Below are 115,343 nucleotides of genomic sequence, written 5' to 3' on the forward strand. Positions count from 1 at the left end.
AACAAGATATATATTACCAATCGAATAAGAGAGTTGCAACCCTTTTTTACAAAAAATTCTGATTTTTTTCAAAATCTCCTAAATTAACTCGTTGATTATTTTCACACAGTGATTATAGTATTTTTGAAGGCAAACAAAAAGCGCTAGAAATCATTTTACTGACTTCTAACGCTTATCTCATTATTTACTTAATTCTGGTGCATCAGTTTGATACAAGTCAACCATGGACTTATTATCATTCTGTTCAATCAAACTAGTACCCTTCTTCTTCTCTGCTGCCTTTAATTTCTTCAAAGCAGTACTCTTCTTATATGAGTAATCCTTCTTATTGACAGTTTCAAATCCAGGTAGCTTGTGGAACCTTAAGAGATCCCCATTAATAACCCTATCTGATAGAGACAATTCCGTTGTTACCTTGTTAGATAGTTTTTCTTTCTCAGTCTTCGAGATCTTTTTATCTACTTTACCAGTCTTGGTATTGTAGTAGGTACTTCCAACTTTAGTGACCGTTGGTGATACAAAATCACCATTTCTAAATGCCACTACTTGCGAATGTTCACTTGATAGTAAATCACTACCAAATTGAATCATGTTCTTATTATCAACACCTAAAAGATTCAAGATAGTTGGTAAGACGTCAATCTCACCACCATAAGTATGATTGATTCCGCCTTTTAGTCCATCCATATGAATCATAAATGGTACACGTTGATACTGAGCATTATTAAAATCATTGAATCCTTTAATACCCGTAAGTTTAGCCATGGCCTTCTTATGATTATCAGAAATACCATAGTGATCACCATAAAAGACGACCATACTCTTCTTATCTAAACCTGTAGCCTTAAGCCAATCCATGAATTCACCAATAGACTCATCTAAGTATCTAGCTGTTTGAACGTAACCATCAACAGTTTTATCACCGGTATCAGTCTTAGATATACTTTGGTTCTTCTTGTCCAATGTATATGGATAATGGTTCGTAACTGTAATCAACTTAGCATAGAAAGGTTGTGGCAATTGTTCAATATATTGTGTTGAATCTTTAAGGAAAATCTTATCCTTCATACCATAACCAACGTTATAACTCTTCTTTTGTTTATAGTAATTAGAACTAAAGAAGTAATCATAGCCCCATGACTTATAAGCATTATCACGATTCCAGAAACTTGGAACATCCCCATGGAATGAAGCAGTAGTATAACCATCTTGATCCAAAATTGCAGGTGCAGCTTGGAAAGTATTGCTTGTACCATCAGTAACCATAGCTGACCCTTCTGGCAAACCAAAGAGTGAATTCTCAAGCATTAATTCGGCATCGGCAGTCTTACCTTGTCCAACTTGGTTAAAGAAGTTATCGAAACTCAATGTATTGTTTTCATGATAAATCTTATTAAGATTAGGTGTTACTTCTTCACCATCCCACTTATAGTCAATCATGAATTGTTGTAAACTCTCCAAGTGAATAATGAAGACGTTCTTACCCTTAGCAACCCCTGAATATTCAACATTAGGTTGAACGTAATTATCCTTCATATATTTTTCAATTGAATCAATATCAGAACTCTTTGCTTGCGACTTAACAGCATTTGTCTTTGTTGTCTTAACCAAATCATAAATATTAAAGACATTAAGGCCTAAATACTTAACGATATAGTTATTATCGAAAGTTCTTGTCAATAATTGTGAACGATCACTTTCAGCTAAAGTTAAATTAGCACCAAACAGCAATACAGCTAATGAACTAATTAAAACTGGAATACGCCAATTAAGACGTTTGACATCCATCTTTATAACATGAAAGGCCAATAATAATATTAAGACAATAACATCAAGAAAAACTAGAAAATCGGTTGGTTTCAAAATTCCCATGATACTTTTACCCAGGTTGTTGGTTACTGAACCAGAACCCTTGATAAGTACCATTGTTAGAAAGTCTGAGAATTCACGATAATACAAAATATTCGAGAATAGCCAAACCGAATCTAAGAAATCAATAATCAGAAGAAAGATGTATGACTTTCTTCCCTTCATATATAAAGCAATTCCAAACAGCAATAGCATGATTGGAATCGGATTGATAATCATTAAAAATGTCTGAATCGATCCTTTTACACCTAAGTTAAACTTAGTTGTATAAGCATAAATCGTTTTCAGAGTGTATAAAAACACAGCTAGAAGTACAAATCCTAGCCTAGTGTTTAGAAACTTGGAAATACCTTTAGTAATACGCTTCATTATTTTCGCTCCATAGATTTATTAGCAACTTGTTGTTCAATTTTTGGTTTCTTTGAAACTGCGATAATCCCTAAGAACATCCCCAAATAATACGTAATAAATCTCCATAAAAACATACCTAAAATCAAGCCTGACGAAGAAGGTATGAATCCAGCAAATAATGTCTTAAAACTGAATTCCGCCCCACCTGATCCACCAGGAATTGGAAAGATTGAGACAATCATAACAATCATAATATGCATAACTAATACATCGATTATATTTACGTGGTCACAATTCAAAGCCAATAAAACAAAATAAACCACAAAGTAGTATAGGAATAATTGCACGATTGTTAGAAGTGATGCTTTAATCACTTTCTTTTTCTCCTGCTTTAAAACTAAACTTTCCTTATAGAAACTATCAATGCTGTTTATAGCTGACTGTAAAATTTTATCACGTTTTTCTTCTTTTAGAAAAAATAAAACCGGTTTCAAAATAATTTGTACCATTTTTTTTGTAAAATCGTAGTAATACATGATCATTAACAAGAACGAAATTGTTACAACGTGAATTACCATTCCAAAAACAATCAAAGTCGCTAATCCAGAAAAGTGCTTAGCAACACTACTAAAACTTACTAACATGGCTACGATGAAATTGACTAGTACCATCGCTTGATAAATAACAAACTTCATCAATAAGACCGAACTAGCACGACCACCGTCGATTTTTGATTGCATCAAACCAAGTAACTGTGCGGGTTGACCACCTGAAGAAAAAGGCGTGATAGCATTAAAAAGCGCCTGAAGTAAGGGAATACGATACATCTCCCACCAACCAAACTTACGATCCTCTTTCTTTTTCAGTAGCGTATGCAATACCATAGCCTCGACACCATATGACAATAGGATTGATAAAAACGCTACTGCAAGCCAAAAATAATTTAAACTCTTAAACGTTGAAACCAAGGAATTAAAGTGAATATTTCTAGCTTCCCACCAGAAAATACCAATTCCTAATCCCAACATCACAAAAATTGCTGCTATATGTTTTCTACTCATTATTTATCCTGTTTAGCAATATTATATTGTTCTGTATAAAAGTCATACCAAATTTTACTCAAATTATCTTCTGAGTATTGGTTGGCAGCCTTTTTAGATTTTTTCTTGAAATCCTCTAAAATTGAACGATCTTGATTAGCATGATTAATAAAGGCATTCATATCTGAAAAGCCATCAGCTTTTTGATAGTAGCCATCAATAATTGCACGATATAGTTCTAAATCTCTCAATAGTACTGGAGCACCACAACTGAAAGCTTCTAAAACTGACATTGGGAACAACTCATCGTATGAAGGTAACAAGAATAAATCACAAATATTATAATAGTTAACCAAATCATTACGATCAACAATTCCTGTGAAGATCATGTTCTTAGGCGCATTATCAATCATATCTTTATAACGGTCATAACCATCGGTGATCTTACCAAATGAAAAGCCACCTGCCCAAATAAACTGAATATCTGGGTTAACTTGTGCTAATTTATAAAAATCATCGATTCCCTTACGTTCTTGAACTTGTCCATCACCAAAAACGACAAATTTATCTTCTGGAACACCAATCTTTTTACGGAAAGCAGCCTTTTCCTCAGCACTCTTTTCGTAAAAATTATCAGTTGAAACAAAATTAGGGATATATTTGATCTTCTTACGATCCAAACCATGTGCTACCAACTTGTCAATAAAAGTTGGATTAACAACCACGATTTGATCCATGCGCTTGTAAAAACTAATTACATAATTATAAAAAATACCACGTGCCGGTTGAGGCAATTTGATACTCCCCTCCAAAGTTTCTGGAAGAAAATGCACATAGCCTATCTTACGGCCTCTTTTTTTAGAAAATGTAGATAAGTAGAACTGTGGATCAATTGTATGGTAATGACTTAAATCACTGCGATGATAGTCATTTATCTTAATATCAAATTCATCACTAAAACGATCTTTTAGCAAATTAACCAATTCAATATAGGCACTACCTACACCTTGGCCTGCAACTTTATCTGCGGATGAAAACATGTTTATTTTAATCATTAGAATACTCCTCTGGATCGATTGATGAATCTGAAAGCTTCTCTCTGACGAAGTAATCCTCGGCATGACGATAGAAATCAAGAATCGAGTTACCAAATCCATCTGATGAAATACCATACAGTACCTTTTGACGAGCTTCACGGTCATCAAATGAATTAGGGTGATCGAGATATGTCTTAATCTTAGGTACTAACTGGTCATCTTGACTGAATGTTACACCAACTGATGGATCAGTCAACAAGGCATCAGTATAAGGTGCACTTCTAACTACTATTTTTAAGCCTGAAGCAATCGCCTCAATATAAGTTAGTCCCTGTGATTCTGTATCACTTGAAGATACAAAGAGATCAGCCATGTGATAGTATGGTGAAATTTCATCATGGGCTACTTCACCGGTAAAAATAACATTATCGGTAATATTTAGGTCCTTACTCATTTGAACTAGTTCTTCCATATCGGGACCATCACCAACAATTACCAACATAATTTTTGGATTATATTTTAATAATTCTGGCATGGATCTAAGCATATGATCAATTTTTTTCTCTAAAGCAATACGGCTAAGCATCAAAATGACCGGTGTATCTTCTGCTATACCCAATTTCTCTCGTATAACTGAAGCATTAACTGGTTTCGTATATTCTGACAAATCAACCCCTGTTGGGACAATTGAAATTGGTGTTTTGATGCCATAACGATCCAAAGTCTCTCTTACTTGCTTACTTGGAGCAACTACCCCTGAAGCATTCTTCAAAAACAACTTTGTCATTTGCTTAACGTGATATGGCTTCAACAAATGACCATTTAAGACATAATGCAAATAATCTTCATACATCGTGTGATATGTATGAACAAATGGAATCTTTAATTGTTTAGCGACAAACTTTCCTATCATTCCTAAAGAAAATTCTGTCTGTGTATGAACGATATCAAGTTTTAACTCTTTAGCCAACTCAACTGCATGGAACATCCCACGAATAGCAATTCTTCTATCAGTAAATGAGATAAAAGGCACACTTGCTAAGCGAAAGATATTAGGTTCAATTGTATTCTTAGGTACATTGGGATCTGTTGTCGTAAAAATATAAACAGAATGACCTTTTCTCTCTAGATCATTCTTCAATGTTTGAATTGATGTTGCTACCCCACTAACTTGTGGAAAGTACGTATCAGTAAAAATTCCGATGTTCATAAGATCACATCTCCTTGCAAACTCTATAAAGTAGATTATAACAAAAAAATGAGGGAAGAACTTCCCTCATCTCTGCCTTACTTTATTAATTTACTAAAACTCTTATTCTGCATCAAGAAATAGAAAATCACCGCACCGATAGCTACAACAACTAACTCACCTAGTCCAACCGTAACAAAGTTCAAAGCAAATGGTAATTTCAAGACAAAATGCAATTCTGCCCCAACAATTAATCCATTCACAACGGCACAAATCACAGGTACTAGCCATAGAAATTTTGTCTTAGCAGGAACTCTTGTAATCAAGTAACAAGCAATTGCTGTTGCTAATGTTCCTAAAACTAAATCATATGCCCCTAATGATGCACTAAAGATATTTGAGATAAAACATCCAATAATCAGAGACCAACTATATTTATGATTAAAAAATGGCAATAACATCAAAATCTCTGAAACTCGAAATTGGATTTGACCGTAGGAAAACGCCGAAATAACAGGTGCAATTGTTACTGCTACATAAAGCGCCGCTACCAAAGCCAATTGTGTGATATCTCTTACTTTTAAATTACTCAAAATAAAACCCTCCACTGTTTTAATTAATTCCGCAGGTTCATCAGTGTAAACTGCTCTTAATAGGTTATCTTATTTTTAACTTGGTATCAAGCTAATAAAAAAGACAAAACCACTTATCGGCTTTGTCTTAATAATTTAGTCTAATGTTCCGCGTTCACGTAATTGTTCATCAATTAAATCAAGAACTTTTTGACGATCTTCAGGATTCTCAACAAAATCATACTTGTCGCCATCGATTTTCATCTTAGGACTGTAATCATAATCGTCATACCAACCATCATAACGGCTAAGTAGTTGATGATAATATTCTGGCAAAGTTGGATCTTGTTCTGGCTGTTCATATGAACGACCACGTTTTTCGATACGGTGAATCATTGTGTCATATGAAATATCCAAATGTACCAATAGATCAGGTGCCTTTTTAGCGGCAGCATATGGTAATTCTTGCATCATATTGTCTAGAAGTTCATCGTAAACCTTTACTTCTTGAGGAGTAGCTCTACCCATGTCAGCATTCATATGGAAGAATAGTGAATCTTCGTAAATTGAACGGTCCAAAACATTATTGTCCTGTACCATTGCTTTCTTAATTGAATCAAAACGTTTATTCAAAAAGTAAATTTGTAGTAAAAATGCATATTTCTTAGGGTCTTTATAAAACAATGGCAAAACCGGATTATTATCAACTTGTTCATAGAAAGCCTCAGTTCCTAAGTGTTCTGATAAAATAGTCGCCAATGAACTCTTTCCGGCTCCAATTGCGCCGCTCAATACGATCATCATTATTCTCCTCCGTAGCTTTTTAATTCTTTATTTGATTTGTTAATTTGCAAAAAAACAACATTCACTATGATACCACTTCAATTCTATATATTGTATATATTTTTGAAATTTCACCATATGTGGTATTTATCACAAGCAACAATCACCTTATTAATAACGTTTTTTAATAATAAAATATTATTTATCCCTAAGCCCTATCGTATTCCCTTTAATCATTCTATAATTGGACTGTACTAATCAAGAAAGGGGAAGAAACATGGGGAATAAATTACGAAATATTTTCAGTGCTCTCATAGCTGGACTAGCTGTCGTGGTTTTGGCTTTTACTTTTAATAGTAACAATGTTGAGGCTGCTACAAATTATGATAGTTCACAAATGATCACAAGTGGTTATATCAAGAATCAAGATAAAATTTATAGTATGAGTAGTACTGTACCACTCGTATATGAGTACGACTCAACTGGCTTCAATCTTCAAAATGGAGATACTTTAACTATTGATGTACCAAGTCCTTTGGCTGTCACAGCAAATGACAAACCATTCAATGTTGTTGGTGATAATGGTGAAGTCATTGGTACTGCAATTTTAAACAGCAGTAATCAAATTGTTGTTACTTTCAACGAGAATGTTGAAGAACTAGAAAGTGTCAAGGGAACACTTTCTATCAATACAGGTGTCACCGTAGATCGTAATAAAGCTCAAGTTGGTTCAAACGATGTTGATTTTCCTATCAAAAATGGAAATACTCAACAAAGCATTCTTCAAACTAAAGCTAGTGACAAAAACATCTCAAAAAAGGGTGTCTTTGGTACTGATGCCGAAGGTAACGAAATCGTTACTTGGACTATCCTTGCCAACCGTAATGAATTAAATTTCGGAACAATGAGCGTCTTTGATACTATTACTGATCCTAATCTTGAATATATATCTGGCTCTGTTGTCGTTCAAGAGGCTACTTGGAAGGATAAGGAAACTGGTACCTACAAACGTGGAGATACTGTTCCTTCAAGCAATTACACTCTAAATGAGTCTGGAAATGGATTTGATCTAACTATTCCAAATTCTGGAAAACAAATGTACGCTATAACCTTCCAAACTAAAGTTACTGATCCAAGCAAAGTAACGGATGGAACAGTTTTTAGAAACGACGCTACAATGACAGGAAAAATTACTGGAAACGGTAATGAATCTCAAGAGATCAAAGAAACAGCTTCTGGGAAAGTTTCTAGTGGAACTAATTCTGGTAATGGTAGTGGTAACAAACTTGGCAGTGCTACATTGACTAAATTCAATGAGCAAGACGAGACTACTCCACTAGCAGGCGCTGTTTATGACCTTTATAAAGTTGGTTCAGATACCCCTGTTCAAACTAATTTAACAACTGATGAAAATGGTCAAATCAAATTAACTAACCTTAGTGCTGGCGACTATTATTTCAAAGAAGTCACAGCTCCTGCTGGTTATCAATTGAATGAAAACGAAATTCCATTTACCATCACTGGACAAACTACAACCCCTGTTCAAGTAACTGGTGTTGACGAACCTGAAAAAGAGGAATTAGGTTCAATTGTTATTAAGAAAATTGATGCCGAAACTGGCTACAAATTAGCCGGTGCCGAATTTAACATTGTTAATGATAAAGGTGAAGTTGTTGGAACAATCACTACCGACCGTTTAGGTCTTGGCCATTTCTACAACCTACCAGTTGGACATTATAAATTAGTTGAAACTAAAGCTCCCGAAGGTTATCTCAAAGGCGAAGATATTGAATTCGATATTAGTGCTGATAATCTAACACCAAAAATGATTTCCGTTGAAAACGAAAAAGAAATTACTGGTGAAAATGGCTATAGTGCAGTTCTTCAAAAATTTGATCGTGATGATTTAACAGTTGGCGTCCCTGGTGCTGAATATACTCTTTATGGTGATGATGGTATTGCTCTAGAAACTGCTGTAACAAATGAGCTAGGTGTTATCAAAATTGACAATCTTAAACCTGGCAAGTATTACTTCCTAGAAACTAAAGCTCCTGAAGATTATGATTTAAATCCTGATAAGATTCCATTTACTATCACTGAGAACTCCAATGAGACCGGTGTTGGTACATTAGAAACATCAGACCCTAAGACCGTCACAACTGAACCTGGTGATAATAACAACGGTAATGAAGGTAATACTCAAGAACCCGGCAATAATAACAATGGCAACGAAGGTAACACTCAAGAACCTGGCGACAATAATGGTAATGAAGGCAATACTTCTAAACCCGATGAAAATGGTAACGGTGATAAAGATGACAACGATAGTGGTTTAATCGTTGATCCTGAACATCCCGCTACAGACAATAACAATAATGAAGGTGGACTTATCACTAACCCATTGAACCCTGGCACTTCAAATAATGGCAATAGTTCTACTTCAGAATCCAATACTGACAAACTCCCTCAAACTGGTACTAAATCTGGTTTACTAGCAAGTCTTTTAGGATTCGTTCTTCTAATTAGTATTGTTTATCTTAACCGTCGTCATGCTTAATTAATTGCATAAAAAATGGACTGAGAATTTTTTCTCAGTCCATTTTTTTGTCTCAATATATTTTTAGAAAGCTCCACCACCGGAACCTCCTCCAAAACCACCAGACGAGCCTCCTGAGAAACCGCCTGATCCACCTGAGATACTTGAGCCCCCTGCTGAAATTGCTCCTGTGAAAGCCGTTTGGAAGCCTGTATTGCTGTTAAGAAACCTACTACTTCCAATATAGTAATATGCAATGGCCGAATTATTGACCACATCAGCTCCAAAATTAACTTTCAAAGCCTTAATTACTTTGTCAGAGACACCGAAGATAACTGCATATGGTAAGAAACGTTCCCAAAGAATGATATCACCAACTTCAGCCATCTTAATATCATCAATATCTTCTAGCATTCGTTTAAAGGCTCTAATCTTGTTAACCTCTTCTTCACCTAAATCTGTATACGGTGTAATTTTCTTCTTTATAATCGCATATGGTATCCAAGCTACAAGGCCAATAACTACTAGAATTGCGCTACTAAGTAGAACTGTACTGCTGAGAATTAAGGAAATCATCAGCATGATACCCAGAATAATATCGACAGCTATTGTGGCAACTTTAAAACTGTCAACCAAATTCATATTTCCTAAGTCTAAATATTTTTCTCGACCTTTAGCTGCATCTTTAGCCCATTTATCAAATTTTTTAGTCATCTTATCATCATTACCGCGAGCAAATTTGCGAATATCTTTCAAGCGGACCGATTTACCATCGCCGATTTTCTCAATTAGATATTTAAAGAATTCATTGGTTGGCGGAACCAAAGCCGTAATTTGATAGTCCTTACCGATCTTATCAATCTTCATACGACGATAACCAACTTCATTCAATAAATCAGCTGTTAAAGAGTTGCTATCAGCTTTTGACTGACGATCCAAAATCACTTCGGTAAAACTAGGAATAAATTCTGGCTCATCAAACAAATGATGCAACGGTGTTGGTATTTGATGCTTTTGTCCCGGATTTTTGCGTAATTTAATAAATTGATAGAGATAAATAATAACAATAACCGCTCCAGCAATCGCCATCATTATCCAATAAAAATTCTTTTCTCGTTGACGTCTAGCATTGGCCGCTTCAGCTTTTGATTTTTCAGCAGCTAGAATTCTTGCTTTAGCCTTTTTGTTCACGATATTTTTATTATCAGCGGTTACAATTGTGGGAAAAATAACGTGACTTTCAACTGATTGATTAGCAGGCAATTCATCTAAGGTCATTACTACTTGCCCTTTTTGCTTATTCACTTCAGTATGTCCCGCTAATGGTCCATGTGTCCAGGCTTGCAACTGCGTAATATTTTTCTCTGGAAAATTCAAGGTTAACTTGATGTTATTCAAATCGTTATCCCAACCATTACCAATAATTTTCCAATTTAACTCAGCTGTATCTAAATAATTAGTGATTACTCCATAAAGTTGATATTTATAAGTATATGTCACCATCTCTGAATCAACCGCATGATAAACTTTCATATCCATTGAATTGTCAGTTCTAGTAACTTTAACAGTATTATTCTGATTTGAATCATTATTAACTAAAGTCTTAGCTCCAGCCCCATTATTATAAGTAACGACTGGATCACTGGCGCCCTTAATCCCCTTTAAATCCTGATTATAATAAACACCATGATAATCGCCCTGAAAATCATAAACAATCTTTTGTGTTAAATCAGCGTTGCCATCTTTTTTGATGTTTACAGTAACGTCATAATTTTTGACTGTGAATTTATCAGCTTTTACATCAGTGGTAGTTTGAAGTGCTAGAAAAATTGCTAAGAAAGCAAATAACAGCCCTACTAGTTTTTTCATTTGATCCCCCGTTGAATCATTAATAGACTAATTTTATCATATTCTAACACTTTAAAAATTTAGGTAAAAAAAAAGCGATCAACCAAAAGGTTAATACGCATTCTTAACAATACGTTGAATCTCTCTTTCTTGATCACGTTTTTTAATTGTTTCACGTTTATCGTATTTTCTTTTACCTTCAGCTACGCCAATCAATACTTTAGCAAAACCATGCTTTAAGTAAACCTTCAAAGGAATTACAGTAATTCCCTTTTCTTGAACTGTTGAGCTTATTTTACGGATTTCCTTCTTATGTAAAAGCAATTTACGATTTCTCAATGGATCGTGATTAAATTGATTTCCTTGATCATAAACGCTGATATTAACGTTTTCTAACCAAAGTTCCCCATTATGGGGTTGAACGAAACCATCTTTAATATTGATTTTACTAGCACGAACTGATTTAATCTCAGTTCCTGTCAAAGAAATACCCGCCTCATATGTATCTAAAATATTGTAGTCATGACGAGCCTTACGATTATTGGCTACTTCATTAGCAGCCTTTGTGTGATGTTTCTTCATCGTTCATCACCGGCTTTCGTATTTACCACGTCTCTTATGGTTATTATTGTTGTGACTATTACTACTATTACCGTTACCACGTTTGTCATTATGACGTCCATGTCCACCACGGCCACGACCATGCTGCATTGAACGCTTCTTCTTAAATTCGGCTTCACGCTTATCGGCTTGTTCTTGTTCCTCAGGTGTTAGAACACGTTCAAAATCAATTTGACGATGCTCAACATCAGCTCTGATCAATTTAACTTTGATTGGTTGTCCAACCTTAAATGTCTTACCAGTACCACGACCATGCATGGACATGCTCTTTTCATCATATTCATAGAAGTCATCCTTCATGTTTGAAATATGAATCAAACCTTCAACAGTATTATCCAACTGAATAAACATTCCAAAGCTAGTTACAGAACTGACAACAGCATCGAATTCACTACCAACTTGATCAGCCATATATTCAGTCTTCTTCAAATCATCAACCGCACGTTCAGCATTGATAGAAATTCTTTCACGGCCAGAAGTATGCTCAGCAACATCTGGTAATTTTTCTTTCCATTTAGCTTGTTCATCATCAGTAAAGCCATTAACAGCATAACTGTGAATCATACGATGAACCATCAAATCAGGATAACGTCTGATTGGTGAAGTAAAATGAGTGTAATACTTAGCAGCCAAACCAAAGTGACCCAATGGATTGTCAGAATATCTAGCTTGTTGCATACTACGCAATAACATAATTGTGACAACTGGTTCTTCAGGTGTACCAACAACCTTTGATAAAACTTCTTGGAACATCTTTGGTGTAATTTCTTTCAAATTACCTTGAACTTGAACTCCCATTGCGGCAACAAATTCAAAGAAATTCTTAACCTTTTCATCATCTGGCTTTTCATGGACACGATACAAGAATGGTACGTGTTTCAAATTATAATTCATGGCTACAGTTTCATTAGCAGCTAACATGAATGATTCAATCATCTTTTCAGATGTTCCACGTTCTCTTAACTTGATATCAATTGGCTTACCATTTTCGTCAACAATAATTTGTGCTTCAGTTTCTTCAAAGTCAATGGCACCACGTTCATGACGCTTATTGAATAAAATTTCATGAAGATCAGCCATGTTTTTCAACATTGGAACTAATGGTGCATATTCTTTAGTAAGAAGTTCGTCACCCTTCAAAATTTCATTAACATTATTATATGTCATACGATACTTAGATCTGATCACACTAGGATAGATATCATATTTAACAATATCACCTTTGTGATTGATTTCCATATCACATGTCAAAGCCAAACGATCTTCATCAGGGTTCAAAGAACAAATACCGTTAGATAATCTGAATGGCAACATTGGAATTACTCGGTCAACCAAGTAAGTACTTGTTCCACGAGCATAGGCTTCTTGATCAATTGGTGAGCCCTCTGTGACATAATGTGTAACATCAGCAATATGAACTTCCAAGTGGAAGTTACCATTTGGCAACATATCAACACCAACGGCATCATCAAAGTCTTTTGAATCATCCCCATCAATAGTGATAACCATATTATCAGTTAAGTCTTTACGACCTTCTTTTTCACTATCCAAAACATGATCAGGAATTTCTTCAGCAGCCTTAAGAACTTCACTTGGAAATTCGGGATTAATATCATTATCAACCACGATTGACATAATATCGACACCAGGATCATTCTTGTTACCAATTACCTCCAGCGCTGTACCTTCCATACTTTGAGGATGCTTATCATCAGGATATTCATCAATAGAAACTTGAACCATATCCCCCATTTGTGGATGGAGACCCTTATCAGAAATGAAAATCATATATGAAGCAATTTTCTTTTCGTGACTTTGAATATAACCGTAGAAACCAGTCTTTTCAACTTGTGAATCACTGTATGGATGGAATTCACCAACAACTTTTGTTAATGATCTCTCTACAATTTTAGTGATTTCACCTTCAGGTCCCTTGTCAATCCAAGGATTTGATGGCTTAGTAATCTTTACGTCAACAACATCACCGTTAACAGCATGTAAAGTATTACTTCTAGCAATAAAAGCATCTGGTTCTACTTCATCATAACGAACAAAACCGAATCCTTTATCATTACCCTTAAATTCACCCTCAACTGTTGTTTCAGGTGCAGCCATCTTGAATTCATCTTTATTAGTTAAACTAATCTTGCTTTCGCCTTCCAAAACAGCCAAAGCTTTAACAACACGTTTAAAGGCTGAAGCTCCGTGCATTCGTAATATATCTTCTATTTGTTCAGACTTGTAGCGGCGATCAGGATTACTTCTGAAAACCTCTAATATATCTGCAATTAATTTATTTTCTTTATCTGGCATTTCTATCCTCAATTATTTTCTAAAAAGTTTAACACGGCACTCTCCAATTCATGGTGAGCACTGTTGATGGTTAGGACATGTCCTGCATCATACCAATGCAGCTGTGCTGTTCCAACCTTTTGAGCCACAATTTTTGCGGCATCCGGATTTACTAATTTATCACTCGTACCTTGACCAATAAAATATGGTCGATTTATTTCAGCCAAATTTTCAGTTACACCAACGGTAGTTTTACTTATCTCCGTCAACATCGAATCTATCTTAGAGTCAACAACTCTAATTTTAGAATCAATCTCAACTTCTGTTAAGCCCTGTTGAACAGAATACACCTTTTTTGCGTAGGTCATAAAGGCATTTCTAATTTCCCGAAAGTTACTTGTATACAGTGGCGATCCGAAGACACCACCTGACACTATTTCTGGAATTTCTTCTAAAGCTTTAGTAGCAAAAATTGCTCCTAAGGATAACCCAAAAACTGAAATTTGTTTTTTTCCTTGGGCTTTTAAGAAATCCACTGCTTCAAGTGTTTGTTCCCACCAATGATCAGGTCCGCCAAAATTTAAAATATCCAATGGCTCAGGAGTTCCGTGACCGGCAAACATTGGGGCATACACAGAATAACCGCTGCGTTCCAAGAATCTACCTAGTAATCGCATATCATTAGCCGTGCCTGAGAAAGAATGCAAAAGAAGAACTGCACTTGAACCCTTATCAAAATAAAACGGTTGGGGCGTTAAAATTTTCATATCACAAATGCTCCTTATAACAAAAAACCTCCTGAGTAACTTTCAGGAGGAATAAATTGCTTAGTGAGATGATAAGTATACTAGTATCAATGAACAAACGAAAAATAATACTAGTAAAACGTAGGTAACCTTAACCATAAAGGCTTCGAAACCACGTTTCTTTTGGTTGCTGAATAGGTCGCCACCACCACCAGACAATGCATTCAAAGCATCTTGTTGCTTTGTAGGTTGCATTAAGACGGCAATTATTATCAAAATGGAAACGATTATCAACACTGTTTCAATAACGTTATACACCTGTAAAACCTCCGTTCATGGTGTTGAAAGCTGAAATCACTTCTAAAACAATAACATAAAATGGGTCAAATTTCTAGTTAATTCCATTAATCATGTTCTTTAACTTCCGTGATATTTTAGCTCTCTGACCAGCATTTACCATGACTACAATCCTATCTCCTGCTTTGATAAGCGTATCGCCATTAGGTATCAATTGACGTTCTCCTCGATAAACCCCAACAACCAAAATATCTTTAGGAAATGGAATGTCACGTATATATTTACCATCGATTGAACTACCTTCATAAATTGGTACTTCCAAACGATCAGTAAACTTACTAACACGATTTAAATAGTCAGAATTTAAATTCAATCTTTCTTTCAACGATTCATAGATTGGTGCACCATTCAATAGATCCACCACGATATACGCCACTAATGACAACACAGCCAAAGGCATCAGATGCTTCAATGAACCAACCATTTCAGTTACCAGAATAATAGCTGTAAATGGTGCTTTACCGATACAAGCAAAGTAACCGGCCATCGCAAAGATAATCAGATTACTTTCAAAAGCAATCGGCAACAAACCTAATTGGTTCATTACTACTGCATAGATGGCACCAATAATAGCTCCCAAGTTTAAAATAGGTAGAAAAATACCACCAGGTAAACCTGATCCATATGAAATCATTGAATAAACAAACCTTAAAACTAATAATCCTAATAGAAATAAGAGACTTGTTCCATATTTATCTAGGTTGATAATAATGCCATTACCACCACCGATGAATTGTGGAACAGCCATTCCAATAGGAACAATTAGGATCAAAGGAATAATACCATGAATAAATCGAGGTAATCTGGTCTTTTCGTAAATTGATGGCATTGCCAACAAAACGATTTGATAGAGTCGTCCCATTAATCCTAAAACAATTCCCAAAATAACTAAATGCCAATAATATTTTATCGGCAAACTATATTGATATGGTACTTGTAAAACAGGTTGTAAGCCAAAGACGTAGAGTGAAATAACATTGGCACTGACTGCACTAGCTAAAGAGGTTACCCAAACTAATGGTGAAAAATTATGATAAACCTCTTCCAAAACAAACATTGCCCCTGCAATCGGCGCACTGAATGCTGCTGATAAACCGGCAGCTGCTCCACTAGCTACCAAGACACGTTGATTTACACCACGATTGTCATGTGTTAATTCCCCAACACCTTGCCCAATAGCCGACCCTAGTTGAATTGAAGGTCCTTCGCGTCCTAGAAAAAGACCAGGACCAATACTCAAAATACCTCCGACAAATTTGCGCCATAAAATTGACCACCATTTTAGATGCATCTCGCCACCTAATTGTGCCTCAACTTGTGGGATACCTGAACCAGAGATATTAGGTTCTTTCTTAAGCAAATAGCCAACAAAGATTGCCACAATAACCATGGCAACCAATAAACCAATTAACAAACTCAAATTGCTTCTAGCTGTTACATAAAGCCCTTGAAAAACTTTTAATGATTGAGCTATTGACCATCTAAACATACTTACAACAATTCCTGAAATTACTCCGACCAGAACACCTTCTAAAGTCAGTTTTAACTTTTCATTATCAGTAATTGCTACCTTCATTTTTATCCCCTACATTAAAAGTTTAGTTTTGGAACATCATAAACTGATGGTGAAGGTTGATAGAAACCAGCTTCAAGCAACTCCATATCAGTCAAGATTTCTTCATCAGTTACCAATCTTGGTTTCTTATTAACTAATGTTTGATAAACAGAATCATAATACAAACCATAATCCCCTAATGGTGTCTTAATTTGTTTTTCAATCCAATCTCCATTAGCATTTCGATACTTGGCCAAACCATAATACATTGGACTATCTTCTCCAAATCCAGATGTTCCTGGCATAATACCAGCCTTAAGATCATTTTCTTGTTGATCAGCACCGTATTTAATAAACGAGCCATTCATGCCATGAACTATGAAACGAGGATACTCTTTGGCAACATCAGTACTTACTTTAACCTTAACCTTCATCTTTGTGCCATAATGCAAATCAACATCGAAATAATTATCCACAGCATCACTAACTTCGGTATTACGGATATCGTAAACAACCTTATCAGGACGACCAAAGATAGCAACCATACGATCCATCAAATGAATTCCTAAACCATAGAATTCACCTTGTTCTTTTGTTCCTTTACCATTAACTGTATTAGGACGGTAATAATCAATATGTGATTCAACTTCGACAATATCGCCCAAGAATCCTTGATCGATAACCTGTTTAGCGGCCAAATAGTCACCATCAAAACGACGATTTTGATATGGCATAACTAAAACATTATTATCTTTACCTAATTGAATCAATTCACGTGCATGATCCAAAGTATCAACGAATGGTTTTTCAACGATAACTGATTTCTTGGCTTCAATTACACTCTTAGCTAATTGATAATGTGTTTGAGCTGGAGTACAAATTGTTACTAAATCAATTTCGGGATCATTTAAAATATCATTTAAATCATTAGTGAAATTAACCCCTTTATCACGATAAGGTTTAGCCAAAGTCTCATTAACTGCCTTACGTGTATAAACTGTCTTTACTTGAAAATCTTTTCGAATATTCAAATATGGCAAATGATAGCGATTGGCCGATTTACCAAATCCAATAAATGCAATTTTTAATGTCATTTAATTCTCCTCCAACTATTTCTACTTATGATTTTTACTTAAATTTGATTTTAGTAATGCTTAGCTTCCCGTCCTCCGCAACAAGAAAATCTGGCTGAAACGCCATAGGCCGACTGGAAGCTAATGAATTTGCATTTCGTACAAATCCATGGATCTTCAAGTTCGGCCTTTACCTAAGCAATAAATTGCTAAGGTAAATTTTATGGCTGAGCCAATTTTCTTGTTGCTCCGGACTAGCATCCATTCTATTGTTTACAATCTTAAAATTTTAGCCAGTAAAAACAGCGTTTATTTAGATATTCAATACCCTAAATCACTTAAATCCTTTTCCACTTAAACTAAAGCTCACAATATTTATCCCACTACATAGGATTGATATCAATTTCCATCAAATATAAGTAAAAACTCCACTTATACATTGTACAAAAAAATGACACAAAAAAAACAGCCCTAAGGCTGTTTTAATTAATTACTTAAAGTAATTATTTGTTTAAGTTGTAGAAACTCTTGATACCCTTGTATTCTGATTGGTCACCAAGTTGATCTTCAATTCTCATCAATTGGTTATACTTAGCAATACGGTCTGTACGGCTCATTGAACCAGTCTTGATTTGACCTGCGTTTGTAGCAACAACAAGGTCAGCAATTGTAGTATCTTCTGTTTCACCTGAACGGTGAGAAACAACGGCTGTGAAGCCAGCTTCTTTAGCCATTTCGATAGCTTCGAATGTTTCTGTAAGTGTACCGATTTGGTTAAGCTTGATAAGGATTGAGTTTGAAACTCCCATTTCAATACCCTTCTTCAAGTAGTCTGTGTTTGTAACGAACAAGTCATCACCAACAAGTTGTACTTTCTTACCAAGTTTAGCAGTAACTTTTTGCCAGTCTTCCCATTCGTTTTCATCGATAGGATCTTCGATTGTAACAACTGGGTACTTGTCAACGATACCATCAAGCAAGTCGATAAATTCGTCTGTTGAAAGAACAGCACCGTTTTCGCCTTCACCCTTTAGTTCGTACTTGTGAGTGTCTTTGTTGTAGAATTCTGATGAAGCACAGTCAAAACCAATAGCAACGTCGTCGCCAGGCTTGTAACCAGCTTTTTCAATAGCTTCAACCAAAATCTTGAATGGTGCTTCGTTGTTTTCTAGATCAGGAGCGAAACCACCTTCATCACCAACAGCTGTGTTCAAGCCACGGCTTTCAAGAACCTTCTTCAATGATTGGAAAGTTTCTGAACCCATACGTACGGCTTCACGCATTGATTTTGCACCAACAGGTACAATCATGAATTCTTGGAAGTCAACGTTGTTGTCAGCATGCTTACCACCATTGATAACGTTCATCATAGGTGTTGGCAATACGTGAGCATTAGGACCACCAAGGTATTCGTACAATGGAAGACCTAATTCGTCAGCAGCAGCACGAGCAGCAGCAAGTGAAACACCAAGAATAGCGTTAGCACCCAAAGTACCCTTGTTTGGTGTACCGTCAAGGTCGATCATAGCTTGGTCAATGGCACGTTGGTCAGTAACGTCCATGCCGATAACCTTTTTAGCAATCTTGTCGTTTACGTTAGCAACGGCTTTAAGAACACCTTTACCACCAAAACGTGATTTGTCGCCATCACGTAGTTCGACAGCTTCGTGTTCACCAGTTGAAGCACCTGATGGAACAAGTGCGCGGCCAAAGCCACCTAGTTCAGTATATAGTTCAACTTCAACAGTTGGGTTACCACGTGAATCAAGAACTTCACGGCCTAAAATATCAGTAATTACAGACATATTTTAAAAATCTCCTTTATGATTTTAATACAACACAATTTTAACCTTTTTGGCACTTAAAATAAATAACTTATATAAAACTAATTATTTATTGAAGTTAGCCAAAGCAATATATGATTCTGGATCCATTGATGCACCACCAACAAGTCCACCATCAATATCTTCTTTAGCCATTAATTCTTTAACGTTAGCAGGTTTTACAGAACCACCGTAAAGGATACGTACTTTATCAGCAGTGTCAGCATCATACAAGCTAGCAATCTTTTCACGGATTACGTGAACCATTTCTTGTGCTTGATCAGCAGTAGCAGTCTTACCAGTACCGATAGCCCAGATTGGTTCGTAAGCGATAACTGATTTAGCTAAGTCAGCAGCAGAAATGCCTTTAACAGCATTTTCGATTTGACCTGTTACCCAGTCTTCAGCTTTTCCAGCTTCACGTTGTTCTAGTGTTTCACCACAGCAAATGATAGGTAGCATGTTGTTCTTCAAGATAGCAAGGGCTTTCTTGTTGATGTCTTCATCAGTTTCGCCGAAGTATTGTCTTCTTTCTGAGTGACCAATGATTACATAGTCAATACCCATTTCGTCAAGTGCTTTAGGTGAAGTTTCACCAGTAAATGCACCAGCATCTTCGAAGTATGAGTTTTCAGCAGCTGTCTTCAATGGTGTGCCTTCTGCACCTGCAACAAGTGTTGTAAGATCGATGGCTGGAGCACCAATGATAGTTTCAACGCCAGATTCTGGCAACTTACCTTTGATACCGTCTAAAAATTCTTGAGTTTCTTTAGGATTCTTGTTCATCTTCCAGTTACCCGCAATAATAGGTGTACGCATAAATTAATTCTCCTCTGAAAAATAATAATTATTTATCTGAAATTGAGTCGATACCAGGTAATACTTTACCTTCAAGGTATTCTAGTGAAGCACCACCACCAGTTGAGATGTGTGTTAGCTTATCAGCAATACCAAGACTCTTAGCAGCAGCAGTTGAGTCACCACCACCAACAATAGTAATAGCATCTGTTAGGCTACCCATAGCACGTCCAACTTCTAGTGTACCTTCAGCAAACTTGCTCATTTCGAATGCACCCATTGGTCCATTCCATACAACAGTCTTTGCACCCTTTAATTTGTCTTGGAACAATTTAACTGTCTTAGGTCCGATATCAAGAGCCATTTCATCATCAGGAATATCAACACCATCTGTTGTTGTAGCATCAGCGTCATTTGAGAATTCCTTAGCAACGATGTGGTCTACAGGAAGAACAATCTTGTCACCAGCTTTTTGAAGGAGGTCCTTAGCTAGTTCAACTTTATCTTCTTCGAATAGAGACTTACCAATCTTGTGGCCTTGAGCAGCTAAGAATGTATAAGCCATACCACCACCGATTAAGATGTGGTCTGATTTTGGAATTAAGTTTTCAATAACACCAATCTTATCTGAAACCTTTGCACCACCAAGGATTGTTACGAATGGGTGTACAGGATTGTCAACGGCGTTACCTAAGAACTTGATTTCCTTTTCCATTAAGAAACCAGCAGCAACTGGCTTACCAGCAGCCTTCATAGCTGTTGAAATACCAACGTTTGAAGCATGGCTTCTGTGGGCTGTACCGAAAGCATCGTTGATAAATACGTCACCAAGTGATGCCCAGTATTCGCCAAGTTTAGGATCGTTCTTGCTTTCACGTTTGCCGAAGTCGTTATCGATATCTTGGAAACGAGTGTTTTCCATCAATAGGATTTGACCGTCTTTAAGATCGTTGATAGCATCTTCAAGTTCTTTACCTTCGTTAGTTGGTACGAACTCTACAGGCATACCGCTTAATTCTTGAAGTTTAGCAGCAACTGGCTTCAATGATAAAGCTTTCTTGTCTTCATCACTCTTAATACGACCCAAGTGAGATAGCAAGATAACCTTTCCACCATGTTCTGAAACATATTTGATTGTTGGGATAGCACCAACGATACGGTTTGTATCGCCGACAACACCATCTTTAATAGGAACGTTGAAATCAACACGCATTAAGACTTTTTTGCCTTTTACGTCAACGTCAGAAACAATAAGTTTAGCCATTGTAAATAAATCCTCCAATATTTTCCTTAAAAAAAAGCGGAAGGAGTTTTCCTCCCTCCGCCAATTTAAATCACACTAAATTAGGTTTTCGTGATTACTAGTTTAGATTAATGAATTAGTCTAATGTAGCAAACTTTTCAAGTGTACGAACCATTTGTGCTGTAAATCCTGATTCATTGTCATACCAAGCAACAGTCTTTACAACTTGTGAGTCGCCCTTACCAACAATTTGTGTTTGTGTTGGGTCAAAGATTGAACCGAATGATGTACCGATAACGTCTGAAGATACGATTTCATCATCGTTGTAACCGAATGAAGGGTTGTTTTCTGTATACTTCTTGATTGCAGCATTAACTTCGTCAACTGTAACTTCTTTACCAAGAGTTGCAACTAATTCTGTAACTGAACCTGTGATAACTGGAACACGTTGTGCATGTCCATCAAGCTTACCCTTCAATGCAGGAACAACAAGACCTAAGGCCTTAGCAGCACCAGTTGAATGAGGGATGATGTTAGCAGCAGCAGCACGTGCAGCACGAACATTACCTTTACGTTCTGGACCATCTTGAAGTTTTTGTGTAGCTGTGTAAGCATGGATTGTTGTCATTGTACCAGCTTTAATACCGAATTCTTCGTTTACGGCATTTGCTAGAGGTGCAAGACAGTTTGTTGTACATGAACCAGCTGAAGCGATCTTAACGTCGTTTGTTAGGATGTCATCATTAACACCGTAAACAACTGTAGGCATAGCACCTGATGGAGCTGAGATCAATACACGTTTTGCACCAGCATCCAAGTGAGCTTGTGCTTTTTCTTCTGATGTGTAGAAACCAGTACATTCAAGAACGATATCAACACCGTCGTTAGCAACCCATTTAAGGTCTGCAGCGTTCATTTCAGCATATACAGGGATCTTCTTACCGTCAACAACGATAGCGTTGTCAGCAGCTTCAATCTTATCGATTTCGAAGTTACCATGAGCTGTATCATACTTCAATAGGTGAGCAAGCATAGCAGGTGAAGTTAAATCGTTAATTGCAACAACTTCCAAATCTGTCTTGCCAGCTGCTTGAAGTGCAGCAATACGGCGGAATGCCAAACGACCGATACGGCCAAATCCATTAATACCAACTTTTGTAGTCATACAAAAATTCCTCCTTCAGGAAATAAAAAAAATATTATTTTAAAGGGTTATCCCTTAAAATCAGTTTTGAGGCACCTTCATCAGTAATTAAGATTGTATGATGAGGTGCGTTTTTCATATATGATTGAATTGTGTTAGCTTTACTTTCGCCACCAGCAATCGCAATCACATATTCTATTCTATCAAGGTCCCGGACATGAAGTCCAATCCTAGGTACCTTATAAACAAGTTTGCCATTTTGATCGAAGAAATCACCAAATGCTTCTGAAACAGCTCTTCCGCTGTCAACCACACTCTGTTCTTTAGAAGAAAGATTTCTTCTCTCAGCCATAACACTTGCAGTGCCAATGCTGTGAATAACAACATTACTTCTATATATTAAATCAAGAACCGACTTAATTGAAGTCTCTTTTTGCAAAGATTCGAAACTTTTTTCAGAAATATCTTCTGGAAGATACAATGCTCGGTACTGACCCTGTGTTCTAGAAGCCATTTCCGCACAAACACTGTTAGCTTGAATTGCAACTGATTCACCAACACCACCACGAGCTGGTAAAAATACCAGTTGACGGTTCTTAGACAAATCAGATGAAAGATTTCTTGCAACCTGAGCTAAGGTGCTACCACCTGTGACAGAAATCATTGACTGTCCTGTCGGTAACAGTGTTCCTAAAAGTTGATTAAGTCTTCTACCAAATGAATCAACCACACGATGCTGCTTATCAGCATTACCTGGTAAAACAATACATCTACTAATTCCAAGTTTACTGCTTAATTGTTTTTCCAATAAAGCAGTTCCTTGATAGTCGGCTAACACATCTGTCAATCTGATTACAACGTCGCTACCTGTCTTTGTCAAAGACATCCCAGATTTCGAAGAAATAATCAAGCCTTGCTTTCTCAACAAGTCAGTTTCTGTTCTTAACCCACGTTCAGTAATGTTAAGATCATCAGCTAACACTCTGCGCCCGATAGGCTCCATTAATGAGATACTCTGAAGTATTTTAAATCGCTTTTCCAGAGTCTTAATGAAGTCTGGGGCAACTAAATCCAGCAATTCTAAATCTTCATTATTAGTCATTTGATATACTCCATGGGGCAAGTACTGTCCCTGTATGTCTGTTTACGACCCATGTACTCAAAAAATAAAAGCCCAGATGATTAAATCTCATCTCCTAAGCACAACTAATAGTATAAACTCTCTTGTGAATATTTCAAGTGATATGCGATAAAAAGTGAAAGTTATATTAATTTTTTTAGAGATTTACTTTTTACCCTATGATGAGCTAGAATTATATTATACTTGCGCTGCTAGTGTAATGGATAGCACACAGGATTCCGGTTCCTGGGATGTGGGTTCGACTCCCACGTGGCGCATAATTGTTTCACAAAGTCTTAACTATAAGTGTTGATAATTCAACATTTAAATTGTTTTGTGCCTATAACAAGAATTATTCTATACAAAAACAAGATAATCTTTCGGGTTTTACTCCTAAGATTATCTTGTTTTTACTTTCTACAACTGCTAAGAACAAAATGACGTAAAACTTGATTAAATTCGTCCGGAACTTCAGCCATAATATCGTGACCACTGTTATTCATAGTAAACGTCTTAATTCTAGGATTGGTTTTTGCCATTACTTCTCCAAAACGGTAATCAAAATATGGACTCTGCTTAGCAACAATCAAAGTTACTGGCACCTGCGTATTAGTCAATGCACTTCGCCAATCCCTTTGCACGTGATCAAACAATAATGGCAGAGTTTGTTCCCGATCAAATGGATGCATGGCCTTTGCTTGATTTAAATCCTCAAAAACTCGGTTATCCAATCCATGCAAAGTTTCATGAACATTATTTTTTTGAACCAATTTAGATTGAAAATTATCAGCTGTTATATCTTCAAAACCATATGCCCAATTTTTATCATTCAACATCTTGGGAGACTGATCAATGGCCATGACTGCTTTCACTTTATTATTTCTCTGTAAATAACTATAGCAGACGCTGGCCCCCATTGAATGACCCACTAAAATTGGATCATCCAACTTCAAGTAATCAATTAAGGTTTCCAAATCATCTGTTAATTGTTTTAGTGTCAAATCTTTATTAGTTCGTTCTGATTGCCCATGATTACGATGATCATATGTGATTATTTGATAACGCATCCCTAAAAAATATTCTACTTGTAAGTTCCAAATTTCTTGATAACCACCAAACCCTTCAACAAAGATAATCGGTTGTCCCTGCCCATGAATCTGATAATTAAGTCGTACTCCATCACTTGTAACTAGTTCCATGTATCTCTCTCCTTAGCTTTCAATACTATCTCAGTCCAAAAATCATTCTTTATTCACTATATTGCACAAAAACACATTTATCCACCTGAAACAAAAATTCCACCAACCTATTTAGATTGATGGAATTTTTTATTTTAACCAGGGATCTTTTACTAAAATTGGATCTTCTAAAGTTTTCATCATAATGGTTGAAGTACTATTTGCGTACTCTTCCAAAGAAAACCCATTATTTGCCTGGATAACTTGTAAGTCAGCATGAACTCCGAATTGATTTAATTCTTTCAACAATTCGCCAGCTGCACATTTGCTAATTTCTTGTTCTGGTAACCAAACTAAATCCAAATCACTTGTCATTTTAGCTGCACGCGTGCCAGTTGCCAATTCAAACCCAACACTGCCACTAATCCCCCAGTGATAATCATGTAAAACTTTATCAACTTTTGGTAATGCTTTAATAGCTGGCAATATTTGGCGCTCTGGAATAATTCTTTCCCAAACCTTCTTTTCAACCAACTCATAAGGTGTCGTAACTTCAAGCACATCTTTAAGGTCAACATACGTTGCAAAACGATGTTCCCGCTTGATCCCTCTAACACCAACAGGAATTAGTCCCGCTTTCAAAGGACTACGTCTCACAACAACAGTTAAGGAATTTGGAAAAATGGAGTCAGCCCAGCTTGGCAATTCATCTGACAAGGCCGAAATAGAGTCGATTTTCAACAAGTCATGCGGATTAATTTCTACCATTGTTCATCAACTAGTTTGCGAACCTTTAAGGTTGCCTTACGTCCACTTTCCTTGGCAATTGGTGTTTCATAACGGAAATGCAATGTTCTATCGCCGTTTAAGCCATCAATAGCACCATCAATAATTTGATTGATCTTTGCAACATTTTCATCAGTTGCTTCCCATGAACCGATACCCTTAACTAGCTTGTACAAAGCACCAAGTTTCTCATAGTTATCAATATCATAAGCCATGGCTGGAACATGTTTTGTGGCTTCTTCTAGTTCAGCAATAGTTCTTTGGGTAATACGAGCGGCACTAGCTTTTGACATAGCTTGAATAGTAATAGAATCATCATCCAAAGCAATCATACGGTTAGATTGTAAACCGTGAGCTAAGAAACCACCGGATACAGCATCACCAGGAATAAAATCAATTACAGGATGACCTGCTTGTCTAGCTTTAGCATAAGCCGCTGCACTAGAACCTAAAGCAACGTGGATACCAATCAATTCTTCCTGATAGCCATAAGCTTGACTAGGTACATCAACAATCAAGATAATTGGACGTTTAACATCTTTATCCTTATCTTCGGCAACAACTTTGTTGATGACACTAGCAACTGCAAAGCCTTCTTGTAATCCAACTTCACCATTTCTAACACGTGGAAAGTCATTATCAGCATCAGGCACGATAGCAACATATTCTTTACCATCTTTTTGAGCATGCAAAACAGTTGAAACAGGACTAGTTGCATTCTTGATGCCAGTCATCTTTTCAAACCAGGCACGACCGCGACTCTTAGTACCTTCCTTAGAGCCAGCTACAGCTTCTGGAATATCATGTTTTGTTACTTCAACGCTCTTATAGAGTTTATTGTATGTTTCAATATCTAATTTCTTACTTAAATCTAACTTATCTAACAAACTGAGATAGAAATCGACATTTTCAGTACGATGAGCATCTTTTTTAGTTTTAATTTCATTAACAATTGAATTTTTAATATTATCAACTGTATCATCAACGACTTCATCAACTAAACCAGTTGCTAGTCTTTGCTTAGTACCTAAAGTATTCCAGATTAAATCTTTATCACTAGAGTCGAACTCACGAACGCCAGCTTCTTGTTCAATAACTTCAGGTCCATTTAAAGCAATTCTGGCCTTATTAGTAGCAATCAAATATGACAAGATTGAAGCTGTGATTGACATACCACCGAAAGATCCAACACGTCCTGGTACTAAACCAATTACTGGAACATACTTCTTCAAAGCAATAACGGCGTTTTGAATTTCTGAGATAGATAGCAAACCATAGTTAGCCTCTTGTAAGCGAACACCACCAGTATCTAAGATAATAATTGGGTAAATAGTCTTACCGTTCTTATTGTCCTCTAAAGCTTTTTCCAAAGCTGCAACAATTTTGGCACCGCTGACTTCACCGATACCTCCACCTTGAAATTTACCTTCAATAGAAACAACTAAAACGTTATTACCATCGATCTTACCTTTCATCAAAACAATTCCGTCGTCACTCTCAGGAACAATGTTTTGAGGCTCCAAATGTGGTGAGATCATATCATCAAGAGGTCCAACCATTTCTTTGGAAGTACCCGCGTCTAATAATGAAAGTGCACGTTCACGTGCATGTAATTCAACAAAACTATTTTTCATCTTTTAGTTCCTCCAATGCTTGAGTTAAACGAAGATTAACAACTCCTGGAGTTGAACCAAAGTCATTAATTTCAATATTGGCTTGAATTGGATATCTGTCAAAGAAACGTTTCAAAACGTTTGCCCAAACTTCTTTGAAACCATCGCTACCGGTTACGATATTAACTTCTGTCTTCTTATCTGTTGGTCTAAAAATAACTTCGAGATCACCAGATGCAACAACGCCGACATGGACTGGTTTAGCAATTGCATCAGTTGTATCGAAATTAAAATGTAATTTTTCCATTTTTTTCTCCGTTTCTAATTTAAATGTTTTAAGAAGTAACTTGCAGCGAACAGATCTGCACAGCCACCGGGTGAAATATTGTATTTTTGTGTAAATTTTTGAAGGGTTTGAAATTTCGGATTATCTAACACTGTTTGTTTAGAAACAACAATTTGTGCTGATAAAGTTTGAAATTCTTGTAAGACTTGTAAATTACTGCGATACACAACGTTTGTATCATTAACATTGCTGTACAAAAGTAGTAATCGTTTCAGCCAAGTATCGTAATCATCTGATTCTGGTTGGAAACTCAAGACTTTAGATACATTGGCGAATCCACTTTGGGCCTCACCTTTAGCACCATTTAAAGCGTACTTCTGTTTGGTGATCATCCCGTGAGTTTTCTTAGTTGCCTGAACATATTTATCAGGCATTCTCGATAACTTTTTTACTCCAGCAAAGATAGTTTCTAAGTCATCTGTTTGTAAACTACTGATTACGCTGACCAAAAGTCCCATACTCCAAATGGCTCCTTTGTGAGTATTGATTCCATTGGTTGCTGTAAACATATCTTTTTCGGCCACACGACCTATGCGACCTATCTCTTCACGTAAAGCTAGATCTAAGGGATGTTGGTATGAAACCTGGATCATTTCTTCAAAACCAGCTAACAAACTATCAGCGGATTTGTAAAACAAATCAATATCCATATCCTTATGAGAACCATTTGACTTTGCATCAACTAATCCTGGCTTTGGTGAGAATGATACTTCCCACTTCAATGCGGTAACTGCTTGTTGGGCCAATTTTAAATACTTAGTTTCAATCATTAACTATGACCAACTTCTGAATTTTGCAGGTGGATTGTATAGTCCATCAGACCACTTAACTAGATCATCCATGTTTTGAGCAGCAAGAAGTGATCTCTTAGCTTCACTACGATGAACACCTAAGTCTTCTGGAAGAGCTACGATACCTTTAGCACGCAATTCTTTTAGCTGTTTAGGATTACTTCTCAAACCAACTGGTGTGACACCGGCAATAGCTTCAATAGCTGCTTGTCTTTCAGCCATACTGTCAGTCTTGTACAAGTAAGCAATACCTTCTTCAGTAACGATATGTGTTGTATCTTCGCTGTAGATCATAATTGGTACATTAGCTAACTTGGCTTCTTTTTGAACTTCTTCGGCATCCAAATGATCAACAAAGACTGGCTTCTTATTTGAACCGAAAGTCTCGACCATTTGTACAACTAATTTTTGACCCTTGCCTAATGGATCATCATCAGGACGCAAACTTTGCCAAGCTGGTGTTGAATGACGACGACCGTGTGGATTACTACCCATATTAGGAGCACCACCGAAACCAGATAGTCGACCATTAGTTACAGTTGAAGAATTACCATATTTATCAATTTGTAATGTTGAACCGACGAACATATCCAAAGCATATTGACCAGCCATTTGACCAAAGGCACGGTTAGAACGCATACTACCATCTTTACCAACAAAGAAAATATCAGGACGGTGAGCAATATAGTTCTCCATACCAACTTCACCACCGAAACTGTGAATTGTCTTGACCCAGCCACTTTCAATTGCTGGAATCAAAGTTGGCGTAGGGTTAACTTCCCAGTTAGGTACGATCTTACCTTTCAAACCTAGTTGTTCACCATAAGTTGGTAATAGAAGCTCAATAGCGGCAGTATTAAAACCAACACCGTGGTTAACTGTTTGTACATTATGTTTTTCATAAATTCCACGAATTGCCATCATTCCCATAAGGATTTGTAATTCTGTGACATTTTGTGGGTCTCTTGTAAATAGTGGTTCCAATTGATAAGGCTCATCAGCAGGCACAACGATGTCGACCCAATCACCAGGGATATCAACACGAGGAACTTTATCAACAATTTCATTGGCTTGAACAATGACAATTCCATCTTTGAATGCGGCTGATTCAACGATAACTGGTGTCTCTTCAGTATTAGCCCCAGTATAAAGATTACCTTCACGGTCAACCTTATCAGCAGCTACTAAAACAACGTTAGGAATCAAATCAACATATAGACGAGCATATAATTCCAAATAAGTATGAATATCGCCGACTTCCATTGTTCCATCAGCAATCATTTGTGAAATTCTAGTACTTTGTGGTCCCGCAAATGAGAAATCCAGTTTCTTAGCAATGCCTGTTTCAAAAATATCCAAATGTTCTGGACGTGACACACTTGACATGATCATGTGTAAATCATGTACCTTTTCGGGATCAACTGAAGCCAAAGTTTCAGACAAGAAACTAGCTTGTTTTTGATTATCCCCTTCCAAAACGACCTTGTCGCCTGGTTTAATAATGCTCTCTAATAATGCCTTAGCATTCTCTGTTTTAACTAATTTACCATCCAAAAGTGATGAAATACTTGCCATCTTAGCGGCTTTATTATCACGGTTTTGGGTCCAACTTCTATTAGCCATTGATTATCCTCTTTTCCATTTTTCTAACAAAAACTCAATATCATCAAGACTCATATTTTTCATGGTGATGGTTCTAAAATCTGGGAACTTGCTCTTAACCAATTTGGTAAAAGTTTGTCCGGGTTGAACTTCTAAGGTTGTATCAATACCTAGCTCTGACGCTACATCCATCATTGTGTCCCAGTAAACAGGATGAACAAGATTGTTAATCATGTCATATTTAACTTCTGTCACTTTCTTACTTGAACGACCATTATAATTAGCTAAATACGTACATTTCGGATCATGCAATTCCACTTTGGACAATTCTTTCTCCAAAACGTCAGCAACTTTTTGCATCAGCGGAGAATGTGATGGCACCGGAACTTTCAATAGGACCGTCTTTTGCGCACCATTATTTTTGGCGAGGGCTAAAACTTTATTTATTCCTTCCAATGAACCCGAAATAACAGTTTGCAATTCCGAATTTTGGTTAGAAGTGAAAACTGGTTGCCCATCACTATTGATTTGAGCTACCAAAGCAGAAACTTCTTTTCTCGTTAAACCAACGATTGCACCCATACCATATCCACTTGGATATGACTTCTGCATCTCGGTTGAACGAATATAAACAATCTTAATTGCATCATCTTCACTAATAACCCCTGCCGCTACAGCAGCTGCAAAGATTCCTAACGAGTGTCCGGCAACGGCATCAGGCTTTTGCTGGATTGCTTTTAATTGTCGAATATCAAACAGTTGTAATAATAAAATTCCTAATTGGATCTGAATTGAATCTTGATAAGCTTCAGCCGTATCTTTCAATTCAACACCAGTTAGGTTTTTTACTCGTTGAATCATTTCCGGTGGAACTTCACTTAACATCCCACTTCTTTGGCCGCCTTGGCCTGGAAATATCCACAAGGTTTTGATAATTAATCACCTCCAACAATCCTTCTTATTGATCTCACAGATTCAGTATAATTGCCGATACATAACATGTATAATATATAAAAAGCAAGATACTTAACCATTTGGTTATGAATGGAGCAAAATATGAATCTCAATCAATTAACTTATTTCGTTGTCGTCGCCAATCAAGAAAGCATCACTAAAGCTGCCAAAATCCTCTATGTCTCTCAACCAGCTGTCAGTAAAACAATTAAACAGTTAGAGGATGAATTGAGCACCAAGCTCTTTGACCGTACCGGTAGAACTTTGAAATTGAATCGAGCTGGTAAATTATTTTACAGTTACGTCAATGACAGCTTGGAAGAATTGAACCGTGGTATTTCAGCCGTTAAAGGTGGCTTGGATCAAACACAATATCCAATTTCTCTATTAATGGAGGTCGCTTCACCCTTCATCCCTTCGATTGTTACCAGTATCCAAGAAAAATTCCCCAACGTTAGATTGAATATTGCTCAACATAATGTCAGGGAAACTGATTTTAAACAATTCGATTTTATTATTACTAGTACCCCACTGCAGGGCCTAACTAATGTACCGGTTTTAAAGGAAGAAATTTTTGTCGGATGGAGTATCAACTACGGTTACAGTCAACATTTCGTTAAACCAGAAGAACTCGTTTCCGAAAAGATGATTGGACTATCTGCAAATAATCCCTTGCGAGTAACAATCGATAAATATTTCTTGAAACGTGATATTACTTTGAACTATAAATACGAAGCCGATGACCCTGCTACGGTTAGGGGAATTATTGAGGCTGGTGTCGGCTTGAGTTTCATCCCTTCAGTTACTTGGCAGACGATCAGTTCTAAAGTCCAATTAGCTCGGTTAACACCTGATCCCTTGCAACGAACAATTTACCTTTGCTCACCCCACAAGAACCTAACTAATATTCAACGTGAAATCAGTAATGAACTAATTTTAATCTTCCTATCTTTCCAAAGATCCGAATTGAAAATTTAGTTGCATTTATTTTATTATGAGAATATATTAAATCTAATGATTTCCTTTTGTTGATCTCACAATTTTACAAGGGGAGATTTATCACATGAAAATAAAAAAAGACATTACACCCAAAGCTGATATAGGTGACTATATGAAGGTCTTTGCTTGTACTGCCGTTATGATGCAGACTGTACTCAGTTTAGTCCTATCAACCAATCCCAGTTTTAGTTATCAAACACCAATCGGAATTATTTACAATTTGGTGAAGTTCACAGCTCCAGCCTTTATCTTTGGTATTTTATATACTACGACTAGAACTACTAACGAAAATACTTGGGGAGATTATGGTAGCTATTTGAAGAAACAATGGTCTGCTCTTTTTGTACCTACAATTTGGTGGACTCTCGCTTACCTATTGATTTTTCCAAATGTTCAACAAGTTAACAAATTCAACAGTTTTGGCTCTTTTTGTTGGCATTTCATCAATGGAAACGCCGCTCCACACTTGTGGTATAACACTATGATGCTACAATTCATTATCCTAATGCCGCTTTTCTGGGCTTTAGCTCACTGGATCAAAAACAACAATACTCGTGGTATTATCACAATCGTTTTAACCGCTATTCTCTTTGGTGCTTGGATTTACTTCTACGATGTCCAAGTCTTCCATGGTCCTCACGAACAAAGTTGGTACTTATTAGATAGAATCTTTATCAGTTTCGTAATTTATGGAATCTTCGGAGTTGTCGCTTGGATGTTTCGTGACAAATTTGAAAAGTTTCTTAAAAAAGCTTTTCCTATTCTAGTAATCTTGCTTATCGCTGTCTTCTATTGGACCAACCGTGAATTATTTACCTTCGGTTATCCCGTTAAATTAAGCAATGCTCCTTACTACAAACCATCGATGACTCTCTATGCTTTATTAGTTATCGGTCTAATAGCTACATTAGCCATTCGTCACATCAATACTGACTCTAAGGCTTTACCAGTCTTTCATTTCTTAGCTACTTATGCCTATCGGGCTTACTTATCCAACGTCTTTTGGCTTCAAATCATCTGGCGTTTAGGTAGCGGCTTCTTACCTCAAATCAATCCCATTGCAACTATTATTGTTTGCTATTTATTGACTTGGATATTATCATTTGCCTCAGCCTATACTTTCCATATTGTCTGGTCGAAGGTCAAAAATATGATCACTAAACCTGCCGTTCAAACTGAAGCTAAATAATTATTTTTATTTCTTAAGCTTTGTTTGTTGACCCAATATTAATAGTATGCTAAATTAGCACTGTGCTATTAAGAGTGCTAATTAAAAACAGGAGGCATTTTAATGTTAGTTCCTACAGTTGTTGAACAAAGTTCTCGTGGCGAACGTGCCTACGATATTTACTCAAGATTATTAAAAGATAGAATCATTATGTTATCTGGTGAAGTTAACAGCCAAATGGCTAATACAGTTATCGCCGAATTATTATTCCTCGATGCCCAAGATTCAGATAAGGATATTTCCATGTATATCAACTCACCCGGTGGTTCAGTTACCGACGGATTAGCTATCATGGATACAATGAATTTCGTTAAATCTGATATTCAGACAATTGCTACAGGTATGGCTGCATCAATGGCCAGTGTCCTATTGTCAGCAGGTACTAAGGGCAAGAGATTTGCTCTTCCAAATTCAACCGTTCTTATTCACCAACCATTAGGTGGAGCTCAAGGTCAACAGACAGAAATTGAAATTGCTGCTCAAGAGATCTTGAAGACAAGAAAGAGATTGAATCATATTTTGGCTGATAATTCAGGTCAAACATTTGAAAAACTTCAAAAGGATACTGATCGTGATAACTACATGACAGCCCAAGAAGCTAAAGATTATGGTTTGATTGACGAAATCATGACAAATAAAGCTGATAAGTAATTAGAGAGCGAAGTAGGCTTGGGAATTTCTGAAATTTCCCCAGCATAGCTTGTTTCCACTATTCAGCATAGAACAACAGTTATCTAGACTAAGACAAAATGTCTTAGTCTTTTTTACGCTCCTCTGAAAGCGCTCTACATCAGGCGTTCAATTGGACACCCTTTTTAATTTAGTCTATCCTTAAATTGTTCTTAGATTAAACAAAAGGGGTCTTTTTTATGAATAAGGGCGAAATCAAAAATAGCCTGGCTCGGAAGTTATTCATCATAACTTTGTTATCCGGGACCTTTACAATGTCAATCAGTCAGTCTTCACTTTCAACGGCTTATCCGACATTAATGAAATTCTTTGGCGTAACAGCACCAACGATCCAATGGTTAACAACGGGGTTCATGTTGATCATGTGTATCATGATGCCGATCAGTCCATGGTTATTAAATAACTTTTCGTTTAAAAAAATCTTTCTCAGCGTCGTTGGTATTTTTTCAATTGGTACTTTAATTATCATCGTCGCGCCAAACTTTCCAATGGCCATGCTAGGACGAGCTCTGGAAGCAATTGGTGTAGGTGTTTTGTTTCCATCCTTTCAATCTGTCTTACTAACGATCACACCTGAAAGTAAACGTGGTGCCACAATGGGTTACGCTGGTTTGGTCATGGGTTCTGCTTTAGCTTCAGGTCCTATTATTTCCGGTATTGTACTAAACTTTTTACAATGGCAAGGACTTTTCGTGATCTTCTTATTGATCATGATTATTATCTTTATCAGTGCTCTCTTCAATATCAAAGATGTTATGCCTCGTCACAAAGCTAGTCTTGACCTTATTTCAACAATTTATCTACTTGGTATTATCGGATTACTTTATGTTGTTAATCAGGCCGGTAGTACTAGAAGCTTCTCAACCAACTTAATTATTCTCTTAGTTATCAGTATTATTTTGACTGTTCTCTTCATACATCGTCAATTAACTAAGGATAAGCCTCTACTAGATTTAAAAGTTATGAAGAACTTCAACTTTGACTTAGCTGTCTTATTAACAGGTTTTTCATATATTTCCTTAATTGTGGTAACAATAATTTATCCACTTTATTATCAAAACATTTTACATGTTTCAGTTTTAATGTCTGGTTTAGCACTAGTGCCACCAGCTATTGTTCTAAGTATCTTAAATCCTCTTACTGGTAAGTTAGCTGATAAAATTGGATTCAAAGCTACTTTGATTTCAGGAATGTCGATGATCGTTATTGGTTGGTTCCTACTCTTCATTCTTCATATTAAATTAGGTATCTTACCAATGATTCTAATTGCTATCTTAATTGAGGGTGGTAATGCTTTCGTTATGATGCCTGCCACAACTTTAGGTGGGAACTCTCTATCAGAAGGGTTAATTCCTCATGGTACAGCAATTATAACGACTGTTAGACAATTACTCGGTTCATTAGGTGTCAGTCTTGCTACTTTGATTCTAGTTACAACTAATCAAAAACATCACTTACCCGCTAATAACGGACTAATTGGTTTTCAACACGTCTTTGCTTTCTTCTTCGGCATGGCTGTTATCGGTTTTATCTTTGCTTTATTGATTAAAAACCATAAAAAGAATAACGCATAAAAATAAATTTTTAATATAGCAAAAGAGTCTTCACATCAACCACTTTATATTGGTCGATATGGAGACTCTTTTTTGTTATACTCTGGCTGTTTCAGCCAACTCATTTAACTTACGCAAACGATGATTAATTCCCGATTTAGAGATAGGACCACTTGGTACCATCTCTCCTAATTCCTTCAAAGAAACTTCTGGATTTTCTAAACGTAAAACTGCGATTTCACGTAATTTATCTGGTAAGGAATCTAATCCTACCGTTGCCTGTAAATGTTTAATGTTATCAATTTGACGTTCAGCCGCTGCCACCGTCTTATTGATATTAGCGTTTTCGCAATTAACCAAACGATTAACTGAATTTCTCATATCACGCACGATTCGAATATCCTCAAACTTCAACATTGAGTTAGTTGCCCCAATTAATTGAAGAAAATCAGCAATTTTTTCAGCTTCTTTTAGATAAACGATATAGCCGTTACGGCGTTTGGTAGTCCGAGCATTCAAATGAAAATAATTCATCATTTGAGCAATTCCTTCATTATGTGTTTCATACAATGAATAAATTTCTAAATGATATCTAGAAGTCTCGGGATTATTCACACTTCCAGTAGCCAAAAAGGCTCCTCTTAAATATGAACGCATCCGTTGATCTTCATTTAAAACTTCTTCAGGTACATCGGTATTAATCGACAATCCTGATTCATCCAAAATATCTAAATCCGTAAGTACACGATTAGTATCATATTTTAAACGCACAAGATATTGATTATTTTTCTTCAATTTCATCTTTTTACGCACAAGTAATTCTGATTCAATTCCATACTTTTGCTTAATCAAAGAAAAAATTCTTCGTGCAATAGCGGCGTTCTCAGTTTGTGCGGTTAAGACGAAATGATGATTTTGTAAACTTAATGAGCCATTCATTCTCAACAATGCCGATAATTCTACTCGAGCATGTTCGGGATGGACGACTAATTTTGTGAGCTCTTGCTTGACCTCACTTGCATATGAAACCACTAACGTCTCACCTCATTTTTTCTATTACCAGATTGTAAGGACAAATTGATAATTTCCTCAGCAACCTTTTCACCATCGTGGAAAGCACCTTGATCATGCAATGATAGGAAATCATCTTGCACGACCTTGCATCCCATTTTTCTTAAACCTTGAAAATCTGTTTCTACCTGATTAACATACTCGTCATACTTCTTATGATCCATATAACCATCAGGAATTTCTCTTGTATTAACCAGTACTGTATCAATGAAGTTACCGCCTAAATGACGGTTTAATACTCGTACATGATCAGCATCTGTAAAACCTTCAGTCTCACCAATTTGTGTCATGATGTTACAAATATAAACAACCTCAGCTGAGGTTTGTTTGACAGCTTCACCAATATCTTTAATCATCAAGTTAGGTAGAATACTGGTAAATAAACTACCAGGACCCAAAACAACCACATCAGCTTGCATAATTGAAGCAATAACCGAAATAACTGACTTGGGCTCCTCTTCAGGATTATCAGAATCTGTAACCCAAACACGCTTAACATGCTTACCTGAATGAGTGATTTCATGCTCACCAGCTAATTTAGTCCCATCCGTAAATTCAGCATGTAACGTCAATTTAGTATTACTTGCTGGAAAAACATGACCATCAACTTTCATCATTTTAGATAGTTCTTGAACAGCGTCAAAAATGTTAGGTGACATCTCAGTCAAAGCGGCAATAATTAAATTACCGATCGCATGACCTGAGAAGAAATCATCATTACTCTTAAAGCGATATTGGAAAACATCCATATCAACCTTAGGTAAATCAGATAGTGATGCTAAAACGTTTCGAATATCCCCAGGAGGGACAACGTTAATGTAGTCACGAATAATACCAGATGATCCCCCATCATCGGCTACAGTAACAATTGCAGTGATATTAGCATCCATTTTTCTTAAACTACTTAGTACAACTGGTAAACCAGTTCCCCCACCTATAACTACAACTTTTGGACGACGTCCTTTAACAACTCGAACTATCCTATTTTCGGCCATCTTCGATTACCTTCTTTTGCGATTTTTCCATGTCACGATGAGTTATATCAACGTAGTACTTCTTCTTTAAATCAGTACCTAGACGTTGGGCAATTGCAACTGATCGATGCTGACCACCAGTACAGCCAATTGCAATCGTTAAACTAGTTTTACCTTCTTTTTCATATCCAGGAATAATATCCTTTAACAAACCTGAAAATTTATCATAAAAATTCTTTGTTTCTGGATCGTCCATAACATAATCATAAACAGGTTTATCCACACCCGTTTGTGTTTTTAATTCTTTGATGTAAAATGGATTCTTTAAAAATCTAACATCCATTACTATATCGGCATCAATTGGCAAACCATACTTAAAGCCAAATGACATTACTTCAATATGGAAGGTTGGTACTCCAGTTGACTCTTGAAAGTTATCAAAAATCTCCTCACGTAATTGACGTGGAGTTAAATCTGTCGTATCAATTTCAACTGATGCACGGCCTTTGATTTCTGACAAAAGCTCTCGTTCTTTTTCAATACCATCAAGTAGACGACCTTCCATTGCAAGCGGATGACTACGACGAGTCTCTTTATAACGAGAAACTAGCTCTTCATCTGATGCATTCAAGAAGAGAATCTTCATATCAACTTTTTGGTGTTTTTCTTGTTCGTCTTCATCAACTTGTGACAACATTGAGAATATTTCATCATAAAAAGCACGTGATCTAATGTCGACAACTAAAGCTACTTTTTTAATAGTTCCTGATTCATGAACTAATTCCCAAAATTTAGGAAGTAGATTAGGTGGCATGTTATCAATACAAAAATAACCTAAATCTTCAAAAGATTGCATGGCGACAGTTTTACCCGCACCACTCATTCCGGTTACTATAACTAAATTAAGTGTATCTTTTGCCATTTTGCACCTCACATTCCATATAAGCATAACATAACAAGCCAGGCGTGTCAGTTTTGGAGAAGAAAAGATAAAAATATTTTTTATTGCTAAATTGCGATAAAATTAAACCGATTAGAGGGGGATATTTTATGGATACAGTTTTCTTAGTACTGCTTTTAGTTGCGGCCGTTGTGCTTGCCAACATTGTTCAGTGGAAATTAAATAATATTCCGATTGCATTCATCCAAATTGCAGCTGGACTATTATTATCTTTTCTACCTTTTTACAAACATTTTGAATTAGAGCCGGAGATCTTTTTACTTGTTATCATTTCGGCACTAATGTTTAATGACGGACAGCACACCAGTCTGTCTCGATTAACACATCAAGTCGGTACCACTTTTTCTTTGGCGGTAGAACTAGCAATTATTTCTATTTTAATTGTCGGTTTCGTAACACATTTGATTATTCCTAGCATGCCATTGGCACTTGCTTTTGCTTTAGGAGCCATTATCACACCAACCGATGCCGTCGCTGTGGGCTCTATTACAAGTAACATGTTAGTGCCTACCGAAGTTATGGGTACTCTAGAAAATGAGTCACTCTTTAATGATGCTTCAGGTATTGTTGCCTTAAATTTGGCTATCAGTGCTGCCGTCACAGGACAATTTTCTTTACTCAATGGAATTGGAAACTTTTTTTATGTTTTCTTTGGAGGAATTATTTTAGGAGGAATCTTAGGTATAATTATCGTTTCGATTCGTCTTAAATTAATTAATATGCACGTTGATGCTCCTTCAGTCATGGTTCCTTTCACCCTATTGACACCCTTTGTCGTTTATTTAATTGCTGAGGCTATTGGTGTTTCAGGAATCTTAGCCGTAGTTGTTACAGGTTTAATGCATGGTATCCAACAAAACCGCCTACGTTTGACTAGTTCACGTCTACAAATCGTTATGACCAGTACTTGGAATGTCTTCTCTAGCATTCTTAATGGTATAGTCTTCGTCTTATTAGGCATGTCACTACCAAGCGTTATTCAGAATCTACACCAACATGATGCTAGTTCAGTTGGAATTCTGTTAGGTGTCGGTATTCTACTTTATGTTATTATGACTGCTTTAAGATACCTTTGGACCAATTGGGGCTTTGCCAACATTCGAGCCTGGGATAAAAAAGAAAAGCATGCTAATAGTACCGTCATGGCCTACAGTGGTGTTCACGGAACCATTACTTTAGCCATGGCCTTCTCACTACCACTAACACTAAATGGGCAAACCTTCCCATATCGTAATGATATTATCTTTGTGGCTGCCGTTGTTATCTTAACTAGCTTATTAGTTCCAACTCTAGTTCTACCAAGACTATTGCCTCCTCAGGTTTCCAAATATACCGAAGACGAATTAGCTAAAATCAAAGGCCAAATGGTTGATAACGCTATTGTCAATCTTCAAACACGTCATGATAGCTCTACTAGCATTGGCCGGGTAGTAAATATTCTTGATGGTCAACGTACAATTGACGGACACATCGATAAAAATAAATTAACAATCATCTTCGACAACTGCTTTGAATTAGAGCAACAAACTATAGATGAAATGTTAAGTAACGGTGAGATATCTGAGCAAAGTGCTGACCTATACATGCGAGTGGCACGTAGAACCGTCCTACAATATCAAAATAGTTTTCGTCAAAGAGTACAACTCTTCCTACGTTTCCATGTTGTAGAAAAATTATCATTAAACAAAACAGCTCGTAAGCGCCGTAAAATGTATCATAAGATGCAATCGCAACGTAAAAATATCAGTCGTGAACAAATGCTAAAACGTAATCGTAAGCTTTGGGATAAAATGGCTGAAGTTGAAAAGAAACCTTATCTTAAAATCACTAGCTATCTTAATCAAAGTTTAGTGAATGATAGTGGCAACAATCGTGAAATTAGTATTGTCCGTCGGGCTTATGATGAAAGACATCGTCGTTTGGTTGGCCGTGATCATTATGAAAATGACCAAAACGAACTCTTAATCGAGGCCTTTCAACAAGAGAATACTTATATTCAAAATTTAATCTCAACTAAGGAAATTAGTCGTGAATTAGGTGGAGCACTCTATGAACAAATTTCAACTGATCAATTGGTTTACTTACAATCTCTGAATGAAGAATAACAAAAAAGCAGGTATCTACTAGAATTAATGTCTAGTAAATACCTGCTTTTTTATCTATTTAGCATCTTTAGTACGTTTAGTATCACGTTCCAAAATTGGTTTCAAATATTGACCAGTATAACTGTCCTTTACATCAGCCAATTCTTCAGGTGTTCCGGTACCAACAATTGTACCTCCACCTTCACCACCTTCAGGTCCGAGATCAATTAACCAGTCAGCCGACTTAACAACATCCAAGTTATGTTCAATAACTAAGACAGTGTTACCTTCATCAACTAAACGCTGCAAAACGCCTAAAAGACGCTTGATATCATCAGTATGCAAACCAGTCGTAGGTTCATCCAGGATATAGAAGTTCTTACCATTAGACTTCTTATAAAGTTCTGAGGCCAACTTCATTCTTTGAGCTTCACCACCGGACAATTGAGTAGCTGATTGTCCTAATGAAACATAACCTAAACCTACATCTTGAATTGTCTGTAACTTACGTTTGATCTTTGGAATGTTATTAAAGAAGTCCAAAGCTTCAGAAACCTTCATATCAAGTACTTGGGCAATATTCTTACCCTTATAAGTTACTTCCAAGGTTTCAGAGTTATAACGTGTTCCATGGCAAACTTCACATGGTACGTAAACATCAGGTAAGAAGTTCATTTCAATTTTGATGATTCCGTCACCACGGCAGTTTTCACAACGTCCGCCTTTAATATTGAAAGAGAATCTACCCTTCTTGTATCCACGCAATTTAGCTTCATTCGTTTGAGCAAATAAATCACGAATATCATCAAAGACACCAGTATATGTAGCCGGATTACTTCTTGGTGTACGTCCAATTGGACTCTGATCAATAGCAATCATCTTTTCCAAATTTTCGTAACCTGTAATTTTCTTATACTTACCAGGTTTCTCTGAATTATGATTCATCTTTTGAGCCAAGGCACGTTTCAAGATCATATTGACCAAAGTTGATTTACCTGAACCAGAAACACCGGTCACAACAATAAATTTACCTAACGGAAACTTAACATTCAACTTCTTTAAATTATTCTCTTGTGCACCATAGACTTCAACAAATTTACCATTACCAGTCCGACGTTCCAAGGGTACTGGAATAAACTTCTTACCTGCTAAATATTGACCAGTCAATGATTTGGAATTCTTTTCTACTTCACTAGGTGTTCCAGCAGCAACAATTTGTCCACCATTTTCACCAGCACCAGGGCCAACATCGATTAGATAGTCAGCAGCACGCATTGTATCCTCATCATGTTCAACCACAATCAAAGTATTACCAAGATCACGCATTTTCTTTAAAGAATTGATCAAACGATCGTTATCACGTTGATGCAATCCAATAGAAGGTTCATCCAAAATATACATTACTCCGGATAAATTAGAACCAATTTGTGTAGCCAAACGAATTCTTTGAGCTTCACCACCAGATAAAGTTCCAGCTGAACGTGATAATGACAAATACTCCAAACCAACATTGATCAAAAAGCTAAGGCGATCCTTAACTTCCTTCAAAATAGGTTTAGCAATAACTGTATTCTGTTCACCAAATTTAACTGCTTTAAAGAATGGAAGTTCATCTTTGATTGACATATCGGAAACTTCAGCAATATCCATCCCTTCAACCTTAACGGCTAAGGCTTGACGATTCAGTCGTTTACCATGACAAACAGGACATTTCAATTCAGTCATGTATTTTCTCATAACTTCACGTGTAAAATCACTATTAGTCTCATGATAACGACGATCGATATTAGGAAGAACCCCTTCAAATGGAACATCAACATCACGTACGCCACCAAAATCATTCTCATAATGGAAATGGAATGTTTTACCATCAGAACCATTTAAAATAATATCCTGATTTTTTTGAGGTAATTTTTCAAATGGTATATTCATATCAATATTAAATTCTTTAGCAGCCTGAGCTAACATTTCTGGATAATATTGTGAACTGATTGGATTCCAAGGCTCAATAGCCCCTTCGGCTAAAGTTTTACTCTGATCTGGAATAACCAAATCAAGATCAACTTCAAGTTTAATTCCTAAACCATCACAGTTCTCACAAGCTCCAAACGGTGCGTTAAATGAGAATAAACGCGGTTCCAATTCTCCAACTGTAAATCCGCAAATAGGACAAGCATTCTTTTCTGAGAAGACCATCATATCTGAGCCGATAACATCAACATTCATATAACCGTCAGATAATCTCAAAGCTGCTTCAACTGAATCAAACAAACGAGATTTGATATGGTCATTGATAACAATTCGGTCAACCACAACGTCAATACTGTGTTTCTTATTCTTATCCAACTCAATATCTTCACTGACATCGTGAATTTCACCATCAACTCGGATACGAACATAACCTTGTTTCTTAATTTGATTCAAAGCCTTTTTGTGTTGTCCTCTTTTGGCACGAACGACTGGTGAAAGAACTTGTAACTTAGTCCCATCATCCAATTTCAAAATAGCATCAACCATTTGTTGGGCTGATTGACTGGTAATTTTAGTACCATCATTTGGACAAATCGGTGTTCCCACACGAGCCCACAATAAACGTAAATAATCATTTATTTCCGTAACCGTACCTACAGTTGAACGGGGATTTTTTGAAGTCGTCTTTTGATCAATAGAAATAGCAGGACTTAATCCATCAATCGAATCAACATCTGGCTTATCCATTTGTCCTAGAAATTGACGAGCATATGAAGACAAACTCTCAACATAACGTCTTTGACCTTCGGCATAAAGTGTATCAAAAGCCAAAGAACTTTTACCCGAACCAGACAAGCCGGTCATAACAACTAACTTATCACGAGGAATTGTTACATCAATATCTTTTAAATTATGTGCACGCGCACCATGAATAACAATTTTATCATTTAACATTCTATTTCATTTCCGCCTTTAATTCCAAAATTGTATCACGTAAATTAGCAGCAGCCTCGAAGTCGAGTTTCTTGGCAGCAGACTCCATTTGTTCATTTAAATTGGCAAGAAGTTCTTCACGTTCCTTCTTACTCATATCCTTGAAGTCAATATCATCATCGATCTTTTCTGTTTCAGAAGAAGAATTGTCAACTTTCTGGAACATTGAGATAGCATCTCGAATTGGTTTAACAATTGTCTTAGGTGTTACATTATGTTCCTCATTGAACTTCATCTGTAATTTACGACGACGTGCAGTTGCATCAATCGCTCCACGCATTGAATCTGTAATCGAATCAGCATACATAATAACTTTACCATGTTCATTACGTGATGCACGACCAATAATCTGGACTAATGAACGTTCAGCTCTTAAGAAGCCTTCCTTATCAGCATCCAATATAGCAATTAGGGAAACTTCCGGTACATCGATACCTTCACGCAGCAAATTGATTCCGATTAGAACGTCAAATTTACCTAGTCGTAAATCACGAATAATCTTAGTTCGCTCTAACGTTTTAATATCACTGTGTAAATATCTAACTTTAATTCCTAAATCTTTAAAGTAATCCGTTAAATCTTCGGCCATCTTCTTCGTTAAGGTGGTTACAAAGACTCTTTCATGCTTAGCCACACGATCATTGATTTCACCAACCAAATCATCAATTTGTCCCATAATTGGACGTACTTCAATTTTAGGATCCAATAGACCTGTAGGACGAATGATTTGTTCAGCTTTATTATCTGTTCTCTCTAATTCATAAGGACCAGGTGTAGCCGATACATACAATATTCGGTTAACATGTTTTTCAAATTCTTCCAACTTCAAAGGACGATTATCCAATGCACTAGGCAATCGAAAACCATAATCAACCAACTGTTGCTTTCTGGCACGGTCACCATTATACATCCCTCTAATTTGTGGCATCGTAACATGAGATTCATCAATCATAATATTAAAATCTTTGGGAAAGAAATCTAGCAAAGTAAATGGTGGTTCACCTTCTGCACGACCTTCCATATGACGAGAATAGTTTTCAATACCTGATGTATATCCCATCTCACGCATCATTTCAATATCATATTCGGTTCTCTGCTTGATACGTTGAGCCTCTAGTAATTTACCCTCTTTGGTAAATTTATCAACTTGAACATCCATTTCGTCTTTAATACGTTTCAAGGCTTCATCCATTTTGGAATCACTAATCATAAAGTGAGTAGCCGGGAAAATACCGATGTGATCCATTGACCCCTTAACTTCACCAGTCAATGCATCCATTTCGATAATTCGATCAATTTCATCGCCGAAAAATTCCACACGAATAGCATTATCATCACGTGAAGCTGGAAAAATATCGACAACATCACCACGGACTCGAAACCTTCCACGTTGAAAGTCAATATCATTACGTTCAAATTGATTATCAACTAATTCTTCTAACAAAGTATCACGAGCAATCTGTTGACCAACTCGTAAGGAAATAATACTGTCGGCATATTCCCTTGGATCACCTAAACCGAAGATACATGAAACAGAGGCAACTACAATAACATCGTTACGTTCCAAAAGTGAACTAGTAGCCGAATGACGAAGCTTATCAATTTCATCGTTGATACTAGAATCCTTTTCAATATACGTATCACTAGATGGCACATAGGCTTCTGGTTGATAGTAATCATAATAACTAACAAAGTATTCAACCGCATTATTAGGGAAAAATTCCTTAAATTCACCATACAATTGTCCTGCCAATGTTTTATTATGTGAAATGATCAATGTTGGTTTATTCAAATTCTTGATGACATTAGCCATTGTAAAAGTCTTACCAGTACCAGTAGCACCCTCAAGAATAACCTCTTTGTCACCAGCTTTAAAATCTTTAGTAATAGTATCGATTGCTTGAGCTTGATCTCCAGCAGGTGAATACTTGGAAACCAAATCAAATTTATTATCAGTAACTCTATCTATCACGGATTAATTTACCCCCTTTGAGCTAAAAAAAACACCTAACTCTCGTACACGAATTAGATGTAATTGATGTCAGGCTTATTACGCTGGCTCTATATTACCATAGCGAACATATTTTCGCCATAATTTAATTTTCATTTACTAAGCGTGGCAACATTAAGAAAATTATCAATCCTACGAAGAACAAAATACTCAATGAGGCAGCGCCAATTGTGGATTTTCCCGTAATTTGCGTAACGATACCAACCAGAATTGGACCCATCACAGCTGAGAATTTTCCTAAAATATTATAAAAACCAAAGAATTCACTTCCGGATTCTTTTGGAATCAATTTTCCGAAATATGAACGACTTAAGGCTTGAATACCACCTTGACTAGTACCAACTAAAACAGCTAAGATCCAGAAATCCTTAGCACTAGTTAGTTTCAAAGCATATAAACAAATGCCAAAATACAAAACAATTCCTAAAAGAATTCCTGCTCTGGTAGAAACTTTATTAGCAAACCAACCATATAAAATAGAAAATGGAAAAGCTACTAATTGAACAACTAATAAAACAAGCATTAATGTGGTCGTGTTAATTCCCATATCCATACCGATTGAAGTGGCCATCGTAAAAATCGTATCAACTCCATCAATATAGAAGAAGTAGGCTACTAAGAACCAAGCTGCGGCCTTATATTTTCTTAAATGAGTAATTGTTTTCCAGACACGTTTAAAACTTGATGTAACGGGATGTGCATTTTCTGGCAAAGAATAGACCTGTTGGACATTTTTCAATAATGGAATGAAGAAAATAATCCACCAAATGGCCGCCAGAAGAAAACTCCATCGTGCCACGCCGTAACTCGATAACATGCCAAAACCACTCGTTAATTGTAGAACTAAAAATAAGATAAAGGCTACAACTCCACCTAGATAACCATAAGCATATCCATTTGAAGAGAGAGTGTCCATTTCTTCGTTACTAGCAACATCTGTTAAAAAACTGTCATAAAATAGATTGCCGGCTGAATATCCAATTATCGACAAGATATACACACCCAATAATAACTGCCATTGATTTGAAGGCACTAGTGCCAAACCAAACGTCATAATAATTCCTAAAAATGAAAAATAGTTCATTAATCTTTTTTTGTGATGCGGATAATCTGCTAATGCACCTAAAACCGGAGCCAAAATGGAAACTAATAACGTTCCAAAACTATTAGCATAACCCCAAAAGGCAGTTGCATTTGCTGCTGAAACTCCTGAATTTTGCGCTATTGATTTGAAATAAACTGGTAATACCGCTGTCGTAACGATAATCCCATAACCAGAATTAGCCCAATCATAGAAGATCCAACTCCACTGTTTCTTATTAAACCTCATAAAATTCCTCTATTCTAATCGATAAATACATCCTCAATACTATTTCCGGCTATTGGCGCATCAAACTTTAAGCCTAACAATTTAGCAAAAGTTGGTGCTTCATCTACCAAATTAGCCTTTTCGACTGTATGATCTTTTTCAACCATTGGTCCATTAAAAATCAAGGTTGTTTTGTAGCCTGGTTTTTGAGGATGGTAGCCATGAACACCACGATATCGATCAGTATCCCCCATCATCTCAGGAAGTACCTGTTCTACAACATTAGGACGATCACTCTCATCAGTAAAGTAATAACCAGCCTTAGCCTCAACCATCAAAGTACAATTAGGATCTGCTCCCATAGCCGCTGCTTCTTGTGATGAATAAATTCTTTCTACACCCTCAACACCTGAGATCAGCTCCTTCAAACGTTGGATTTGATCAAAGTTCTTTGTATAGATATAAGTTGAGCCATCACAAGTTTTAGCCATTACTGACCAATCTTTCTTGAAAGTTTGATCTTTGATTGGTTTTAGCCAATTTCTCTTTGCAAATAAAGTATTCAAATGAATCATCTTATCAACATTGATTTGATAATGATCTCCTAAAATCACAAAGTTGGTATCATCAAAGGTACCTGCTTCCTTAGTAGCGTCGATTACTTGTTTCACATGACCGTCTAATCGATGCAAAGCTTTCATAGCATCTTCAGAACGAACCCCATATTGATGACGCATGCTATCCATGTCAACCAAATGCAACAACATCAAATTAGGTTGTTTGTTTTTAACTGTATCAACCGCACAGGCCGTAATAAAATCATCTAAAGCAGGCTGTTTAATACCGTTACGCAATTTTCCATATTTTTTATCCATTTCTAAAATAAATAATGGTGAACTAGCCTTCAATGAAACCAAAACCTGGTTAGTCCAAATTCGATTGGGAAAAATTTCAGCCAAATTGTAGTCAATTTTACTACCGGCTGTAACTGGCCAAAGAAAGGCAGCCGTTTTAAGCCCTTTTTTTCGTGCTAAATCATATAATGTCGTTGATTTAACATCCTTTTGATACCAGTACCAATCAGGTGATCGACGATTAGGTTGAATCTTAGTATTATTTACAATTCCATGAACGCTTGGATATTGACCGGTGATAATAGTCGTATGCGAAGGATAGGTTAAAGTTGGATAAATACCTTGAACTTTTTTGACCCAAGTTCCCCCGTGAACTAACTTGCTCAATGTTGGTAATTCATCGAGATGTTCATCAATATCTCTAAATCCTAGAGAATCAAGCGAAATAATGATTAGATGTTGATTTGTTGACAATTCCTTCTCCTCTTTTCACAAACTACATGAAAATATTATATCGCAGTTGAGAAAGACTTGTAACGAAACAAAAAGATAGAGACAAAAAATTAATTTTGTCTCTATCTTTTATTTTATTCCCAGCCTTCGATTTCTTTAGCAAAATCAGCTAGTTTTTGTGCGGCATTAGCCTCTGTATCAGCCTTAACGCCAATATAGAATTTCAATTTTGGTTCAGTACCTGAAGGTCTAGCAGCAACCCAAGTATCATCGGCTAAAACATATTTTAATACGTCAGCCTTTGGTAATCCTGTAGGTTTAACACCTGCTTCGGTGGTATCTGTGTCTTTCAAATAATCGATTGATTCAACAACCTTAACGCCATTGATTTCGTCGATACCTTCTTCACGAAGAGTCTTCATAATTTGAGCCATCTTATCTTTACCAGAGATACCTTCAAAAGTCTTAGAGATAGTCTTTTCACGATAGTAACCAAATTCTTTATAAAGATCCTCTAGTGCATCATAGATAGTCTTACCCTTTGATTCATAGTAAGCAGCAGCTTCAGCCAACAATAAAGTTGATTGCATAGCATCCTTATCACGAACAAATGGCTTTACAAGATATCCATAACTCTCTTCAAATCCGAAGAGGAATTCATTGCTACCAGTCTTTTCAAATTGTTCGATCTTTTCAGCAATATACTTGAATCCAGTCAAAACATCGAGCATCTCGACGTTGTACTTATTAGCAATAGCAGTTGCTAGTTCAGACGAGACGATAGACTTAACAACAGCTCCATTAGCTGGTAATTGATTAAGGCCTTTCTTTGCTTGCAACAAATAATTCAAAAGAACTGAAGCAATTTGATTACCTGTCATCAACTTGTAAGAACCATTTGGCTGTTTAACTGCAGCTCCTAGACGATCAGCATCAGGATCTGTTGCAATCAAAATATTAGCGCCAATCTTCTTACCACGTTCAATTGCTAAATCAAAAGTTTGGGCAAACTCAGGATTAGGGAATGGTGTTGTAGCAAACTCAGGATCTAAAATGGCTTGTTCAGTTACCATATTAAAATTCTTAAATCCTAATTTTTGGAAAATTCGAGGGGCAATCATCTTACCAGTACCATGAAGTGGTGAATAAACAAACTTCATTTTGTCACCAATATTGTTGATCAAATCACGATTAACAATCACCGTCTCCAAATTCTTCATGTAATTTAAATCAACATCTTCACCAATAAGAGTTAATAATTTTTCTTCTCTTAATTTTGTTACAGGCTTTACTTTAATAGCAAATAGATTGCTAGCTTTTCTAGCAAAACTAGTAATATTATCTGATTCAACTGGTGGCATTTGACCACCATCTGGTCCATAAATTTTAAATCCATTATATTGCTTAGGATTATGGCTAGCAGTAATCATAATACCGGCATATGTAGGTATACTTCTTACTGCAAAAGATAATTCCGGTGTAGGTCTTAAACTATCAAACACATAACTGTGAATTCCATGGGCTCCCAAAACTTTTGCTGATTCATAAGCAAAATCTTGTGAATAGTAACGTGAATCATAACTGATTGCTACACCTTGTGACTTCAACTTATCATCCAGAGTATCCATGAAAGAAGCCAAACCTTCGGCTGCTTGACGAACAGTATAAATGTTCATTCTATTAATACCAGGTCCAATGAGACCACGCATACCAGCAGTACCGAATTCCATTGGTTCATAGAAAGCTTCTTCCGCAACCTTATCATCATTCTTCATTTCATTAAGTTGCTCTTTCATATCTGGATCCAAATCTTTATAGTCGAGCCATTGTTGCATATTATCTTGCCAAGACATAACTTGTCCTCCTAATTTGTAAGTACTTACAACCATTATATCAATCATAGAGTACCATTTATATTTGATTACGACACTTTAAGCTATTTTTTTTAAAATATCCTTAAAAATCGACCACAAATACACAAATTATTCGAGATTATTACTGATGATTCTGTTTATATCCGTATCATAGTATCTTGCCAATGCAATTAGTGTATCAATATCTGGCATTCTAATACCTGTCTCATAGTGAGATAAAGTTGTTACATCAATATTCAAATGTCTTGCTACTTCTTTTTGAGTTACATTCTTTTCTTTTCTTAAGACTTTAAGGTTTCTAGCAATATTGAAACCAGATTCGTTCATCAATTGATTTATTTTTTTATCTACTACTTCACGCATAAGAATCACTTCCTGTCTTTTACTAATAGTATATGTTTAAACATGTCTATATTCAAACCAAATGCTAATAATAATTTTTTCGATATTTAGTCTTTTATTATTAGGTCAAGGTACAAAAAAAGGATTACAAAATGGATATTCTCCATTTCATAATCCTCACATTCATAATGCTTCTTATACTATTTTGTTATTACCTTATCATCAGCAAGTTCTTGAATATAACTGTATGCTTGTTGACCAGCTATACCACCCTCACCAACAGCTGTAGCTACTTGACGAAGATCTTTCTTACGAACATCCCCAACAGCAAAAATACCAGGGATATTTGTTTGCATATGTTCATTAGTGTTGATCCATCCATCTTCATCCAAAACACCTAAGTCCTTGAATGGTTCTGTCATTGGCTTGATACCAACGTAAATGAAAGCACCTTTGGCTGGAACAACGTGTTCTTCGCCAGTCTTCTTATCAACATATTTAACACCGGAGACTTTATCGTCATCACTCGTAATTTCCTTAACATCGGCATTCCAGACAAACTTGATCTTGTCATTCTTAAATGCACGATCTTGCAAAATCTTTTGAGCACGCAATTGGTCACGACGGTGAATAATTGTTACTGACTTAGCTAGTTGTGTAAGGTAAATTCCCTCTTCAACAGCAGAATCTCCACCACCGATAACAGCAACGTCTTGATCCTTGAAGAAAGCACCATCACAAACGGCACAATAAGAAACACCACGTCCTGACAATTCATTTTCACCAGGAACCCCAATCTTCTTATACTGTGAACCAGTCGCAATGATTAATGCTTTAGCTTCATAATCACCATCATCAGTGTGGATAATTTTAACATTGCCTTTATCTTCTACTGATTGAACGGCACCATAACCAAAATCAGCACCAAACTGAGTTGAAGATTTATACATTCTTTCACTCAAATCTGGACCCAAAATTGATTCAAATCCAGGATAATTTTCAATTGCAGCGGTGTTGTTCATTTGACCACCGTAGATACCACGATCAAGAATCATTACTGAAAGGTTGGCACGTGAAGCATATAAAGCGGCAGTTAATCCACCAGGACCTGCCCCAATAATTACTACATCGTATGTTTTCATCGTCGAATTACCTCCTATTACTCAACAAATATTACCATTTATTTTTTAATTATCAATTAGATTGCTCACAACTCATTATACCAAGGATCATTTTCATTCTTTCGACGATAAATAAAAATTCCAATAGCAGCGAAAAATAGTACTAGTGACAATACTTGTGAAACTCTTACGCCTGGTAAAATATATAAACTATCAGTCCGCATACCTTCAACGAAGAATCTAACCGCTGGATACCAAATTAAATATGTTAAAAATACCTCACCGCGTTTTAACAAATGCTTACGATTTCTCAAAATTAAAATTAAAACTAAACCTATTAAATTACCAACAGATTCATATAAGAATGTTGGCTGACGATAAGCACCATTGATATACATCTGTTCAACAATGAAATGTGGTATATGTAAAGATTGTAAAAAGTTTAAAGTAGTCTTAGCACCAAAGGCCTCTTGATTCATGAAATTGCCCCAACGACCAACTATCTGTCCTAAAAGAACTGAAGGTGCAGCAATATCTAACATCAACCAAGGAGAAATATTTCTTTTCTTGCATAGAACCAGTAAAACAATAAATGCTGCAATTAAACCACCATAAATTGCAATACCACCATGCCAGAGCTTAATTATTTCACTGGGATTAGCCAAATAATATGGTAATTCAAAAATAACATAATACAGACGAGCACCAACTAAAGCAATTGGAACCCCATATAAGACTAAGTCCAAAATATTATCTGGATCTAGATGTCTTTTTTTTGCTTCACGCATTGCCATGATAACTCCAATCAGAGCACCCATAGCAATAATAACTCCGTACCAATGAATCTCTAAGCCACCTAGATTTAAAGCAATTGGGTTTAATGCTAGCAAATCAAAATTCATTACTTACCTTCTCCATCTTTTTCATTCTTTGTTTTTTCTTCATTTTCTTTGATCAACAATCCTAAATTGTCTTCAAACTTCTTTGTAGCGTCATAACCCATCTTCTTAGCACGATAGTTCATAGCAGCTACTTCAATAATGATAGAGATATTACGACCAACTTTAACAGGGACGGTAATTTGTGGTACGTCAACGTCAAAGAAAGTACGTCTATCCTCCAAAGTACCGATACGGTCATAATTCTTATCGGCAGACCAGTTTTCCAAATTAATAATCAATTGAATCTCGCTTTGTGAACGGACAGCCCCGGCTCCAAAAAGATTCATAACATCAATAATTCCGATACCACGGATTTCTAATAAGTGATTCAAAATCTTAGGTGCTTCACCAACAATAGTTTTTTCATCACGTTGATATACATCAACACGATCATCAGCGATTAAACGGTGACCACGTTTAATTAGTTCCAAAGCTGTTTCACTTTTACCAATTCCTGAATGACCAGTCAATAAGATTCCAATACCATAAACATCTACTAAAACACCATGAATTGATTCTCTAGGAGCTAGCTTCTCGTCCAAATATTCGGTAATCATACTTGATAGTCTAGTTGTTGGTAATTCTGATCCAATAACTGGAACGTGATGTTCTTTAGCAGCTCTCAATAATTCCTTACTTGGTTGAATATTTCTCGAGATTAAAAGAACTGGCGTATCTTCACGACATAATTCAAGCATCACCTTATAACGATTATTGGAAGTCATTGAACGAGAATATGAAGTTTCTGTTTGACCAAATAATTGAATTCGTTCACTTGGATAATAATCAAAATAACCCGTCAATTCGATGCCCGGACGAGAAATATCGGTCGTTATGACTTTTTTATCTTTTAATAACTCTTCTCCAGCATAAACCTTCAATTCGTTATCCTTTACCATTTGAGATACTGTAACAAAATTTGTCATTGCTAACCCCCACAGATTCTTTATTTATAATAATTTTATCATTTTAGAAACAAAAAAACGCGTTCTAGACGCGTCTTTGAAAATTATTCATTGTGTAACTATTAATGATCGAATTACAAATTGCCAGAATAACCGCAACGACTAGTGCTGAACCAAATCCATTGAAGTAAAAACTATTCGCCCCAACTAGTGCTGAAGTCAATTCTAGAGTAATCGCATTAATTACAAATGAAAATAGTCCAAATGTAATAAATGTAATCGGTAGAGAAATAATATGTAGGAGTGGTTTGATTGTCCAGTTCAAAATAGCTAGTACCAAACTAGCAATAATCGCTGTGGCTAAAGTGTCCACTCTAAACATACCGGGCAATAGTCTAGCAATTGCTAGAAACAAAAGCGTCTGTATTGCCACTTTTATAAGTAACTTCATTTCATACCCTCATTCTTTTTTGAATCAGTAATATTTTTTGGCAGCTTTAGTGCCACGCTTTCTCTTATTAAAATCCGTCTCTTGGATATTTCGTTTTTCTGGTAAAGAAAATACTAGGATTATATAAACCAAGGCTGGCAGAAAATAAGTAAAAGGCAACAGAAAGATAAAAGCTAAACGTATCCAAGTCGAATCAACGCTAAAGTAAGCACCTAAACCACCGCATACACCTGCTAACATTCGATCCGTACTAGATCTTGTGATTCTTTCTTTCATATAAATTCACCTCAACTTGTCCAAAAAATATACTACATATTCAAGAAAATATCAATTTTACTCATCGACATCAGGAATATGCTTCCGATTCAGTTCTACCACATGTCCAGTGTTCAAGTAAACAACCCATTCACAAATATTGGTTGCATAATCACCAACACGTTCCAAATAACTGGCTACAAGCATATACGACGAACCACTTAAAACATTCTCCACAGTTTTTTGCATATCTTTGATACATAACTCATTGATTAAGGTACTCTTTGCGTCAATTTCCACATCACGATGAGCAACTTCTTCAGCCATTTTGCTATCCTTTTTCAAGTAAGCTTCCAGTGAATCTTCAACAATACTTGTACTCATCTCACCCATTTCCGCAATTAGTTTTTCAATCTCGGGAATTCTTGTTTCACCCTTAACTCTAATTGTTTCTTGAGCAATACTTACCGCATGATCGCCCATTCTTTCTAAATCAGAACTAGCCTTTAAAACCGTTACAATCATTCTCAAATCAGATGTAACTGGCTGTTGTAAAGCAATCATTTCAAAAGATTCTTTTTCCAAATCCATCTCTCGTTTATTAATCACATGATCATTACGAATTACTTCTTTGGCTAAAGATTTATCATGATCAATATATGCTTTAACAGATTTCATGATGGCTTCACTCGCCATCATACCCATTTCTGAGAATCGTAAATGTAAGTTATTTAATTGTTCTTCGAAAGTAGTGCGCATCGTTTTTCTCCTAACCGAATTTTCCTGAAATATAATCTTCAGTCTGTTTCTCTTTTGGATTTAAGAAAATATTCTTTGTTTTATCTGCTTCAATTAATTCTCCATTTAGGAAGAAGGCTGTTTGATCGGATATTCTCGAAGCCTGTTGCATATTATGTGTAACAGTAATGATAGTGTAATCCTCACGTAGTGCTAACATTGTATCTTCAACCTTTGCCGACGAAATAGGATCCAAAGCCGAAGTTGGTTCGTCTAATAAAATAATATCAGGTTTCACTGCTAAAACTCTAGCAATACATACTCTTTGTTGTTGGCCACCTGATAATGATAATGCGCTTTGATGCAATTTATCCTTCACATCATCCCAAACAGCAGCATTCTTCAAGCTAGTTTCAACTGCTTCATCCAAAATTGACTTATCTTTAACACCGGCCAATCTTAATCCATAAACTACATTGTCATAAATTGAGAATGGGAATGGATTAGGTTGTTGAAACACCATTCCAACTTGTTTTCTCAAAGCTACAGTATCAACATTTGGAGAATAAATATTCTTACCATCCAATGAAATTGTACCCGTAATGGTTACATCAGGAATCAAATCATTCATTCGATTTAAACACCTTAAATATGTTGATTTACCACAACCAGAAGGACCAATTAAAGCGGTGATCTCGTTCTTATTAAAATCTAAATTAATACCCTTTAATGCTTCTTTTTTTCCATAAAATAAATGTACATCGGAAGATGTCAAAATTTTCTTTGCCAAATTTAACGCTCCTATCCAAAGTGTCCCGAAACATAATCTTCTGTTATTTTAATCTTTGGACGAGTGAATATCTTTCTCGTCTCATTAAATTCCACAGCATGACCTAAATGGAAAAATGCCGTATAATCGCTTATTCTAGCGGCCTGTTGCATATTATGCGTAACGATAATAATTGTATAATTATCTTTCAAATTCATCATGGTCTCTTCAACATTCGAAGTTGAAATTGGATCTAGCGCACTAGCTGGCTCATCCATCAAAAGAATATCTGGTTTCATTGCAATCGCTCTGGCAATACAGAGACGTTGTTGTTGTCCACCTGAAAGAGCTAAAGCACTTTTATTAAGATCATCCTTTACTTGATCCCACAATGAAGCTTGTTTCAACGTTGTCTCGACTATTTCATCTAATTTCTTTTTATCGTGTAGTCCGTGACGTTTTAGTGCAAAAGTAATATTATCATAAATCGATTTAGAAAATGGATTAGGCCGTTGAAAGACCATTCCAATATGCTTTCTTACTTCATAAATATCAACATTATTCTTATTGATATCCAACCCACGATACATTATTTTACCCTTAACACTTGCACCTTCAACATTATCGTTCATACGATTCAATGATCTTAAGAACGTTGATTTACCGGAACCAGAGGCTCCAATTAAGGATGTTATTTTGTATCTTTCAAATTGCAAAGAGGCCTTATGTATTGCTTCTTTTTCGCCATAAAATACTTGTAAATCTTCAGTCTTCATGGCGATTTCATGCTTGTCTTCATCCAAATGAAGGATGTATTGTTGATCATTTTGTTCAATCATATCTTATTTACCCGTCATCTTTTTGTAAACTAAATTGCCAATATATCTAGATAGAAGATTAAAAATTAGTACGGCAATAATCAAAACAGCCGAAGCACCAGCGGATACTTGAACAGCATCCGGAATTAAACCTTCGGAATTGACCTTCCAAATATGAACGGCTAAGGTTTCAGCCGGTCTCATTAAGTTTAGAGGACTAGTTATACTAAAAATATTAAAATTAGTAAAATCAAGCGGTGGTGCACTTTGTCCTGCAGTATAAATCAAGGCAGCAGCTTCACCAAAAACTCTACCAGCACCAATAATCATCCCAGTAATGATACCTGGTAGTCCATCAGGAATAATAACATGGATAACTGTTTCCCATTTTGACAAACCTAAGGCTAATCCAGCTTCACGTTGGGACTGTGAAACTGATTTTAATGAATCTTCAACATTTCTGGTCAAGATTGGTAGATTAAAAACTGTTAATGTCAAAGCACCAGATAAAATGGAAAAACCAAATTTAAAACTAATAACGAAAATCAAGAATCCAAACAAACCAACAACAATTGATGGCAATGAACTCAAGACTTCAATTGAAACTCTAATTAGTTCAACAAACTTATTTTTCCCTGCATATTCTGATAAATAAATACCAGCCGAAATAGAAATAGGAATCGAAATTAACATTGATAAAATTAGTAGGAAAAATGAGTTGAATAGCTGAACTCCTACACCACTACCAGCTTGAAAAGCCTTCGAACCAGAAGTTAAGAAATGCCAATTAACATAACGTAATCCACTGCCCAAAATATAAACTAACAAACCAATCAAAATTAAAACGATAACACCTGACATAAAATAAATCACACCAGTAGCAATCTTATCCTTAGTTTTTTCATTAAACATTAGAATTCACCTCGCTTGGCGATCGTTCTAATAACAAAATTAAAGAGTAAGGACATCAAGAGAAGCAACAAGGCCAATGACCACAAAGCATTATTGGATGTTGATCCCATGATAGTATTCCCCATATTCATAGTCAGAACACTAGTTAATGTTGACGATGGTGAAACTAGATTTTGTGGTAACAACATAGCATTACCAATAACCATTTGAACAGCTAAGGCTTCACCAAAAGCACGAGCCATTCCAAAAACGACAGCCGTAAGTAGTCCTGGTGTTGCTGCTCTTAAAACTACCTTGTGAATGGTTTGCCATCTAGTAGCGCCTAAAGCAAGCGATGCTTCACGATAATAACGTGGTACCGCCTTTAAAGCATCAACTGACATTGACGTAATGGTTGGCAAGATCATAACAAATAAAACAAATGATCCAGCTAAAATACCAAATCCACTACCACCAGCAATTGTCCTTACAGCAGGTACAACAATTGTTAAACCAATGAATCCATAAACAACTGAAGGAATACCAACAAGTAATTCGATCACAGGCTGTAAAACTTTACGACCCCAACTTGGCGAAATCTCAGTCATGAAGATTGCTGCAGCGATAGCAAAAGGTGTTCCTATCAAAGCCGCAATCAAAGTAACTGAAAATGAACCAATAATCATCGGTGCAGCACCAACAATTGGATGTCCAGCACTATCTAACTTATTTGGAGCCCACACAGAATGAGTCAAAAAATCAATTGGATTAACACCATCTTTAATAAAGATAATGACACCCCTTGAAGCAATAAATCCGATAATTGTAACAACTAATAAAACAATAATGGCAGTAAAACTGAAAGAAATAATCTTACCGCGAGTCTCCCTTTTGGCAGATACCGATTTTCTAGTTAAACTTTCTCTAATTGGATCTTTCAATTTATTTTACCCCCTTTGAAACGGGCGTAACATTGCCCTTATAATCCTTTTCATACTTCATTTCGTTAATGGGAACATAATTCATCTTTTTAACTACGTTCTGTTGAACATGTTTGGTCATAATAAAATCCAAAAAGTCTTTAGTCATACCAGTAGGTTTACCGTTGGTATACAAGTGCTCATAAGACCAAATCTTCCACGTATTATTTTCAATATTTTCGATAGTTGGTTCTACGTTATTGACTGCAATTGTTTTTACGGTGTTATTTAAGTATGGCATAGCCAAATAACTAATTGCACCATCTGTATTGTAGACAATTTGTCTGACCATTCCACTGGAATCTTGCTCTTGTGAACGGACAAATGGGGTTCCATTCATGACATCACTTTCAAACGATGCACGTGTACCACTTCCATCAGCACGGTTAATGATCGTGATTGGCAAATCCTGTCCACCAACTTGCTTCCAGTTCTTTACCTGACCAGAAAAAATTTGTCTTAATTGCTTAATTGTCAGGGATTTAACTTTTACATCTTTATTAACTACTGGAACCATACCTACTGCAGCTATCCGATGATCAACAAGTTTACTAGCATCAATATCTTTTTTCTGTTCTGCATACAAATCAGAATTACCGATATTGACCGCACCTTGCTGAATCTGGCTCAGTCCTGTACCAGTTCCACCACCTTGTACATTCACGTACTGGTTAGGGTTACTCTTTGTAAACTCTTCCCCGGCAAGTTCAACTAATGGTTGAGCAGCTGAAGATCCAACTGCTGTAATAGTTTCTTGGCTTCCGCTGCCTTTGCAACCACTCAAAACGAGTATGCTGGAAAACATAATTGCAAATAATGCGACAAGTCTTTTTTTCAATGTTCTCACCTCTATCCAACTAGGATAGTACAACATTGTATATTTTTTGTATAAAAAAAAGTCGTGATAAAATAAATTATTTTATCACGACAATTTTTTCTGTTTTATAAAGGAATATTCACCGTAAAAGTTGTTCCCAATCCTTTGTGAGATTCCATACGAATATCTCCGTCCAAAGTATCCAGAGTTTCCTTAACAATTGCTAAACCTAAACCAGTACCACCAGTTTCTAAGCTTCTAGAACGATCGACACGATAGAATCTTTCAAAGATCCGACCCTGATCTGCTTCAGAAATTCCAATACCGGTATCTTTAATAATAAATTTGAGACGATTTTCAATCTCATCATGATGCACTTCAATATCAATTGAACCATTTTCTTTATTATACGAAATAGCATTTTTTATCAAGTTTCGAATAACTAAGTTAAATTTCTCTTTGTTGATAGTCACATCTTCATTACCAAAAAATTGCTTCTTAATTGTTAAATTATGCTTCTTAATTGCTGGGTCTTGACGTTCTAAAATACTATCAAGATCTTCGCGTAAATTAACCATCTCAGCCTTATAATTGCCCTTTTTAACTCTAGAAAGTGACAAAATATCCTGAATTAATTCAGTTAAACGAATACTTTCACTATGAATTATCTTTAAGAAATGATCCAATTTTTCAGGATCATCTTTGGCACCATTTAGTAGAGTCTCTGAGAAACCTTCGATTGAGGTTACTGGCGTCTTTAATTCATGACTGACATTATTAACAAAGTCGACTTGCATTCTTTCAATCTGGCGACTTTCGGTTAAATCATACAAAATAACCAAAACTTGTTGGTCAAAATCTTCACGCGTATGTACTAAACGAATAACATTCGCATCGACGAACTTTTGTGAGTTACCAACCAATTGAATCTCACGATGATGATTCTTATTCTTACGCAAAGTATGTTCAATCATTCTACTTAAGCTATAAGTTTTAATATCTTCGATAAACGGATGAATATCATTGGAGATGTTCACATCTAAAAGCCCAGCCATCGCTTGATTATGCATTAAAACATCACCTTGAGAGTTCAACAGCATTACACCAATTGGTAAATGACCAACTAAACCTCTAAAACGCCTCTCTCGTAAACGGACATCATCCCGTAGATCATTAATATCCATACTAATTTTATTGGTTTGTTCAACCAAGCCATATAATTCATCATCCGGTGACAAAATAAGTGAAGCCATTTCTTTATTCTTACGTACACGTCTCAAATTCTCAGTCACACTCTTAATGTCATTACTAAGAATTTGACGTTTACGATAATAGAACAAAATAACTGAATCAGTGATAACAAAATACATCAGAGCTACTAATACAAATGTCAGCGGAGCCTGACTCCAAAGTCGATTGTATCTTTTAGCAACCACGTAACGACTAGAACCTGGTAAGTAATACATAATTCTCTCACCGAAGTTAACGTCAGTGACATAATTTTTACCAGGAGCTATTCGACCACGATGGAACATGTCATAAGCTTTTTTCTGTAAATAAGTATCCTCTTTACTCGAATCAACATAATCCAAACCAGCAATTCTAGCCGCTTCTGACGGATCATGGTTCTTCTTTAATTCTTGATATGAAACAGTCTCTTCAGTAAACATATCCTTTTGGGAATCGCCCAAAATAGTATCGGAAAAAATCACCAACACAACAAAGATAACTACTGAAATCAAAATAGCAATTATGGGTCCTATTCTTCTTTTCATCGTTATACCTCTAAAATATAACCGAAACCATGTACGGTTTTTATTATTTGTGGATCTTTGGTGTCCTTTTCAATTTTATCACGGAGGTGACTAATTTGGATATCAACCATCCTCATTTGTGAATTGGAATTAATTCCCCAAACATTATCAAAAATTTGTTCACGTGAGACGACAATCCCTTTGTTTCTAATCAAAAATTCCAATAATTCATACTCTTTTTTCGTTAAACCAATTTCTTGGCCATCAATAATTAAACTTTTAACATCGGTATTGAGTTGAAAACTACTTTTTTTCTGTTCATGAGATGTTCTTCTCAAAACAACTTCAATTCTCGCCAAAAGTTCTTTAATACTAAATGGTTTCGTTACGTAATCGTCGGCACCACTAATTAAACCTTTAATTTTAGTATCTTCCGAATCTACCGCGGTTAAAAATATGACAGGGGTAAGATTACCAGATTCGCGCATTTTCTTCAGAACTTCCATACCATTCATTTTAGGAAGCATTTGATCAAGTAGCATTAAATCAAAATTCCCCTTACTTACCTTTTCAAATGCCATTTCACCGTCAGTTGCTGTCGAAACCTGATAATCATTACTTTCCAAATTGTATTCAATTAACTCCAAAATTGCAGGTTCATCGTCAACAACTAAGATTTTACTTTTCATTTATTTTGGCCCCTTGTAGTTTCCATTGGAGATAAGCATATATAAACGGATCTAGATCCCCATCCATCACCGCTTGTCCATTCCCTGACTCATAGTTGGAACGATGATCTTTAACCATGGTATACGGATGAAATACGTACGAACGAATTTGTGAACCCCAGCCAATATCCTTTTGTTCACCTTGGATTTCAGCATGTTTCTTGGCACGTTCTTCTTCTTCTCTTTGGAAAAGTTTAGCCTTCAACATATTCATTGCTGTTTGTCTATTTTGCAATTGTGAACGTTGAGCCTGCGAACTAACAACGATTCCTGTAGGTAAATGAGTAATTCTTACCGCTGAAGAAGTCTTGTTAATATGTTGACCACCGGCACCAGAGGATCTAAAAACATCAACTCTTAAGTCGTCATCATTAATTTCAACATGAATACTGTCATCTAATTCAGGCATTACATCGACTGAAGCAAAAGATGTATGACGTCGACCAGCCGAATCGAATGGTGAAATTCTAACTAACCGATGAACTCCTCTTTCAGAACGTAACAAACCATATGCATTTTTTCCACGGATCATCATTGAAACACTCTTGATTCCAGCTTCATCACCAGGTTGGTAATCTTCAATCTCAATGGAAAAATTGTGTTGATCAGCCCATCTTTGATACATTCTCAATAGCATAGAACCCCAATCCTGAGATTCAGTACCACCAGCACCAGGATGGATTTCCATAATAGCATTGTGAGAATCATAAGGTTCTGATAACAACATCATTAACTCATATGAACGCAACTTTTGGGACAAATCAGACGAATCGTCTACCATCTGTTCCATTAATTCATCTTCTGGATCTTCTTGATATAATTCTGCTGAAACTTTGATATCATCTAAGCCTTGACTCAATTCTTTGAAGTTATCATATTTATCCTTCATGGCTTTTGTATCATCGATCACTTTTTGAGCTTTATCGTGATCATCCCAAAAACCAGCCTCAGCCATCCGACCTTCATTCTCAGCAATACTTTCTTCTAGGGCATCTAAGTCAAAGAGACCCCCTGAATTGACTTATTTTGTTTTCCATCTCTGAAATTTTATTTTTAATTTCACCAAATTCCATATAATCACCCTTATAAAAAAAGCAGGCCCAAGGCCCGCTTTTTATCTTTCCATATTTTGTCTGATTTCGGCCTTCATGAATAATCTAGTTACATCATATTCAATATCAGAAACCATTTCTTCAAACATACGGTATCCTTCTTCTTGGTACTCAACTAAAGGATTTAATTGACCGTAACCACGCAATCCAATTGATTGACGTAATTGATCCATAGCATCGATATGATCTGTCCAGTGTTCATCAACAACTCTCAAAATAACAACCTTTTCAAATTCTAGCATTTGAGCAGGATCTCCGAGTTGTTCTTTCTTTTCTTCATAGTTCTTATTAACAATATCCATCAAATATTTAACAATATCATCAGCACTCTTTAATTGTAAGTCAACAACTGAAATTTGATTTTCATTAACTAAAGCAGATTTGGCAAAGTCGACAATTGCTTCCAATTCCCAATCTTCTTGTTTACCTTGAGTATGAACGTTAACTTGAGCTTGAATTGTTCGTTTAAGCATTGGAAGCAATACACGATCAAGATCTTTATCTTCAGTAATAACTTCCATTCTTTCTTTATAGATAACTTCACGTTGTTCACGCATAACATCATCATATTGAAGAGTATTCTTACGTGTATCATAGTTATTACCTTCAACACGTTTTTGAGCGGATTCAACTTGACGTGTCATCATCTTACTTTGAATAACAGCATCGTCATCTTCAATCTTCAAAGTCTTAAGCACACGCTTAATACGTTCAGAACCGAAACGTTTCATCAAGTCGTCTTCTAGTGACATGTAGAATTGTGTAACACCAGGATCACCTTGACGACCAGAACGTCCACGAAGTTGATTATCAATACGACGTGATTCATGACGCTCTGTACCAAGAACAGCCAAACCACCTATTTCTCTAACACCAGGTCCAAGCTTGATATCAGTACCACGACCAGCCATATTAGTAGCAATAGTTACAGCACCACGTTGACCGGCGTTCATAATGATTTCAGCTTCCTTAGCATGGTTCTTAGCATTCAAGACAGCATGAGGAATACCTTCACTATCAAGTAATTTAGATAGATATTCAGAAGATTCAACCGCAACAGTACCAACCAAGATAGGTTGTCCTTTTGCATGACGTCTCTTGATATCTTCAACAACGGCAGCAAACTTACTCTTCAACGTTGGATAAAGAAGATCATCTTTATCATCACGAATAACTGGCTTATTAGTTGGAATAGAAATTACTTCCATGTTGTAGATTTCTCTAAATTCTTCAGCTTCAGTCTTTGCAGTACCAGTCATACCAGACAACTTGTCGTACATACGGAAGAAGTTTTGATATGTGATGTTAGCCATAGTCTTAGTTTCATCTTGAATTTCTACACCTTCCTTAGCTTCAATAGCTTGGTGTAGTCCATCAGAATAACGACGACCATCCATAACACGACCAGTAAATTGATCAACAATCTTTACTTCGCCTTCTTGAACCACATAATCAATATCAAGACTCATAATGAAGTTAGCACGTAGAGCTTGATCCAAATGGTGATTCAAAACTGTGTTGTCAATGTCATAAAGATTATCAAGGCCAAAGTAATCTTCAGCTTTTCTAATTCCTGTTTCTGTTAAACTAATTGATTTTGTAGGCCAATCAATTTTGTAATCATCTTTTTCAAGAGTCTTAGCAAAACGATCTGCACGAACATACATAGCAGTTGATTTTTCAGCTGCACCAGAAATGATCAAAGGTGTTCTGGCTTCATCGATTAAGATAGAATCAACCTCATCGACAATTGCAAAGTGAAGCGGACGTTGTACCATTTGTTCCTTGTAAACGACCATGTTATCACGCAAGTAATCGAAACCTAGTTCACTATTTGTTGAATATGTAACGTCACAATTATAAGCAGCACGTTTTTCTTCAGAATCCATACTATTCAAGTTCAAACCAACGGTTAGACCAAGCCACTTATATAGCTCACCCATTTCCTTAGCATCACGACCGGATAGATACTCATTAACAGTAACAACATGGACACCTTTACCAGCTAAAGCATTCAAATAAACTGGTAACGTAGCTGTCAAAGTTTTACCTTCACCAGTTTTCATTTCAGCAATATTACCTTCATGCAAAGTAATACCACCAATTAATTGAACCTTAAATGGATAAAGCCCAAGGACTCTTTTAGCTCCTTCACGAGCAGTAGCAAAGGCTTCTGGCAAAATATCATCTAGTGTTTCACCCTTTGCTAGTCTTTCTTTAAATTCAGGAGTCTTAGCTTGAAGTTCTTCATCAGAAAGCTTGCTATAAGCATCAGCATAGCTTTCAATCTTATCGGCAATTTTGCCCATACGTTTGACTTCTCTTTTGTCGCTTTCGACCCATCTTCTTAGCGGATTTGCCATATTTATATATCTCTCCTAAGTGTAAATGAACATATTCTTAATAGTAGCATTTTTTTTTAAACTTTTAAACTTAATATCGTCAAATAGACTTTTCAGGTCTACAATGATACACCATTTTGCCTCCTAGTAGTGTTAAGAATACTTTACAAAGCTTTATAGACAACAAAAAAGCCTGAAGCATAAGCTCCAGACCAATTGATATTCATTAATTTATTAATTATTCGTTAGTTTCGATTAGGCCATATCTGCCATCGTTACGTTTATAAACGATACTTGCACCATTTGTTTCTGAATCTTCAAAGATAAAGAATTCATGTCCAAGCATTTCCATTTGTAGAACAGCTTCTTCCGCATTCATTGGTTTCAATGAGAGGCGCTTTGTTCTTACAATTTCTGACTTATCTTCTTCAGTTTCTTCAGGTGTAACATCATCCAAAGGAATATCCTTTAAACTGCCGCCCTCACGGCTCTTACGGTTTACACGTGTCTTAAACTTCTTAATTTGTCTTTCAAGCTTATCAATTACTAGATCGATTCCAGCGTACAAATCATCATTGACTTCTTCAGCTCTCAATGTGATGGATGACAGAGGAATTGTAACCTCGACTTTTGTACCCTTTGATGGATATGTTTTCAAATTTACATGTGCAATAGGATTACTGTCATCACTAAAGTATTTTTCCATTTTGGAAATTCTTTTTTCTACGTATTCACGAATTGATGAAGTTACCTCAATATTTTCACCACGTACATTAATAGTTAACATAATAATCTCTCCTTCCGACGAGTAGGAAATTAAAGAGCATCTTTACATCTCTTTAATGCAATTATAATATTCTTAAGCCCATATGACAACGTTTTCACTACCTTGATAATGAAAACGTGCAAATATTTTTAAATCCGTAACTTAAAAATATATCATGAGCGTACATCAAAGTCCGTCCTGTCGTATAAATGTCATCTAATATCAAAATTCTTTGATTCTTTTGAAAATTATTAATTCCGGGCAATGCGGAGAATGTTTGTGGAGTCTGCATCCTCTCCAAACGATTTTTTTGAGCTTGCGGTTTGTCGGCATCAATTTTAAACAAAAGTTTCTTTAGATCAAAGATATCAGCGTACAATTCATAAACAGGATCAAAACCACGTTCTTTAAAATGGCCCTGACTTGCGGGAACATAAGTAACTACATCAAAGTGATTATTTAAAGACCAACTCTTTATATCTTGATAAAATAATTTTGCTAACAAGACATCTCCATATCGTTTATACAGCTTGAAATAGCTGTGTATGAACTGATTATACTCAAACAAAGCCTGATGGTAATTGGTTTTCCCATATTTTTGCTCCCAAATGAGACAATCCGAGCAGATTCCCTCACTATCTGGTTTAAAACATCGAGGACAATTATGACGATTTGCTAAGGGTGACAATTGTTGTCGACATAAATTACAGATATAATTCGGTATAATTTCTTTTAAAAATAATATTTCTGATATTTTTAAATTATTATTTATTTCGGCTCCACAATTCAAACATTTCATTTCTTCACCTGTTGATTCAAATATGTTATTTCTCTACAAGCTTGCTGGATTTGACGATTGTAATAACGATAATAAAAATGCACCTCGTCGTCGAAATACTTTTTATCCCGGCCTGCACGACCAGCAATCTGTATTAACGAGGTTTTCGAAAACTCTTTAGCATCAGCGTTCAATACTAGAACCATTACCCTTTTAAAAGTTACTCCTCGTTCTAAGATTGTTGTTGTCAAAATAACTTGAACTTGGTGTTGACGAAATTGCTGTACCTTTTCCAAACGTTTTTTATCAAGAGAACTAACACTCACAAATGATAATGTCGGATAATATTTTTTCAACTTTTGCGCAAACTTCTCCATAACAGGAATTGATGGAAAAAATATCATCAACCGCTGATGACTACTCACAATTCGATTAAGTTTTAAACGCAGTCTAGGATTAATACCTAGAAAATTTATTTCTTTGAATAACAAATGACAGCGTGGTTCCGGCAATGGGTGACCATGAAATCTTTGATATAATTTAGAAAGTGTTACTTGACCCTTTTGAACTTTCTGTAGAAGTTCCCTTGGTGGTGTGGCTGATAAATAAACTGTCATCCCTATGCTCTTTTTAGATTTTTTAATTGCCTGATGTAACATTTGATTACCCGCTAAAGGATAAGAATCCACTTCATCAATAATCAATACATCAAAAGATTTTTCAAATCTAATCAATTGATGAACTGTCATGATAGCTATTTGTGTAAGATGATACCTTTCTAAACTTTTACCATGGAAGAGACCTATTGTCGTTTTTGGAAAAACCTTTTGTAATCTAGGAAAGAGTTCGATACAAACATCTACACGCGGAGAACAAATGGCGATTCGCTGCTGCTTGATCAATGCCTGTTCAATTAACGGAAAAATCATCTCTGTTTTTCCTGCACCAGTGACAGCCCAAACTAAATGATCACAATGACGGTTAAAGGCATTTAAAAGCTCATGGACGCCTCTTTGTTGATTATCGGTCAATTCACCATCCCAATCCAAATACTTCTCTTGTATTGGAAATACAATGTCTGAGCCAGTTATGAATAGAGTGTCACTTGAATTAATCTTTCCTAAATTGATACAATGACGGCAATAATTATATTTACCTGAATTTTGAGGTAATTTCATCAAGCAACGTCTGCAATATCTTTCACCTTTGATTTGATAAATTGCAGTTGTCTGCGTTGCACCCTGGTCAAGTAGAGTCTTTTTCAAATCAGGAGTTAATTCTTTGGCATTAAAAATTCTGCCACCAAGATACTCATTTAAATTAGTCATAATTAAAATTACGTAAAGGAGCGACTTTTTTTTGCAAAATTATAAAACAATTGCCAAGACTGGCAGTCATGAGAAAGATATTAAGAAATCACGTTTTATCGCTCACATTGCCCAAACTTTCTCTGAAGATGAGGCCAAAGATTTTATTCAAAAGATCCGAGAGCAAGAATCTGGAGCCACTCATAACTGTACTGCTTTTATCGTTATGGAAAATGTTAAGATCGAACGTATGTCTGATGATGGCGAACCTAGTGGAACAGCTGGATCACCAATTCTCAACGTACTTCAACAACAAGACCTTTTGAATGTAACTGTTGTTGTGACCCGTTACTTCGGTGGTATCAAATTAGGTGCTGGTGGTTTGATTAGAGCCTATTCATCAACTACTGCTGAGGCTGTTAAGGAAATCGGTTTAGTCGAAAATCGAATTCAGCAAGGATATGAATTAGCAATTCCTTATCATATGTTCGATAAATTTGATAACTATGCTCAAAAGGAAAAAATTAATTTAGAGGACAAACAATTCTCAACCGATGTTAAGTGCCAAATCTTTTTAGATTTAGACAGCGCCAATCAAACTGTTCAAAATATTAAAGACCTCTTCCAAAATCAAATTACGTTAAAAGAAACCGAAAAAACTTATAAACAGGTTCCCATTGAAGCAAATTAAAAACTCTCAACCAATTCTAAAAAATGAATTGATTGAGAGTTTTTATTATTCATAGTCTCCATTCCGTAAAGCAAAGTGTTTATCAAGACCTGGAGCTCCTCCATCACCGTATTTCTGCATTATTTTGGCAGCCTTGGCCATTTCATCGTAATCCTTGTACATATAGTTTCTATATATTTTAGGAATTACATCACGAGACACAAAACTAATTCTAGAAACATACAATCCCTTATGCTGCACCATCGCATAATCTTTATCCTTGGGATGTAACCCACCGTAAAAGTCTAACAAAGTTGAATTGCCCCATTCATCATCAACTACAATAATATCTTTATAAGGCTTTCCGGCTTTCAAAGTTTTATTTTCCGGCAACGGAGCATAACCGACTTCCGTTTTAATCAAAGGATTGAATCGATCTACCCATTGATTCTCATATTGATAATTTGAAAGAAAGTTTCCTAGTCCAATCACAGCTAAAAATGATATCAGGACTCCAATCAACCAATATTTATAAACCTTTTTCATTTTTAAGTCTTTATCAATTTTTTCCACAGTTGTTACATCTCCCTTTAGAAATTCATCCAAGGATATATGCAAAATAGAACTCAAATTAATCAATAAAGAAATATCAGGATACGTTCTTCCCGTTTCCCAACTTGAAATTGTTTTGTCAGAAACATTCAATTTTTGTGCCAATTCTTTTTGTGTTAAATTTTCTGATTTACGATACTTCTTCAATTGCTCACTTAATTTCATTTTTCATTTCTCCTCAACATCAATTAAAAAAGTGACTAACCATTTATACTACCTACATACTGTTGATTCAATCTATTGGGTGTCTATTAATTGTGGAATCGAGATTAGACAAAAAAAACAGGCGCTATAACGGCGTCTGTTAATCCTTCTTTTCTAATCGTTTAATAAATTTTTGAATTGCATGCAATAACGGCTGACGATTATCTCCCAATAGACCGATTGATTCAATAAATAATTCCAAACCAATCAGAACACCTATCGTTAATAGTACGCTCCCCCACAAAGTAGAAAGTGGATAAAGCATTGAGATGAAGGCAAAAACCAAGGACAAACCATAAATTACTAAAACAGTTTGACGATGGGACAAACCTAATTGCATCAATCTGTGATGTAAGTGATGCTTATCAGCTTGCATAATTGGTTTTTTATTCAAAAGTCTTCTAAGAATTGCATAAACAGTATCAGTGATGGGCACACCCATGATTACCACTGGCATTAACAAAGTAATGAATGTTACGTTCTTTAATCCCTTAAGTGAAAATACTGCCATCATGAATCCAATGAATAATGAACCTGTATCACCTAAGAAAATACTTGCTGGATGAAAATTATGCGGTAAGAATCCTACCAAAGCGAATACTAAAGCAAAAATCCAAATGGCCACATAGACATTAGTTAGATTCAAGAAAAAGTAAGCCATAACTCCCATAGTAAATAACGCAATTATGGAAACCCCAGTGGCTAGACCATCAAGCCCATCAATTAAGTTCACCGCGTTAGTAATAGCGATGATCCAAATGATTGTTATTGGCAAACTCCACCAACCAAGTTCGAACGAACCAATAATTGGCAATGTAACTTCATTCATTCTAATACCGGCTAAGAAATAAATAACTAAGGAAGCTGCGAAAATACCTGCTAACTTAGCCTTGGGCGATAATTCACGAATATCATCAATAATCCCTGTTAAAACAATAATACATTCTGCTAGAAAAACACTGAATAACTCATGTGTTGGGAATTGTTCTCGCAACAGAGCAAACGTAGCAAAATTAAATGCTATAAAAATGGCCAGTCCACCCATCGTAGGCATTGGCTTTATATTTACACGCCGTGCATTTGGTTTATCAACAGCACCCAAAATATAGGCTAATTTCACTACGAAAGGAGTTATTATAGCCGACAGAATCATCGTTAAAAATAATTTTACTATTACACTAAACATACCCGACATTTTTGAAAAACTCACTTTCCGTTAATAGAACAATTATACAATACCTATGGCATAAACAAAAAGTAAATTAAAAAAGAGCGTATCCAACGATACACCCCCATTTTATTTAGCCAATTCCACTTTTCTAACTTCACGAACCACAGTAACTTTAATGTGGCCTGGATATTCAAGGTTTTGCTCAATCTCACCTTTAACATCACGAGCTAGAATTGCTGCTTGATCATCAGAAATTTCCTCTGGTTTAACCATAACTCTGATTTCATGACCAGCTTGAATTGCATAACAATGATCAACACCATCATGCTTATTAGCAATTTCTTCCAATTTCTCAAGACGATGGATATAATTTTCCATCGATTCTGATCTAGCACCAGGACGTGCTGCAGAAATTGCATCAGCTGTTGCAACGATTGTTGCAATAAATGATGTTGGCTCAACATCCCCATGATGTGAAGCAATTGTATTAATAACTACTTCTGGTTCTTTGTACTTAGTTGCGATATCAACACCTATTTCTACGTGCGATCCATCAACTTCGCGGTCGATGGCCTTACCGATATCGTGTAATAAACCTGCTCGTTTTGCTAACATAACATCTTCACCCATCTCAGCAGCCATCACAGCGGATAACTTTGCTACCTCAATTGAGTGACTCAAAACATTTTGACCGTAACTTGTACGATATTGCATACGTCCAATGATCTTAATCAAATCTGGATTAATAGAACTGATACCCAAGCTATAAATAGTTTGTTCACCAAGTTCACGAATATGATCATCCATTTCTTTTCTAGCTTTATCGACCATTTCTTCGATACGAGCTGGATGAATTCGACCATCTTCAATTAATTTTTCCAAAGCCATTCGAGCAATTTCTCTTCTGACCGGATCATAAGCACTCAAAGCGACTGCTTCAGGTGTATCGTCAATAATTAAATCGACACCAGTTAGAGATTCGATTGTGCGAATATTTCTACCTTCACGTCCAATGATTCTTCCCTTCATGTCCTCATTAGGCAAAGTAACGGTAGTAACAGTTGATTCAGAAACTGTATCAGCTGCACTTCTTTGGATAGCGGCAATGATCAAGGCTTTAGCATCTTTATCAACATGCTGTTTGGCTTGTTCATCACTTTCCTTAATCATCTTGGCACGTTCATGTACCAATTCCTTGTTTAACTTACCAAGGATAATCTTCCTACCTTGTTCGCGTGTTAAGTTACTTACTCTTACCAGCTCCGCTTGCTGTTCATTAAGAGTTTCAGTCAATTGTTTATCTTTTTCACTAAGTTTCTGTTGTCGTGCCGAAATATCGTTCTCGTTATTTTCGATATTTTCCTCACGCTTTTCAAGCGATTGGTCTTTTTTATCCAAAATGTCTTGTCGTTCGAGAATACGATTTTCTTGTCTCTGAACATCTTTACGACGTTCCTTCAATTCATCTTCTTGTTTCTCACGATATTGATGAATCTCATCTTTAGCTTCAAGGAGCTTTTCCTTTTGCAAGGATTTAGCAGCTTTCTTTGCATCTGAAACAATATCTTCAGCAGTTTGTTTAGCTTGTGAAAGTTTCTTTTCGTAGGCATCCTTACAGAGAGCATATCCGAAGAGTATACCTACGATCAATGTTACTAGAGCGAAAGAGAAGGTTATGATAGCTGGATACATGCTATCACCTCCATATTTGCTTTTTTAAAAAATTTGTTTGTAAAATTCATTGTTACAAATTATTTACATACAACTTAATATTATAGAATAAATATAGCCTGTCAACCAAATAAAAAGAAAAAAAGAGACTTATTCAGTCTCTTTTTTATTAGAATCAGGAATTAAATCAATATTCTCGTTCTTTTTTTCGGAATCTTTAGCATCTTTTTTAACTTTAGAATCAGCTTTTTCCTCTTCAGGTTCAGCCTCTTCTTTAGTTCCATCCATACCGTAAGCTGTACGAACTTTTTGTTTAATTTCGTCCATTTTTTCAGGGTTCTCAGATAGATAAGTCTTAGCGTTCTCACGACCTTGACCAATTCTTTCATCACCATATGAGTACCATGAACCACTTTTATCGATAATATCTTTATCAACAGCCATGTCAACTAACTCACCAGTTTGAGAAATTCCCTTACCATACATAATATCAACTAGAGCAACCTTAAATGGTGGAGCAACCTTATTCTTAACAACTTTGATCTTTGTTCGATTACCAATTACATCTGAACCATCTTTAATTTGTTCCGCACGACGTACTTCCAATCTAATGGTTGAATAGAACTTCAAAGCACGACCACCAGGTGTAGTTTCTGGATTACCGAACATAATCCCAACTTTTTCACGAATTTGATTAATGAAAAGTGCAATTGTCTTAGTCTTATTGATAGAACCAGATAATTTACGTAATGCCTGTGACATCAGTCTTGCTTGTAAACCAACGTGAGCATCACCCATTTCACCTTCAATTTCGGCACGTGGTACCAAGGCAGCAACAGAATCGACAACAACGATGTCGACCGCGCCACTACTTACCAAGGCATCAGCAATTTCTAGTCCTTGTTCACCAGTATCAGGTTGGGATAGCAATAGATCATCGATATTAACGCCTAATGCCTTGGCATACTCTGGATCCATGGCATTTTCAGCATCAATATAAGCGGCTGTTCCGCCTTGCTTTTGTACTTCAGCAACGGCGTGTAAAGCTACGGTTGTTTTACCGGAACTTTCAGGTCCATAAATTTCAACGATTCTACCTCTTGGGAATCCACCAACGCCTAAAGCATTGTCTAGAGCCAAAGAGCCCGTAGAAACTGTGGAGATTTGAGTATTAAGGTCGTCACCCATTCTCATAATGGCACCTTTACCAAAATCCTTTTCAATCTTTTTCAAGGCTACGTCTAAAGCCTTTTGTCGTTCATCTTTAGCCAAATTGCTTTCCTCCTAATGCATTCATCACTAAGTATATTATTAGTAATCCATCAAAAAAGCAAGAAAAAAGCGAACAAATGTTTGTTCGTTATATTATTTCTTGAATGAGAGCAAATCCACACAAAACTGATTTTAAACGAATCGCTTGTCTTGTGCCTTCAAAGTGAAATTCTTTAATAATCTCTTGGTGGTTCTGACGATTACAAGCACCGATGAAAACTGTACCCACAGGGTTACCTTCTAATGGATCTGGACCAGCTACTCCAGTGAAACCAAGGCCAATATCAGCATTGATCTTTTCAGCTGACAATTCAGCCATTGCTTTGGCCACCGGATTACTGACTACCGTATATTCTTCAATCAATTTAGGGTCCATTCCCAATAATTGAACCTTGATATCATCAGCATAAGTAACAAATCCACCATCAAAAACATTTGATGCTCCAGGTACTGCAGCAACAGTTGCTTGAAAGAGCCCTGCTGTTAAACTTTCAGCCGCAGTAACTTTCAATTTATTCTGTTTAAGCTTTTCAACTGTCTCTGTAGCAAAATCAGACCATTTTCGAGGCAATCCCTTTTCAAAATTAGCCCGTTCAGCTTCCTTTAAGATTTCAATTGATTTATTCATTGCTCTCTCTTTCAAATTACGTATTATTTCTTGAAAACATCTCTTGCTTGATAGAAATAATCAGCACCAGAGTAAATAGTGAAGATTAAACAAATGTATAAGAAAATTTGTCCGATTGGAACATTGATTGCGGAGAAGAAAATATTATTCATCAATAGGAAAATGATTGCAATCATTTGTGTAGTAGTTTTGATCTTACCAGGCATTTGAGCAGCCATAACCTTGCCACCCTCTTCAAGAACAATCGTTCTAAGACCTGTAACAGCCAATTCACGACAAACAATAATTGCAACGACCCAAGCTGGTGCCATTTTGAAACTTACTAAGAAAATGAATGCTGTCATAACCAACATCTTATCTGCCAAAGTATCGGCAAACTTACCGAAATTAGTTACTAAGTGGTTCTTACGAGCAATCTTACCATCAGCTAAATCTGTTAATGAAGCCACAATAAAGACTACCGTTGCTAAAACATGGTTCATTGGGATCAAATTGTTCAGAACATAAATTTCCCCCAAATCTGACCAACCAAAAGCCAATAGAATAATAAATACTGGAATCAAAATAATTCGAAGCATTGTTAATTTGTTAGGTAAATTCCATACCATTTAAAACATCCTCCAATAATAACTCTTTTTTACAAAATAATGGTGTCCACTCTTATTAGATTAGACACCATTACTTTATTTTTCAACATTAAATGTAAGTGTTTTGACAATTGAACTGCTACTATCAGTAGTTCCCAAATCAAGTTTCTTACCATCGATTGTAATTTCTGTATTGTTGATATTACCAGTTTGAATCTTGAAACTAGTAGTGTCAGCAGGAACAGTTGTTTCCTTCTTTTCACCTGAACTCAAAGCTTGTTGCCAAGTTGTATTTGAACCCTCAGTAAATTGAATCCAAGCTTGACCGTTATTACCGGCTACAACAACTTTTAAGCCATCTGTAGGCATGTTAGTAACAGTGTATGTGTTATCTCCTGAAGATTTAACACTAACAGTCTTAGCTGCTGCTTTCTTTTTAGCAGTAGCCTTTTTAGTTGTCTTAGTTGACTTCTTGGTTGTTTTCTTCTTAGTTGTTTGAGTTGTACTATCCTTTGGTATAGTTACACTTGATGCATTTTGATTACGATGAACCATTCCAAAAGCAATTACAGCAATAATAACAATAACAACAATTCCCACAACGATTTGAGGAATATAATTTCCTAAGTTAGAGAAGAAAGAATTTGATTCTTCCTTGATAGAACGTGTCTTTGTTTCCTGTTGAATTGCTTCTTGGGATGGTTGAGAGTTAGGAATATCAGCTTTATATTCCTCCAACAAATCATCACTAGAGATACCAACAGCATCAGAATATTGTTTGATAAATGCTCTCACGTAAAAATCACCGGGAAGATGATCAAATTGACCTTCTTCAATAGCAATTAAATAACGTTTTTGAATTTTGGTGATTTGTTGCAAATCATCAATTGTGTAGCCTTTTTTGATACGTGCATTTCTTAATTTTTGGCCAATTTCGTCCATTTTTTACCACCGATTAACTAATTTTTCTAAGTATAACATAAATTATTATCTAACTACTAACGACCTTATAACAACCAGCCGCCGGCAAAATAAATCGTTTGTCCAGTTAAATAATTTGATTTGATATTGACAAGGTAACTGACTAGATCAGCTATCTCATCAGGATTTGCCAGCCTATCGGCTGGAATTTCTTCTTTAACATTTTCCAGATCTTCACTTGAAAACTCTTGAGTATTCATCTTGGTATTCACAGCCCCAGGTGCCACTACATTCACCGAAATACCTAACGAAGCAACCTCCTTGGCATAAGCATCAGCAAAAGAGGACATAGCACCCTTAACTGTGCTATACACAACTTCCATTGCTGATCCAACCTTTCCATAAATCGAACCAATAAAGACAATCCTACCATGATGAGTCTTAGCCAACTTATCTTGAAGCTGCTTCAAAATTAAAATTGGCAATTTGACGTGAATATTCCACAAAGAGTCAATCTCTGATTCAGAAATATCAACTAATAACTTGTAGTACGTATTTCCTTGCGCGAAGACGACTGCATCTAATCCGAAAATTTGTTTCGTCAAATCTTCAACTTTATCATGCTCCATATCAAACTTAATTGGTATGAAATCCTGTTTTGGATACTTTTCAACGAGTTGCGCTCGTAATTTCTCGATACGTTCAGAGTTTTTATTGTAATGCAGATAAAGAGACCAACCTTTGGCGGCTAAGTTCTTAGCACTGCTTGTTCCAATATCTCCTGAACTACCCATGATCAATGCATACATAGCTTACTTCCTATTTGGTAATAGATTATAGTAGGTACAATTTTCATCTTTCAAAAATTGTTCAGAAACTTCTAGTAAGTCATCACGATGAATTGAATTGATCATATGAATTAATTCTAAGTAATCCACACCGTAGAAATACAATTCTGCCATCTGATTAGCAATTGCTTCTGGTGAATTCTGTGCAAATAAGTAAGCACCAATTGCATCACGTTTGATACGTTCAAATTTTGTATCCGTCAAAACGGCTTTCAAACTCTCATATGACAAATGCTTTTGAAGATATTCCTGAAATTCTTCAGAATTATTAGTTGACCCACTAATAATGATAAAACAATAGTTGTTTTCTGCAACCACATTATAAGAAAAACTATCATCAATTATTCCTAATCGGTTCATTTCTTGATAATTACTGGAAGATTCACCAATCAAAGTTTCCATTACCATATTCATTTCATATTGCTTTTTAACCAAATCATAGCCGGACATATCAATGTCGATCCTTATGCCATAGGCAGATCTGGCTTGACTAATATCCATTTGTTCTTGCCCACCAGGACCGATTGGAGTTAATTTATTAAAAGTCTTTTCCAATGGTTGCCCTAAAGTTTGAAAATTGGAATTTTCGACAATATTTTCAATTTTTTCAGAATCAACATCCCCAACAATAACTAAATCCATATTACTTGGACGATAGTTATCCTGATAAGCTTGCAATAAATTCTTCTGATTGATCATCTGTAATGTGTCACTAGTACCAGCAATGTCTTCAGCAATTGGATCATTAGGATAAAGTTGTTCCAAAATTCTTTGTTCTAATACAAATTCTGGCATATCTAAATACATTTGAATTTCCTGATTAATAATTCCTCGCTCAGAAGCAACATTTTCTTCGGTGAAATAAGGATTCTGAACCAAGTCTAAAAGAGTTTTCAAATTATCATAGGGATTTTCTAATGTCTGAAATAAGTAGGCTGTCTTCGTATAACTAGTATAAGCGTTAGAGTTTGCACCGTACTTGGCAAACTTCTCTGAAACATCGTAGCCTGGTTTAGCAAACAATTTGTGCTCAATAAAGTGAGCAATTCCAGCTGGCAAAGTCTTAGCACCTTGTTTGGTGTCAACTGACCCAAAATTGGCCATAACAACGCTATAGACTTGATTAAATCCCGGCAAAGGCACGATTTCAATTTCAAATCCATTTGCCAATTTCTTAGTATATTTCTGTAATTTCTCAGTCATTCCTAATCTCCAATCAATTGATACTGTGCGATTGCATGCATATGTGAAGCTACACTTGCTACATGCTTTTTATCTAGATTGTTTAATTCATCTTCAAATTGTTGATTACTCAACAGAGTCTGAGGATAAATGGTCTCCCAAATACTACGCATAATATAATACTGAATTGAATCGGTAGATATCTTACGACGCGTGAGCATCACTTTTTGAGCATGTTTGATTTGCTCATCTGTAACTTTTCCATTTTTAATATAGGCAATCTGAGCATCAATCAACGCTAAAGCCTCTTCAATTGAACTAGCATCTAAACCAGCCTGAATAGTCACTAAATGGCTGATCGGCTGATAAGTACTGGAAACAGAATAAGCCAAACTATTTTTCTCTCGTACTTGTAAAAAGAGCTGTGATTGATCATCGCCACCCAAAATCAAATTCATTACTTGCGGCGCCATACGATTGAAATCCTTAGAGACCCCTTCGGTTGCATACGCCAAACCGATACGACTTTGATTCAAATGTTTATGTTCTATTTGATTAGCCGGATTCTTAATTAAATCATCAAATTTACTAAAGGAAATGGTCAAATCATTGCGGTCATTCTTTAGTTTTTCAGCAAAAATACTTTCATTCAAATATTCTAAAAATTCCGTTTCATCAATATTACCGACTACATTAATAATTACTAAATCGTTGGCAATAATATCTCGATAAGTCTTCAAAAGATCATCATTGTTCAATTTCTCTAACTGTTCCACGCTACCAAAAATTGGAACTTGACGATTCGGGTCGTCACGATAGATCAATTTAATCAATCCAAGTGAACTGACTAAATCCTGGTTATCTTTAATCGATAAAAGATTGGACATCAGATTACGCTTTTCAGTTGAAAAAGCTTCATCGTTAAAAACCGGTCCATTCAAATTCGGCTTGAAAATAACTTCTCCAAGCAGATCTAAATTATCCTTAATCTGAGTTTTTCCATCAATCAAAAATGCAGGATCAGCGAATTCCACACTAAATGCTAAATCATTAAAGTTCAATAAATTACGTGTATAAACACTGATCTCTGATCCATAAAGATCCATTTCGCGGTCATTTATCGCTTGAAAACTAGGATAATCTTTTGTCGAGTTAGACAAAACATTTGCCAATAAACGCCGACTAGTCATTTCATCCTTATTTAATGGACGTAAGAAATCTATTTGAATCTTAATAGTACGGAATTTTTTTATTGGATTAATATTCAAAAAAATATTTTTTGCTAATCTTTTTTTCAATTTTTCACCTGATTTTTCCTAATTGTTTCTAACTGTTCTTCGGTAATTAAGACCTTTCTTGGCTTACTACCCTCTGAAGGTCCAACGATACCTTTATCTTCCATTTCGTCAACCATTCGAGCGGCACGATTATAACCAATTTGGAATCTTCTTTGTAGCATTGAAACACTAGCAGACTGTTGTTTAACAATCATTTCAACTGCATCATCCCAATATTCGTCATTCGGTTTATCATCACTTGATGAACCGCCTTCGTCAACATCAGTTGGAATCATATCTTCATCATAATCAGCTGCTTGCTGACTACTTACAAAGTTAACCACATTCTCAACCTCTGATTCAGAAATATAAGCTCCCTGCAAACGAATTGGCTTACTCTTCCCAATTGGTTGGAATAACATATCACCGCGTCCTAAAAGCTTCTCAGCCCCAACAGAATCCAAAATAGTTCTTGAATCAACTCCACTGGAAACAGCAAAAGCAATACGTGATGGAATATTAGCCTTGATCAATCCCGTAATAACATCAACAGATGGACGCTGTGTAGCGATAATAATGTGCAATCCAGCCGCACGAGCCATTTGAGCTAAACGGACAATTGCCGCTTCAACTTCATGACCAGCAACCATCATTAAATCAGATAACTCATCGACTATAACGACGATATAAGGCAAACGTTCCATCTTATCTTCATCAGCAGCTGTTTTATTGAACTTATCGACATCTGCGTTGTATTCACCAATATTACGATGACTCGTTTCTGCAAACAGTTTATAACGGCGTTCCATTTCTTTAACAGCCTTCTGTAATGCACCAGCGGCTTTTCTAGCATCTGTTACAACAGGAATTAAAAGATGAGGAATCCCATTATAAACATTTAATTCAACCATTTTAGGATCAATTAGAATTAATTTAACTTCACTTGGTTTTGCTTTCATTAAGATACCAGTAATAATCGTATTGATAGCTACAGACTTTCCACTACCAGTTGAACCAGCAATTAATAAATGGGGCATCTTAGTAATATTAGCTTCAATAATGTTACCTGAAACTTCTTTTCCTAGTGGCACAACAAGTGGATGTGTCTTATCTTTCTGATTCTCAGTTATATCACGGAATGATACTGTCGAAATAGTCTGATTAGGTACTTCAATACCAACAAATGACTTACCAGGAATCGGAGCCTCAATACGAATGTCCTTAGCTGCAAGCGCTAAAGCCAAATCATCAGCCAAATTTACGATTTTACTTACCTTCACACCGACGGCAGGCTGAACTTCATATTTGGTAATAGTTGGTCCTAAACTAGCCTTTTTAACTTCAACATCTACGCCGAAACTCTTAAAGGTTTTCTTTAACTTGTCCTTATTATCGTCAATCAACTTAACTTCTGCACTCTGATCAGTCTGTGGAATTTGCTTGAGCAAGTCTGGTCCTGGTAATTTATAGTCACTATCATCAGTTTCAACTGTTTTAGAGCTGATTGGATCTGGTAAATCTTTATCCTTAGTTCCATCAATTCCATAAGGTTTTGAAACGACCTCAGCTGTACTACTAGAAGTAGAATCAGCCAAATTGGGTTTCATATCTGGTACCTTAGGCATATCAATATGAAAATCAGAGTCTTCAGCCGAAGCTTCTGGCTCTTTCTTAGCAAAACTATTAACATCCTTAAATTTACTGTCATCACGTTCAACTATGGGTTCTGGTTTAACTCGTGATGCTTTTTCTTTTTCAACAGCCCTTTGATCGACGTAATCACCATACTTACCAGTAACGGCATCCTTAATTTTGACAGCTAAATGTTTAAAGTAAACCAGTACATTAGTCGTTACAACTGAAACTTGCTTCATCGTTACATTAAATAGCATCAATATTCCAATGAAGATAATCAACGCTGTTACAAAATAAGTTCCGATAGTTGAAAACATTGGCATGAAAAAGCTATATAAGTATGAGCCAATCATACCGCCACCAACTGAATTATCGACTGATACTTGTGTCATATCAGCTGCCAACATATTCCAAGTCACTAAATTATAATTATGATATAACGACATACTGGAAAAAAATATACCATGTAAAATAATCAGTGAACCTAAATATACAAACAATAAACCAAAATTCCTCTTGGGTGTCATGATGGGAATTCTTCCCGTTGCTATAACGAACGCCGCAACAAAAATACTGATAATTAATAAGACCGGATAACTGTCTCCTACTAACATTCGATAAAGGTTATCAAACGTCTTACCGACAATTCCAAATTTAAACAAACCTAAAATTGACAATATTATCCAGACCAAACTAACTAACGATCTAATTAGCCGTGAATTGTTTGTAGTTGTTTTTCTCTTTCTAGGCTTTGAAGTTGCCTTTTTTCTTGCCATAAATACCTCACACGATTCTATAAATAATCAATTAAAATTATACCTGTTTTGATACTCAAAAAAAACAGCCCGCTTGGACTGTTTTTTATTTATCAGACTCTTTATTCTTTAAATCTTTTAATGCTTGATTAGGTTCAATTTCGATATCCTTGTTAAAGTTCAAGGAGAAACCACGATTCAGTGAAACGCTTGTTACTTGATAAGTCAATGTTTCAATATATTCAACTACTGGACGTGATAATTGTTGAACATCCTTAGCTTCCAAATCTTGAATTTCACCGTGGAAACCAATTGGTTGAACAACTTGACCAATCAAACCGGATACTTTAAATGGTGCATTTTCCGGATGAATTTCAAACGGTACGACTACTTGTAAAATTTTACCTTCATCTTCATTTAATGGCTCACCATTTTCATCTTTAAACTCCGGATGTTCAATGTTGATGTTTAACTCCGTCTTCACATCCGCACTGGGTGACTCCACATCATAATGAAATGATTGAACGTTAACTTCGCCTTTATTTACCTTCATATTAATTTACCCCTTGTATTCAAAATAGTAATGAGTTCCTTAATAACTTTTTTTTAGTCCAATTTATCATTTTCGTAATGATGACTTAATTCTAATCCCGCAAAACGTTGTTGACGAACGGCTTCATAAATTACCAAAGCAGCACTATTTGATAAATTAAGTGCTCTAATGTTGTCGCTCATTGGTATTCTTAAGCATTTTTCAGGGTTACGACGCATGAAATCTTCTGGAAGACCAGTTGTTTCTTTACCAAACAAGAAATAATGATCTTTTGAAGTATCAGAGAAATCTTGATCACTATAAACTTTATCTGAAAACTTCGTAATCAAGTATAAATACTTATCATCAGGAATGGAATCTAAAAAGTCATTCAAATTGTCATGATAAGTAATATCAACTTTATCCCAATAATCTAACCCAGCACGTTTCATATGTGCATCATCTGTACTAAATCCTAGTGGACGAATTAAATGTAACTTAGTGTTAGTACCAGCACAAGTTCTAGCAATGTTACCAGTATTAGCTGGCATTAGTGGTTCATATAAAGCAATGTGATTAGTCATTTATTTTTTCTCCTTCTTTAAACAAAAAAGCGCATACCCTCGGTGAACACCACAGCAAGGACATGCGCTAGTAAAGCCTTATGTTTACTTGCTTTTGTCAAAATCTCTTCTGAGAAAAACAAATAACCGCAAACTCATAGTGTATTATATACGACATGTACGGTCTAGACAACAGAAAAATGAATTATTTGTGATTTTCTTGAGATTTTTTTTCATTATCTGTACTTGTTTCCGGCTCTGTATCCAAATTTTCAATATCTTCATCGTCATACCAACTAGAATTACGTTTAAACCAATTGAAGAATCGTGTAAAGATAATTTTTAAAATGGCAAAGATTGGAATCCCAGCAACCATACCGACTAAGCCGTACATCCCTGCTGAAACTAGCAAGACCAAAATAGTTGTAACTGGATGCATCTGCATTTTATTACCAACAATTATTGGAGAGATTACACGTGTTTCAACTGTCTGTTCAACAACAAAGACGATTAAAACTTTTAATACCATCGATGGTGCAATAAAGGCTGCAATAACTAGTGAAGGCACTAAGGCCAAAGTGGAACCGATATAAGGAATTAAATTCAATATTCCGGCTACAATACCTAAAACTAAAGCATATCTTTGACCAATAATTAGGTAGCCGACAAAGAACATCACAGCAACCCAAAATGCCACAGTCAATTGACCAGTTATATAAGAACTTAATGACTGACTGATTTCAGAAAGCATATCACCCACTGACTTTTTAATACGATTAGGCATCACTTTAACAATCGATTCTTTAAATTTACGGTCATCTTTTAGCATAAAGAACAAAATAAATGGTGCCGTCATAATGATAACGACTACGTTAGTCAAAACACTAACAGCAGAACTAATATTATTGACTGTTTGTGGTAGAATCTGGTCCATTGATTTTTCAAAACTCTTTGTGATACTAGCATTCGTTTGTACTAAGCGTTCACGCACCATATGTAACTTGGGATCAGAAAACATATTTTGCAAACTCTTATTCAAGGAATTCCAATATTGTGGCCAATTTTTAACCAACGAATCAATCTGATCTTGAACAAATGGGATCAAGGACATAACGCCCCAAATTAATAGTGCCAAAATAATAATAAAAACAAATGTGATTGAGATGATTCGATTAACATGAAATTTGTTTTCCAGAACATTGATCAATGGATTAATCAAATAATATAATACCAAAGCCAAGATAACTGGTGGCATAGTTATTCCTAAAATCTGATTAAGTGGATCAAAAACAAATTTTATTTTTGAAAAAAGATAAATTATCAAAAATACTAAGAAAACATTAATCAAAATCACCGTCAATTGGTTATTCAAGAACCATTGGTAAAACCAACTTTTTCTTTTTTCCGGCGTTTCTTTCATAAAGTACTCCCCAAAAATTTTCTATTAAGAATATACTATATACTATACAATGTTTGGAGGTTTTTGTAATGTTTGAAAAGGTTCTCTTTAGTGGTTACACAAAAAAAGCTGGTAAAGGTGTTTATTCAGCTGAATTCAATTCCGATAATGGTGAATTATCCACACCTAAAGTCCTAGTTGAATTAAACGGTCCTACATATATTGATGTAACAAATAATTTAAAGTTGATTGCTTTAGCTAAAAAAGGCGATCGTGGTGGTATCGTCGTTTATGATATCAAGGATGACGAACCAAAATTGTTGGATGAAGATTTCTCGGAAGAAACTTCACCATCATATGTTAAATTCGATGCTAGCCGTAATTTGATTTTTAGTGCTTATTTCCATTTGAGCAAAGTTAAGATTGACCATTTAACTGAAGACGGCAAGATTGAGCACTATTCTGAGGTTAAATTTGAAGGTCATGGTCCTCGTGTTGAACAAGATCAATCTAAGCCCCACTTCAGCAGCCTTACACCAGATGGTAAACTAATTATTTGTGATTACGGTGCTGATCGTATTTACATTTACGATATATCTGATGCTAAGAATCCTAAATTGATGAATAACTATATTGCACCTGCTGGATATGCACCAAGACATTTAGTCTTCAATCCAACAAAGCCATATGTTTACGTTGCCTGTGAATTATCATCTAAGGTTTTAGTCATGGAATATAATGCTGAAACAGCTGGATTAACATTGGTTGATGAAGTTGAAGCTGCTAAAGATGAACAAAAGAACACTACTGCAGCTATCCGTATCACAAAGGACGGTAAGTTCCTTTACGCCTCAACTCGTGGAGCTGATACAATTGCTCTCTTCGGCGTTAACGAAAAAGGTGACCGTCTCAAGAAGATCAATACTACCTCATCAGATGGCAAAGGCCCTCGTGACTTTGATTTAGATCCTTCTGAAAAGTACTTGATTGCAGCCAACCAAGATTCAGATAACATCACTATCTTTAAGAGAAATATGAAAAAAGGAATTTTGACCAGTTTGGAAAATAATATTTCCATTCCTGAGTGTGTATGTGTACACTTTATTTAGTTCCAAATTTAGTCAGGAGAATAATTAATTATTATGTTCATTGAAATCATTAAAACCATTATCCTTGGTATTATCGAAGGTTTCACTGAATTCCTACCTATCAGTTCAACTGGACATTTGTATTTGGCTGATGAATTCGTTAAATTAAACGAACCCACAGCTTTTATCAACATGTTCATGGTAGTTATTCAGTTTGGGGCGATCTTAGCCGTTATCCTCATCTACTTTCACAAATTGAATCCTTTCTCACCTAAGAAAAACAATGTAGAAAAGAAACAAACGTGGAGTATTTGGTTTAAAGTTATTGTTGCTATCTTACCTTCCGTAATTATCGGACTTCCATTAAACGACTGGATGGATAAACATCTTACTAGTTGGCAAGTAATTTCAGCCACACTACTAATTTATGGTATTTTATTCATCGTCGTTGAAAATTGGCTCAAGAATAAAGATCCTCAAACAGCTGATCTGGACAGTCTTTCATACAAAACTGCCTTTCAAATTGGACTTTTCCAAGTCCTTTCACTAGTCCCTGGTACATCACGTTCCGGTGCAACTATTTTAGGTGGTATGACAGTTGGTACATCTAGATTCGTAGCTACTGAATTCTCTTTCTTCTTAGCTATTCCAACAATGTTTGGTGCTAGTCTTTTGAAAATATTTAAGTATTTCAAACATGGTAATACCTTTACTGGTGATCAAACGATAATTCTTCTTGTTGGTACTTTGGTATCATTTATCGTTGCTTATGCTTCAATCAAATTCTTACTTGATTACATTAAACGTAATGACTTCAAGGCTTTTGGTTGGTACAGAATCATCTTAGCTATTATCGTAATTGCTTACTTTGGTTCTAAAGCATTGATGGCTTAATTTCATATGCTAGTTAAATCTCGATCGATTGTATTATAATTGGTCGGGATTTTATTTTTAATAAAACAAATATAAGAGGGGTTGATTATTATTTTTAAAGAAGTTGCTGTTGAAAACTTTACTAATATTCCTACTGCTGTATTAAAAGGTGCTAATAGAATCGAGTTAAACGACAATCTTGCCGTTGGTGGTACTACTCCTAGCTTAGGGGTTCTTCAAGAAAGCACAAAATATCTACAGGAAAAATCTATTCCCGTTGTTGAAATGATTCGTCCTCGTGGTGGAAATTTTGTTTACAACGATTTAGAGATCAAAATGATGGAAGCTGACCTCTTTCAGGCTCAAAAGTTGGGTGTTGATGGAGTTGCTTTCGGTGCATTGACTACCAATGGTGATTTAGATGAAGATGCAATGGAACAATTAATTGCTGCTTCATCCGGTATGCAAATTGTTTTCCATATGGCCTTCGATGCCTTAGCTGAAGATAATAAGAAATCTGCTATTGATTGGTTAGTTGATCACGATGTTGATCGTATTCTTACTCACGGCGGCCCATTAACTACTCCTATTGATCAAACAGTGGGTAAAATCAAAGAATATGTTGATTATGCTGCGGGTAGAATTACTATCCTGCCTGGTGGTGGTGTTAATTATCAAAACTGCGACACTATTGCTGAAAAGTTAGGTGTCAAAGAAGTCCACGGTACTAAAGTTATCGATGGTATTAATAAATAGCTACTAAAAAAAGCTCAGTGTAACAATCATCCTTGATGGTCGTTATACTGAGCTTTTTTAGTAATCTTTTATAAATGGAAACTAATTCCTATATTCTACTTTTTTCAAGCCTTAACGAAATATTGCATAAATACACCAGCGATACTGAAGTAAATCAAGACACTAGTCAGATCACTTAATGTTGAAATAAATGGTCCACTGGCCACAGCAGGATCAAATCCAAAACTAGACATTAACATTGGAATTAAACTACCAGCTAAGTTAGCCACCGTTATAGCGGCACACATAGCTAAACCAATAACCATACCTAAAACAAAGTTATGTTTCCAAATACCAACTAATAGAAAGACCGACACACCAGTAACTAGTCCAGTTACAAAACCAGTAATCAATTCCTTACCTATCAGCTTTAAAAATTCGTGACGATTAATTTCTTCAACTGCTAGACGCCTAACAGCCACAGCCAAACTTTGTGTACCCGCATTACCAGCTGTACCTGTAATCGTAGAAATAAAAACCGCTAAAATACTAGCTTCAGCTAAAAGACTTTCATAATGATTAATTAAAGTAGCTGTAATCATACTCAGTAATAACAAAGTTATCAACCAAGGCAATCGTTTTGAAGCTGCCTTGAATGGACCGTCATTATTGGCCTCATCCATACTAACACCGGCCAAACCAGAATAGTCTTGTTGAGCTTCATCATCAATAACTTCAATAACATCATCAACCGTAACGATACCGACCATTTTATTTGAATGATCGACTACTGGAACAGCTAAAAACTCATAATCTCTGAAGACTTGGGCTACTTCCGCTTGCTCAGCATCTACATTCACCGTTATAACGTCACTATTCATATGATCGCCTAAAGTGGCATTATCGTCTAACATAATCAAATCACGTAACGACATTACTCCAACTAAATCATTATGATTGTCTAATATATACAGATAATAAATTGTTTCTGCAGTTTCAGCAAATTGTTTCAAGGCCTTAATAGCTACTGATGCTGTCTCTTCCTCGTGAAACTGAACATAGTCGGTAGTCATAATACCACCAGCTGTTTCTGTATCATAATGTAATAATCCTCTTAGATTATTAGCATCATTTTTAGGCATTTGCTCCAAGAAACGGTCAACATCAACTTTATCTAAATGTTCCAAAACATCGGCAGCATTATCGTCATACATGTCGTTCAACATTTTAGAAGCATAATCCAAGTCCATTTCCTTCAATAATTCAGGAATTGCTGGATTATCATCTTCAATGGTATCGAACATATCACCCATTTCATCCGGTTCCAAGATGGAATAAAGCGTAACTCGTTCTTCTTTATTTAAAGTGAGATAGAACGTACTTTGATCGTAAAAATGCATATCAAGATAGGTTTTTCGAAACCTTTTCTTGTCATCACTATCGAGGTACCGTTTTAACTGTTCAAATTTTTCTTGCAGTCTCTTTTCATTTTCATCCATTTCTCTCACCCCTTAACACACTCTTTAAGATTACCATATCCTGAGGTAAAGGCGCCTTTAAATTTAACAACTCTTTTGTTACTGGATGAACGATTTGTAGATTATAACAGTGTAACGCCTGACGATGAATTCGAGAGTCAACTTTTTGGCTGTACATGTCATCGCCAATAATGGGGTGCCCAACCGCTGATAAATGTACTCTTATTTGATGGGTTCGTCCTGTTAACAATTTAAGCTCTAACAAACTACCATTGTCGTAATTCTCCACTGTTTTATAAACAGTCTGTGACTTCTTCCCCATTTGATGATCAATTGTCCTTTTATAAAAAGCATCCGGATCGATACCTATAGGCAAGTCAATTAATCCAGTAGTTGGTTGAATATGACCATAAATCATTGCTAAATAAAACTTTTGAAAATCTTCTGTATGAAGAATTTGATCTAACAATGAATGTGCATACGACGTCTTTGCAAATACCATCAAACCTGAGGTGTCACGATCTAGACGGGTAACCAGATGAATCGTACTGTTTTCTTTTTTAGAAATTAAATATGCCTTAACTAAATTAGCCATTGTTTTACTATCACGAGCCTTAGCAGGTAAACTGGCTATCCCCGGCGGCTTGTTGACAACTAATAAATAGTTATCCTCAAAGATCACATCTACTGATCCTGTCATTGGTTTAATCAAATCAGACGGTTCCTCAGCATTAAGAACAATCAACATTTCGTCCCCATCATGTAATTGAAAATTAAAATGTCGTTGTTTATGATTGACAAAAATACGCCCACCCTTATTTTTCATATTGTGCAATTGACTAGAGGAAAACTTATGTTGCACGAGAAACTTACGGATGGTTTTTTTATCATGAGAATTGACTATAAATTTTAGGAAACGATTATTTTTTTTCATTTTGTGCTAAGAATGCTGTTTCTACTCTAGTCCAGAAGTGTCTATGACGATATTGGGCAAATTGGGCTCGTTGATAATTAAGTTTGATTGTAATCTTCTTAACATTTTTGAGCTTTGTAGTAATTCCATCACAACTAATAACGTAATCATCAGCTGTCTGCGGATAAAGATCAACTTGTTGATTGTGAGGAATAATGATTGGCGAAGAAATCGTCCGATAAACACGATTGTTAATCGACGCGATTTCAATCATTTGAAAGACACTAATTTTTGGATGAATTAAAGCACCACCAACTGATTTAGAATAAGCTGTTGAACCCGTTGGCGTTGAAAAACAGAGTCCATCCCCACGAAAACTCTCAAAGAATTCTTTATCTAAGTCAACCCGCGTCTTCATAGTTAAAGAAGACAAACGTCTGACAACAGTTTCATTGATAGCTATTCCATGAAAAAGTGAACCCTCTTTGTTTTCAACAACGATATCCAAAACAGGATAACTAGTTGAAGGGATATTATCCTGACACTCGATAATTCGTTTAGCTAATTCATCAATCTCTGTATCCGTCCAGTCAGAATAAAAGCCCAAATGACCAGTATGCAAAGCTAAAAATCTCACACTATCCAAATGTGCCGCATAGGCGTGAAAGGTACTTAGAAGTGTCCCATCGCCTCCTACACTTATAACTAGTTGTGGATTACGACGATCCAAAATTAAACCAGCATTCAACAACTTACTACGTAATTTATTTGCTGCTTGAACTGACTGTTCTTTATTATTATTATTAATCCATAATTTCATTTTTTATCCTGCTCCGTTGGGCCATTTAAATCCCGTTTTCGATCTGTAAAGTATTGCTGAGCATCTTGAATTTCTTCTCGTATCTTGGACATCTCCTCATCCAACATGAAGGAAGCTTCAGCGGCTCGTTTCAAACGCTCGTTGATCTCTTCAGGAAAATCACCTTTATATTTATAATTTAACGAATGCTCAATTGTTGACCAGAAGTTCATTGCTAAAGTTCTAATTTGGATCTCAGCAAGGATGTTTATCTGTCCATTGGAAGTTTGAATTGGATACTCAATTACTACGTGATAAGAACGATAACCACTTGGCTTACTATTAGCAATGTAGTCACGCTCTTCAATAACTCGCATATCTTCACGAATATGTAATAATTTAGCTACTTCATAAATATCTTCTACAAATTGACACTGGATTCTTATTCCCGCAATATCTTGCATATCCTGTTCCAATAATTCTTTAGAAATAAATCGGCGACGCATCTTTTCCTTAATACTATCAACCGTTTTAACACGTCCTGTCACAAATTCAATAGGAGAATGTTCATTTTTCTCAAGAAATTCTTTTCGTAGATTTCTAAATTTGATTTTTAACTCATCCACTGCCTGTGAATAAGGTATCAAAAACTCATTCCATTTGATTTCTGACATAATAACCTCGCTTTAATATAAATATATCGTAGTTTTGTAAAAGATTCATCTAAATATAAATATTACCAATCTTTGAGTTTAAAATTTTACCTTTTTTAAAAATGTTGGTAGAATGACATTGCAATAGAGATGGAGGGAAACATAATGTGGGAAGTATTTTTATATATTAATCCATTATGTTCGTATTGTTTAAAAGTGGAACAAGCAATCATTGACTTCACTAGAAAACACGATATTGATACACAATATCATTTTGTGACGAACTATAATATGGCAACAATTAACGATTATATTCAATTAAAAGGTTTCAAGATTACCGACATTAAGGAACGTACCTGTGCATCTCAAGATGTAATTGAAGCTGCAAAACTATATAAAGCAGCATCCTGTCAGGGTAACAAAAAAGCACGTAACTTTTTAATGAATCTTCAAGAACAAGTAAATATTTTGAATAATCCCTTTGATGATAACACTATCAGACGCGTAATTAACAATAGTGGGCTTGATTACAAATCCATTATGACTGACAAAGAAAGCCAGTGTGTTAGCCAAGGCCTGAAACGTGATCAACAATTATCAATGGAAATGCATATTCAAAAAGCTCCAACAGCTGTGATTTTTGATTGTGAAGATGATGAAAAACCAGGTATGATGATCAACAACTTCGGAGAATCTACTTCTCAAGAAGATATTACTAATAACATTAACATCATGCTAGAAAGAGAACTTCCACAAGATATTGCCAGTAATGTTTCTACATCTGGAACAGTTATCAGTTTAGATAGATTTAGAAAATAGTTTTACCAATAAATATAGCTACTAGATCCTTACAATGGGGTTTCTAGTAGCTATTTTTTTAACAATGGTTGCTTCAATCGCTTAGGCATTTGACCACAACGTCTTTGCCAAGCTGGATTAGCAAATATAGGAAATTCAGCTTCAAATTTATCTTCTTTGAGATACTCTTCTACAGTCATTTTGTGTACTGTATAAAAGTTTAATTTGAACTTTTGTGATACTGAATCGTTCTTTTTTCGAATTTTCTTTAACCAGCGTTTATCAGTATATATTCTCGATTTTTGAATTAATTTTGGTCGAAATATAAACAACTTACAAAATTCTGTCCTTGGAAAAATCTTTTTCCGATAAACCACTTTATTAAATGGACCGATGAATTCAATATTATAAAAAAGTGTCATTATCCCTTGATGTGAATCTAGAGTTAATAGATAAAATCGCCAGGTTTTATTATAAGAAATAAATTTTAAATGCTCACGTCCTAATTTACTTTTTAAATAATGACCGCCTAAGATCCAGATATTTCTTATTCCTGCACTACGATATCCAACAACTCTCTTAGTCAAAATACCAACATTGATCTGTGCACACTGATACTCAACCGCAAAATTTTCATTAACTAAAATATCTGGACGCTGTTTAATTTTTGACAAATAAACCTCACTTGCTAAAGATTGCAGATTCAATTTACTTAATTCACTCATTAATAATTTTTTACCTTTTTGATGAATCAGGCGCTCATTTATTTCATTATTACATTTATTTCTGTGTCGAAAATAAATTCGTGATTCTGTAATGATTAATTTCACCCTTTGTTTACAATGACAACAATAATAATTATTCCCTTTTTTTGCCTGCAGTGCATCAACTAATAATCCCGTTTCATTTAAAGCAGCATACACTTCTATCACCTCTAGATAAAATTACGTAAAAAAAAGCCAACCCCGATTGAGTTGGTTTTATTTTTTATCAAAATAATATCTAGTAAGTTCCAACGCTGTCTTGGACATAATTTCCTTACCATACTCTGATAAGACAGCTGCTGTGACCTTTGTTTTAAAGCTATACTCACTAAGTAAAGCCAAAACATCACTATAAGTCATTTCATGCATTTCATCTGTAAACAGAATCAATTGCAAGTAATATTTATTGTCATATTCCCAAAGATTTGAAATTCCACTTTCTAAGTGTAATAAATCAGCCAATTGGACATAGTCCTCAAAGTCTTTAAATTCAACAATAACCGTCTTCGTAGGTGTATCTGGGTCATTCAAATATGGTGCTGTATCACTATCATATTCCTCAGTACCCATTTTTGCCTCGTTAGTATCATCATTATTATTAACGACCGAACCTTGTAGCCCATTTAATGGCAATGAATCTGTATCTTCAGAATCATCACTCTTGCTGATTAACAGCTCCAAACCCGCTTTGTTTGGCATTATTTGGAAAGTAACTGGTTCATTATTCGTAAAGACATGATCCTTATCAACTTCATCCAAAATACTGTAAAAGAACGATTCGATTTGTTTCTTGTTACCCAACAAATCTAAAACAGTTACACCACGTTCTTGTAAATCTTCCGTACTAAGAATGACTCTGATTGTATTCTCATTAAGTCGATCCATCTCCATCATAGTCACCTCAATTCTGTATCTACATTCTAACAGTCTTATAAACTATTTCAACTATCATATACCGATAATTCGAGTCATTCAAATAATATACTAAAACTCGAAAAGCTAGTCAAAAATAACGACTTATAAGCTGTTAACCATAGTCCAATTTAAGGTGGTTGAATAATTATCGCTCTTAGCGTACGGCTCATTGTTCATATCTAAAAGGATTCCACTATCATCATCCCAGTCAATTGAACTAACTCCATCAGGAATTTCATCCTCATAAACTGTTGTTGGAGTATCTGACAGAATTTGACTACTCTTTTTCTTTTCACGATAGACCAAAGCATTTTCTAGAGTATTTTGTCCATCTGCCGTAGTTAAGGGTTCAGATAAGGACACTGTGATCTTTGATACAACCTTATCAGCCGGATAATTATTATTATTAATTGTTATAGCAAAATCTTTATTTTTCCGATGAAAAACCTGTGGTGCATTATTGATCGTACCAAAATCAATATCCGGTACTTGCATTTTTATATTAATAATTGGATGTTGCTGCCAAACATACGTAGTAATTGGATTACCTACGTTGGAAAATTGATCAACAATTTCTTGTGCTGAAAAGAGATTTCCCACTGGTTGATGGTCAGAACCTCCATTTGCATAATCAACCTTTTGCCATTTATCACTAATTGCACTATAAGATTCAGAAGTTGATGAATCATTAATTTCTTTACCTACGACAGGAGTTGGAAATTGAACTCCAGTCGTATTTGGCTGCCCTTGAAGATTTTTCATAACTGATTTAGAACCAAGCGTAATCTTCCACAGATTACTTTCTGCGCCAAAGAAATAATTCATATCAGTTGCATTAGTGGTATCCAATCCTGAGAGATCGACTGTTTCTAGACCAGAGGTACTATTCAACATTGCATAAAAATTTTTCACATTAGGAGTATTCCATTTAGAGAAATCTAATTTTTTCAAAGAAGATGCATTCCAAAACATCCCATACATTGTTATCGCACTAGTAACATTCCAGTTTTCAATGGGCAAACTCTCCAACGCACTAGAACCATAAAAGGTCGAATAAAAGCTCTTAACTTTAGACACATCCCAATTAACCAACGGTATCGTCTTAACCTTAGTATTTCTTGAAAATGTCGAATTTAAATCAGTCAGGGACGAAGTATTCCAATCCTTCAAGAAATCAAAATTCGATATCGATGTTCCTAGGAACATACGGTTCATGTTCTCAACTTTTGAGGTATCCCAATCAACAATATTTAAACCATCAAAGTCAGTAATAACCGAGCCACTGAATAATGATGTCATATCAACCACCGAACTAGTGTCAAACGTACCAATTATCTTTTGCAATTTAGTAGTTCCCATAAATACGCTGCTTAAGTCTTTCACATTGGAAGTATCATACTGTGATAAATCAATCGTTTTGAATCCTGTTCCTGAAAACATAGAACCCATATACAAAGTTTTATCAGTAACTAAAGTTTCATATCCTTTCAACGTATCTTCGTTGAGTAATTTATCATTGTTAAACATACTCTTCACATTGTTTAACTTTGGAGTACTCCAATTGGACAAATCTAATTCTGCCAAATTAGAACAATTGCCGAACATTGAGTACATTGAAGTGACATTTGAGACATTCCAATCATTTACCATCGAAAGATCACTATCGGTTACCCCTGCAAACATTGAAGACATATTTTCTACACCCGAAGTATCCCATGCTTTAATTCCTTTAACTTGTGAAACGTTACTATCACCATTAAACATTGAGGACATGTCTGTAACTTTACCTATATTCCATTTGCTTAAATCCAACTCATTAAACTTACTTCCATTAAATAAGCTTGACATATCCGTAACATTAGAAACATCCCAATCCCTGATATCATCAGGATTATTTTTAATGAAATTTACGTTCTGAAATGTTGACCTCATAGAAGTTATATTGGATGTATCCAAACCTTTTAATCCAATTATTTCACCAGGAACCCCCAGAAAAAGAAGATTTAAACTGTCAGCTTTAGAAGTATCGAACCCCGATATATTAAGATACTCTAACGAACGACAATTCATAAACATACTAGAAAAGCTATTTACTTGACTAGTATCAAAGTTCGACAAATCCAAGCTTTTTAAAGAATTATTATCGTAAAACATACTACTGAGCCAATTAACTTTGGGTGTTCTCCAAGTTTCAAGACCAATTATTTCTGTTAATGTTTTATCACCACTAAACATGTATCCCAATGTCCTAGCTGCTGATACATCTAAATTGGTTACATCAATTGTCGTAACATTTTCTAAATTTGAAAAAACTCCATTATCACCATTTGACGTAACAAAGTCACCATTTACCTTTACCCCATCTTCTACATAAACACTTTTAATTGAACTAGCGTAATTCTTCCAATTGCCCACACCGTAAGCTAATTGCCCCGCATGAACCGTTAATTTTCCTGCACTGTCAATATCCCAATTAGCTGTACCATTGACGCCGCTATACGTGATTGTCGCTGCTGTGGGTACCAAATCATCAGTTTGTGCAAGAGATTCATTGTTCATTAAATTGGCGGCATTCTGATTTAACAGTTGTTGCACATCATTTGTCGTAGCTGCTTGTATATTACTTGTCTCAAAAACGGTCATACTCAAGATTTCCAAAAGTAGTATCACCGACAATATGACAAAATTGTTTTTATTCGAAATGAATCTTCTGAATATATGCATAATGTCCACCTTGAAATCGTTTTCTTAAGGTGAATTATATCAAATGTCATGAATATACTTTTTCAATTAATATAAATATATTTGTTCTATTGTGAATAAATTCTTTAAAAGATTGTTCAAAAAGTTCTCATCAATTTTGGCGACAAAAAAAGAGCACTTCCGCTAGGAAATGCTCTGTTCATATTTTATAATCCAGCCATTAATTGAGCCTTTTGAAGTTCCATAGTTCTAACACTTCTAGGCAAGAATCTTCTGATTTCGTCCTCATTAAAGCCAACTTGAAGACGTTTATCATCCATAATAATAGGACGTTTTAACAAACCAGGGTTTGTTTGAACTAGATCTAACAATTGATCAATTGTTAAATCGTCCAAATTAACCTTAAGGTTTTGGAATGCCTTTGAACGTGTAGAAATAATTTCTTCCGTACCGTTCTCAGTCATTTGTAAAACTTGTTTAATTTCTTGCTTATTTAAAGGTTCAGAGTAAATGTTTCTTTCTTTGTAAGGAATGTCATGATCCTCGAGCCAAGCCTTGGCTTTACGACATGATGTGCAACTTGGAGATGTATAAATGGTTACCATATATAATCTCTCCTTTCCTGTGTAGTATCAAACTCTTTAAACACAATAATATTGTAACCCATTGCATTAATAAAATCTATAGTTTTTCAATAAAAAGTTACGAATATTTGTTCGAAAATCGTTTAATTGTGAAAACATGTACCCAATAAATAGCCGTTTATGTATTTTTTTCACAAATAACATAAATTCAGATTAATTTATTGTATTAGTTATTAATTATAGTACTTTCATTGAAAATAGAATCCTATCACTCTGCGATTAAACTTCGATTTCTAATCCTTGGAAGGCGTTCACGACTGGAATTTCTCCTGCATATTTTTGTGATTGACTTAACATTGTCTCAACATCAACTGTTTGAGGTAAATGACTGATCATAAGACGTTTGACGTTGGCATCTTTAGCTAAGGTACCAGCTTCTTTTGTATTTAAGTGCCATTTACGACCAGTTACGTCTTCTGGGAAATTAGTATCAGCAATTAATAAATCTGCATCTTTACTAAAGTCGACTAAACCGTCAAAATATGTGGTGTCAGCTGTATAAACGATTACCTTACCTTTACTATCGGTAATTCTCATCGCATAAGCTGGAACTGGATGAACTGTTCTGAGAAATTCGAATTTTAATGTTCCAATCTCAGTTGGTTCATAGTCGTTATAGGCGATTCCTTTAGTTGCATTAGATTCTGTCAGTTGAGCAAAGTTGACAAAATCTTGTGTATGACCATAAATAGGTAGTGGATTTTCTTTTTTAGCAGCGAGCCAATTGTACTGCAGAACACCCACATCTGCTGTATGATCATGGTGATAATGGGATAAAACAACAGCATCTAAATCAGTTGGTTGCATGTAGTTAGATAGTGAATTCAAAACACCACTACCACAATCGATCAACAAATTCTTACCGTCGTTTTGCAATAAGTATCCAGAAGTACCAATTCCTTTATAAGGATACCCTCCGTAAAAACCTAATACTGTAACTAACATAGAAACCTCCAAAAAATTTAAATTGAAAGGATTTCAATAATTATGAACATAACATTAAAGCTAGGCACATATAATTTTTTAAAGAGTCAGCAAACTTCTGCTGATACTTTATTAAAACCCTTATTTAGTATTAACGCAGACCATCTTTTAATAAAAAAGTTATCCACTTTTGCGCAATACCGTAGTATCAATGGAGAGTATGAAGAATTCAATAGGTTATATTCCTTGACATATCTAAAATTTAATCCTGATCAAGCCAAGTTATTTGAAAATAAATTATTCAGTCTCCACGAATACTCCTTTAATTCTACCGCAACAGCTGTCTTCCAAAAAAGAGATAGCCCAAGAGAATATTTAATTCTTAAGACTTTTACACAAACTCATCAAATAAAACAGTGGAACAAAAATTTACAACTAGAAGTTCAATCACAAATTCAGGGTACAAATGAAGAGGACTTTGGCTTCTTCACTAAAAGTTACTCGATTGTTACAGACTAAATTTGTGTTTAATACCATGCCAAGAGACTTTGAAACTCACTAAGCCAAAAAGGCCATATAAAACGACATAACCAGCATAAATCAAAATAATATTTTTTGAGATATGCCGTCCAGTATTCGACATCGCAATCGCAACAATTGATTGTGCCAGAGCAAAAATCAACGGTATCAGGAATGTTAACGTATTTTCACGACGAACAATACGCTTAACCTCACTTTCCTCGACACCGATTTTTTGTAAGGTCCGTAATTGTCGTGACTGATAGTCATCCCTCAAAAGAATTCTCAACGTCAAAACACTGCCTAAGGCAATTAACAAAGCAATACTGAATAATGAAACAATAAACAGATAGAATCCACCACCTTGGGCAAAATTCTTTTTAATGCTCCCCTGCCTCAAAAAACCTGCTTGCGTATAGATCGAAGAACCGTTATTAGGTGCCTTCTTCAATACTTCGATAGTGGACTGATTCAAGGTCTTCTTGAAATTAACTTTCATATAGTATGCATCACGGAAATTATCTAATTTTTCCAATTGCTTCGTACTCAGACGATCGCCCTTTTTAAAATCCCAACCATAAAAAACATCTTCAACTTCAGCTGGCATTTTCTGATAATACTTGTCTGGAACAACCATCATTGGTCCAAAATGCATTGAGCTCCCATAGGGAAACGAGCTACCGGTCTTAACTGTAGCAATAACTGGTGAATCTTTAACTCGAATATCATGTTCCTTAAAATGTCGATTTTCAAAAATCGATCCATTATAATCAATTTTCAAGAATTCACGCGAGTTGATCTTGCCATTCCATTTCCGCATCCGTTTAGGTAAAGACATATAATCGCTATATGACATAAAAGTCATCGGTTGACGAATATAGTCTTGATCATCTTTTTTATAATAAGACACCAAATTAATCTTTACAGCTGTCTGATATTCACCTTTAATATGTGCTTTACTCTTTTTCAATTCCTGTTTAATCACACCAGCAGTGTTCTTATCAGCGGCCAATTCAAAAGGATAGGCGCTATTATAATTACGATGCACCGCTTGATATCCAAAATAACAAAAAGTCAGTAACATCAAGGCCAGAGCCGATAATTCAGTTACAAACCACAGAATCGAAATATTTTGAAATAGTCTTTCCTTCAAATACTTAAAAGAAAACATATTGATTCCCGAATAGGAAACTGAATGAATTCGTTGTAGAGTATTTAAAATAGTCGGCAGGAATCCAAAATAAACTAAATATGTTCCAAAAATATCAGCTATCATAACAAAGAATATCTCAGTGATTGGTTTGGATGAATAACTAATTGTATGCATATCGTAAAATAACGACACCGTGCAGATCTGAGCGCTAAACAATAACAATAGGCCAAAGAACCCTGCTGGAATCCTTAACCACCAACGCGTCTTTATTTCACGCTTAACCGTCTTTCGACGTAGAATCAGAAAAGTCTTAATAGCATTAATTACACTTAAAACCAATGTCGAAAAGAAAAACATTTTAGCTAGAAGGAAAATATCATTCCAACTGATGTGCATTATGAAATTAAAACGTAAGCGCATCAGATAAAATAGTGCCATCCCCATAAACTTTTGAAAAATTAAAGTTGCGGATAATCCAATAATCCAGGCAAAAGCTTGCACAATCGCTGTCTGAATAAAACTAATCGCTACAATGACCCATCGTTGCATTCCTAACTTCTCAAAAGTTCGAAACTCATTTCGCTGCTGCTTGATGAAAAAGCCACCAACGTAAGCCATATAAATAAAGGCACAGAAAGCAAAGAGTCCACTCATCATAATAGTTATATCTGAAATAAATGAATTCCATGATCGCAATGAAACTCGAACAGAGGGATTATCGCCCAAAGAAATCAAAATTCCAAAGACTCCAATGGCAAAGGCACAAGCTAGGATGTATATTAAATAGCTATCACGCATATTGTATAAACTGCGTTTAATTATCTTGCGATACATTGAAATAGCTTCCCCCTCCAATTGTCCGTTGCATATTGATTATTTGTTCAAAGAACTTATCCCGATTACCAGGATTAACAACCTCAGAGAAAACTACACCATCTTTAATAAAAATCACACGACTACAATAACTAGCCGTGAAAGCATCATGTGTTGCCATTAAAATGGTCGTTTTCTCACGCTGATTGACTAATTGCATATAGTTCAATAAAATCGTTGCCGATTTTGAATCAAGACTTCCAGTTGGTTCATCTGCGAATAGAATCCCCGGGCTATTGATCAAGGCTCTGGCAGCCGCTACAATTTGACGCTGTCCTAAGGACAATTCATCAATATTACGTTTGCTCAATTTTTTAATATTAAGTAAATTCATCATGTAGTCGAAACGTTCTTCAATTAATTTCTTATTTGACCGATTTAAGGCTAGTGGTAAAATAACATTTTCTTTCACATTCAAAGAATCCAGCAATTCGAAACTTTGGTAGATGAATCCCATCTTGTTACGACGATACTTAGTTTGATCACGATCATGTAATTGTGTCAGATCTTGACCATCAACAATTATTTGACCATGATCAGGACGTTCATTAGTAGATATCATATTTAAAAGTGTCGTCTTTCCGGCACCTGAAGGACCCATGATTCCTAAAAATTCACCATGTTCAACTTTTAAACTGATATCCTTAATGGCATGAACAGCACTTCTTTTCTTTCCAAAATCTTTTGAAATATTCTTTACAATTATTTGCAACGTAATTTCTCCATAATTAAATAATTATTGTTATCATATTATATACATAGTGTCTTCATTCTAGCACGGAGGGAATTTTAATATGGCTAAAATTATGATTATCGAAGATGACCAATCCATCTCCAAGTTAATCAGTGAGAACCTTGCCAAATGGCAAATCAATTCTTATATTACGAAGGATTTCAATAATATTATTGATCAGTTTAATGAATACAAACCCGATCTAGTTCTTTTAGATATCAATCTGCCTGTTTATGACGGTTACTACTGGAATCAGGAGATCAGAAAAATTTCTAAAGCCCCTATTATAATCATCTCATCCCGTAATTCCAATATGGATCAAATTATGGCAATGAATATGGGTGCTGATGATTTTGTGGAAAAACCTTTTTCGGTCGATATCTTAGTGGCTAAAATCAACGCTTTATTACGTCGAACTTACGATTTCACCAAGAATACTAGTGACGTGATCGAACACAATGGTTTGAAATTGAATCTTTCAAGCGGTTCAGTTGAAATTGATGATAATAAAATTGACCTCTCCAAAAATGAATACAAATTACTTCAGCGTCTCTTAAAAGATCAAGGTAAAATTGTTACCCGTGAGCAATTGCTTAATTTCATGTGGGATGACGAACGCTTTGTTGATGATAATACCCTAACCGTCAACATCAATCGTCTTCGTAGCAAAATCGAGAAGTATGGTCTCAAAAATTATATTGTAACTAAAGTTGGTCAAGGATACATTATTCCTTAACGAGGTAAATTATGTCATTTTTCAAATATTTAAAGGATCATATTTATTCAATTCTAATTGTACTGATTGGTGTTACTTTCGTAGAAATAGTTCTCTTTCTCGACCCTAACGTCGACTTCTATCCTGGGACACTAATCTACACGTGGATCTTAGCTATGGTTTTTCTAGTAGTAAATCTATCGATTTCTTACAATCATAAAAAGTTCTGGTACAAGCAATTAGAGAGTTATCAAAACGACCTATCCAAAGAACTAGTTGGCGCTAACAATAATGAACAGAAATATATTCAGGAAAAAATCAATAATATTTCTTTAGAATACCGTAATGAATTGACTAAACTTTATCAAAATCAAAAGGACCAACGGGAATATACAGAATCTTGGGTTCATGATATTAAAGTTCCTTTGGCAGCTTTGAAGCTCTCACAAGATGACGAATTAGACAAGAACTTAGTCGATGAAGAAATTGATCAAATCGATTACCTAGTTGATCAGGCTCTCTATTTTGCCCGATTAAATAACTTTTCCAATGATTATTTAATCCAAGAACAAGACCTCAACAATATCGTTAAAGCTTCTATTAGAACCAACAAACGTCTCTTTATTAACAAGCGTATTGGTATCAGTTTGGACATTACTGATAAGAAAATTTTAACTGACGAAAAATGGTTAAGTTTCATCCTCAATCAAATTATTTCCAATAGTCTGAAATATACCGATCGTGGTGGCAAAATCTCTATTTTTACAACAGATAAAAACAATAATGTTGAATTACATATCAAGGACAATGGCATTGGTATCGCCAATCAAGATGTTAGCCGAATTTATAACAAGGGCTTCACCGGTAATAATGGCCGCCAATCAGGTAGTAAATCTACTGGTATGGGCTTGTATTTAGTTAAAAAGATGATCGACAAACTTGGTCATACGATTGAAGTCAAGTCTCAAGTAGGTCAAGGAACCGAGTTTGTCATCACCTTTCTTGATTTACCTTATTACAAGTAAAATGATTTAGTCGTAACTAAATTATTTTACAAAATTACGTATTAAACATACTTACTTTGTCTTGAGAAAAAATTGAAATATTATTTATTCAGGGTCAGACATCTCAGTGTCTGGCTCTTTTTGTATCCTCGGAAATACATAGCTTTATATCTCGGAAGAGTTTCCAGATAATATTTCATAGCTAATACGAATACCATTATAGAAATTCTTAATTGTCATATTCTCATCAATATCGTGGTTGCGTTCATCAGCATTAGCATACGGAATCGTAAAAACAGGAACCTTTAAAAAGTTCTTCCAAACATAATTTGGAACTGATCCTGGCATTACTGGTTCTATATAAGCTTTACCAGTAGCCCTTTTAATTGCTTGATAGAGCCATTCAATTTGTTCAGTTGTAGCCTGCGTTTTTTCTGGTGGCAATTCGCCTAATACTCTAACTTGCAACTGTCCACTGGCAATTTCTGGTTGATATATTTTCAAAAGGTTCTCTTTAATGACAGAGATATCCTGCTGATCAACAAGACGACAATCAACCTTTAATGAGGCTTCATAAGGAATACTTGTTTTTACCCCCTTCTGTAAATATCCGCCTTTAATCCCAAAGATATTAAAGGTAGGCTCAAACATCAATTTATGATAATAAGTAAATTTATCCATTGCCAACTGATTAATTCCAGCTTGTGCAATAATTTCATCTTTATTAAAAGGTAATTTTGCTATCCATTCTTTTTCTCGTGCTGTTGGTTCCAAAATTCCGTCATAAAAATGAGGTATCCTTACTTGGCCAGTTTTAACATCATAGATTCTAATCAGAAAATTGAACAACTGAGTTATTGGATTGGTCATAATATTACCAAAGCTGCCTGAATGATTATCGTGTTGTCCCGTCTTTGAAATTAATTCAAAAGCAAAAACGCCACGATTACCTAAGCGTAAAACATTGGTTCCATCAGGATTAGCCGATCCATCCACAACAATGGCTGTATCAATTGTTTTCAATTTTGTCTGGGCCAATTCTTTCACGGCCGCTGCTAAATCTGGGCTGCCTTGCTCCTCTTCACCTTCAATAAAAAAAGTCACATTAAAAGGTAAAGTTTGATGTAGTTCTATATAAGAATAGACACCCAATATTTGAGCCAACAATTGTCCTTTATTATCACCAACTCCTCGGCCATAGAAACGTCCTTCTCTTTTAGATAATGTAAAGGGATCACTTTGCCATTTAGAAATATCACCAGCAGCCATAACGTCATAATGTCCGTACAATAAAACATTTCTTTTAGTGGCACCTGTGATTTTAGCTATGATGATGGGATGTCCTTTGGTAGGAATCACTTCAATATCGGCATGTAATAGTTTTTTCAACAGATTGGTCAAAAAGCTTACAGCATCTTCAATTCCCTCACCAGTGACACTAAAACTTCTAATTGTAATTAACTTTTTTAAAAGAACTTCAAAATCTTTAGAATGATCTTCAATAAATTTATCTCTTTGGATCAAAATTATCGCCTCTCAAAAAAATAGGTAGTAAATCCACAAATGTGGACTTACTACCTATCTTAATACAGAATTAATTACTCTGCTTTTTTATCTAACAATACCGACTCATCGCTTTTTTCAAATCATCTAGCGTAATATCTTGAGATCCATTCTTGGATTCCTGTAACGCTTGTTCATATAGCTCATCATCAATATCGTCTTCTATTTTTTCAATCACTACTGTACGAAGAAAAGATGAAATACTCATATCTTTCGATTTAGCATAATTGCGGATCACCTTTTCATCAAAATCATCTAATTGGAAAGAGATAGTTGCCATCTTTCATCACCACCTGTCCCATATCAAACTTAGTGTATCCTCATGAACAGTTTTTTTCAATAGTTAAGCCATTCACAATTCATTATTATATAATTTTTATTTTATAAATTGAATATCCAATATGGCTAGTTAATGACACAATGTATAGCAACTTCTCTAAATTACATCTTTAAAGTTAATGCATTAATAGCAACAACGACTGTGGAAAGTGACATCACGATTGCTCCAACAGCTGGGCTTAAAACAAATCCAACCCCTGCTAAAATTCCGGCTGCTAATGGTATTGCTACGATATTGTATCCAGCTCCCCACCAAAGATTCTCAACTGTTTTTTGATAAGTATGATGAGACAATCTCAAGAATTTAATAATATCGAATGGATCACTGTTGTACAAAATTACATCAGCTGAATCAATGGCAACATCTGTACCTGCTCCAATGGCAACACCAATCGTTGCAACAGCAAGGCTAGGAGCATCATTGATACCATCCCCAACCATCATGACGTGATGACCAGATAATTCGAGTTCCTTAATAACTTTATTCTTATCTTCTGGCAGCAATTCAGCTCTAAACTCATCAATACCCATTTGTTTAGCCATAATTGCCGCAGCATCTTTATTATCACCAGTTAGCATAATAGGTGTAATATTTCTAGCTTTTAATTCCTTAATGAATTCAATCGTATTCTTCTTAATTCGATCACCTAAGGCTACAAAGCCAAGAACTTTTTTATTTGCCACTAGGTAACTAATAGTATTTCCTTTATCTAAATATGTTTGAACTAATTTGTTATCAACTGGAATATTTTCATTTTTTAGATACTTCATATTGACTAAATAATATTTGTGACCCTCTAAATTCCCACTCATACCATAGCCCTTAATTGCCTGAACATCATCAAAATTAGCTATTTCAGTTTTCTTATCTTTGGCATATTGCACAATACTGCTAGCAATTGGATGACTAGAACCACTCTCAATACCAGCAATAACTGACAATAATTTACTATCATCAATAGTAGGATCAATGCTCTTCAAACCATTAACAGTGAATTTACCTTCAGTCAAAGTTCCGGTCTTGTCCATTGCGATGTAATCAATTTTACGGCTATTTTCCATAGCTTGATTATCGCGAATAATTAAACCATTAGTTGCGGCGATTGATGTACTACGTGACATAACTAAAGGAATAGCTAATCCTAAAGCGTGCGGACAAGCGATAACCAAAACAGCCACTAATCTATTTAAAGCAGTATTCATATCGCCGAATATCAACCAATAAACAAAAGCAATAATTCCCACTGACAAAGCAGCATAGAATAACCAGCTTGATACTTTATCGGCCAACATTTGTGTCTTAGAACGATTGTTCTGTGCATCAGATACAAGTTTACTGATTTGTGACAAGTAACCCTCATTGGCAGCCTTATCGACCTTTACACGTATTGTACCTTCACCATTGATAGAACCACCAACAACTTTACTACCAATTTCCTTTTTTACAGCTTTGGATTCACCAGTAATCAAAGATTCATTGATATAACTAGAGCCACTAACAATATGTCCATCTAACGGCACTGATTCACCAGCACGAATCTCAACAACATCTCCATCTTTAACCATGGAAATATCATGATCCATAGTTTTTCCATCATGTACCATATGAACTTGATCAGGAACTAATGAGGCAATCTTCTGTAAAGCATTCCCCGCACTCATGGTAGATTTCATTTCAATCCAGTGACCCAAGAGCATGATCACAATCAAAGATGATAATTCCCAGAAGAAATCCATAATGTGCTGTGATGAATGAACCAGATCATTCATGACAAATGCATACAAACTATAAATATAAGCAACACTGATACCCATTGTAATCAAGGTCATCATAGCTGGTTGCTTAGATTGTAGTTCCCCTTTAGCACCAGTGATAAAAGGCTTACCACCATAGAAATATAAAATTGTAGCTAAAACTAGTACGATCCAATCAGATCCAGGAAATTGAACTTGGAAGGGCAAATTTAAACCCATGAATGGTGATAGTACAAATACTGGTATTGCCAAAACAAGCGAAATCCAAAATTTCTTCCTCAAGTCCCCCATATCCATCATATGACCACCGTGCATCATCATGTGGCCACCAGACATGTCCATTCCCGACATATCCATATCTGAATGATCGTTATCATTCATTTTCATTCCATTCATATTTTTCATATTAAATTTGCCTCCAAACAATTACATTCGACTTCCTCTGGAGCTGTCTTAGCTTTAACATTCAAAGCTTCAACAATATCAGAAATATCGCTTTGAGAAATCTCAGAGTTCTGTACTAGATCTTTGATTGCTTGACCCTTACGCATGCAACAAAGATTATCAAACAAGTTGTTAACACTCTGATGAATAGCCATATCCTCATCTATCAATGGCTTGTATACATAAGGACGTTTGGTTTCCTCAGCCTTTAAAAAGTTTTTCTTTTGCAAACGAACAATTAGAGTTTTAATCGTGGCAGATTTCCAATCAGTCTTTCGTTCAAGAATATCAATAACTTCCTTACTAGTTGCTTGACCCAAAGTCCAAATGATCCTCATTACTTGCCATTCAGCTTTACTCATCGTTTCAATTTCTGTCATATTGTCACTTCCCTTTCAGGTTTACATCTGTAGTCTTCTCAACAATTCTTAGTTTACAACCGTAAACAAAATGTGTAAAGTATTACGCTTGTAAAAATGGCAGAGAGCGAAACAAGGGCGCTCAGCCCACGAGGATTTGCCTAAGTATTGAAATCGCACACGCATTTTGTGGGCAATTTCAGTACTGTAGCAAACCAGAATGGGTTGCCCTTGCGTAGCTCATTTCAGACAGAGAGCGAAGTAGGCTTGGGAATTTCCACTATTAAACATAGAGCAATAGTTATCTACAAACAAAAGGGCCAGTACACCAACCATCAAAGATGATTACCATACTAGCCTTTCAAGCAAAAAAATATATCTTGCTTTCATAATCTAAAATTGAACTCCCAAATCAGTTGGTCCAACGGATGACCACTTATACCCTTCAGAACGAGATAACATCAATAATTGATTTAAACGGTCTGAATTTTTTTGATCCAATTTTGACTTATTGGACATATTAGCCAAAATAATACCATTGACCGTCTTAGCAGCTATCACCTGCGGTGGCATCTTTTTTTCGTTAAGGTACTTCCCAGCTGTCATCAAAACCTTGATAACTTCTGGATCAAAATTAGTTTCATCAATTAAAGAGTTATACATTGCATCAACCAATTCAAAAACCTGTTCATAAATTGTTTTCTTCTTGTCTGTTACGTCTTCTCTCTGATATTCCAAGATATCACCTGGCTGACAATCCAAAGCATCACAAATTTTTTCCAACGTAGCAAAACGAATACCTTTGGCTTTACCAGTTTTAAGAATTGATAGATTAGCTGGTGTAATACCAATCTTTTGAGCTAACTCCTTTGAAGAGATTTTTTTCTTTAACATCATCAAATCGAGATTTATTTTAATCATTCATAATCACCTAAATAACTGTATCCGAATCATGCTGTAATTCGAAACCATACTTGAATACTAGATATAGCATATAAATAATCGCCAAAAGTATCAAATAACTACCAACTTGTCCCCAAGAATTACTGAATACTGAACTTAAATTTCGACCATTACCAAATGAGAAAAACATCATACTAAGAACGTTGCCAAAAATGAAAATTACAACAGAACCCATCATTAACTTCATGTTATTCACGTTTGATTCCACAAAGAAATCGCTTTGTGCAATATTATTAATAATCTTACGTAATGCATGTAAGGCAAAAATTATACTTACTAGGATTAACAAAGCATTCAGTCCACTTAATTCCAGCATTCCTTTACTAAGATTAGATGGTTGCAGAACATACTTCTTAAGTTCCGTTGCAACTTCCCCTGAAACAAATAACACTGCAACGTTTGCGAAGATTACAGATGCAGCTGCAATTCCACAAAATACTTGAGCTACGACAGTCAGAATTGATAATACTCTTAAAATAAGGCTTGATAATTTTTTCATTTCAAGCACCCCCTGACTCGTATTCTAATACAAATATCGATTTTTGTTAACCGATATTTTAATATTGTTTTACGATAATTATGTAAGTAAAAAAAGATGCAAACTTGTTAAAATAAGTTTGCATCTTTTTACTAATTTAATTTGTTTATCTTTTTTAATAACCATAGTTCTATGCAATCTAGTGGAAACGAGCTACTCAAGGGCAACCCATTCCGCTCTCTATCTAATTGGGCAAGCACCACCGGCACAGTCTGATTGATCGACTAATTCGATGTCTTTCTTGTCATGATTATCATTTTGTTCAGCAAATACTGCAGCTACATTTTCATTAACTTCTGATTCACGTTCTTGATAAATTTTCTTATCAATTGGTTCCTTAGGAGCTTGTTTGAAATCGGCACCACTATAAGGTAATAGCGAAGTTGACTTCGTTACGTGTCTGTATTGATACATCAATGGTGCAATTTCATCTGCTTCGTTAGGTTGGAACGTGATCGTACAACTAACGGCATTATCAGACCAATATGTTTGTAGAAAGGCCTGTGTAGCAAATTGTTCAGCAATTGAAACCGATCCGGCTGAAGCAAAGTTAGGGTCGTCGGCATTAGCGGCTTTAACTGGGAATTCAACACACATTGTATGCTTTGTATAAACATCAGGTTCAATCTTGTATCCACAAGCCTTTAAGGCTGGTAGTAGTGGATCACTGTCTTGGAATCTGATTCTTTGAATTAAGTAACCTGCATAGTGGAAATGCATACCTTCGGATACTCCGGCCAATTTAGCAACAGTACCAGATGGTTTAACCGTTGTATGTTTAACTGAAGCCTTGCATCCTAATTCCTTTGAGTACTCCTTGTCAGCTGCAACAACTGAATGATATAAATCATCAAATTTCTTAGCAACACGTTGATCGTAAATTGGTTTTTGAATAGTATCTCCTGTTTCAGGATCTGTGGCAGCTTCAAAACCAGTCACAACACGATTACCAAAGGTTGTCAAAATCCAGTCTTGAATACCAGACATTGAAACTCCGATACGACGATTCTTTTGAATAACAGTTCTTGAGACTTCCCAATCATAATTACTAAATGTAACACGTTTAGTATATCTAGCTGCTAATTCAAAAGCTTCTTCCAATGACCAACCTTGTTCTTGAGCAATCAATGGGAAAACTTCAAATAGGTTACATGGTTCACCGTTGCTCAAAGAAATTTCACCACAAGGATTAGTTCCTTCGACGCCATCATCGATACCTGGTTGATATCCATCAATGGCACGACCATAGTTACGTGATAATTCTAGATTGACAATTCCTGGCTCACCATTATGAGTAATAGAATCAGCAATAGGAGCATATCTATTAAACTTAGAATCAACAGCAACACTGTTATTTGAAGCCCAACGGTGATGGTAAAGTTTCTTTTGATCTTGCTTCATCGTAATAAAGTCATCGTCAGTAGCACCGCCTAAAGCTAATTCAGCTGAACGACGCACATTACCGGCAACAACTGTTTTACCGATTAGGTTACCCATGTCAGTACAGTCAACAGATGTTAACTTTCTACCAACGGCATTATTCAAAACTTCGTTGATATCAAAAAACATTTCAATCAAAGGAACAGGACCCGAAGCTGTTCCACCAAATCCTTTAATTTTTTCACCTTTAGCACGAATTTTAGTAATATCTAAAACAACATCTTTCAAGCCGTCATTAGCATCGTTAAAATGAGCATCGATCATATTGGCATTTCCAACTACCCAACCTTCACGAGTATCAGGAAGTTCATAATGACGTGTATTTTCAAGTTGATGACCCTTTAACCATTCATCACGATCAACAGCACCAGCTGCGATTGAATCATCGTATGAGGCACTCTCTTTGCCAATAAGAACAGTTAAATCAACTTTGTTATCAACAACAGGCATCAATTTCATATTACTTGGTACAACAGAGAAACCAACACCGCCACCCTTCATTAATTGATCAAACATGAATGAGAATGGCATTGAAACTGCTAATTGATCTTGCTTCAAGTAAGAAGGCACGATATGACTATCACCATATTTTTGTGGTCTGATGGCAACAAACCAACAATTGTTTAAAGCATCACCATTGCGATGTTGATATTCAGTTCCAGAAATCCAAAGATTTCTACCTGATGGTGTTGCGGCTAAACCGTAAACCAATTTATAAAGATTTTGAGCCTCATTAACCAAGCTGGCATATTGTTCATCGGTTAATGAATCATCCTTCAAACGTGGATCAAGGTTGATGTTACCTTCGATGACACGTTTAACTGTTTCTGACCAATTTTCAGTACGTCCAAGTTCTGGGATCCAGCGAGCATAGGTACGCTTGTAAGTAACCCAGCCTAACTCACCCCAGTGGGGTTTAATTGTTTTTTTGACTTCGTCAATAAAGTCGTCTGATAAAATAATTTTATTAATTGTATTCATTAATATTCACTCCACACATTTGAAATAACACAATATATAGTACCTTTAATCTCTCGTGATAACAATATATAGTGTTCAACTATTTCTATTGACTTTTTAGAAATGGTTTTGCGTATTGATATTTAGGCAATTTAAAAATTAAAAATATCCAATTTGGATTTTAATTTATAATTAAAAATTCAAAGTCGCAATTACTATTCTAATATCTCCCAAGTTTGCTTAGCAATGATTTTTTTAATTTAAAGTCAGCCCTAAATTTCAAGTGGTCCGACTCAAATTTTTTCCTTGACTTGGTCAATCAACCGTCAGATTGGCGATTGAGACTATAAATTTTTTTACAAAAAAACTATCCAGCCATTTGGCCAGATAGTTTTTTAAAATTTAAACATCCTTTTTAATAAAGAATTGATACAATCCCAGACTTGCTAGAATTGCGATAACCGGTAAAAATTCGATTCGATATCTTCCCTGAACCTCAATCAACAATTGTGCAGCCGCAAATGCCAACATTGGTAACAATAATAAATATAAATTATTGCTAAATTTTGTTTTGAATAGACTAAATGAGCCTATCCATGAAAAGATTATTAAAATTATTGAACCAACATACGCCAAATAGTCAACTCGTTCAACCGTCTTAGCTGAATGATTCTGACTATAGCCGGTAAAATTGGTAGCCATCGTACGTTGCGACCATAATCCACCGACCTTGTTGATAAATAAATTCAACCATTTTTTATTTTTATTTAAATAAGTTATTTCTTGATGTAAGGCTGCCTTTTCTTTCTTGCTCATAACCTTACGTGGCTTGCTTGCATCAATTAAACGATCCATGTCAGGTGAATAAGTTCCATTAGATTGATAATTTAATCCGGTAACAAATTTCCATTCAGGATCATAATTAGACAATCCATAAGCATTAAGTCCAGAGGCCTTAATTCCCCAACCAGCCAAAGAAAAAAGTGCCAAATAAATCAATAATGATAACAAGATTTTCAAAGGCTTTTGATAATTGAATTTACCATTTTCAAACATTGTATAGAGTATTGCAAAGACCACAATTCCAGCCACAATCACTGGTCCAATCGGTCTAATCAAACAACCAATTGTCAAAGTAACTCCTGATAAAATGTAAGCCCAAAATTTATCTTGCATGATTAAATAGAAGGTTATCAAATAGCATAATGAACCTAAATATTGATTACTAGCCTGACTATTCAACGCAAACCAATCTAAATCTATCATTAAGAGTAGTACTGCCAAACGTGCTACTTTAATATTTTCAAAAATTTTCACAGCTAGCAAATACGTAAAAAACAAAATTAAAGCTTGGTAGATTACATTTAAAAATTGAATTGCAAAGATATGATAACCAAAGATCTTTACAACTCCTAGCACATAAACCATATATCCCGATTGATAAGCAAAACGTGAAAAATAGTCATTATCAGTCTCATAAAGCTTAGCCCCATGTTGAAGCCCTGGCACTCGTGTCCAAAAATTACCAAAATCACTCAATTGAGTCTTCGGTACGACCAAAACCCAAGTAGTCGCTACTATCACGAAAACAACTAACATTGCTAGAAGAATCGTCCAGTTAAGTTTTTTATTTCGGTCACTGATTCTAACTAGAAAATAACCAATCACTCCTACAAATACCAGGGCCAGCAATAAACTACCCCAATTAAAAGCACGATTCACTGTGGCATAATTTTCATAATAAAACATCGACATACTGAAAAGAACTAACGTCGTAAAAATTGCTAAAACACCTAAAATAAATTTACTGATACCGTTTTGAATTTTAAGAATAGAGATCCCCGTCCTTACTATATTGAAAATTGTAAAGTATCCAATATTCTTTAATTCTATCACGCTAAATTACATGCCGTGAAATTAGAGGGGTTTCAAAAAAAATTCAATTTTTATGTCATTTATTTTTAGAAGAATCCCTTGGCACAGTCCGATCGTCATTAAAAATATTTTTAGCGTGTTCCTTAGTCCCATCACTATATTCAATCATCAAAGAAAAATCCGGCAACATCTCAACTGAAACAACTTTGGAAACATCCTCATCCATTTTTCATTCCTCTTCGTGAACTTAAAATTTGATATATTGAAATCGATTACATTATAAGTTTTCAATCAATATATCGCAATTAAAAAACAAAAAAATAACAAAACCAGATTTTGATTTTGTTATAGTTTATATTTTCTGACATTCCAATATTTTTTCATTTAATGGTCCAATAAAATCATTTTTTAAGGACTTCACCATATCTAAACTGAGTCCCAACAAAATATGTAATAGCTGACATGAAAACAGCCATTAATGCAAAAATAATCAGTGAAGTCCAATTATAATATCCACCGGTTAATAACATGAAGATAAAATAAACTGTTATATCTATTCCATAAATAACCTTTTTACCTAAATCAGTTAGCACTTGTATTAGCGCCAAAAGAAAAATTAGCAGGACCTCCCAAGGAAAATTGGTAAAGATTCCTCGATGATGGATAAGGTTAGTAATACTGACGAAAACGATCCAGAATCCAATGAAAATCAAAAAATTTCTAATAACTTTATTTTTCATTAATTATCTCCCAATAAATTTTAAGCTCCTATTAGCGTAACATAATTAAGAAATTCCTACTGTCGATTAAATTTATCAGTTAATTTATAAATATTTTTAAATTTATGTTCGGCTGCTTTATTGTTAAATGCGGGATTATTAACTTGATATTTTCCATTAGTTTTCACCCAAAAGGTAGTCTCTGGATTATTAATTGTATAAAAATTATTTTTCGTTAAACCAAATTTTTCATACATTTCTTCTTGTCGTTTACTGTCAGGATGATAATTACCGATTCCCATAATTAAATGACTGCCAATTTTGGGAATTGGAAAAGTAGCACTAGGATAATAAATTATTTTTTGATTATCCTTTATTCCATAATCTCCATACAAATATTTTCCCTTAGTTAATCCCCCAGCAAAAACTGTTTTAATTGTCTTACCTTGAAGTTTTTTGTCACCGCTGATGACTTTACTTATATAAACAGTTGCTTCGGTCTCAGGAGCAATTGGACGGTCTATCATGCTTTTAAGGTTAATTAACTGTCCCTTTACTAAATATTGATTTCCACTTTCTAAGTTCTTTAATGATGTACTTTCATCATCATATCCATTGGGAATTTTAATAAAAGCATTTTTGAATTCATTCTGATCCAAAGTTTTAATATTTTTTAATTTTTCATTCCATTTCTTTTGGTTAGTCTTTATTGTCTTATTACGTTGTTCTACTTTAATCTTTTGTTCATGTGTTGAAGGCTGATTTTGACAACCGGTTAGTACAAACAGACTAAACATCATTACAACTAAAACTTTTAATTTCATTTTTAAAAACGCTCATTTCTTCAATTATTAAAGAGTGTATCATGATGTTTCTTTTCCTGCTCACTTTACGCAAAAAAAAAGAGCCCGCATAGCGGACTCTAATAGTTAACTTCTACTTATTCAAGTATTCTTCAACAAGTTTCTTGTTATCTTCGTTAGTGATTGATTCATTAACGGCACGATCTGCCAATGTAGCAAGATCCTTTGTGCTTAGTTTCTTCATCAAACTTCTTACACGAAGAACTGATGTAGCACTCATTGAGTACTCGTCAAGACCCATGCTTAATAGCAATGGAAGCATTGTGTTGTCACCAGCAGCTTCACCACACATACCAGCCCACTTGCCTTCTTTATGAGCTGATTCAATAACGTGCTTGATCAATCTCAAAATTGAAGGATTGTATGGTTGATATAGGTATGAAACATGTTCGTTACCACGATCAGCAGCCATTGTGTATTGGATTAAATCGTTTGTTCCAATACTGAAGAAATCAACTTCCTTAGCAAATTGGTCTGCCAAAACAGCAGCAGCAGGAACTTCCATCATCATTCCTAATTGAATGTCGTCGGAAACTTCTACACCGTCTTTAACTAAGTTAGCTTTTTCTTCTTCAAAGACCTTCTTGGCATCTCTGAACTCTTGCAATGTACCGATCATTGGGAACATAATACGCAAGTTACCAAAAGCAGATGCACGAAGCAAAGCTCTTAGTTGAGTTCTAAAGATTTCTTGTCTATCCAAACTGATACGGATAGCACGGTAGCCTAGGAATGGGTTCATTTCTTCAGGAAGTGGTAGGTATGGCAAATGCTTGTCACCACCGATATCCATAGTACGGACAACGACTGGCTTACCTTTCATTCCTTCAAGAACCTTCTTATAAGCCTTGAATTGATCTTCTTCTGTTGGAAGACTATCTGATTGCATGTATAGGAATTCTGTACGATACAAACCAATACCTTCAGCGCCGTTTTCAACAACGCCTTCTAGGTCATCAGGTGTACCGATATTAGCAGCAATATCAAAGTGTTTGCCATCAGCCGTAACTGAAGCTTCATCCTTTAATTTTTCCCATTCTGCTTTTTCTTCGGCAAAGTCCTTAGCTTTTTGTTGATACTTCTTAATATCATCATCAGAAGGATCAACGATAGCAGCACCGCTTAAACCATCAACGATAACTGTATCTCCGGCTTTAACATCAGTAGTGATTGTGTCAGTACCAACAACAGCTGGCAATTCAAGTGA

The 115,343-nt window shown here is 35.5% G+C and carries 102 protein-coding genes, 1 tRNA gene and 1 pseudogene (1 of these 104 running past the window's edge); 15 read left to right on the forward strand and 89 right to left on the reverse strand.

Annotation, left to right across the window (positions count from 1 at the left end; genetic code table 11):
• Positions 1 to 180 precede the first annotated feature (180 nt).
• From FC97_RS03510 to FC97_RS03535, 6 genes are all read right to left on the reverse strand, one after another.
• Positions 181 to 2,238 (reverse strand): LTA synthase family protein, encoded by a 2,058-nt coding sequence (locus tag FC97_RS03510; RefSeq protein ID WP_054643128.1) that lies wholly within the window; start codon positions 2,236 to 2,238, stop codon positions 181 to 183.
• The gene (locus FC97_RS03515; protein ID WP_054643127.1) at positions 2,238 to 3,281 is read right to left on the reverse strand and encodes a lysylphosphatidylglycerol synthase transmembrane domain-containing protein; all 1,044 of its coding nucleotides are present in this window, start codon (positions 3,279 to 3,281) and stop codon (positions 2,238 to 2,240) included. The genes FC97_RS03510 and FC97_RS03515 overlap by 1 nt, the downstream gene beginning before the upstream one ends.
• Positions 3,281 to 4,315, reverse strand: a complete 1,035-nt coding sequence (locus tag FC97_RS03520) for a glycosyltransferase family 4 protein (RefSeq protein ID WP_056967807.1) — start codon at positions 4,313 to 4,315, stop codon at positions 3,281 to 3,283. Before FC97_RS03520 ends, FC97_RS03515 begins: the two co-directional genes overlap by 1 nt.
• Positions 4,308 to 5,507 (reverse strand): glycosyltransferase family 4 protein, encoded by a 1,200-nt coding sequence (locus tag FC97_RS03525; protein WP_054643126.1) that lies wholly within the window; start codon positions 5,505 to 5,507, stop codon positions 4,308 to 4,310. Before FC97_RS03525 ends, FC97_RS03520 begins: the two co-directional genes overlap by 8 nt.
• A gap of 77 nt (positions 5,508 to 5,584) precedes the next feature.
• A complete protein-coding gene (locus tag FC97_RS03530; RefSeq protein WP_025085902.1) occupies positions 5,585 to 6,079 on the reverse strand; it encodes a QueT transporter family protein in 495 nt (164 codons plus the stop codon).
• A 135-nt stretch (positions 6,080 to 6,214) separates the two neighbouring features.
• The gene (locus FC97_RS03535) at positions 6,215 to 6,859 is read right to left on the reverse strand and encodes a deoxynucleoside kinase (RefSeq protein WP_054643134.1); all 645 of its coding nucleotides are present in this window, start codon (positions 6,857 to 6,859) and stop codon (positions 6,215 to 6,217) included.
• Between the two features lie 259 nt (positions 6,860 to 7,118).
• Here FC97_RS03535 and FC97_RS03540 point away from each other — a divergent pair, with 259 nt between their 5' ends.
• On the forward strand, positions 7,119 to 9,398 hold the full coding sequence (locus tag FC97_RS03540; protein ID WP_054643125.1) for an LPXTG cell wall anchor domain-containing protein: 2,280 nt from the start codon (positions 7,119 to 7,121) through the stop codon (positions 9,396 to 9,398).
• 63 nt (positions 9,399 to 9,461) lie between these two features.
• Here FC97_RS03540 and FC97_RS03545 read toward each other — a convergent pair whose 3' ends face one another.
• The 12 genes from FC97_RS03545 to FC97_RS03600 all read right to left on the reverse strand — a co-directional run bounded on the left by FC97_RS03545 (position 9,462) and on the right by FC97_RS03600 (position 23,979).
• Complete coding sequence (locus FC97_RS03545; protein ID WP_054643124.1) at positions 9,462 to 11,246, reverse strand: DUF2207 domain-containing protein; 1,785 nt, start codon at positions 11,244 to 11,246, stop codon at positions 9,462 to 9,464.
• Positions 11,247 to 11,336: 90 nt separating this feature from the next.
• On the reverse strand, positions 11,337 to 11,807 hold the full coding sequence (gene smpB, locus FC97_RS03550) for an SsrA-binding protein SmpB (protein ID WP_025085067.1): 471 nt from the start codon (positions 11,805 to 11,807) through the stop codon (positions 11,337 to 11,339).
• A 6-nt stretch (positions 11,808 to 11,813) separates the two neighbouring features.
• Positions 11,814 to 14,159, reverse strand: a complete 2,346-nt coding sequence (gene rnr / locus FC97_RS03555) for a ribonuclease R (protein ID WP_054643123.1) — start codon at positions 14,157 to 14,159, stop codon at positions 11,814 to 11,816.
• 8 nt (positions 14,160 to 14,167) lie between these two features.
• A complete protein-coding gene (locus FC97_RS03560) occupies positions 14,168 to 14,905 on the reverse strand; it encodes an alpha/beta hydrolase (RefSeq protein ID WP_054643122.1) in 738 nt (245 codons plus the stop codon).
• A gap of 60 nt (positions 14,906 to 14,965) precedes the next feature.
• On the reverse strand, positions 14,966 to 15,202 hold the full coding sequence (gene secG, locus FC97_RS03565; protein ID WP_025085070.1) for a preprotein translocase subunit SecG: 237 nt from the start codon (positions 15,200 to 15,202) through the stop codon (positions 14,966 to 14,968).
• Between the two features lie 73 nt (positions 15,203 to 15,275).
• Complete coding sequence (locus tag FC97_RS03570) at positions 15,276 to 16,817, reverse strand: ClC family H(+)/Cl(-) exchange transporter (RefSeq protein ID WP_054643121.1); 1,542 nt, start codon at positions 16,815 to 16,817, stop codon at positions 15,276 to 15,278.
• Positions 16,818 to 16,831: 14 nt separating this feature from the next.
• Positions 16,832 to 17,890 (reverse strand): oxidoreductase, encoded by a 1,059-nt coding sequence (locus FC97_RS03575; protein WP_054643120.1) that lies wholly within the window; start codon positions 17,888 to 17,890, stop codon positions 16,832 to 16,834.
• Between the two features lie 482 nt (positions 17,891 to 18,372).
• Complete coding sequence (gene eno / locus FC97_RS03580; RefSeq protein ID WP_054643119.1) at positions 18,373 to 19,674, reverse strand: phosphopyruvate hydratase; 1,302 nt, start codon at positions 19,672 to 19,674, stop codon at positions 18,373 to 18,375.
• Positions 19,675 to 19,758: 84 nt separating this feature from the next.
• Positions 19,759 to 20,511, reverse strand: a complete 753-nt coding sequence (tpiA, locus tag FC97_RS03585) for a triose-phosphate isomerase (protein ID WP_025085074.1) — start codon at positions 20,509 to 20,511, stop codon at positions 19,759 to 19,761.
• Positions 20,512 to 20,539: 28 nt separating this feature from the next.
• The gene (locus tag FC97_RS03590) at positions 20,540 to 21,754 is read right to left on the reverse strand and encodes a phosphoglycerate kinase (protein WP_054643118.1); all 1,215 of its coding nucleotides are present in this window, start codon (positions 21,752 to 21,754) and stop codon (positions 20,540 to 20,542) included.
• A 115-nt stretch (positions 21,755 to 21,869) separates the two neighbouring features.
• A complete protein-coding gene (gap, locus tag FC97_RS03595; protein ID WP_054643117.1) occupies positions 21,870 to 22,898 on the reverse strand; it encodes a type I glyceraldehyde-3-phosphate dehydrogenase in 1,029 nt (342 codons plus the stop codon).
• A 34-nt stretch (positions 22,899 to 22,932) separates the two neighbouring features.
• Positions 22,933 to 23,979 (reverse strand): sugar-binding transcriptional regulator, encoded by a 1,047-nt coding sequence (locus FC97_RS03600; protein ID WP_056967809.1) that lies wholly within the window; start codon positions 23,977 to 23,979, stop codon positions 22,933 to 22,935.
• 224 nt (positions 23,980 to 24,203) lie between these two features.
• Between FC97_RS03600 and FC97_RS03605 the strand changes: the two genes are divergently transcribed.
• Positions 24,204 to 24,275: transfer RNA gene (locus tag FC97_RS03605), tRNA-Arg, on the forward strand.
• 132 nt (positions 24,276 to 24,407) lie between these two features.
• Here the strand turns inward: FC97_RS03605 and FC97_RS03610 are convergent.
• The 7 genes from FC97_RS03610 to FC97_RS03640 form a co-directional block, all read right to left on the reverse strand.
• The gene (locus FC97_RS03610; protein WP_054643116.1) at positions 24,408 to 25,196 is read right to left on the reverse strand and encodes an alpha/beta fold hydrolase; all 789 of its coding nucleotides are present in this window, start codon (positions 25,194 to 25,196) and stop codon (positions 24,408 to 24,410) included.
• A gap of 129 nt (positions 25,197 to 25,325) precedes the next feature.
• Positions 25,326 to 25,943 (reverse strand): malonate decarboxylase holo-ACP synthase, encoded by a 618-nt coding sequence (locus FC97_RS03615; RefSeq protein ID WP_054643115.1) that lies wholly within the window; start codon positions 25,941 to 25,943, stop codon positions 25,326 to 25,328.
• Entirely contained in the window at positions 25,937 to 27,595 is a 1,659-nt protein-coding gene (mdcD, locus tag FC97_RS03620; protein ID WP_054643114.1) for a biotin-independent malonate decarboxylase subunit beta, read from the reverse strand. Before mdcD ends, FC97_RS03615 begins: the two co-directional genes overlap by 7 nt.
• Positions 27,585 to 27,881: a malonate decarboxylase subunit delta gene (locus FC97_RS03625; RefSeq protein WP_025085080.1), complete on the reverse strand. Its 297-nt coding sequence runs from the start codon at positions 27,879 to 27,881 to the stop codon at positions 27,585 to 27,587. Before FC97_RS03625 ends, mdcD begins: the two co-directional genes overlap by 11 nt.
• Positions 27,882 to 27,895: 14 nt before the next feature.
• Complete coding sequence (locus tag FC97_RS03630) at positions 27,896 to 28,690, reverse strand: triphosphoribosyl-dephospho-CoA synthase (RefSeq protein WP_054643113.1); 795 nt, start codon at positions 28,688 to 28,690, stop codon at positions 27,896 to 27,898.
• 3 nt (positions 28,691 to 28,693) lie between these two features.
• On the reverse strand, positions 28,694 to 30,334 hold the full coding sequence (mdcA, locus tag FC97_RS03635) for a malonate decarboxylase subunit alpha (protein WP_054643112.1): 1,641 nt from the start codon (positions 30,332 to 30,334) through the stop codon (positions 28,694 to 28,696).
• A gap of 3 nt (positions 30,335 to 30,337) precedes the next feature.
• Positions 30,338 to 31,237: an ACP S-malonyltransferase gene (locus FC97_RS03640; protein ID WP_082397547.1), complete on the reverse strand. Its 900-nt coding sequence runs from the start codon at positions 31,235 to 31,237 to the stop codon at positions 30,338 to 30,340.
• 120 nt (positions 31,238 to 31,357) lie between these two features.
• Between FC97_RS03640 and FC97_RS03645 the strand changes: the two genes are divergently transcribed.
• The 4 genes from FC97_RS03645 to FC97_RS03660 all read left to right on the forward strand — a co-directional run bounded on the left by FC97_RS03645 (position 31,358) and on the right by FC97_RS03660 (position 35,758).
• Positions 31,358 to 32,245 (forward strand): LysR family transcriptional regulator, encoded by an 888-nt coding sequence (locus FC97_RS03645; protein ID WP_082397546.1) that lies wholly within the window; start codon positions 31,358 to 31,360, stop codon positions 32,243 to 32,245.
• An 85-nt stretch (positions 32,246 to 32,330) separates the two neighbouring features.
• Positions 32,331 to 33,455 (forward strand): acyltransferase family protein, encoded by a 1,125-nt coding sequence (locus FC97_RS03650; RefSeq protein WP_054643110.1) that lies wholly within the window; start codon positions 32,331 to 32,333, stop codon positions 33,453 to 33,455.
• A gap of 102 nt (positions 33,456 to 33,557) precedes the next feature.
• A complete protein-coding gene (locus FC97_RS03655) occupies positions 33,558 to 34,145 on the forward strand; it encodes an ATP-dependent Clp protease proteolytic subunit (protein WP_025085087.1) in 588 nt (195 codons plus the stop codon).
• Between the two features lie 218 nt (positions 34,146 to 34,363).
• Positions 34,364 to 35,758 (forward strand): DHA2 family efflux MFS transporter permease subunit, encoded by a 1,395-nt coding sequence (locus FC97_RS03660; protein WP_054643109.1) that lies wholly within the window; start codon positions 34,364 to 34,366, stop codon positions 35,756 to 35,758.
• A gap of 75 nt (positions 35,759 to 35,833) precedes the next feature.
• Here the strand turns inward: FC97_RS03660 and whiA are convergent, their stop codons facing one another.
• The 3 genes from whiA to rapZ are packed head-to-tail and all read right to left on the reverse strand — an operon-like array spanning position 35,834 to position 38,704.
• The gene (gene whiA, locus FC97_RS03665; protein ID WP_025085089.1) at positions 35,834 to 36,769 is read right to left on the reverse strand and encodes a DNA-binding protein WhiA; all 936 of its coding nucleotides are present in this window, start codon (positions 36,767 to 36,769) and stop codon (positions 35,834 to 35,836) included.
• Positions 36,769 to 37,803 (reverse strand): gluconeogenesis factor YvcK family protein, encoded by a 1,035-nt coding sequence (locus FC97_RS03670; RefSeq protein WP_054643108.1) that lies wholly within the window; start codon positions 37,801 to 37,803, stop codon positions 36,769 to 36,771. The genes whiA and FC97_RS03670 overlap by 1 nt, the downstream gene beginning before the upstream one ends.
• Complete coding sequence (gene rapZ / locus FC97_RS03675) at positions 37,790 to 38,704, reverse strand: RNase adapter RapZ (RefSeq protein ID WP_056967812.1); 915 nt, start codon at positions 38,702 to 38,704, stop codon at positions 37,790 to 37,792. Before rapZ ends, FC97_RS03670 begins: the two co-directional genes overlap by 14 nt.
• Before the next feature lie 128 nt (positions 38,705 to 38,832).
• Here rapZ and FC97_RS03680 point away from each other — a divergent pair, with 128 nt between their 5' ends.
• Positions 38,833 to 40,848: a cation:proton antiporter domain-containing protein gene (locus FC97_RS03680; protein WP_054643107.1), complete on the forward strand. Its 2,016-nt coding sequence runs from the start codon at positions 38,833 to 38,835 to the stop codon at positions 40,846 to 40,848.
• A 54-nt stretch (positions 40,849 to 40,902) separates the two neighbouring features.
• On the opposite strand, the gene uvrA is transcribed toward FC97_RS03680, so the two are convergent.
• The 24 genes from uvrA to FC97_RS03800 all read right to left on the reverse strand — a co-directional run bounded on the left by uvrA (position 40,903) and on the right by FC97_RS03800 (position 68,128).
• Entirely contained in the window at positions 40,903 to 43,752 is a 2,850-nt protein-coding gene (gene uvrA, locus FC97_RS03685; protein ID WP_056967813.1) for an excinuclease ABC subunit UvrA, read from the reverse strand.
• 1 nt (position 43,753) lies between these two features.
• Positions 43,754 to 45,763 carry an excinuclease ABC subunit UvrB gene (uvrB, locus tag FC97_RS03690; RefSeq protein ID WP_054643106.1) on the reverse strand — a complete coding sequence of 670 codons (2,010 nt, stop codon included), beginning with the start codon at positions 45,761 to 45,763 and terminating at the stop codon, positions 43,754 to 43,756.
• Positions 45,764 to 45,887: 124 nt separating this feature from the next.
• Positions 45,888 to 47,132 carry an MFS transporter gene (locus tag FC97_RS03695; protein ID WP_054643105.1) on the reverse strand — a complete coding sequence of 415 codons (1,245 nt, stop codon included), beginning with the start codon at positions 47,130 to 47,132 and terminating at the stop codon, positions 45,888 to 45,890.
• 14 nt (positions 47,133 to 47,146) lie between these two features.
• Positions 47,147 to 48,439, reverse strand: a complete 1,293-nt coding sequence (locus FC97_RS03700; RefSeq protein ID WP_054643104.1) for an alkaline phosphatase family protein — start codon at positions 48,437 to 48,439, stop codon at positions 47,147 to 47,149.
• A 113-nt stretch (positions 48,440 to 48,552) separates the two neighbouring features.
• Positions 48,553 to 50,271 (reverse strand): phospho-sugar mutase, encoded by a 1,719-nt coding sequence (locus tag FC97_RS03705; RefSeq protein WP_056967816.1) that lies wholly within the window; start codon positions 50,269 to 50,271, stop codon positions 48,553 to 48,555.
• Positions 50,272 to 50,400: 129 nt separating this feature from the next.
• The gene (locus FC97_RS03710) at positions 50,401 to 50,655 is read right to left on the reverse strand and encodes a helix-turn-helix domain-containing protein (RefSeq protein ID WP_054643103.1); all 255 of its coding nucleotides are present in this window, start codon (positions 50,653 to 50,655) and stop codon (positions 50,401 to 50,403) included.
• Positions 50,656 to 50,834: 179 nt separating this feature from the next.
• Positions 50,835 to 51,776, reverse strand: a complete 942-nt coding sequence (trxB, locus tag FC97_RS03715; RefSeq protein WP_056967818.1) for a thioredoxin-disulfide reductase — start codon at positions 51,774 to 51,776, stop codon at positions 50,835 to 50,837.
• A gap of 65 nt (positions 51,777 to 51,841) precedes the next feature.
• Positions 51,842 to 52,657 (reverse strand): prolipoprotein diacylglyceryl transferase, encoded by an 816-nt coding sequence (gene lgt / locus FC97_RS03720; RefSeq protein WP_054643102.1) that lies wholly within the window; start codon positions 52,655 to 52,657, stop codon positions 51,842 to 51,844.
• The gene (gene hprK, locus FC97_RS03725; protein ID WP_054643101.1) at positions 52,657 to 53,622 is read right to left on the reverse strand and encodes an HPr(Ser) kinase/phosphatase; all 966 of its coding nucleotides are present in this window, start codon (positions 53,620 to 53,622) and stop codon (positions 52,657 to 52,659) included. The genes lgt and hprK overlap by 1 nt, the downstream gene beginning before the upstream one ends.
• A 64-nt stretch (positions 53,623 to 53,686) precedes the next feature.
• Positions 53,687 to 54,052 carry a phage holin family protein gene (locus tag FC97_RS03730; protein WP_054643100.1) on the reverse strand — a complete coding sequence of 122 codons (366 nt, stop codon included), beginning with the start codon at positions 54,050 to 54,052 and terminating at the stop codon, positions 53,687 to 53,689.
• A 24-nt stretch (positions 54,053 to 54,076) separates the two neighbouring features.
• Complete coding sequence (locus FC97_RS03735; protein WP_054643099.1) at positions 54,077 to 54,328, reverse strand: PspC domain-containing protein; 252 nt, start codon at positions 54,326 to 54,328, stop codon at positions 54,077 to 54,079.
• A 57-nt stretch (positions 54,329 to 54,385) separates the two neighbouring features.
• Complete coding sequence (gene phoU / locus FC97_RS03740; RefSeq protein ID WP_054643098.1) at positions 54,386 to 55,066, reverse strand: phosphate signaling complex protein PhoU; 681 nt, start codon at positions 55,064 to 55,066, stop codon at positions 54,386 to 54,388.
• A gap of 10 nt (positions 55,067 to 55,076) precedes the next feature.
• Positions 55,077 to 55,835 (reverse strand): phosphate ABC transporter ATP-binding protein PstB, encoded by a 759-nt coding sequence (gene pstB, locus FC97_RS03745; protein WP_054643097.1) that lies wholly within the window; start codon positions 55,833 to 55,835, stop codon positions 55,077 to 55,079.
• A gap of 11 nt (positions 55,836 to 55,846) precedes the next feature.
• Positions 55,847 to 56,653 carry a phosphate ABC transporter ATP-binding protein PstB gene (gene pstB, locus FC97_RS03750; protein ID WP_054643096.1) on the reverse strand — a complete coding sequence of 269 codons (807 nt, stop codon included), beginning with the start codon at positions 56,651 to 56,653 and terminating at the stop codon, positions 55,847 to 55,849.
• A gap of 3 nt (positions 56,654 to 56,656) precedes the next feature.
• Positions 56,657 to 57,544: a phosphate ABC transporter permease PstA gene (pstA, locus tag FC97_RS03755; protein WP_054643095.1), complete on the reverse strand. Its 888-nt coding sequence runs from the start codon at positions 57,542 to 57,544 to the stop codon at positions 56,657 to 56,659.
• On the reverse strand, positions 57,544 to 58,464 hold the full coding sequence (gene pstC / locus FC97_RS03760; RefSeq protein ID WP_025084591.1) for a phosphate ABC transporter permease subunit PstC: 921 nt from the start codon (positions 58,462 to 58,464) through the stop codon (positions 57,544 to 57,546). The genes pstA and pstC overlap by 1 nt, the downstream gene beginning before the upstream one ends.
• A gap of 1 nt (position 58,465) precedes the next feature.
• Complete coding sequence (locus tag FC97_RS03765; protein ID WP_054643094.1) at positions 58,466 to 59,341, reverse strand: phosphate ABC transporter substrate-binding protein PstS family protein; 876 nt, start codon at positions 59,339 to 59,341, stop codon at positions 58,466 to 58,468.
• Positions 59,342 to 59,445: 104 nt separating this feature from the next.
• Entirely contained in the window at positions 59,446 to 61,095 is a 1,650-nt protein-coding gene (locus tag FC97_RS03770) for a sensor histidine kinase (RefSeq protein ID WP_054643093.1), read from the reverse strand.
• A 2-nt stretch (positions 61,096 to 61,097) separates the two neighbouring features.
• Entirely contained in the window at positions 61,098 to 61,763 is a 666-nt protein-coding gene (locus FC97_RS03775) for a response regulator transcription factor (RefSeq protein ID WP_054643092.1), read from the reverse strand.
• A protein-coding gene (gene prfB / locus FC97_RS03780; protein ID WP_179205844.1) for a peptide chain release factor 2 occupies positions 61,753 to 62,875 on the reverse strand; the annotation gives its coding sequence in 2 pieces (ribosomal slippage) (positions 61,753 to 62,802 and positions 62,804 to 62,875; 1,122 coding nt in all). Before prfB ends, FC97_RS03775 begins: the two co-directional genes overlap by 11 nt.
• A 41-nt stretch (positions 62,876 to 62,916) precedes the next feature.
• Positions 62,917 to 65,277, reverse strand: a complete 2,361-nt coding sequence (gene secA, locus FC97_RS03785) for a preprotein translocase subunit SecA (RefSeq protein WP_054643091.1) — start codon at positions 65,275 to 65,277, stop codon at positions 62,917 to 62,919.
• A gap of 217 nt (positions 65,278 to 65,494) precedes the next feature.
• The gene (gene hpf, locus FC97_RS03790) at positions 65,495 to 66,043 is read right to left on the reverse strand and encodes a ribosome hibernation-promoting factor, HPF/YfiA family (protein WP_054643090.1); all 549 of its coding nucleotides are present in this window, start codon (positions 66,041 to 66,043) and stop codon (positions 65,495 to 65,497) included.
• A gap of 97 nt (positions 66,044 to 66,140) precedes the next feature.
• Positions 66,141 to 66,527 carry a ComF family protein gene (locus FC97_RS13645; protein ID WP_225868743.1) on the reverse strand — a complete coding sequence of 129 codons (387 nt, stop codon included), beginning with the start codon at positions 66,525 to 66,527 and terminating at the stop codon, positions 66,141 to 66,143.
• 290 nt (positions 66,528 to 66,817) lie between these two features.
• The gene (locus FC97_RS03800) at positions 66,818 to 68,128 is read right to left on the reverse strand and encodes a DEAD/DEAH box helicase family protein (RefSeq protein ID WP_056967822.1); all 1,311 of its coding nucleotides are present in this window, start codon (positions 68,126 to 68,128) and stop codon (positions 66,818 to 66,820) included.
• Between the two features lie 31 nt (positions 68,129 to 68,159).
• On the opposite strand from FC97_RS03800, the gene FC97_RS03805 reads away from it, so the two are divergent.
• Positions 68,160 to 68,798: a YigZ family protein gene (locus FC97_RS03805; RefSeq protein WP_054643086.1), complete on the forward strand. Its 639-nt coding sequence runs from the start codon at positions 68,160 to 68,162 to the stop codon at positions 68,796 to 68,798.
• Between the two features lie 45 nt (positions 68,799 to 68,843).
• Here the strand turns inward: FC97_RS03805 and FC97_RS03810 are convergent, their stop codons facing one another.
• From FC97_RS03810 to FC97_RS03875, 14 genes are all read right to left on the reverse strand, one after another.
• Positions 68,844 to 69,554 (reverse strand): helix-turn-helix domain-containing protein, encoded by a 711-nt coding sequence (locus FC97_RS03810; RefSeq protein ID WP_082397544.1) that lies wholly within the window; start codon positions 69,552 to 69,554, stop codon positions 68,844 to 68,846.
• 139 nt (positions 69,555 to 69,693) lie between these two features.
• Positions 69,694 to 70,779: a glycosyltransferase family 4 protein gene (locus FC97_RS03815; protein WP_054643132.1), complete on the reverse strand. Its 1,086-nt coding sequence runs from the start codon at positions 70,777 to 70,779 to the stop codon at positions 69,694 to 69,696.
• Positions 70,780 to 70,890: 111 nt separating this feature from the next.
• Positions 70,891 to 72,456 (reverse strand): ribonuclease Y, encoded by a 1,566-nt coding sequence (gene rny / locus FC97_RS03820; RefSeq protein ID WP_054643085.1) that lies wholly within the window; start codon positions 72,454 to 72,456, stop codon positions 70,891 to 70,893.
• A 129-nt stretch (positions 72,457 to 72,585) separates the two neighbouring features.
• The gene (recA, locus tag FC97_RS03825) at positions 72,586 to 73,707 is read right to left on the reverse strand and encodes a recombinase RecA (protein WP_056967824.1); all 1,122 of its coding nucleotides are present in this window, start codon (positions 73,705 to 73,707) and stop codon (positions 72,586 to 72,588) included.
• An 88-nt stretch (positions 73,708 to 73,795) separates the two neighbouring features.
• Positions 73,796 to 74,335 (reverse strand): CinA family protein, encoded by a 540-nt coding sequence (locus tag FC97_RS03830; RefSeq protein WP_054643084.1) that lies wholly within the window; start codon positions 74,333 to 74,335, stop codon positions 73,796 to 73,798.
• 23 nt (positions 74,336 to 74,358) lie between these two features.
• Positions 74,359 to 74,943, reverse strand: coding sequence for a CDP-diacylglycerol--glycerol-3-phosphate 3-phosphatidyltransferase (gene pgsA / locus FC97_RS03835; RefSeq protein WP_054643083.1), 585 nt, complete (start codon positions 74,941 to 74,943; stop codon positions 74,359 to 74,361).
• Positions 74,944 to 75,018: 75 nt separating this feature from the next.
• Positions 75,019 to 75,864 carry a helix-turn-helix domain-containing protein gene (locus FC97_RS03840; protein WP_054643082.1) on the reverse strand — a complete coding sequence of 282 codons (846 nt, stop codon included), beginning with the start codon at positions 75,862 to 75,864 and terminating at the stop codon, positions 75,019 to 75,021.
• A gap of 65 nt (positions 75,865 to 75,929) precedes the next feature.
• On the reverse strand, positions 75,930 to 76,652 hold the full coding sequence (ymfI, locus tag FC97_RS03845; RefSeq protein ID WP_054643081.1) for an elongation factor P 5-aminopentanone reductase: 723 nt from the start codon (positions 76,650 to 76,652) through the stop codon (positions 75,930 to 75,932).
• A gap of 3 nt (positions 76,653 to 76,655) precedes the next feature.
• Complete coding sequence (gene yfmH, locus FC97_RS03850) at positions 76,656 to 77,894, reverse strand: EF-P 5-aminopentanol modification-associated protein YfmH (RefSeq protein ID WP_054643080.1); 1,239 nt, start codon at positions 77,892 to 77,894, stop codon at positions 76,656 to 76,658.
• Positions 77,895 to 77,896: 2 nt separating this feature from the next.
• Positions 77,897 to 79,141: an EF-P 5-aminopentanol modification-associated protein YfmF gene (gene yfmF / locus FC97_RS03855; RefSeq protein ID WP_235628554.1), complete on the reverse strand. Its 1,245-nt coding sequence runs from the start codon at positions 79,139 to 79,141 to the stop codon at positions 77,897 to 77,899.
• 26 nt (positions 79,142 to 79,167) lie between these two features.
• Entirely contained in the window at positions 79,168 to 81,561 is a 2,394-nt protein-coding gene (locus FC97_RS03860) for a DNA translocase FtsK (RefSeq protein ID WP_054643078.1), read from the reverse strand.
• A gap of 85 nt (positions 81,562 to 81,646) precedes the next feature.
• Positions 81,647 to 82,093, reverse strand: a complete 447-nt coding sequence (locus tag FC97_RS03865; RefSeq protein WP_054643077.1) for a DUF1149 family protein — start codon at positions 82,091 to 82,093, stop codon at positions 81,647 to 81,649.
• Between the two features lie 53 nt (positions 82,094 to 82,146).
• The gene (trmL, locus tag FC97_RS03870) at positions 82,147 to 82,656 is read right to left on the reverse strand and encodes a tRNA (uridine(34)/cytosine(34)/5-carboxymethylaminomethyluridine(34)-2'-O)-methyltransferase TrmL (RefSeq protein WP_056967829.1); all 510 of its coding nucleotides are present in this window, start codon (positions 82,654 to 82,656) and stop codon (positions 82,147 to 82,149) included.
• Between the two features lie 184 nt (positions 82,657 to 82,840).
• On the reverse strand, positions 82,841 to 84,055 hold the full coding sequence (locus FC97_RS03875) for an AI-2E family transporter (protein WP_054643076.1): 1,215 nt from the start codon (positions 84,053 to 84,055) through the stop codon (positions 82,841 to 82,843).
• A gap of 68 nt (positions 84,056 to 84,123) precedes the next feature.
• On the opposite strand from FC97_RS03875, the gene FC97_RS03880 reads away from it, so the two are divergent.
• From FC97_RS03880 to FC97_RS03890, 3 genes are all read left to right on the forward strand, one after another.
• Positions 84,124 to 85,143 (forward strand): lactonase family protein, encoded by a 1,020-nt coding sequence (locus FC97_RS03880; RefSeq protein WP_054643075.1) that lies wholly within the window; start codon positions 84,124 to 84,126, stop codon positions 85,141 to 85,143.
• 33 nt (positions 85,144 to 85,176) lie between these two features.
• Positions 85,177 to 86,016 carry an undecaprenyl-diphosphate phosphatase gene (locus FC97_RS03885; RefSeq protein WP_056953907.1) on the forward strand — a complete coding sequence of 280 codons (840 nt, stop codon included), beginning with the start codon at positions 85,177 to 85,179 and terminating at the stop codon, positions 86,014 to 86,016.
• A gap of 90 nt (positions 86,017 to 86,106) precedes the next feature.
• Positions 86,107 to 86,751, forward strand: coding sequence for a copper homeostasis protein CutC (locus tag FC97_RS03890; protein WP_054643131.1), 645 nt, complete (start codon positions 86,107 to 86,109; stop codon positions 86,749 to 86,751).
• A 104-nt stretch (positions 86,752 to 86,855) separates the two neighbouring features.
• Here FC97_RS03890 and mgtE read toward each other — a convergent pair whose 3' ends face one another.
• The 4 genes from mgtE to yjbM are packed head-to-tail and all read right to left on the reverse strand — an operon-like array spanning position 86,856 to position 90,594.
• Positions 86,856 to 88,229, reverse strand: a complete 1,374-nt coding sequence (gene mgtE, locus FC97_RS03895) for a magnesium transporter (RefSeq protein WP_054643074.1) — start codon at positions 88,227 to 88,229, stop codon at positions 86,856 to 86,858.
• Complete coding sequence (locus FC97_RS03900; protein ID WP_054643073.1) at positions 88,222 to 89,142, reverse strand: RluA family pseudouridine synthase; 921 nt, start codon at positions 89,140 to 89,142, stop codon at positions 88,222 to 88,224. The genes mgtE and FC97_RS03900 overlap by 8 nt, the downstream gene beginning before the upstream one ends.
• Complete coding sequence (locus FC97_RS03905) at positions 89,129 to 89,941, reverse strand: NAD kinase (protein ID WP_025084616.1); 813 nt, start codon at positions 89,939 to 89,941, stop codon at positions 89,129 to 89,131. Before FC97_RS03905 ends, FC97_RS03900 begins: the two co-directional genes overlap by 14 nt.
• A complete protein-coding gene (yjbM, locus tag FC97_RS03910; protein ID WP_025084617.1) occupies positions 89,938 to 90,594 on the reverse strand; it encodes a GTP diphosphokinase in 657 nt (218 codons plus the stop codon). The genes FC97_RS03905 and yjbM overlap by 4 nt, the downstream gene beginning before the upstream one ends.
• Positions 90,595 to 90,738: 144 nt before the next feature.
• Here yjbM and FC97_RS03915 point away from each other — a divergent pair, with 144 nt between their 5' ends.
• Complete coding sequence (locus FC97_RS03915; RefSeq protein WP_054643072.1) at positions 90,739 to 91,392, forward strand: DsbA family protein; 654 nt, start codon at positions 90,739 to 90,741, stop codon at positions 91,390 to 91,392.
• Between the two features lie 50 nt (positions 91,393 to 91,442).
• On the opposite strand, the gene FC97_RS03920 is transcribed toward FC97_RS03915, so the two are convergent.
• The 5 genes from FC97_RS03920 to FC97_RS03940 form a co-directional block, all read right to left on the reverse strand.
• On the reverse strand, positions 91,443 to 92,303 hold the full coding sequence (locus FC97_RS03920; RefSeq protein WP_082397543.1) for a competence protein CoiA: 861 nt from the start codon (positions 92,301 to 92,303) through the stop codon (positions 91,443 to 91,445).
• Between the two features lie 48 nt (positions 92,304 to 92,351).
• Positions 92,352 to 93,026 carry an adaptor protein MecA gene (locus FC97_RS03925; RefSeq protein WP_054643070.1) on the reverse strand — a complete coding sequence of 225 codons (675 nt, stop codon included), beginning with the start codon at positions 93,024 to 93,026 and terminating at the stop codon, positions 92,352 to 92,354.
• A 126-nt stretch (positions 93,027 to 93,152) separates the two neighbouring features.
• On the reverse strand, positions 93,153 to 95,708 hold the full coding sequence (locus FC97_RS03930; protein ID WP_054643069.1) for a BspA family leucine-rich repeat surface protein: 2,556 nt from the start codon (positions 95,706 to 95,708) through the stop codon (positions 93,153 to 93,155).
• A gap of 251 nt (positions 95,709 to 95,959) precedes the next feature.
• Positions 95,960 to 96,358 (reverse strand): transcriptional regulator SpxA, encoded by a 399-nt coding sequence (spxA, locus tag FC97_RS03935; protein WP_054643068.1) that lies wholly within the window; start codon positions 96,356 to 96,358, stop codon positions 95,960 to 95,962.
• 258 nt (positions 96,359 to 96,616) lie between these two features.
• Complete coding sequence (locus FC97_RS03940) at positions 96,617 to 97,342, reverse strand: MBL fold metallo-hydrolase (protein WP_054643067.1); 726 nt, start codon at positions 97,340 to 97,342, stop codon at positions 96,617 to 96,619.
• Between the two features lie 225 nt (positions 97,343 to 97,567).
• Between FC97_RS03940 and FC97_RS13610 the strand changes: the two genes are divergently transcribed.
• On the forward strand, positions 97,568 to 97,840 hold the full coding sequence (locus FC97_RS13610; RefSeq protein ID WP_148299147.1) for a hypothetical protein: 273 nt from the start codon (positions 97,568 to 97,570) through the stop codon (positions 97,838 to 97,840).
• Here the strand turns inward: FC97_RS13610 and FC97_RS03950 are convergent.
• Positions 97,830 to 99,827 (reverse strand): ABC transporter permease, encoded by a 1,998-nt coding sequence (locus tag FC97_RS03950; RefSeq protein ID WP_056967831.1) that lies wholly within the window; start codon positions 99,825 to 99,827, stop codon positions 97,830 to 97,832. The genes FC97_RS13610 and FC97_RS03950 overlap by 11 nt on opposite strands.
• A complete protein-coding gene (locus FC97_RS03955; protein WP_054643063.1) occupies positions 99,808 to 100,578 on the reverse strand; it encodes an ABC transporter ATP-binding protein in 771 nt (256 codons plus the stop codon). The genes FC97_RS03950 and FC97_RS03955 overlap by 20 nt, the downstream gene beginning before the upstream one ends.
• An 82-nt stretch (positions 100,579 to 100,660) precedes the next feature.
• Between FC97_RS03955 and FC97_RS03960 the strand changes: the two genes are divergently transcribed.
• The gene (locus tag FC97_RS03960) at positions 100,661 to 101,335 is read left to right on the forward strand and encodes a response regulator transcription factor (protein ID WP_054643062.1); all 675 of its coding nucleotides are present in this window, start codon (positions 100,661 to 100,663) and stop codon (positions 101,333 to 101,335) included.
• Between the two features lie 11 nt (positions 101,336 to 101,346).
• The gene (locus tag FC97_RS03965) at positions 101,347 to 102,339 is read left to right on the forward strand and encodes a sensor histidine kinase (protein WP_056967833.1); all 993 of its coding nucleotides are present in this window, start codon (positions 101,347 to 101,349) and stop codon (positions 102,337 to 102,339) included.
• Between the two features lie 144 nt (positions 102,340 to 102,483).
• On the opposite strand, the gene FC97_RS03970 is transcribed toward FC97_RS03965, so the two are convergent.
• From FC97_RS03970 to ptsP, 12 genes and pseudogenes are all read right to left on the reverse strand, one after another.
• Positions 102,484 to 103,842, reverse strand: a complete 1,359-nt coding sequence (locus tag FC97_RS03970; protein ID WP_056967836.1) for a M20/M25/M40 family metallo-hydrolase — start codon at positions 103,840 to 103,842, stop codon at positions 102,484 to 102,486.
• Positions 103,843 to 103,933: 91 nt separating this feature from the next.
• On the reverse strand, positions 103,934 to 104,161 hold the full coding sequence (gene relB / locus FC97_RS03975; protein ID WP_025086415.1) for a type II toxin-antitoxin system RelB family antitoxin: 228 nt from the start codon (positions 104,159 to 104,161) through the stop codon (positions 103,934 to 103,936).
• Between the two features lie 161 nt (positions 104,162 to 104,322).
• Complete coding sequence (locus tag FC97_RS03980; RefSeq protein WP_054643130.1) at positions 104,323 to 106,371, reverse strand: heavy metal translocating P-type ATPase; 2,049 nt, start codon at positions 106,369 to 106,371, stop codon at positions 104,323 to 104,325.
• A gap of 5 nt (positions 106,372 to 106,376) precedes the next feature.
• A complete protein-coding gene (locus tag FC97_RS03985) occupies positions 106,377 to 106,799 on the reverse strand; it encodes a CopY/TcrY family copper transport repressor (RefSeq protein ID WP_054643059.1) in 423 nt (140 codons plus the stop codon).
• 696 nt (positions 106,800 to 107,495) lie between these two features.
• Positions 107,496 to 107,699: pseudogene (locus tag FC97_RS13650) on the reverse strand (helix-turn-helix domain-containing protein); the annotation flags it as partial.
• Positions 107,700 to 107,709: 10 nt separating this feature from the next.
• The gene (locus FC97_RS03995) at positions 107,710 to 108,240 is read right to left on the reverse strand and encodes a DUF2975 domain-containing protein (RefSeq protein ID WP_054643058.1); all 531 of its coding nucleotides are present in this window, start codon (positions 108,238 to 108,240) and stop codon (positions 107,710 to 107,712) included.
• Positions 108,241 to 108,459: 219 nt separating this feature from the next.
• Positions 108,460 to 110,700, reverse strand: a complete 2,241-nt coding sequence (gene nrdJ, locus FC97_RS04000) for a ribonucleoside-triphosphate reductase, adenosylcobalamin-dependent (protein ID WP_056967838.1) — start codon at positions 110,698 to 110,700, stop codon at positions 108,460 to 108,462.
• Between the two features lie 381 nt (positions 110,701 to 111,081).
• Complete coding sequence (locus FC97_RS04005) at positions 111,082 to 112,575, reverse strand: ArnT family glycosyltransferase (protein WP_225868741.1); 1,494 nt, start codon at positions 112,573 to 112,575, stop codon at positions 111,082 to 111,084.
• A 55-nt stretch (positions 112,576 to 112,630) separates the two neighbouring features.
• The gene (locus FC97_RS13355; protein ID WP_156314091.1) at positions 112,631 to 112,780 is read right to left on the reverse strand and encodes a hypothetical protein; all 150 of its coding nucleotides are present in this window, start codon (positions 112,778 to 112,780) and stop codon (positions 112,631 to 112,633) included.
• A gap of 175 nt (positions 112,781 to 112,955) precedes the next feature.
• Positions 112,956 to 113,294: a hypothetical protein gene (locus FC97_RS04010; RefSeq protein WP_054643057.1), complete on the reverse strand. Its 339-nt coding sequence runs from the start codon at positions 113,292 to 113,294 to the stop codon at positions 112,956 to 112,958.
• A gap of 56 nt (positions 113,295 to 113,350) precedes the next feature.
• The gene (locus FC97_RS04015; RefSeq protein WP_054643056.1) at positions 113,351 to 114,097 is read right to left on the reverse strand and encodes a hypothetical protein; all 747 of its coding nucleotides are present in this window, start codon (positions 114,095 to 114,097) and stop codon (positions 113,351 to 113,353) included.
• Between the two features lie 112 nt (positions 114,098 to 114,209).
• Positions 114,210 to 115,343, reverse strand: the 3' portion of a protein-coding gene (ptsP, locus tag FC97_RS04020; RefSeq protein ID WP_054643055.1) for a phosphoenolpyruvate--protein phosphotransferase. 591 nt of this gene lie beyond the right edge of the window; only the last 1,134 of its 1,725 coding nucleotides appear in the window; the start codon falls outside the window, past its right edge; it ends in the stop codon at positions 114,210 to 114,212.

The organism is Companilactobacillus kimchii DSM 13961 = JCM 10707 (assembly GCF_001435445.1).
GTDB classification, from domain to species: domain Bacteria; phylum Bacillota; class Bacilli; order Lactobacillales; family Lactobacillaceae; genus Companilactobacillus; species Companilactobacillus kimchii.

What these genes read in the sequence shown, in the direction of transcription:
- FC97_RS03510 (WP_054643128.1), bottom strand. Translation starts at nt 2,238, where the DNA reads ATGAAGCGTATTACTAAAGGTATTTCCAAGTTTCTAAACACTAGGCTA.
- FC97_RS03515 (WP_054643127.1), bottom strand. Translation starts at nt 3,281, where the DNA reads ATGAGTAGAAAACATATAGCAGCAATTTTTGTGATGTTGGGATTAGGA.
- FC97_RS03520 (WP_056967807.1), bottom strand. Translation starts at nt 4,315, where the DNA reads ATGATTAAAATAAACATGTTTTCATCCGCAGATAAAGTTGCAGGCCAA.
- FC97_RS03525 (WP_054643126.1), bottom strand. Translation starts at nt 5,507, where the DNA reads ATGAACATCGGAATTTTTACTGATACGTACTTTCCACAAGTTAGTGGG.
- FC97_RS03535 (WP_054643134.1), bottom strand. Translation starts at nt 6,859, where the DNA reads ATGATCGTATTGAGCGGCGCAATTGGAGCCGGAAAGAGTTCATTGGCG.
- FC97_RS03540 (WP_054643125.1), top strand. Translation starts at nt 7,119, where the DNA reads ATGGGGAATAAATTACGAAATATTTTCAGTGCTCTCATAGCTGGACTA.
- FC97_RS03545 (WP_054643124.1), bottom strand. Translation starts at nt 11,246, where the DNA reads ATGAAAAAACTAGTAGGGCTGTTATTTGCTTTCTTAGCAATTTTTCTA.
- smpB (WP_025085067.1), bottom strand. Translation starts at nt 11,807, where the DNA reads ATGAAGAAACATCACACAAAGGCTGCTAATGAAGTAGCCAATAATCGT.
- rnr (WP_054643123.1), bottom strand. Translation starts at nt 14,159, where the DNA reads ATGCCAGATAAAGAAAATAAATTAATTGCAGATATATTAGAGGTTTTC.
- FC97_RS03560 (WP_054643122.1), bottom strand. Translation starts at nt 14,905, where the DNA reads ATGAAAATTTTAACGCCCCAACCGTTTTATTTTGATAAGGGTTCAAGT.
- FC97_RS03570 (WP_054643121.1), bottom strand. Translation starts at nt 16,817, where the DNA reads ATGAAGGTAGCAATTACTGATAATGAAAAGTTAAAACTGACTTTAGAA.
- FC97_RS03575 (WP_054643120.1), bottom strand. Translation starts at nt 17,890, where the DNA reads ATGACATTAAAAATTGCATTTATTGGATTTGGTAAATCGGCCAATCGC.
- eno (WP_054643119.1), bottom strand. Translation starts at nt 19,674, where the DNA reads ATGTCTGTAATTACTGATATTTTAGGCCGTGAAGTTCTTGATTCACGT.
- tpiA (WP_025085074.1), bottom strand. Translation starts at nt 20,511, where the DNA reads ATGCGTACACCTATTATTGCGGGTAACTGGAAGATGAACAAGAATCCT.
- FC97_RS03590 (WP_054643118.1), bottom strand. Translation starts at nt 21,754, where the DNA reads ATGGCTAAACTTATTGTTTCTGACGTTGACGTAAAAGGCAAAAAAGTC.
- gap (WP_054643117.1), bottom strand. Translation starts at nt 22,898, where the DNA reads ATGACTACAAAAGTTGGTATTAATGGATTTGGCCGTATCGGTCGTTTG.
- FC97_RS03600 (WP_056967809.1), bottom strand. Translation starts at nt 23,979, where the DNA reads ATGACTAATAATGAAGATTTAGAATTGCTGGATTTAGTTGCCCCAGAC.
- FC97_RS03610 (WP_054643116.1), bottom strand. Translation starts at nt 25,196, where the DNA reads ATGGAACTAGTTACAAGTGATGGAGTACGACTTAATTATCAGATTCAT.
- FC97_RS03615 (WP_054643115.1), bottom strand. Translation starts at nt 25,943, where the DNA reads ATGGTAGAAATTAATCCGCATGACTTGTTGAAAATCGACTCTATTTCG.
- mdcD (WP_054643114.1), bottom strand. Translation starts at nt 27,595, where the DNA reads ATGAAAAATAGTTTTGTTGAATTACATGCACGTGAACGTGCACTTTCA.
- FC97_RS03625 (WP_025085080.1), bottom strand. Translation starts at nt 27,881, where the DNA reads ATGGAAAAATTACATTTTAATTTCGATACAACTGATGCAATTGCTAAA.
- FC97_RS03630 (WP_054643113.1), bottom strand. Translation starts at nt 28,690, where the DNA reads ATGATTGAAACTAAGTATTTAAAATTGGCCCAACAAGCAGTTACCGCA.
- mdcA (WP_054643112.1), bottom strand. Translation starts at nt 30,334, where the DNA reads ATGGCTAATAGAAGTTGGACCCAAAACCGTGATAATAAAGCCGCTAAG.
- FC97_RS03645 (WP_082397546.1), top strand. Translation starts at nt 31,358, where the DNA reads ATGGAGCAAAATATGAATCTCAATCAATTAACTTATTTCGTTGTCGTC.
- FC97_RS03650 (WP_054643110.1), top strand. Translation starts at nt 32,331, where the DNA reads ATGAAAATAAAAAAAGACATTACACCCAAAGCTGATATAGGTGACTAT.
- FC97_RS03655 (WP_025085087.1), top strand. Translation starts at nt 33,558, where the DNA reads ATGTTAGTTCCTACAGTTGTTGAACAAAGTTCTCGTGGCGAACGTGCC.
- FC97_RS03660 (WP_054643109.1), top strand. Translation starts at nt 34,364, where the DNA reads ATGAATAAGGGCGAAATCAAAAATAGCCTGGCTCGGAAGTTATTCATC.
- FC97_RS03670 (WP_054643108.1), bottom strand. Translation starts at nt 37,803, where the DNA reads ATGGCCGAAAATAGGATAGTTCGAGTTGTTAAAGGACGTCGTCCAAAA.
- rapZ (WP_056967812.1), bottom strand. Translation starts at nt 38,704, where the DNA reads ATGGCAAAAGATACACTTAATTTAGTTATAGTAACCGGAATGAGTGGT.
- FC97_RS03680 (WP_054643107.1), top strand. Translation starts at nt 38,833, where the DNA reads ATGGATACAGTTTTCTTAGTACTGCTTTTAGTTGCGGCCGTTGTGCTT.
- uvrA (WP_056967813.1), bottom strand. Translation starts at nt 43,752, where the DNA reads ATGTTAAATGATAAAATTGTTATTCATGGTGCGCGTGCACATAATTTA.
- FC97_RS03695 (WP_054643105.1), bottom strand. Translation starts at nt 47,132, where the DNA reads ATGAGGTTTAATAAGAAACAGTGGAGTTGGATCTTCTATGATTGGGCT.
- FC97_RS03705 (WP_056967816.1), bottom strand. Translation starts at nt 50,271, where the DNA reads ATGTCTTGGCAAGATAATATGCAACAATGGCTCGACTATAAAGATTTG.
- FC97_RS03710 (WP_054643103.1), bottom strand. Translation starts at nt 50,655, where the DNA reads ATGCGTGAAGTAGTAGATAAAAAAATAAATCAATTGATGAACGAATCT.
- trxB (WP_056967818.1), bottom strand. Translation starts at nt 51,776, where the DNA reads ATGAAAACATACGATGTAGTAATTATTGGGGCAGGTCCTGGTGGATTA.
- lgt (WP_054643102.1), bottom strand. Translation starts at nt 52,657, where the DNA reads ATGAATTTTGATTTGCTAGCATTAAACCCAATTGCTTTAAATCTAGGT.
- hprK (WP_054643101.1), bottom strand. Translation starts at nt 53,622, where the DNA reads ATGACAAATTTTGTTACAGTATCTCAAATGGTAAAGGATAACGAATTG.
- FC97_RS03730 (WP_054643100.1), bottom strand. Translation starts at nt 54,052, where the DNA reads ATGAAGTTACTTATAAAAGTGGCAATACAGACGCTTTTGTTTCTAGCA.
- FC97_RS03735 (WP_054643099.1), bottom strand. Translation starts at nt 54,328, where the DNA reads ATGAAAGAAAGAATCACAAGATCTAGTACGGATCGAATGTTAGCAGGT.
- phoU (WP_054643098.1), bottom strand. Translation starts at nt 55,066, where the DNA reads ATGCGCACTACTTTCGAAGAACAATTAAATAACTTACATTTACGATTC.
- pstB (WP_054643096.1), bottom strand. Translation starts at nt 56,653, where the DNA reads ATGATTGAACAAAATGATCAACAATACATCCTTCATTTGGATGAAGAC.
- pstA (WP_054643095.1), bottom strand. Translation starts at nt 57,544, where the DNA reads ATGTTTAATGAAAAAACTAAGGATAAGATTGCTACTGGTGTGATTTAT.
- FC97_RS03770 (WP_054643093.1), bottom strand. Translation starts at nt 61,095, where the DNA reads ATGAAAAGAAGAATAGGACCCATAATTGCTATTTTGATTTCAGTAGTT.
- FC97_RS03775 (WP_054643092.1), bottom strand. Translation starts at nt 61,763, where the DNA reads ATGAAAAGTAAAATCTTAGTTGTTGACGATGAACCTGCAATTTTGGAG.
- secA (WP_054643091.1), bottom strand. Translation starts at nt 65,277, where the DNA reads ATGGCAAATCCGCTAAGAAGATGGGTCGAAAGCGACAAAAGAGAAGTC.
- hpf (WP_054643090.1), bottom strand. Translation starts at nt 66,043, where the DNA reads ATGTTAACTATTAATGTACGTGGTGAAAATATTGAGGTAACTTCATCA.
- FC97_RS03800 (WP_056967822.1), bottom strand. Translation starts at nt 68,128, where the DNA reads ATGACTAATTTAAATGAGTATCTTGGTGGCAGAATTTTTAATGCCAAA.
- FC97_RS03810 (WP_082397544.1), bottom strand. Translation starts at nt 69,554, where the DNA reads ATGAAATTAAGTGAGCAATTGAAGAAGTATCGTAAATCAGAAAATTTA.
- FC97_RS03815 (WP_054643132.1), bottom strand. Translation starts at nt 70,779, where the DNA reads ATGTTTAGTGTAATAGTAAAATTATTTTTAACGATGATTCTGTCGGCT.
- rny (WP_054643085.1), bottom strand. Translation starts at nt 72,456, where the DNA reads ATGTATCCAGCTATCATAACCTTCTCTTTCGCTCTAGTAACATTGATC.
- FC97_RS03830 (WP_054643084.1), bottom strand. Translation starts at nt 74,335, where the DNA reads ATGAATAAATCAATTGAAATCTTAAAGGAAGCTGAACGGGCTAATTTT.
- pgsA (WP_054643083.1), bottom strand. Translation starts at nt 74,943, where the DNA reads ATGGTATGGAATTTACCTAACAAATTAACAATGCTTCGAATTATTTTG.
- FC97_RS03840 (WP_054643082.1), bottom strand. Translation starts at nt 75,864, where the DNA reads ATGGACGAAATTGGCCAAAAATTAAGAAATGCACGTATCAAAAAAGGC.
- ymfI (WP_054643081.1), bottom strand. Translation starts at nt 76,652, where the DNA reads ATGTATGCATTGATCATGGGTAGTTCAGGAGATATTGGAACAAGCAGT.
- yfmH (WP_054643080.1), bottom strand. Translation starts at nt 77,894, where the DNA reads ATGACTGAGAAATTACAGAAATATACTAAGAAATTGGCAAATGGATTT.
- FC97_RS03860 (WP_054643078.1), bottom strand. Translation starts at nt 81,561, where the DNA reads ATGGCAAGAAAAAAGGCAACTTCAAAGCCTAGAAAGAGAAAAACAACT.
- FC97_RS03865 (WP_054643077.1), bottom strand. Translation starts at nt 82,093, where the DNA reads ATGAAGGTAAATAAAGGCGAAGTTAACGTTCAATCATTTCATTATGAT.
- trmL (WP_056967829.1), bottom strand. Translation starts at nt 82,656, where the DNA reads ATGACTAATCACATTGCTTTATATGAACCACTAATGCCAGCTAATACT.
- FC97_RS03875 (WP_054643076.1), bottom strand. Translation starts at nt 84,055, where the DNA reads ATGAAAGAAACGCCGGAAAAAAGAAAAAGTTGGTTTTACCAATGGTTC.
- FC97_RS03880 (WP_054643075.1), top strand. Translation starts at nt 84,124, where the DNA reads ATGTTTGAAAAGGTTCTCTTTAGTGGTTACACAAAAAAAGCTGGTAAA.
- FC97_RS03885 (WP_056953907.1), top strand. Translation starts at nt 85,177, where the DNA reads ATGTTCATTGAAATCATTAAAACCATTATCCTTGGTATTATCGAAGGT.
- mgtE (WP_054643074.1), bottom strand. Translation starts at nt 88,229, where the DNA reads ATGGATGAAAATGAAAAGAGACTGCAAGAAAAATTTGAACAGTTAAAA.
- FC97_RS03900 (WP_054643073.1), bottom strand. Translation starts at nt 89,142, where the DNA reads ATGAAAAAAAATAATCGTTTCCTAAAATTTATAGTCAATTCTCATGAT.
- FC97_RS03905 (WP_025084616.1), bottom strand. Translation starts at nt 89,941, where the DNA reads ATGAAATTATGGATTAATAATAATAATAAAGAACAGTCAGTTCAAGCA.
- yjbM (WP_025084617.1), bottom strand. Translation starts at nt 90,594, where the DNA reads ATGTCAGAAATCAAATGGAATGAGTTTTTGATACCTTATTCACAGGCA.
- FC97_RS03915 (WP_054643072.1), top strand. Translation starts at nt 90,739, where the DNA reads ATGTGGGAAGTATTTTTATATATTAATCCATTATGTTCGTATTGTTTA.
- FC97_RS03925 (WP_054643070.1), bottom strand. Translation starts at nt 93,026, where the DNA reads ATGGAGATGGATCGACTTAATGAGAATACAATCAGAGTCATTCTTAGT.
- spxA (WP_054643068.1), bottom strand. Translation starts at nt 96,358, where the DNA reads ATGGTAACCATTTATACATCTCCAAGTTGCACATCATGTCGTAAAGCC.
- FC97_RS03940 (WP_054643067.1), bottom strand. Translation starts at nt 97,342, where the DNA reads ATGTTAGTTACAGTATTAGGTTTTTACGGAGGGTATCCTTATAAAGGA.
- FC97_RS03950 (WP_056967831.1), bottom strand. Translation starts at nt 99,827, where the DNA reads ATGTATCGCAAGATAATTAAACGCAGTTTATACAATATGCGTGATAGC.
- FC97_RS03960 (WP_054643062.1), top strand. Translation starts at nt 100,661, where the DNA reads ATGGCTAAAATTATGATTATCGAAGATGACCAATCCATCTCCAAGTTA.
- FC97_RS03965 (WP_056967833.1), top strand. Translation starts at nt 101,347, where the DNA reads ATGTCATTTTTCAAATATTTAAAGGATCATATTTATTCAATTCTAATT.
- relB (WP_025086415.1), bottom strand. Translation starts at nt 104,161, where the DNA reads ATGGCAACTATCTCTTTCCAATTAGATGATTTTGATGAAAAGGTGATC.
- FC97_RS03980 (WP_054643130.1), bottom strand. Translation starts at nt 106,371, where the DNA reads ATGAATGGAATGAAAATGAATGATAACGATCATTCAGATATGGATATG.
- FC97_RS03985 (WP_054643059.1), bottom strand. Translation starts at nt 106,799, where the DNA reads ATGACAGAAATTGAAACGATGAGTAAAGCTGAATGGCAAGTAATGAGG.
- FC97_RS03995 (WP_054643058.1), bottom strand. Translation starts at nt 108,240, where the DNA reads ATGAAAAAATTATCAAGCCTTATTTTAAGAGTATTATCAATTCTGACT.
- nrdJ (WP_056967838.1), bottom strand. Translation starts at nt 110,700, where the DNA reads ATGAATACAATTAATAAAATTATTTTATCAGACGACTTTATTGACGAA.
- FC97_RS13355 (WP_156314091.1), bottom strand. Translation starts at nt 112,780, where the DNA reads ATGGATGAGGATGTTTCCAAAGTTGTTTCAGTTGAGATGTTGCCGGAT.
- FC97_RS04010 (WP_054643057.1), bottom strand. Translation starts at nt 113,294, where the DNA reads ATGAAAAATAAAGTTATTAGAAATTTTTTGATTTTCATTGGATTCTGG.
- FC97_RS04015 (WP_054643056.1), bottom strand. Translation starts at nt 114,097, where the DNA reads ATGAAATTAAAAGTTTTAGTTGTAATGATGTTTAGTCTGTTTGTACTA.